We start from the raw sequence: 115343 nt of genomic DNA, 5'->3' as shown, positions 1-115343 counted from the left end.
CCATCGCCGCGAAGAGGCCCGCCGGGTTGTGCTGGACCATCCATGTGTACTGGGCCGCCGTTCCCTCCACGAACCCGTTGCCGGTGGCCGGGGTGAAGCCGGTGACCCAGCTGCCGTCGGCCTTGCGGTTGGCGAGGTAGCCGCCGTCCGGGGTGGCGGCGGTGTTGAAGTTGTTCTGCCACCACTGGGAGCGGCGGGCGAAGGTCGTCGCCGTCTCCGACTCCCCCGCCTCGGCGGCGAGTTGGGACAGGGCGAAGTCGGCGCCGGACATCTCCAGCGTCTCGGCGGCACCGCCCCACGCATTCGACACGGACGGCATGTAGTGGTGCTGCAAGTACCTGTCCAGAGACGGGCGTTGACCGACGGACAGCACCGGCTTCCCCGCCGATGACAGGTCCTGCTCGGTTGGGACGGTCGCCGCCTTCACGAGCGAGCGCAGCGCACCGCGCAGGTCGAAGTCCGTCCCGCCGAAGGCGCGGATGCCGGCCAGGGCGATGGGTGAGGGGTCGCCGTTCATGACGTGCGTGCCGCCCGCGCCGTGCAGCCAGCGGTCCCAGATGCCGCCGTTCTGCTCAGCCAACGCGTACAGGGACTGGGCGATGTCCGAGCCGACGCGCGGGTTCAGCAGGGTGAGCAGCTGAACCTGGTCGCGGTAGACGTCCCAGCCGGAGAAGGTGCCGTACTGGGCCCTGTGGCCGCGGGTGACGGTGTGGACCTCGCCGTCGGAGCCGCGATATCTGCGGTCGGTGTCGCTGATGACGTTCGGGTGGAGGAGGGAATGGTAGAGCGCGGTGTAGAAGGTGGTGCGCTCGGCGTCGGTGCCGCCGCCGACCCGGATCGCGGCGAGGCGGTCCCGCCAGGCGCGGCGGGCGGCGTCCCGCACCGCGGCGAAGGAGCGGTGCGGCGGGTTCTCCGCCGCGAGGTTGGCCTCGGCGCCGGCCTGGCTGACGTAGGAGATGCCGACCTTGACGTTCACCGGGCCGGTGCCGGGCTCGAACTCGACGTAGCCGCCGGAGCCCTTGCCGGCCACCGGCCGCCCGCCGTTCGCGAACCCGCCGGTGCCACCGTTCGAGGAGGTGGACCCCGGGTTCAGCCTGTCGTCCCGCCACGTGCCCGTCGCCTTGAAGGCGCGGTCGAAGCGGGCGGTGAAGTGGAGGGTGTAGTAGGCACGTCGCCCCTCGGGGTCGAGGTGCCCGCAGAAGTTCCCGGAGGTGACGGACCCGGAGATGGTGCGGGCCTCCGGGTCGATCCGGACCGTCGAATCGGTCGACCCCACCTCGGAGTTGGCGGTCCTGACGAGCAGCGAGGCGGGCTTGTCCGCCGGGAAGGTGAAGCGCGCCGAGCCGGTGCGGGCGGTGGCGGTGAGGTCGGCCGTGACGCCGGAGGCGAGCCGGACCCGGTAGCGGCCGGGCTCGGCGCTCTCGTCGGCGTGGCTGAAGTCGGACGCGTAGACGGCGTCCTTGGTGTCGCTCGCGGGTGACGAGGCGACCTCACCGGCGTACGGGAAGAACGGGATGTCACCGCTGCCGCCCGCGCAGCCCGTGCCGGACATGTGGGTGAGGCTGAAGCCGCGGACGCGGGTGGCGTCGTAGTGGTAGCCGCCGGGTGCGGCAGTGCGGGTGGCGTCGCCGCGGGTGTTCTCCGGGCTGAAGGAGAGCATGCCGAACGGGACGACGGCGCCGGGGAAGACGTTGCCGCCGTTCCTGGTTCCGATGAGCGGGTCGACGTAAGCGGTGGGATCGTCGACGAGCGGGGATGCCGGCGCGGCGGTCGCCGCGAGGGCGGGGGTGGCACCGGCGACCGCGAGAACGGCGGCCAGCAGCAAGGACGTAGGCCCTCTGAGGGTCGGTCCGGGACGGAAACGCATGACGCGGCCCCTCCTCCTTCGGACGGGTCGCGCACCACAGGTCGCACAAGCCGCGGGGACAGTAGCGTGTGTCACCGGTACCACGGAAGAGCGCATTCCGGTGCGGGGCATGCGGGGCGGTCACCTGGATGGGGCAGCGGGCCGGCGGAAGGCGCTGACCTCCGGTCGTCACGGATTTCCAACTGGCTTGACTTTGTTGCCCGTTGAGGCGATAGAGTCACGGGCAGACCATTCGACAACGTTGTCGCACTACGGACCTCGCACAAGCCACTCACGAATCGGACGGTCCTCTTCCCCCCCTCGGGCCCGTCCGGCTCGCGGACCCGGTGGACGTCGACTCAACGCCCACCGGGTCCGCCCGAGAACGGACATCACGCCGTCGCGGCCGCCACCTCCACGGAGAGGTCGTTGTCGACCGTGAAGTAGGGACGCACCGTGGCATCGCCGACCGCGGCGGTCGGATAGACGAAGATCTCCTTGCGGTCCGCCACGTCGTCGAGCAGGCGGCAGATCCGGATCGGAGGGGCTCCCACAGCGGGTCGGGGCTGGACGAAGACGTCCCAGACGCGGGCTGCGGCGCCGGTGCGTGGACCGTGGTCGGCGACCAACTCCTCGTGGTCCACGGTGAAGGTAAACGCCCGGCCGTCACTCTCGGCCTGCGGCCCCAGCGTCCGTACGACGCCGTCACCGCCCCGAAGTCGCAGCCGTACAGCGGCTCCCTCGGCGAGCGTGGTGCCGTGCAGCCGGGCCCTGACCGTCGTCGACCGGTCCGTGACGTCGATGCCCTCGACCTCCGCGTGGGCGGTGCGCAGCCAGGCCCGCACCGCGAGGTAGCCGTCCTTGGTGGCGTACGGGACGCGCACGGCCACCGGTGACGGGTGGTCACGGGTGTGTCCGTCGACGAGGGCGCGCAGGTCACGCAGCCCGGGGCGCATGCGCTGCCGTTGCGCTCCGGGTTCGGGGAGCAAGTAGACGTCCCACCGGCCCTCGGCGAGGGCGGGCTGCGGTTCCAGGACGGCGCGCAGACGGCTGTCGTCCCCGGGTTCCAGATCGAGCGCGTGCAGGAGCTTCTCCGGTTGGCCCTTCTTGGGGCGCAGCCGCAGCAGCAACTGGGGCGACTGCAGGGCGGCGGTCGCCGGTTGCCGAAGGTCGAAGGTGATCCGCCCCTCCGCGTCGGCCGTGCAGTGGACCCGAAGGTGCGTGTCACGGGTCGTCTCGCGTGCCGTGTCGGGTGCCGTGCCGGGTGTCCTGTCTGGTCGGGCGTTCATCGACGTCCCCTCCGTACCGTGCGCAGGGCGCCGGAAGCCGCCGCATACGCGGCGTCGCGTGCCGCAAAGCCCTGGCTGACCAGGGCGCTCCGTATTCGGCCGCTTTGCGGTGTGACCGGTTGCCCGGCCCTGCGGGCCGAGGTCGCCTCGTCGATCAGGCGCTCCGCCTGCTCCACGACCGGGACCGGGGCGAAGCGTCGCGCGTTCTCCATCGCCGTACGGCCCATCCGCCGGCGCAGCTCGTCGTCGCGGACCAGGTCCAGCAGCGCGGCGCCCAGCGCGTCCCGGTTCCCGACCGGCACCAGTCGGCCGTCGACGCCGTCCTCGATGATCTCGCCGGGTCCGTACGGGCAGTCGGTGCTCACCACCGGCAGTCCGCAGCGCATCGCCTCGACGATGGTCATGCCGAACGGCTCGAAGTTGGACGCGGCCGCGCCGATCGAGCCCTTGACCCACTCCGCCTCCATCGGGGCGGCCGCGCCCATCAGGAAGACGCTCTCGCTCAGGCCGAGGCGGTGGACGAGCTGCCGCAGCCGGGCGTGCTCCTCCCCCTTGCCGTAGATGCGCAACTGCCAGTCCGGGCGCTCGGCGGCGACCAGGGCGAAGGCCTCGATCAGCAGGTCGTAGCGCTTCACCGGGACCAGTCGGCCGGCCGCGACCACCACCTTCGCGGTGCCGTCCGCGGCGGGCAGCACCGGATCGGGGACGCTGTTCGGGAGAGCCGCCAGCCGGACGCCGGGCAGCCGCATCTTGCGCCGGTAGGCGGCGGCGTCCGCCTCGGTGACCGTGGTGAGCACGTCGAGCCGGCGGTAGGCCCGGCGCAGTGCGGTGCGCAGCCGGGGCGGATGGTTGTCCAGGGTGAGGTGCTCCTGCCCGATGCGGACGACGTGCTCCGGCGCCTGAAGCGCGAGGTGCACGTTGAGGCCCGGCCGGGTGCCGATGACGACGTCGGCGTCGATCGCCGCCAGACACTCGCCGATCCGCCGGTCGGTCAGCTCGCTGTACTGCTGGTAGCGGTACTCGGCGACTGGAAACACTCTTGCCGGTCTCAGGTGCAGGGGATGTTCCTTCTCTTGGCGCAGATCCACCAGGGGCCGTAAGGACACTCTCGGATCCAGGGTGAAGTTCGGGTGTTCCCGGTGGCGCAGCACGGAGACGATCTCCACCTCGTGCCGCTCGGCCAGCGCCTGGGCCAGGTTGAAAGTGGTGGCGATCGTGCCTCCGATCCCATAGGCGTTGTGCAGCAGGAAAGAGATCTTCATGGCGGGCTAGACCAAGCCGAACCCCCTTCGGTTGCTTGCCGTTACCAGTTTGTTTTCCTGTCAAACACTTCTTCGACACGCACGCCTCGGGCTCCGCCGTGCGCGGATGGCGGACGGACCCGGCGGGCGACGGTTCGACGCCCACCGGGTCCGCACCGAACGGCGGTTCAGCCCACCCGGCAGGGCAGGGTCGTCGTACTGTCCGCGCCGGAGCCGGAGACGACGTAGCCGAACGTCGCGCTCTGACCGGGACTCAGGGAGCCGTTCCAGTCGGCGTTGTGGACCATCACGTCCTGGCCGTTGTAGGTCGCGTTGCCGCTCCAGAGGCTTTCGACCTTCTGGCCGGCAGGCAGCGTCCAGTCCACCATCCAGCCGAGCATCGGCACGTCGCCGGAGTTGGTGACGGTCACCTCGGACTGGTAGCCGCCGGACCAACTGCCGGTCGTACGGCGGGTGGCGGAGCACGCGCCGGGCACCGGGTCGGTCGGGTTGCCGGGCTCCTTGATACCGGTCACCTCGCCGTTGCCGCCGTCGAAGACGATGTCGGAGCAGGAGTAGAAGGTTTCCTGACTGTCGGAGCGCTGCCAGACCATGTAGACGATGTGGCGGCCCGACTTGTTGTCAGGAAGCTTTCCTGTCCACGAGTAGTTGGCCTCGACCGTGCCCGGGGAGCCGTTGAGCGGCGGGTGGTCGACCGACAGGAAGGGCTGCTCCTCCATGTCGTCCCAGGTGAGGGTCTGCTTCGGGTCGAAGCCGTCCTTGGTGATGTAGACGTAGAACCAACCGGGGTGCGCGGCCCAGGCGTTGTAGGAGAAGTCGACCGTCGCGCCCGAGGTGAGGTGGGTGAGCGGCCAGTCGTCGCGCGGCACGTTGAAGCCGGTGAAGTTGGTGTTGCCGCCGCTGCACAGCTCGCCGTCGGGCACGAAGCCACGGGTGCGGCCGGCGCCGTCGGAGCGGAGCACCGAGAACCAGTTGTAGAACGGCGTTGTGCCGCTGATCTGTTGGGCCGCCTTGCAGGCCGGGTTGACCGGCTTGATCTCACCGGTGTCGGTGAGGCCGTCCTGCCAGCACAGGAAGGTGCGGCTGCCCGGCTTCATGGGGGTGCCGTGGGCCTCCGCCTCACCGCCGGTACTCATGACGAGGGCCACGGCGGGGATGGTCGCGAGCAGGGAGACCAGGACGAGGAAGAGGGCTCTGGCGCGGGTGGGGAGAGTTAATCGGCGGGGCGGCGGCGCGGTCGCCCCTGAGTTTGTCAGGATCATGACACTCAGTCCGTTCCTTCAGGCACGGGCCGTGCGGATGCGTGTGTGGAGGTGCGTGCGGAACGCGGGGCGGGAGCGGGTCCGGGCGGCGGGTTCCGGTCCACCGCTATGGGAGCGCTCCCACCCCGTCTGCTGCGGAAGGTAGCGCCGTGTGGCGCAGATGTAAACGCCTGGCGCACTAGGTGTATTGACCCGCAGGGTTGTTGACGCGGGTGATGGGTGGCTGGCCGCCGAGTGCGGTGTGGCAGCGGTGGTGGTTGTAGGTGTGCAGGAAGTTGTCGAGGGCTGCGGTGCGGTCGTCGTTGCTGGTGTAGGGCCGCTGGTAGGCCCATTCCTCGAGCAGGGTGCGGTGGAAGCGTTCGACCTTGCCGTTGGTCTGGGGCCGGTGGATGCGGGTCAGTTTGCCGGTGGCGCCGATCTGGGCGAGGGCGTGTTTCCAGGCCAGGCCCTTGCGGTAGGCCCAGGCGTTGTCGGTGAGTACGCGCTCGATGCGGGTGATGCCGTGCGCGTGGAAGAACGCGGCCGCGCGGGTGAGGAAGCCCGCGCAGGTGGCGACCTTCTCGTCGGGGTGGATCTCGCTGTAGGCGAGGCGGGAGTGATCGTCGACGGCGGAATGGATGTAGTCGAACCCCATGCCGCTGCGGGTGGCCCGGCCGGCCTGACGGCCCAGCGTCTTGTGGCCGCCGCCGTCCGGGATCCGGCCGAGCTTCTTGACGTCGACGTGGACCAGCTCGCCGGGGCGGGCGCGTTCGTAGCGGCGGATGACCTGCCCGGTGGGCCGGTCCATGAACGCCAGCCGGTTCAGGCCGTGCCGGGCCAGGACACGGTGCACGGTCGAGGCGGGCAGGCCCAGGATCGGGCCGAGACGGGCGGGACCGAGCTTACGGTCCTGGCGCAGTCGGCACACTCGGGCTTCGACTGCGGCCGCCGTGCGGTGCGGTGTCGTCATCGGCCGGCTGGAGCGGTCGTGCAGCCCCTGCTCGCCCTCGGCCCGCCAGCGGCGGATCCACTTATGGGCCGTGACGCGGGAGATGCCCATCTCGGCTGCGACATGGGCGACCGGGCGACCGGCGCAGACACGTTCGACCAGCAGCCGCCTGCCATGAACGGTCAGCCGGGCATTACGGTGGGACATGAAGACCTCCGTGCGGTGCAGTCCTAGACAGCTCCACCACACCGGAGGTCTTCGCCATGATCAAGCCCCGCGCCAGCGTTAACAACGCTCGTGATCAATACAACTAGGGCCTGTCAGGGATTACGGGCGAACATCCGCGGGGACGCCACCGGGGCCGGGGCGGACGGGCCCGACACTGTGTCGAGGAGCGGCGGTTCGGCTCCCACGGGCGGCAGCTCGACGGTGAACTCCGTACGACCCGGCTCGCTCCGCACGTCGATACGGCCGCCGTGCGCGGAGACGATCGCCGCCACGATGGCGAGGCCGAGACCGGATCCGCCGTCGTACGGACCGCTGCGCGCCCGGGAGGTGTCGGCGCGGGTGAAGCGGCCGAAGACCTCTGGGAGGAGTCCGGGCGGGATGCCGGGGCCGTCGTCCCGTACCCGGATCACGCAGCGGTCGGGGGTGGCCTCGACGCAGGCGACCACGGTCGTGCCCGCGGGGGTGTGGACCCGGGCATTGGCCAGCAGGTTGGCCACCACCTGGTGGAGCCGGGCCTCGTCACCGAGGACCAGCGCCGGGGCGTCCAGGCGGAGTTCGAGCTGCCAGTCGTGCCCGTCCCCGGCGGCCCGCGCGTCCCACACCGCCTCCGCGACCAGCGCCGCGAGGTCGACCTCGGCGCAGTGCAGCGGCCTGCCCTCGTCGAGCCGGGCCAGCAGGAGAAGGTCCTCGACCAGGCCCGTCATACGGGCCGACTCGGCGGAGACCCGGCGCCAGGCGAGCACCGGCTCGATCCGGTCGGTACCGCGGTTCATGAGTTCGGCGTAGCCGGCGATCGAGGCGAGCGGGGTGCGCAGTTCGTGGCTGGCGTCGGCGAGGAAGCGGCGCATGCGTTCCTCGGTGCGCTGACGGGCGGTGAGGCAGGACTCGACGTGGTCGATCATGCGGTTGAGCGCGGCGCCGACCTGGCCGGCCTCGCTGGCGGGGTCGGTGTCCCCGGCCGGGACCCGGGTGAGGCCGGTGACCTCGCCGCGGTCGAGCGGCGCGCGGGAGACCTCGGCGGCGGTGGCGGCGACCCGGTCGAGGGGGCGCAGCTGGCGTCGTATGACCACGGCGCACACGCAGCCCGCGACGGTGAGTCCGGCGGCCGCGACGACCGCCTCCACCACGACCAGGCCACTGATCATGTCCTGCACGTCGTCCATCGGCAGCCCGGTCAGCACCCGCACGCCGTCGCTGTCGAGCGCGGTGATCCGGTAGGTGCCGAGGCCGGGCACGGTACGGGTGTGCTTACGGCCGTCGGCCTCGATGCCCGTGAGGGCCGCGCGCTGGGCGTCGGTCAGGTTCCTCGGGGCCGCGTCCTGGCTGACGACCTCGGCGGAGAGGATGTCGCCGTCGTCGTCGAGCCGGGCGGCGAGCAGGCCGACCGGATGCCCGTTCTCGTTGAGGAAGCCCAGGTTGTCCGCGAGCTCCGGGTGATGCACGGCCCCGCCCAGGCTGCGCTCGGCGGCGTTGGTGACCCGGTCGTCCAGGTTGCCCAGCAGATAGGCGCGTTGGACGAACACGGTGGTGAGCGCCATCGCGGCGCACACGGCGACGAGGGTGGCGCCGATGAAGAGGAGCAGCCGGGTGCGCATCGACCGGGTACGCATCGACCGGCCAAGCAGCCTCGGCCACGGCTTCCGGGAGTTCACGGTGCTCATCTCCCGTCCTCCACCGGCCTGTTGGCGTGCCCGAGCCCGCGCACCGTGTGGATCACCGGTGCCCGGCCCTTGTCGATCCTGCGGCGCAGGTTGGTCTCCTCGGTCAGCACCAGGTCGCCGAGGACGGGCAGCTCCGGGTTCTCGTACCGCAGGCGGCGCGGCACCCAGAGGCCGTGCCGGTCGAGCAGCATCCCGTCGAGCACGTCGGTGAGCGCGGGCTCGTCGTCGACGATGAGCACGCGGACGCGGCCGTTTCGGAGCCCTGCGGTGGCGGACATGTCTCGATCCTGTCCCTGCCCGCTGAGGGAATCCTGTGTTCCACCTGAGGGTGGGTGATGACCTGGGATTTCCCCGCGCGGGCACGGCAAAGGGCCGCACCCCCGTCACCGGGGATGCGGCCCTCGACTGCCGTGCCGTACCGCTTACTTGATCGCTCAGTTGCGGATCAGGCTGCGCAGCACGTACTGCATGATGCCGCCGTTGCGGTAGTAGTCGGCCTCACCGGGGGTGTCGATGCGGACGACCGCGTCGAACTCGACGCCCGTGTCGGTGGTGACCTTCACCGTGCGCGGCGTGGTGCCGTTGTTGAGCTCCTCGACGCCGGTGAAGGAGAAGGTCTCCTCGCCGGTCAGACCGAGGGACTCGGCGGACTGGCCCTCCGGGAACTGGAGCGGGAGCACGCCCATGCCGATGAGGTTCGAGCGGTGGATGCGCTCGTACGACTCGGCGATGACGGCCTTGACGCCGAGCAGCGCGGTGCCCTTGGCGGCCCAGTCGCGGGACGAGCCGGAGCCGTACTCCTTGCCGGCCAGGATGGCCAGCGGGATGCCCTGCTCGATGTAGTTGCGGGAGGCGTCGTAGATGAACGACACCGGCCCGTCGGCCTGGGTGAAGTCGCGGGTGTAGCCGCCTTCCGTCCCCGGCGCGATCTGGTTGCGCAGGCGGATGTTGGCGAACGTGCCGCGGATCATGACCTCGTGGTTGCCGCGGCGGGAGCCGTAGCTGTTGAAGTCGCGGCGCTCGACACCGTGCTCCGTGAGGTACTTGCCGGCCGGGGTGTCGGCCTTGATGGCACCGGCGGGCGAGATGTGGTCCGTCGTCACCGAGTCGCCCAGCTTGGCGAGCACGCGGGCGCCGGTGATGTCGGAGACCGGGGTGGTCTCCATCGTCATGCCCTCGAAGTACGGGGGCTTGCGGACGTAGGTCGACTCGGCGTCCCACTCGAAGGTGTTGCCGGTCGGGATCGGCAGCGCCTGCCACTGGGCGTCGCCCGCGAAGACGTCGGAGTAGGACTTGTTGAACATGTCCTCGCCGATGGCGTTGGCCACGACGTCGTTGACCTCGGCCTCGGAGGGCCAGATGTCCTTCAGGAAGACCGGGTTACCGTCCTGGTCGGTGCCCAGGGCGTCACGGGTGATGTCCACCTTCATGGAGCCCGCGAGGGCGTACGCGACGACCAGCGGCGGGGAGGCCAGGTAGTTCATCTTGACGTCGGGGTTGATACGGCCCTCGAAGTTGCGGTTGCCCGAGAGGACCGAGGTCACGGCCAGGTCGTGGTCGTTGACGGCCTTGGAGACCTCCTCCGGCAGCGGGCCGGAGTTGCCGATGCAGGTGGTGCAGCCGTAGCCGACGAGGTTGAAGCCGACCTTGTCGAGGTAGGGGGTGAGCCCCGCCTTGTCGAAGTAGTCGGTGACGACCTTGGAACCCGGGGCGAGGGTGGTCTTGACCCACGGCTTGCGGGTCAGGCCCTTCTCCACGGCCTTCTTCGCGACGAGCGCGGCGGCGACCATGACGTACGGGTTCGAGGTGTTGGTGCAGGAGGTGATGGCCGCGACCGTCACCGCACCGTGGTCGATCGTGTAGGTCGAGCCGTCGGGGGCGGTCACGGTGACCGGGTTCGACGGGGCGCCGTTGGGGTGGATCGCCGGGGCGTCGGAGGCCGGGAAGGACTCCTGGCCCGCCTCGTCCACGGTGTCGACGTAGTTGCGGACGTCCTGCGTGAACTGCTGGGCGGCGTTCGCGAGGACGATGCGGTCCTGCGGGCGCTTGGGGCCGGCGATGGACGGGACGACCGTGGAGAGGTCGAGCTCCAGCTTCTCGGAGAAGTCCGGCTCGGCCTTCGGGTCCAGCCAGAGGCCCTGCTCCTTGGCGTACGCCTCGACGAGCGCGAGCTGCTGCTCGGAGCGGCCGGTGAGCTTCAGGTACTTGATGGTCTCGTCGTCGATCGGGAAGATCGCGGCGGTCGAGCCGAACTCCGGCGACATGTTGCCGATGGTGGCGCGGTTCGCGAGGGAGGTGGCGGCCACGCCCTCGCCGTAGAACTCGACGAACTTGCCGACGACGCCGTGCTTGCGGAGCATCTCGGTGATGGTCAGCACGAGGTCGGTGGCGGTGGTGCCGGGCTTGAGCTCACCGGTCAGCTTGAAGCCGACGACGCGCGGGATGAGCATGGAGACCGGCTGGCCGAGCATCGCGGCCTCGGCCTCGATGCCGCCGACGCCCCAGCCCAGGACGCCGAGGCCGTTGACCATGGTGGTGTGGGAGTCGGTGCCGACGAGGGTGTCGGGGTACGCCTGGCCGTTGCGGACCATGACGGTCCGGGCCAGGTGCTCGATGTTCACCTGGTGGACGATGCCGGTGCCGGGCGGGACGACCTTGAAGTCGTCGAAGGCGGTCTGGCCCCAGCGCAGGAACTGGTAGCGCTCGCGGTTGCGGCCGTACTCCAGCTCGACGTTCTGCGCGAAGGCCTCGTTGGTGCCGAACTTGTCGGCGATGACGGAGTGGTCGATGACCAGCTCGGCCGGGGAGAGCGGGTTGACCTTCGCGGGGTCGCCGCCGAGCTCCTTGACGGCCTCACGCATGGTGGCGAGGTCGACGACACAGGGCACGCCGGTGAAGTCCTGCATGATCACGCGGGCCGGCGTGAACTGGATCTCCTGCGACGGCTGGGCCTGGGAGTCCCAGCCGCCGAGGGCGCGGATGTGGTCGGCGGTGATGTTCGCGCCGTCCTCGGTGCGGAGGAGGTTCTCCAGCAGCACCTTCAGGCTGTAGGGGAGGCGCGCGGCGCCCTCGACCTTGTCCAGCCGGAAGATCTCGTACGACTCGTCGCCCACCTGCAGCGTGCTGCGGGCGTCGAAGCTGTTCGCCGACACGACAGTCTCCTTCATTGATGTGCGCGTACCACCACGATCCTGCCGCCACGGCTACTTGGCCGATCCGCTAAGGTAAGGCTAAGTTAGGTAACCCTTACCGTCGGACCGGGGATGCCGCGCGGCTGCGGTGCACCTCGGCAGATATCTCGATGTCGAGATAACTCTAGTACATGGGGCCGGGATGGTCATGCCCAGCCTCCCTTTCGCGCGCGTCAGAGCCCTTCTCCCCATGAAGTTCCCCATGGAGGGAGACCTTCGACGCACCCCCTTTGCATGATCATGCGCAATCATGCATACTCTTCCTATGTCCAAGGTCCTCACCTCCCTCCCCACCGGCGAGCGCGTCGGCATCGCCTTCTCGGGCGGTCTCGACACCTCGGTCGCGGTCGCCTGGATGCGCGACAAGGGCGCCGTCCCGTGCACCTACACCGCTGACATCGGCCAGTACGACGAGCCCGACATCGCCTCGGTGCCCGGCCGCGCGAAGACCTACGGCGCCGAGGTCGCGCGCCTCGTCGACTGCCGTGCCGCGCTGGTCGAGGAAGGGCTGGCCGCGCTCACCTGCGGGGCGTTCCACATCCGCTCGGGCGGGCGGGCGTACTTCAACACCACGCCCCTCGGCCGCGCCGTCACCGGCACCCTCCTGGTGCGGGCGATGCTCGAGGACGACGTACAGATCTGGGGCGACGGCTCGACCTTCAAGGGCAACGACATCGAGCGGTTCTACCGGTACGGCCTGCTGGCCAACCCGAACCTGCGGATCTACAAGCCCTGGCTGGACGCGGACTTCGTGACCGAGCTCGGCGGCCGCAAGGAGATGTCGGAGTGGCTGGTCGCCCACGACCTGCCCTACCGGGACTCGACGGAGAAGGCGTACTCCACCGACGCCAACATCTGGGGCGCCACCCACGAGGCCAAGACCCTGGAGCACCTGGACACCGGGGTCGAGACCGTCGAGCCGATCATGGGTGTCCGGTTCTGGGACCCGTCGGTCGAGATCGCCCCCGAGGACGTGACGATCGGCTTCGAGCAGGGCCGTCCGGTCACCGTCAACGGCAAGGAGTTCGCCTCCCCCGTCGACCTGGTGATGGAGGCCAACGCCATCGGCGGCCGCCACGGCCTGGGCATGTCCGACCAGATCGAGAACCGGATCATCGAGGCCAAGAGCCGCGGTATCTACGAGGCGCCGGGCATGGCCCTGCTGCACGCCGCGTACGAGCGCCTGGTCAACGCGATCCACAACGAGGACACCCTCGCCCAGTACCACAACGAGGGCCGGCGCCTGGGTCGCCTCATGTACGAGGGCCGCTGGCTGGACCCGCAGGCGCTGATGATCCGTGAGTCGCTGCAGCGGTGGGTCGGCGCGGCCATCACCGGCGAGGTCACCCTGCGCCTGCGGCGCGGCGAGGACTACTCGATCCTCGACACCACCGGCCCGGCGTTCAGCTACCACCCGGACAAGCTCTCGATGGAGCGCACCGAGGACTCGGCGTTCGGCCCGGTGGACCGGATCGGCCAGCTCACCATGCGCAACCTCGACATCGCCGACTCGCGCGCCAAGCTGGAGCAGTACGTCGGCCTCGGCCTGATCGGCACCGGCAGCCCCGCCGTCGGCGCCTCCCAGGCGGCCGCGACCGGGCTGATCGGCACGATGCCGGAGATGCCCGAGGGCGGCGCCGAGGCCATCGCCTCCCGCGGCGAGGTCTCCGAGCAGGACGCCCTGCTGGACCGCGCCGCGATGGAGTCGGGCACGGACTGACCGGCGACGCCGAGCGGAGGCTCGGTGCCGCGAGGGGACGGACGACAGACCGGTGAGGCCGGCTCGACGCTGCGAGCGTCGAGCCGGCCTCACCGGTCTTCTCCACCTGCTCACCTGCCCACCTACCCACCCGCCCACAGCCCGCGGGACTAGGCTCACCGGGTGATCAAGCGGGCGGACTTCTCCTGGGACGACTTCGCATGGACGACGCGGGTGCCGCTGCCGCCGGGCACGTGGGCCGCCGACGATGCGACCGTCCCCCTGCACTACGCCCCCGAGGGCCGCGAGGACCACCCCCTGCACGACGCCGAAATCGCGTCGGTCACCCGGGCCGTCGAGAACCTGCCCGCGCTCCTCACCGCGCTGCGGCCCGCACTGCGCGCCCACTACGAGGCAGTTCGGCCGGAAGTCGAGGAGGCGCTCGCCGAGGAGAGGGGCCAAGAGAAGCCGGACCCCGAAGCCCTCGTCGGGGTGAGCGCGTTGTACGTCCACCCGGTCGCGAGAGACGGCATCCCCTACGTCGGCGTCGAGTTCGACTGCTCCTGGGACGAGGAGCACGGCCTGGGCGTACTCATGCACGGCACCCGCGTCGTCGACCTGGGCGGTGCCGACACCGCCCTGCTGCTCTGGATCGCCGAGCAGGACGCCGAGGATCCGCGGACCGGCCTGGACGAGGCGCTGATCGGGCACTGGAGCAGCATCCCCTTCGACTACGGCGTGATGGAGTGCTCCGAGTTCGAGCTCCGCGCCAACGGCCGGGGATGGAGCAGCTTGGCGAACGCCTTCGGGGAGTACGTCACACAGCTGATGTGGCGCTGTCCGGAGCCGGGCGTTCTGGAGCTGCGACCGGAGGACGGGGAGGTGGCCCGGCACCGCTACGCCCTCGCTCCCGCCACCCCCCTGCACTCGGCCGAACAGGTGACCTCGGTCACCTTCGAGGAGCCGGTGGAGTTCTGCCATCAGTTCGCCAAGTCGGGGTAACCGAGGGATACGTACCACGACCTCGGAGGGAGGCGTCCATGCCCCTCACATTTCGCAAGAGCTTTCGGATCCTGCCCGGAGTGCGGCTGAACATCAACCGGCACTCCTGGTCCATCACCACCGGCGGTAAGCACGGTCCGCGACGCACACACAGCAGTACCGGACGTCATACGACATCGATGGATTTGCCCGGTCCTTTCGGGTGGCGTCGGACCCGTGCCGCCAGGCGACGTTGACGGCCCGTCACCCGAATGGCCCCCCTCGGGATGTGTCATCTCATATCTGAGATAACCTCAACCTCATGGCAGACGATTACCTCGTACGCATCGGCAAGCTCATCCGTGACGCCCGGCAACACCGAGGCTGGACACAGGCGCAGCTGGCCGAGGCGCTCGGCACTTCCCAGAGCGCCGTCAATCGCATCGAGCGCGGCAACCAGAACATCAGCCTTGAGATGATCGCCCGAATCGGTGAGGCCTTGGACAGCGAGATCGTGTCCCTGGGATACGCCGGCCCGATGCATCTGAGGGTCGTCGGCGGACGTCGGCTGTCCGGTTCCATCGACGTCAAGACCAGCAAGAACGCATGCGTGGCCCTGCTGTGCGCCTCGCTGCTCAACAAGGGCCACACGGTGCTGCGCCGTGTCGCCCGCATCGAGGAGGTCTACCGCCTTCTCGAGGTCCTCAACTCCATCGGCGTGCGCACCCGTTGGATCAACGACGGCGTCGATCTGGAGATCGTGCCGCCGGCCGAGCTGAACATGGCGGCGATCGACGCCGAGGCCGCCGTACGCACGCGGTCCATCATCATGTTCCTCGGCCCGCTGCTGCACCGCATGACCCACTTCAAGCTGCCGTACGCCGGCGGCTGCGACCTCGGCACGCGGACCATCGAGCCGCACATGATCGCGCTGCGCCGGTTCGGCCTGGACGTGGCGGCGACCGAGGGCCAGTACCACGCCGTGGTCGACCGTGGCGTACGCCCCGACCGTCCGATCGTGCTGACCGAGCGCGGCGACACCGTGACCGAGAACGCGCTGCTGGCCGCCGCGCGGCACGACGGCGTGACGGTCATCCGCAACGCGTCCTCCAACTACATGGTCCAGGACCTCTGCTTCTTCCTGGAGGCACTCGGCGTCCGGGTCGAGGGCATCGGCACCACCACGCTCACCGTGCACGGCGTGCCGAACATCGACGTGGACGTGGACTACTCGCCGTCCGAGGACCCGGTCGAGGCGATGAGCCTGCTTGCCGCCGCCGTGGTCACCGAGTCGGAACTGACGGTGTGCCGGGTGCCGATCGAGTTCCTGGAGATCGAGCTGGCGGTCCTGGAGGAGATGGGCCTCGACCACGACCGTACGCCCGAGTACTTCGCGGACAACGGCCGTACGCGACTGGTGGACCTCACCGTCCGGCCCTCCAAGCTGGAGGCGCCGATCGACAAGATCCACCCGATGCCGTTCCCCGGCCTGAACATCGACAACGTCCCCTTCTTCGCGGCCATCGCGGCCGCCGCGCAGGGCAAGACGCTGATCCACGACTGGGTCTACGACAACCGCGCGATCTATCTGACCGACCTCAACCGCCTCGGCGGCAGGCTGCAGTTGCTGGACCCGCACCGCGTCCTGGTCGAGGGCCCGACCCGCTGGCGCGCCGCCGAGATGATGTGCCCGCCCGCGCTGCGGCCCGCCGTGGTCGTCCTGCTGGCGATGATGGCGGCGGAGGGCACGTCCGTGCTGCGGAACGTGTATGTCATCAACCGCGGTTACGAGGACCTCGCCGAGCGCCTGAACTCCATCGGGGCGCAGATCGAGATCTTCCGGGACATCTGACCATCCGACCCCACGTCCCGCAGCAGGAGTCCCTCATCCCACGTGGAGTGCCCACCTGCTGCCGTCGACGGCCTCCGTGCCGGGCAGCGCTATCAGTTCGGGCTTGAACAGGGGGGGCGCGCCCATCGCCGGCTCCCAGGTCGCTATCTCCTCCTCCTGCGGGACCTCGATCCGCCTGCCCTCGGCGAGGTCGGCGACCACCCGCAGGAGCAACCGCACACCGAGCGGGGCCAGGTGCTCGCGCCACAGGCTCTGCGCGGTCGAGCCCGGGGGCACGAACAGGTGCTCCTGGGCCGCGATCGGGCCGCCGTCGGTGCGCTCGGTGAGGTGGTAGACGCTCCCGCCCGTCACCTTGTCACCGTCGCGGATCGTCCATCGGATCGCGTCCCGGCCGCGGTGCAACGGCAGCAGGCTGGGGTGATAACCGATGGCGGCGACGTCGGCCCTGGCACGCGTCCGGCGACCGATGAAGGCGTGTGAATGCGCGGCGATGATGATGTCCACTCCGTCGGGGACATGCATCGCGCGCAGCTCGACCGAGTCGGTCCACTGGATTCCCCTGGGGTACGCCCAGGCGCGCAGCCGGTCCCAGGACAACGCGTTGCTCTCGTCGGAATGCCCGTTGCGCAACCGGGGGGCTGCTACGCCCACGAGCCGGTGCCCTTCGTCCAGCAGGGCCTCCGCGACCTGTACGGCGAATGCCCCTCGTCCTGAAATGTAGATGTTCACTCGCGCTCTCCGCGGTCGCTGGTCAGGTGTGTGTTCGGTGCGCCGTGGTCAGGTCGTCGGTGCTGCCGCCGTCGCGGTGAAGTTCTGCTCGACGTAGTCGAGGGCACCGTCACGGTCAGGGCCGGAGTAGACGACCTGCCAGCCCTTCGGCACGTCCAGGTGCGGCCGCCACAGCGCGTACTGGCTGCCGGCGTTCGTGACGACCAGCCAGCCGCCGTCGTCGCCGTCGCCGCCGTCGAAGGGGTTGCCGCTCATCAGTCGACCTCTTTCAGTCCGCGGTGGTCGGGCCAGAACCGCACCGGCAGCGTGGAGAACCCGGTCAGGAAGTTGGACCGGATACGCAGCGCCTCACCGGTCTGCTCGAATCCGGTGGTGAAGTCCCGCAACGCCATGAGCAGTTCGGCGATCTCCACCTTGGCCAGGTGCGAGCCGACGCAGAAGTGCGGGCCGTAGCCGAAGGCCATGTGCTTGTTGGGGGTACGGCCCAGGTCGAACACCCCGGGCCGGTCGAAGATCCGTTCGTCACGGTTGCCGGAGGCGTGCCAGAGCGTGACGATCTCGCCCGGCCGCAGCTGTACGCCGTGCAGTTCGGTCTCGCGGACGACACTGCGCCCGAAGTGCATCGTGGGTGACGCCCAGCGCAGTATCTCGTCGACGGCGGTGTCGATCGCGACCTCACCGTGCTTGAGCCGCCGCCACTGCTCGGGCTGGGCCGCGAGCGTGTGGACGCTGTCGATCATCGTCAGGCGGCTGGTCTCGTCGCCGCCGATGATCAGGCTGTAGCAGTTGAGCACGATGTCCTCGTCGGACAGCGGCACACCGTCGATGGAGCTGCCGATCAGCATGCTGATCACGTCGTCGCCGGGCGACTCGCGGCGCTCCTCGACGATGTCCATGAAGTACATCAGGATCTCGTTGCGGGCCATCTCGGAGTCGAGCTCGTCGACGTCCTCGTCCTCGGTCGACAGCGCGGTCTTGGTCTGGGCGAGCAGGAAGTCCCGGTCCTGCTCGGGCACGCCGAGCAGGTTCGAGATCGTGGTCATCGGGATCCGGCTGGCGATCTGCTCGGCGAAGTCGCAGCCGCCGGTCTCGACCGCCTCGCGGATCAGCTGCCGGGTGTTGACCCGCACCGCCGCGGCGACCTCGCTGAGCACCCTCGGCGAGAGCACCCGCTGCAGGATCTTGCGCAGCTCGTGGTGCCGGTGCCCGTCGGTGACGGCCAGCATCCGGCCGGCGCCGGCGTCACCGCCGCCCAGCAGCGTGACGAGCACGTTGCCGCGCTCGGACGTGAAGTTCACGTCGTCCCGGTAGGCGGCCAGGATGTCGTCGTAGCGGGTGAGCACCCAGAATCCGCGGCGGCCGTCGACCGGCGGGTTCCAGTGCACCGGGGCGGTGTCGCGCAGGGTGCGCCAGTACTCGTCGAGGTCGTGGTCGTGGTCCGCGAACGTGTTCGGGTCGCCCAGGTCCATGGTGTCCAGTGCCGGTGTGCTCACGGTCACCAGTCCGTACGCCAGAACCGGCGCGGCTGGAACGGGTAGGTGGGCAGGGGCACCCGGTGGCTGGTCTCCTCCAGGTGCAGGGAGGCGAAGTCCACCTGCCGGCCGTTCACCCAGGCGGCAGCCAGATCGAGCAGCGCCTGCTCGTCGTCTCCGGACGGCACGATCCCGTCGTCGTTGCGGCGGAAGGAGTCCAGGCCCACCCGGGGCGCGGCACCGGTCGCGGCGACCGTGGCGGGGGTGGAGTCGGCGGACAGCGCGTCGATCAGCTCCTGACGGCTGCGGACCACGGCCGCCCACCGGCGAGCCATCACCTTGCGGCCCACGTTGAGGCTGAAGCAGATGTCGTCCAGGCGCAGGTCGGGGTCGGTCACCAGCCGGTCCTTCAGCCGCGCGCGCTGACGGGCCAGCGCCTCGTCGTCCAGGGCGGACAGGGTGGCCAGCCGCGGCCTGCCGATAGCTTCGGGGGCACGCTCGGCGACGGTCGGCGCCTCCTCCAGCACCAGGTGCGCGTTGTAGCCACCGCCGCCGATCGCGGTGACGCCCGCACGGCGGATGCCGCTCTCCGGCTCCCAGTCCGCGAGCTCTCGCTGCGGTACGAACGGGGTGCTGGGGAAGTCGAGGTCCGGATTGACCTCCGTCAGGTTGATCGTCGGTGCCAGCGTCTTGTGGTGCAGGGACATCAGGGCCTTCATCGAACCGGCGCCGCCGGCGACCACCCCGCCGTGGCCGATGTTGCCCTTGACCGAGCCGATCGCACAGGTGCCGGTCTGCTTGCCGAACGCCATGGTCGCCGCCGTCACCTCGAGCCCGTCGGTCATCGGCAGACCGAAACCGTTGGCCTCGTACATGGACACGGTGTCCGGGGCGACGCCACCGACCTCCATGGCGCCCGCGATGCACGCGCTCAGCCGCTCGGGTTGCGCCAGACCGTAGGCCATCACATTGACGCCGTTGTTGTTGATGGCCGTTCCCTTGACCACGCCGTAGATGTGGTCGCGGTCGGCGACGGCCTGGGCCAGCGGCTTGAGCAGCACCGTGGCGACACCGCTGGCCAGGACGGTGCCGGTGCCGTTGGCGTCGAACGGGCGGCAGCGGCCGTCCCGGGAGAGGATGCGGCCTTCCTCCCACAGATAGCCACGGCGGTGCGGCAGACGGACCAGCACGCTGCCGGCGACCGCCATGTCGGTCTGGCCGAGCAGCAGCGACTGGCAGGCCAGGTGCACCGAGTAGTGGAAGCCGGCGCAGACGGCGGTGACGGTGAGGGCCTCACCGGTCAGACCCATGTAGTACAGCGCGTTGGACGTCATCGTGTCCGGCGTCCACGCCAGGCTGCGGTCCATCACCTCGGGGCCGACCGACGCCCAGTCCGGCGGGGATATGTAACGCGCGGCGGTCTGCGGGTTGTTGGCGCCGTAGATGCCCACCTCACCCTTGATCCGCTCCGGGTCGTAGCCGCCGTCCTCCAGGGTCTCCCACGCGCTCTCCAGAAACAGCCGGTGCTCCGGGGTCATCAGGGTCGCCAGCCGGTCGGTGATGCCGAACACCGACGGGTCGAACTCGTCGTAGCCGTCGAGCAGGCCGACGGCCCCCACGTAGAACGGGTTGTGGATCAGGGTTTCGTCGACCTCGATCTCGTCCTTGCTCAGGAGCGTCACGGACTCCCTGCCGTGCACGAGGTTGTCCCAGTACTGCTCCTTGTTGCGGGCGCCGGGTAACCGGCACGACGCGCCGATGACGGCCACATCGCCCGGGTCGTAGTCCTGCTCAGGGCTGTCGGACATGCAAAGGCTCCTGCTTCGAGGGGGGTTGGGGGCAGCTCAGCTGCCGCTGGAGGTGGCGCGGCCGCGCAGCACGGCGCGGCGGGCGGTGGCGCGGCGGCGGGCCGACTGAACCATTTCGGAGTCGTCGCCGCTGTCGTCGTCGAGCCAGCGGCCGAGGGAGGAGATGTCGCGGAAACGGAACAGGTCGGGCACGCCGACGCGGCGGCCGAAGCGCCGGGTCATCATCCTGGCCAGCCGCACGAGCAGCAGCGAGTCGCCGCCGAGGTCGTAGAAGGTGTCCCGGACCCCGATGCTCGACGGTTCACGGTTCAGCAACTGGCCCCAGATCTCGGACAGCGCCACCTCGGTCGGCGTGCCGGCGGTCTCCGTGGCCCGTTCCGGGGCGGCGGCCGGCGGCTCGGGCAGCGCGGTGCGGTCGAGCTTGCCGCCGGGCCCCAGCGGGAGCGCGGCCAGGAACACGAGCGTCCGGGGCACCATGAAGTCGGGCACCTCGGCGGCGAGCTTGCCGGTGATGGTGGCCTGGAGGCCGGCGTCCAGCCAGAGGCCGTCCCGGGTGTCGCCCTCGGGCACGACGTAGGCGATGAGCCTGTCGTCGCGTACGGCGGCGGCGGCTTCCTGGACTCCGGGGGTGCCGGTGAGCCGGGCCTCGACCTCTTCCAGCTCGACGCGGTAGCCGCGCATCTTGACCTGGTGGTCGGTGCGGCCGACGAACTCCAATTGGCCGTCGTCGGTGAACTTGACGACGTCGCCTGTGCGGTACATGCGTTCGCCGTCCTGGAACGGGTCCGGCACGAACCGTTCGGCGGTGGTGCGCGGCCGGTTGACGTAGCCGTGGGCGAGGCCGGCGCCGCCGAGGTACAGCTCGCCGGGCACGCCGTCCGGCTGCGGCTTCAGGTTCTCGTCGAGCACGTGGATCCGGGCGCTGACCGAGGGCGAGCCGATCGTGGGCTCGCCGGTCCCGTCCTTCGGCACCGGTCCGAACGTGCAGAAGACGGTGCCCTCGGTGGGGCCGTAGGCATTGAAGACCCGGTCGGCGGCGGTCTCCTGGTACGTCCGGTCCACCAGCTTGCGCCGCAGGGGCTCGCCGCCGAACACGACCGTGCGCAGGTTCGGGGGCAGGCCGCCGGCGTCGAGCAGGGTGTTCATCACCGACGGGATGGCGTGCAGGTGGGTGATCTTGTCGACGTGCGGGCTCTCCGGCAGGTGGACGGCGCTTTCCACGAGCACGACGGCGCCGCCCCGGCACAGCGCGGAGAAGATCTCCATCACGGACATGTCGAAGCAGATCGAGCTGGCCGCGGAGACACCGCTGCGGTCGCAGTCGCCGAGGGCCCGGTCCATCTCGGACAGCATGGTGACGCAGCCGCTGTGCCGGATGGCCACGCCCTTCGGCTTACCGGTGGATCCCGATGTGTAGATCACGTACGCGGTGTCGCCGGGCACGACGGGGACGGGCTTCTCGCCGGGCTCGGTCGTCACGGACTCGCCCAGGACGACCAGGGTCGGGCCGGCCGGGCAGCCGGCCCGGGACGCGGTGGTGGTCAGCAGCAGGCGGGTCCCGCTGTCCCGGACCATGAAGTTCAGCCGCTCGGCCGGATAGCGCGGATCCAGCGGTACGTAGCAGGAGCCGGCGCGCAGGACGGCCAGGATGCCGACGATCAGGTCGGGTGTGCGCTCGACGCAGATGCCGACGGGGACACCGGGGCCGGCGCCGTCGGCGACGAGCCGTTCGGCCAGCGCGCGGGACTTCTCGTCCAGGTCGCCGTAGGTCAGGACGCCGGCGTCGGAGTGGACCGCGGGCGCGTCGGGGTTCTTGACCGCTTGCTCGACGAACGCGGCGTGCAGGGTTTCGGTCACTGGTCCCTCTCCTCGGGACGGCTGCTCGGCGTGATGTCCTCAAGTGCCAGGTCGGGGTGGGCGATCGAGTCGAAGAGCACAGTGCGGTAGAGCGCGAGCAGTGCCGTCACGGTCTGCCTCTCCAGGTAGCTGGGTTTGTACTGGACATGGCCGACCACCTCGCCGGAGATGTCGGCCATCGAGATCTCCAGGTCGAACTTGGCGAGGTGCCTGCGCACCTGCAGCGGTTCGAGCGGCAGGGCGCCCTCGGGTGCGATGGTGTCGCCGAGGCCGTGGAAGAGCTTGACGGAGCGGGGGAACGCGTCCGAGGACAGCCAGTTCACGACGACGTCGAACCATGGGGAGCGGCCCTCGGACCTGGGCGGTTTCAGGGTGGACGCCAGCAGGTCGAGGGGGTAGTTCATGTGCTCGAGCAGACCGAGCGAGAACGCGTGCACCTCGCGCAGCAGCTCTCGGAAACTGCGGTCCCCGGCGGGTTTCGCGCGCACCAGCACCGTGTTCAGGTAGTAGCCGATGGCGGACTCCCAGCCGGGCTCGCCGCGTTGGGCGATGGCGGTCGCCAGTACGGAGTCCTCGACGTCGGCCGCGCGGTTGAGCGTGGCGAAGAAGCCGGCCAGCACGACGGTGCTGATCGACACACCTTCGCGCACCGCGAACTCCCTGAGCCGGCTGGTCTCCTCGGCGCTCCAGCGGAAGGTGAGGTCGCGGCCCTCGTAGGTGACGCCGGGAGGTCGCTCCATGGTGGACAGGTCGAGGTGGGCGGGCGGGTCGGCCAGGGCCCCCGACCACCAGCTCAGTGCCGCGTCGGCCGCCGGGCTCGCCAGCCACTGCCGCTCCCACTCGACGAACTCCGTGTAGGCGGCGACCGGCTTGCTGTCGGCGGGGTCGGCGCCCTCGTAGAACTCCTGGAGTTCGCGGATCATCACGTCGGCCGACGCCGCGTCCGAGGCGATGTGGTGCACGAGCACCAGCAGGTAGTGGTCCGCCGGCCCACGCGTCATGAGCACCACGCGCACCAGCGGCCCGTCGTCCAGGTCCAGCGGCAGGTGCCCGTGCTCGGCCAGTTCCTCGCGGGCTTCTTCGTCGTCCAGGTCCGTGCTGTCCACGACGAGGAACTCGTACACCGCCTCGTCCAGGATGACCTGGTGCGGGCTGCCGCCGGCCTCGACGAAGACCGTGCGCAGCGCCGGATGCCGCTCCATCACGATCCGTACGGCGCGGTCGAGCGCCTCTTCGTCGACCGCGGTCCGGATCCGGGCGGCCACCATGAAGTTGTAGGGCACGGCGTCCGGTGCGACCTGCTGCATGAACCACAGGGCGGCCTGGCCGTGTGACGCCGGTGCCAGTTCGAAACCGAGACCGTCGGCGCGCAGTTGGTCGTGCGCCGGTGCGTCGGTGGGCTCCAGCAACCCGCGGGCGGCCAGTTCGTCCACCAGTTCCTCGGCGTCCAGCTCGGACAGATCGTCCAGGAACGTCCGGGTCGGCTTGATCTCGGGCGTCGGTGCCGGCTTCTCCTGGACGGTCGGTGCCGGTTCGACTGCCGCGGTCGGTGCCGGTTCGAGCGCCGCGGTCGCGGTCGGCCGGCCGATGGTCTCGAGGATGTGGGCGACGATCTCGGGTATGGGGCGGCCGTCGAGGAACACCACCGGCGACACCCGCTGCCCGAACAGCGACTGCAACCTGTTGACCAGGCGGATCGCCAGCATCGAGTCGAGGCCGAAGTCGCGCAGGCTGGAGCCTTCGTGGAACCTCTCCTGCGGCACACCCACCGCGTCGGAGATCTCGCCGAGGACGACCTCCTCCACCGACCTGTTCTCCTCGGCCACGGCTACGGCCGAGGCCTCGGTCACAGCCGCGGTCACGGCCGCGGTCTCGACGACCGGTGCCGGCGCGGACGCGACGCGAGGCCTGGTGTCGGTGTCCAGCCAGTAGCGGTCCTTCTGCCACTGCACGAGCGGGGTCTCGACGACCTCCACGTCGTCGGCGAACAGCGAGTCGAAGGTCAGCGGGACGCCCCTGACGTACAGCGACGCGGCGGCCCCCAGCAGACAGCGCACGTCACTTTCGTTTCGCCGCAGGGAGTTGATCGCGTGCACGGGGGCACCCCGGGTCAGCGCGATCTCCTCGACCGCGCCGCGCAACGTCTCGTGCGGGCCGATCTCGATGAAGGTGCCGACGCCGTCCTCGACCAAGACACCGATCGTCTCGGCGAACCGGACCTGGTTGCGCAGGTTGTGCACCCAGTAGTCGACGTCGGCGACGGGGTTCACCGTGTCGGCCAGTGCCGTGGAGTGGAAGTCGATCGTGTTCGTCAGCGGGGTGATGCCGTCGATGAGTTCGCGCAGCGGCTGGATCAGCGGATCCATGCCGGGGCTGTGCACCGGCCGTTCGACCCGGATGTTCCTGGTCGAGATCCCGGCCCGCTTCAGGTCGGCCTCCAGGGCGCGTACGGCGTCGGGCGAGCCGGAGACGGCCGCGCTGGTGGGGCTGTTCACCACGGCGATGGCTAGGTGCTCGGCGTACGGGGCGATCCTCGGCAGCAGCTCCCGCTCTGGCAGGTCGACGGAGATCATGGCGCCGGGTGCCGCTTGCCGTTCGAGCAGGTGCGACCGGGCGACCACGACGCGGGCGGCGTCCTCCAGCGACAGCGAGCCGGCGACGCACGCGGCGGCGGCCTCGCCCAGGCTGTGCCCGACGACGGCGCTGGGCTGGATGCCGAGTTCGAGCCAGACCTTCGCCAGCGAGACCTGCAAGGCGAACAGAACGGGTTGCTGGAAGTCCATCTCCTCGAACCGGGCCTCGTCGGCCGGGGCGGCGAGATGGTCCAGCACCGAACAGCCGCCGGCCGCGCGTACGGCGGCGTCGCAGGCGTGCATCCACTCGCGGAAGCCCGCGTGCGCGCGCATGAGCTCCCGGCCCATGCCGACCCACTGCGTTCCACCGCCGGAGAACACCAGCGCCACCCGCCGGTCGCTGTTGCCGGCGACCGTGCCCGTGACGACATCGGGGTGCTGCTGACCGGCGGCGACCCGAGCGAGTCCGTCCAGGACTTCCCGCCGGTTGCGGGCGAACAGCGCTGTCCGGTGGTTGTGGTGGGTACGCCGGGTCGCGAGCGTGTAGGCGAGGTCGGACACCCGTAGGCCCGCGTCGCGTTCGACATGGTTGGACAGCTCACGGCAGGTGTCGGCCAGCGCGGCCGCCGACTGCGCCGTGACGGGTACGAGATGCACCTGCTCGTCGGCCGCGCCGCCGCCCTGGCTCGGCGGGGCGTGTCGTCCCCGGTCACCCGCGAGGAACGGGGCAGCCGTGACGGGGTGGCCGGCCGCGTACAGCGCGCCGAGCGAGCCCAGCAGGGTCCAGGCCTCGTCGGTGCCGCGCCGGAGCGAGGGCAGGGTGGTCGCCGTCAGGACCTCCCCCACGGACTTGAGCAGTACGGGGTGCGGGCTGAGCTCGACCACGGCGTCGATGTCGTGACCGCGCAGGGTCGTCAGGGCGTCGGTGACCCGGATCTCCTGGCGCAGGTTGTTCGCCCAGTAGTCCGGCCCGAGCTCGGCGCCGTCGACCGGCTCGCCGGTGACCGTGGAGATCATCGGGACGCGGGTGGTCCGGGGCGTGATGCCGTCGAGTTCGGCCCGCAGCGGGGCGAGGACATGGTCGACCAGCGGCGAGTGGGGCGCGTGGCCCATCCGGACCCGATGGCTCGTGATGCCCTCTTCGGTCAGCCGCTGGACGAGGCCGTCGATCTCCGGCGGTGTGCCGGTGACCAGTGTGGAGTTCGGGCCGTTGTAGCCGGACACCGTGAGCCGGCCGGTCAGGTGCTTCTTGACGGCGTCCGGACCGGTCGTGACCACGATGCCGTCGCCGCGTCCGACGGCCAGCTGCTGCAGGAGCCGACCGTGGCCGGCGGCCAGGCGGGCGGCGTCGTCGAAGTCGAGCGCCCCGGCGATGTGGGAGGCGGCGAACTCACCGACGCTCTGTCCGAGGACGACGTCCGGCTCCACCCCCAGCGAGCGCCAGGCGTCGGCCAGGGCGACCTGCATGCAGAACAGCAGCGGCTGGAAGACGTCCATGTCGTCGATGCGGCCGTCGGATGCCAGCAGCTGGTCGACGAGCGAGAAGCCCAGCAGGTCCCGCATCCGTTTGTCGGAGCGCATCATGGACCGCCGGAACACGGGCATACCGGCGAGCAGTTGCCTGCCCATGCCCACCCACTGCGAACCGTTGCCCGAGAACAGGAACGCCACCCGCGGCTTGCGTTCGGTCTTCTCTCCGACGCTCAGCCCGGGAACCGTCGTGCCGGCGGTGAAGGCGTCCAGCTGCGCCCTGAGTTCGGTCAGGTCGCGCGCGGCGGCCGCGAGCCGGAACCTGCCCTCGCCGGGTGGCCGCGCGCAGATCGCCCGCAGGTCGTTCTCGTCACGCAGCGCCAGGACCCGCTCGGCCAGCGCCTCCCGGGAGTCCTCGGCCAGCAGCAGGACCGAGGCCTCGGGGCGCGCCAGCTCCTCGACGGCGACGTGACAGATCGCGCCGCCGAAGCCGAACGAGCTGACGCCCGCCCGGCGCGCGTCGGACCGGCGCGGCCAGGCCGTCAGCCGGTCCTGGACCGTGAGGTTGTACAGGTCGAAGAGGATCTGCGGGTTCGGGGTGACGTAGTGCAGGCTCGGCGGCAGCACGCCGTTGCGGATCGACAGGGCGAGTTTGACCAGGCCGACGATGCCGGCGGCCGCCTCCAGATGCCCGACGTTGGACTTGACGGAGCCGAGCCGCAGCGGCTCCCCCCGGTCACCGCCCAGGACCGCGCCGATGGCGTTGACCTCGATCGGGTCGCCGAGTGGCGTGGCCGAGCCGTGGCACTCGATGTAGTCCACGAGGGACGGTGCGATACCGGCCCGTCGGTAGGCGGTGCGGAGCATCGACTCCTGCGCCTGGGGGTTCGGCGCGGTCATGCCGTTGCTCAGACCGTCGTTGTTGGCCGAGCTGCCCTTGATCAGGCAGTACACCGGCAGTTCGCGCTCGAGCGCCACGCTCAGCGGAGCGAGTACGACGACCCCGGCGCCCTCACCGCGGACGTAGCCGTCGGCGCGGGCGTCGAACGTCTTGCAGCGGCCGTCCGGGGCGAGCGCGCCCATCGCGTCCATCGCGGTGTAGTAGTCGGAGACGAAGCTCAGGTTCACGCCACCGGCGAGCGCCAGCTCGCTCTCGCCCATCCAGATCGACTGGCATCCCAGGTGCACCGAGACCAGCGATCCCGCGCAGGCGGCGTCGATGGCCATGCTCGGGCCTTGCAGGCCGAGGATGTAGGAGACGCGGTTGGCGATGATGCCGTCGTGCATGCCGGTCGCGGTGTGCGGGGTGATCTGGGAGTCGGGGCCGCGATAGTGCGCCAACGCGGCGTAGTCGCCCCAACAGGAGGCCATGAACACGCCGGTGTCGCTGCCGACGAGACTCATGGGCGCGACACCCGCGTCCTCGAGTGCCTCCCAGGCGAGCTCCAGCACCAGACGCTGCTGTGGGTCCATCTGGACGGCTTCCCGGGGTGAGATGCCGAAGAACAGCGGATCGAACCGGTCGATGCCGTCGATGAACCCGCCCCAGCGCGCTGAATCGCCGATGAGCTCCCGCCGCGCGGCCGGTACCGGTCCGACGGCGTCGCCGCCCTCGACCAGCATCTGCCAGAACGAGGACGGGTCCGGTCCCCCGGGGAACCGGCAGCCGATGCCGACGATCGCGATGGGCTCACGCGACACCACGCGGCGATCGGTGCTCGGGCCGGCCTCCGCGGCACGCGGACCGTCGACGAGGGCCCGGGACAGCTCGTCGACGGTCGGGTACTGCCACATCCAGGTGACCGGAACCTGCCAGCCGAGGAATTCGGACAACGAGGCCACAAGGCTCGTCGACTTCAACGAGTCCAGTCCGTATCGGTGCAATGGTGCCCAACGGTCCAACGCGTCCTTGGGCACATCCAGCAGCTCAACGACGCGGGAAAGTAAAAACTCGGTTATGGCGCGTAAGTCATGTGCTCCGCGTTCTTGGGGCAATTCAGCTCCTGAGCAGGGCGGACGGAATCAAGAGGAGGGTGACTCCGGTATTGGACACCCCCACGAAAAGCTCTTCCCGGAAAAGGAAGCGGGGTGAAGTGGCCATGGATACACGACCGAAGTCGGCTATTCACGAAATGACCATCAAGTGACAGACGGCTCGCCATCGAGTGTCTGAGACGCGCGTGATCGAAATCGGCCACAACGCGGAAAAAGACGCAACGCTGCGTCAGGTCTGAGGCGCGAGACGCGCTCCTACCAGGGAAAACGGATTCGCGCATGGCTGGACAACCTGCCCACGCATACCGCCCCGGACATGTAAGCGTGACTGACGAAAAACCCGTGCGCGCACCGCGAACTACCCCCGTTAAGCCAACCTGGCCGAATCAGATCGCCATCTGGTTCGGGATCACTGCCCCGGCAGTCCCCCCCACCGGAGTACGTTTTCAAGCGTCGTTCTCCTGGTCGAGCTGATTGACGACTGGATTGATTGCACCGGATTTCGGAACTCGCCCGACCGGCCGACATCAGGCTGCCATTCGGCGATTGGTTGAGACAAGTGCGAATGGCTGACAGGAGGGCGCACTGGCGCGAACTGACCCCGATGTGGCCAGTTCCTCTCACCTCTTGCACGAGGATCATTCGTGATGTATCGCGGCCGACGGCTCGCGGGACAGCCTCCTGCCCCGCTCCCGTGTCCACCTCGGTGATCCGCAGTTCGACGCGAGGGAGGATGCCCACCAGCCCCGTATCCGCCTGGGCGGCGACCTCGTGGGCGCGCTGCGCGGCCGCCGTCGGCGGCGTGGGGCCGGGCCCGAGGGCCCGGCCCGACCGCGGGGTTCAGCTCTTGGTCAGGGTGATGTCCTGCTTGTCCTGCAGGGCGTGGAAGCGGGGCAGCGGCAGGCCGCCGACGGGGTGGAGTTCGACGATGGTGGCCTCGACGTACGCCTTGCCTGCCTCGAGGGGGGCCGAGGCCGTGCCCGCCTGAGGCCTGCCCGTGTTCTGCCAGCTGTGCTTCTTGCCGTCGCACACGGCGAGGGTGCCGCCGATGCCGTGCCGCACGCCCGAGGACTGCTGGCCGATCGTGGAACTCACGAACGCGGGCCCCGAGGCGTCGACACAGCGGTAGGTGCCGGACAGGGTGACGGTGCCGTCCGCGGCGATACGGCCCGTGCCGTCGATGGTCACGGTCTCCTTGGGGTCGGCGGCGGCCGCGGAGTCGGCGGGGGCCGACGGGGCGGCGACCAGCAGGAGCAGGACAGCTCCGGCGGCGGTGGCGAGAGCGGGGCGCAGGGACATGGGATGACCTCCCGGATAATCGGAATGGGACCTTCCACTGGTACCTGGCGGGTGCGCCCCTGGACGTGACCGTCACCCCTTCGGTGGCGAGTCCTGCTCTGCAACGGCGCGATCGTGTTCGACGACAGCGGTGAGCCGCTGCCCGACGGCCGCGTCGTCGCACCGCACCGGGTGCCGGCCGAGCGCCTCGCCATGGCCGCGTGCGCGAGACCTGCGACGCGTGAGCAGGAACCACCGCGGTACGGCGAAGCCCGACGGCAGCAGGGCCGAGCCCTACGGCAGCACGGCGAAGCCGTCGAGCTCCACCATCGCCTCTTCGTCCCAGAGGCGCACGACCTCGACAACCGCCATCGCCGGATAGTCCCGCCCCGCCAACTGCCGCCAGATGCGGCCGAGTTCGGCGACCTGGGCGCGGTACGCGGCGACGTCCGTGGCGTAGACGGTGACCCGCGCAAGGTCGGCGGCGCTGCCGCCGGCGGCGTCGAGCGCGGCCAGCAGATTGGCCAGGGCCCGCGCGAACTGCTCGGGCAGGGTCTCGCCCATCACCTTGCCGTCCGCGTCGAGGGCGGTCTGACCGGCCAGGAAGACGACCCGTGAGCCGGTGGCGACGACCGCGTGGGAGAAGCCGGTGGGCGGGGAGAGGTCGGGCGGGTTGACGCGCTCGGTGCTCACTGGCCGGCCTCCATGTTCGCGTACAACTCCTTGGCGATGATGCCGCGTTGGACCTCGCTGGCACCCTCGTAGATACGCGGGGCCCGTACCTCACGGTAGAGGTGTTCGAGCAGGTGACCGCGGCGCAGGGCGCGGGCGCCGTGCAGTTGGACGGCCTGGTCGACGACGTACTGCGCGGTCTCGGTGGCGAGCAGCTTGGCCATCGCGGCGCGCTTGGGGACATCCCGGGCGCCTTCGTCGTACGCCGTCGCCGCCGCGTACACCATGAGACGGGCGGCCTCTGTGCGCAGGGCCATCTCGGCCACCTGGTGGGCGATCGCCTGAAGGTCCTTCAACTTGCCGCCGAACGCGTCCCGTTGGGCGGTGTGGGCGAGGGTCGCGTCCAGGGCCGCCTGGGCCATGCCGACGGCGAAGGCGCCGACGCTGGGCCGGAAGAGGTTCAGGGTCCCCATCGCGACCCGGAAGCCTCGGTCGGCCTCGCCGAGCATGTCGTCGGCGGTGACGGGGACGGCGTCGAAGGTGAGGCTGCCGATGGGGTGCGGGGACACCATGTCGAGGCCCGCTCCGGTGAGGCCGGGACGGTCGGCGGGGACCAGGAAGGCGGTGACGCCACGGGCGCCGGCGCCGGGGGTGGTGCGGGCGAAGACGGTGTAGAAGTCGGCCTCGGGGGCGTTGGAGATCCAGCACTTCTCGCCGGTGAGCCGCCAGCGGGCGGGACCGTCGGGCTCGGCGTCAAGTGAGGCGACCGGCGACGCCCCCGGCCCTTCCGGTCCTCCCTCCGGTTCCGGCCCTCCAAGCCGCGAGGCCTCCCGTTCCGCTCGCAGCTCCAGCGCCGCCGCGTCCGATCCCGCCCCCGGCTCGCTCAGCGCGAAGGCCGCCACCGCGCTGCCCTCGGCCACCCGGGGCAGCCAGCGCTCCCGTTGGGCCGCGGTGCCGTGGGCATGGACCGGATGGGCGCCCAGGCCCTGCAGGGCGAGGGCCGTTTCCGCCTCCGTGCAGGCGTACGCGAGGGACTCCCGCATCAGGCACAGGTCGACGGCTCCCGAGGTGAACAGCCGTGCCAGCAGCCCCAGTTGGCCGAGTTCGGCGACCAGCATGCGGTTGACGTGCCCGGGTTCGCCCTTCTCCGCGAGCGGGCGCAGCCGTTCGGCGGCCAGGCCGCGCAGTTCGGCACACCATGCGGTTTGCGGTGGATCGAGTGAGAATGCAGGCATTGCCGACCTCCCTGCGGAGCCGTCCGCGACGGACGCTCTCGACGGACCTCCTCGACGGACCTCCTCGACGATATCGCGCACCATTGACTGTCGTCACCGACACGATACGCTCCCTGTGCGAGCCCACCACGACGCCCACAAGGCAGCCCTATACGGCAAGGGGGCGAACCGCCATGGCCGGTCTGCACCGCTCCGCCCACGTCGACACCTTCGCCCGCGAGCACCTGCCACCGCCCGACCAGTGGCCCGAGCTCCGCTTCGACCTTCCGATGCTGCGCTACTCCGATCGGCTCAACGCAGCCGCCGAGTTGCTCGACGGCCCTGACGACGAGCGGCCCGTGTTCCACACCCCGTCCGGCGCCACATGGACGTACGGCACACTGCGCGCCCGCGTCGACCGGCTCGCGCATCTGCTCACCGGCGACCTCGGCATCGTCCCGGGCAACCGGGTGCTGCTGCGCGGCCCGACCACACCCTGGCTGGCCGCCTGCTGGCTGGCGGTGCTCAAAGCCGGCGCGGTCGCCGTCACCGTCCTGGCCCAGCAGCGGCCGCACGAGCTGCGGACCATCTGCGAGATCGCCCAGGTGCGGCACGCGCTGTGCGACATCCGGGCCGTCGACGACCTCGCCAAGGCGGAGATACCGGGGCTGCGGATCGCGACGTACGGCGGTGACGCCCCTGACGACCTGCTGCGCCGCCCGGCGCCCGACGCGCCGTATCCGGCCGCCGACACAGCGGCCGACGACGTCGCGCTCATCGCCTTCACCTCCGGCACCACCGGACGACCCAAGGGCTGTATGCACTTCCACCGGGATGTGCTCGCCATAGCGGACACCTTCGCGGAACATGTGCTGCGCCCCCATGTGGGCGATGTCTTCGCCGGCAGTCCCCCGCTCGGCTTCACCTTCGGCCTCGGCGGACTCGTCATCTTCCCGCTGCGGGTCGGCGCCAGCGCCCTGCTCCTCGAACAGGCCGGTCCCAAGCAGCTCTTGCCCGCGATCGCCGAACACCGGGTGTCCGTGCTGTTCACCGCGCCGACGGCCTACCGCGCGATGCTCGACGAGCTCGACTCGCACGACATCTCCTCACTGCGCCGCTGCGTCTCGGCGGGCGAGAACCTGCCCGCCGCCACCTGGCAGGCCTGGCACGAGCGGACCGGCCTGCGCATCATCAACGGCATCGGCGCCACCGAGCTGCTGCACATCTTCATCTCGGCGGCCGACGAGCACATCAGGCCCGGGACGACCGGGGTGCCGGTACCGGGGTGGCACGCGCGCGTGGTCGACGAGGACGGGCAGGAAGTGCCCGACGGGGAGCCCGGGCTGCTCGCCGTGCGCGGGCCGGTCGGCTGCCGCTATCTCACCGACCCCCGGCAGCGCGAGTACGTGCGCCACGGCTGGAACATCACCGGCGACACCTACGTCCGGGAGAGTGACGGCTACTTCCGCTATGTCGCCCGCGCGGACGACATGATCATCTCGGCCGGCTACAACATCGCGGGCCCGGAGGTCGAGGAGGCCCTGCTGCGCCACCCGGACGTGCTGGAGACGGCGGTGGTGGGGCGGCCGGACGAGGCACGCGGCCAGGTCGTGGTGGCATACGCGGTGCTCAGGGACGGTGCGCGCCGGGACACGGAGGCGCTGCGCACATTCGTCAAGGGCGAGCTGGCGCCGTACAAGTGTCCGCGCGAGATCGTCTTCCTGGACGCACTGCCGCGCACCGCGACCGGCAAGCTCCAGCGTTTTCGACTGCGCGCGGCTGGTGACCCGCAGGGTGACCAGCAGTGATCCGTACGACCTAAGATGATCAACGTGTCCGACCAGCATGCACCACGGTCTCTCATCGTCACGCTCTACGGCGCCTACGGCCGCCATATGCCCGGCCCGGTGCCGGTCGCCGAGCTGATCAGACTGCTCGCCGCGGTCGGCGTGGACGCCCCGTCCGTACGTTCCTCGGTGTCGCGGCTGAAGCGGCGCGGGCTGCTGCTGCCGGCCCGTACCACCCAGGGCGCGGCCGGGTACGAACTGTCGCCGGACGCCCGCCAGTTGCTGGACGACGGCGACCGGCGCATCTACACCACCGCCCCGCCCGAGGACGAGGGCTGGGTGCTCGCGGTGTTCTCGGTGCCGGAGTCGGAGCGGCAGAAGCGGCACGTACTGCGCTCCCGGCTGGCCGGGCTCGGCTTCGGGACGGCGGCTCCGGGGGTGTGGCTCGCGCCGGCGCGGCTCTACGAGGAGGCCCGGCACACCCTGCAGCGGCTGCGCCTGGAGGGGTACGTCGACTTCTTCCGCGGCGAGCACCTCGGCTTCGCGCCGACCGCCGAGGCCGTCGCCCGCTGGTGGGACCTGGCCGCGATCGCCAAGGAGCACGAGGCGTTCCTCGACCGCCACGCGCGCGTGCTGCACGACTGGGAGCGCCGGCAGGACACCCCGCCCGAGGAGGCCTACCGCGACTACCTCCTCGCCCTGGACTCCTGGCGCCACCTCCCCTACACCGACCCCGGCCTGCCCGCCCGGCTGCTGCCCGAGGACTGGCCGGGCGCCCGCTCGGCGGCCGTCTTCCGGGGACTGCACGAGCGCCTGCGGGACGCAGGGGCCACGTACGCCGGCCTGTGACCTCAGGCACACCATGCGCCACTAACGGAACCCTCAGGCTCCTCTGCACCTCTTCTCAAGTTTCTTACCTAGCGTCCATCGGGTCGTCGCCGGGTAAGAGATGAGGACTGTTGCGCATGACCACCACGCCCCGAAAGGGAGGCCCGAAGGCTCAGGGAGCCACCGTCTGGCTCACCGGGCTGCCGAGCGCGGGCAAGACGACCATCGCCCGCCTGCTCGGTGACCGGCTGAAGGCGGAGGGACATCGCGTGGAGGTCCTCGACGGCGACGAGATACGCCGCTTCCTCTCCGCCGGCCTCGGCTTCTCGCGGGAGGACCGGAACACCAATGTGCAGCGCATCGGCCTGGTCTCCGAGGTGCTCGCGCGCAACGGCGTACTGTCCGTGGTCCCCGTGATCGCGCCCTACGCGGACAGCCGCGAGGCGGTGCGCAAACGGCACGAGGCGAGCGCCACGCCCTACGTCGAGGTGCATGTCGCCACGCCGGTCGAAGTGTGCGGCGAGCGGGACGTGAAAGGGCTGTACGCCCGGCAGGCAGCGGGGCAGCTGTCCGGGCTGACGGGTGTCGACGACCCGTACGAGCCGCCGGCCGACCCGGCGCTGGTCCTCACGACCCAGGACCAGACCCCGCAGGAGTCGGCGGACGCCGTGTACGCGGTGCTCGCGGAGCGGGGGCTGGTGTGACCGGGTTCAGCCTCTCGCACCTGGATGCGCTGGAGTCCGAGGCCGTCCACATCTTCCGCGAGGTCGCCGGCGAGTTCGAGCGTCCGGTGATCCTCTTCTCCGGGGGCAAGGACTCCATCGTCATGCTTCACCTGGCGCTGAAGGCCTTCACGCCCGCGCCGGTGCCGTTCTCTCTGCTGCATGTGGACACGGGCCACAACTTCCCCGAGGTCCTCGGCTATCGGGACCGTGTGGTCGCCGCACATGGTCTGCGGCTCCATGTGGCCTCCGTACAGGACTACATCGACCGTGGTGTGCTGCGCGACCGTCCCGACGGGACCCGCAACCCGCTGCAGACGCTGCCGCTGACCGAGAAGATCCAGAGCGAGAAGTTCGACGCGGTCTTCGGCGGCGGGCGCCGGGACGAGGAGAAGGCGCGGGCGAAGGAGCGGGTGTTCAGCCTGCGGGACGAGTTCTCGCAGTGGGATCCGCGCCGGCAGCGGCCCGAGCTGTGGAACCTCTACAACGGCCGCCACGCGCCCGGCGAGCACGTCCGCGTGTTCCCGCTGTCCAACTGGACCGAGCTGGACGTCTGGCAGTACATAGCCCGTGAGCACATAGAGCTGCCGAACATCTACTACGCCCATCAGCGCGAGGTGTTCCAGCGCAACGGCATGTGGCTGACGGCGGGTGACTGGGGCGGGCCTCGCGAGCACGAGGCCGTCGAGAAACGCCAGGTCCGCTATCGCACCGTCGGCGACATGTCCTGCACCGGCGCGGTGGACTCCGACGCCGACACCATCGCGAAGGTGATCGCCGAGATCGCCGCCTCCCGGCTCACCGAGCGCGGCGCCACCCGCGCCGACGACAAGATGTCCGAGGCCGCGATGGAAGACCGCAAGCGCGAAGGGTACTTCTAGACATGACCGTTGACACGCTTCGGTTCGCCACCGCGGGCTCCGTCGACGACGGCAAGTCCACGCTCGTCGGACGACTGCTGCACGACTCCAAGTCGGTCCTCGCCGACCAGCTGGAGGCCGTGGAACTCGCCTCCCGCAACCGTGGTCAGGACGCCCCCGACCTCGCGCTGCTGACGGACGGACTGCGTGCCGAGCGGGAGCAGGGGATCACGATCGATGTGGCGTACCGCTACTTCGCGACGCCGCGACGCCGGTTCATCCTGGCCGACACGCCGGGCCATGTGCAGTACACCCGCAACATGGTCACCGGCGCCTCCACCGCCGAGCTGGCGATCATCCTGGTCGATGCCCGCAACGGCGTCGTCGAGCAGACCCGTCGGCACGCCGCCGTGGCCGCCCTGCTCCGGGTTCCCCATGTGGTCCTCGCCGTCAACAAGATGGACCTGGTCGGGTACGAGGAGCAGGCGTTCGACCGTATCGTCGAGGACTTCGCGGGCCACGCGGCCGAGTTGGGCCTGCCCGGCTGCACGCCGATCCCGGTGTCGGCGCTCGCCGGCGACAACGTCGTGGTGCGCTCGGCCTCCATGGACTGGTACGGCGGCCCGGCGCTCCTGGAGTTCCTGGAGAACGTCCCGGTCGGCACCGACCCGGCCGACGCCCCCGTCCGCTTCCCCGTCCAGTACGTCATCCGGCACGGCGAAATCCGGTACTACGCCGGTCAGTTGGCTTCGGGAGCGCTGCGGGTCGGTGACCGCGTGACCGTTCATCCGTCCGGCGAGACGTCCGAGATCACCGGCATCGACGTGCTCGGCAGGGACGTCGACGTGGCGTACGCACCGCAGTCGATCAGCGTGCGTCTCGCCGACCAGCGGGACGTCGCGCGCGGCGACCTGATCACCGCGGGTGTCGACGCCCCGGCGCTCACGCAGGAGGTACGGGCGGCGGTCTGCCATTTGGCCGACCGGCCGCTGAAGGCCGGTGACCGCGTACTGGTCAGGCACACGACGCGGACGGTGAAGGCGATCGTCAAGGACCTGGCGGGCGCGGCCGGCCTGACCGCGAACGACCTCGGGCGGGTCACCCTGCGCACCGCCGAGCCACTCGCGCTCGACGACTACGCGGTCTCCCGGCGCACCGGCGCGCTCCTACTGATCGACCCCGCGGACGGTGCGACGCTGACCGCGGGGATGGTGGAGCTGTAGCACGCCCCCCTTGCAAGCAGGATGTGCGCTCTACACATAGGGCGTACGCCCTCAAGTCCCGAGCGTCAGACGGGGCTTGGGGGCGTCCGTGCGTCCCGTCTGCGGGCGGCGGCTGCCCGCCCGGTACGGGGCCGGCCAGCCGACGCCCGGCCCCTGGTAGCCCTGCTCGGCCGCGGCGTGCAGCGTCCAGTGCGGGTCGTAGAGGTGGGGGCGGGCGAGGGCGCACAGGTCCGTACGGCCCGCCAGGATCAGGGAGTTGACGTCGTCCCAGGAGGAGATCGCGCCGACGGCGATCACCGGGAGGCCGGTGGCGTGGCGGATCCGGTCCGCGTACGGCGTCTGGTACGACCGCCCGTACTCCGGCTGCTCGTCGGCCACGACCTGCCCGGTCGACACGTCGACCGCGTCGGCGCCGTGCGCGGCAAAGGCCCGGGCGATCTCGACGGCGTCCTCGGCCGTCGTCCCGCCCTCGGCCCAGTCGGTGGCGGAGATACGGACGGTCATGGGCCGTTCCTCGGGCCACACGCCCCGTACGGCGTCGAAGACCTCCAGCGGGAAGCGGAGCCGCCGGTCGAGGGAGCCGCCGTAGGCGTCCGTACGCCGGTTGGTCAGCGGGGAGAGGAAGCCGGAGAGCAGGTAGCCGTGCGCGCAGTGCAGTTCGAGGAGATCGAACCCGGCCCGGGCCGCGCGCCAGGCGGCTGCCGTGAACTGCTCGCGAATGTCGGTGAGTTGGGCGCGGGTCAGCTCGCGCGGGGTCTGGCTGTACGGCTTGTAGGGGATCGGGGACGGGGCCACGAGGGGCCAGTTGCCGTCCTCCAGGGGCTCGTCGATGCCCTCCCACATCAGCTTGGTCGAGCCCTTGCGCCCGCTGTGGCCGAGCTGCACGCCGATCGCGGTACCGGGTGCCTGTGTGTGCACGAACTGGACGATCCTCCGCCAGGCCTCCCCCTGTCTGCCGGTGTAGAGGCCGGCGCAGCCGGGGGTGATGCGTCCCTCCGGGCTGACGCACACCATCTCGGTCATCACCAGGCCGGCGCCGCCGAGGGCGCGGGCGCCGAGGTGGACCAGGTGGAAGTCGCCGGGGACGCCGTCCGTGGCCGAGTACATGTCCATCGGGGACACGACGACCCGGTTGCGCAGGGTCAGGCCGCGCAGCCGGAACGGCGTGAACATCGGGGGCGTGCCGGGTGGGCAGCCGAAGTCGCGCTCCACGGCTTCGGTGAAGTGGGCGTCGCGCAGGCGCAGGTTGTCGTGGGTGACGCGGCGGCTGCGGGTGAGGAGGTTGAAGGCGAACTGGCGGGGCTGCTGGTCGAGGTAGAGGCCCAGGTTCTCGAACCACTCCAGGCTGGCGCGGGCGGCACGCTGCGTGGAGGCGACGACGGGCTTGCGCTCCTCCTCGTACGCGCTCAACGCGCTTGCGATGTCCGGCTGTTCCTCCAGGCAGGCGGCGAGCGCGAGGGCGTCCTCGACGGCGAGCTTGGTGCCGGAGCCGATGGAGAAGTGGGCGGTGTGGGCGGCGTCGCCGAGCAGGACGATGTTGTCGTGCGACCAGCGCTCGTTGACGACGGTGCGGAAGGTGGTCCAGGCCGACTTGTTGGACTTCAGGGGCCGTCCGCGGAGCGCTTCCGCGAAGATCTTGGCGCAGCGCTCGACGGACTCCTGCTCGTCGAGTTCCGCGAACCCGGCCGCCTGCCAGACCTCTTCCCGCATCTCGACGATGACGGTGGAGGCGTCGGCCGCGTACGGGTAGCCGTGCAGTTGCATCACGCCGTGCTCGGTCTCGGCGATCTCGAAACGGAAGGCGTCGAAGGCGAAGTCCGCGGCCAGCCAGATGTAGCGGCAGTGGTGGGTGGCCACATGGGGGCGGAACACATGGGTGTAGGCCTCGCGGGTGGTGCTGTGCACACCGTCTGCGGCGATGACCAGGTCGTAGGTTTCCGCGAGCCAGGCCGGGTACGGGGCCTCGGAGCGGAAGCGGAGCTCTACGCCGAGGTCGCGGCAGCGCTGGTGAAGGATTTCCAGGAGGCGTTTTCTGCCCAGGGCCGCGAAGCCGTGTCCTCCGGAGGTGTGGCGGGTGTTGCGGTGGACGATGTCGATGTCGTCCCAGCGCGTGAAGTGCTTCTGCAGGGCCGCGTAGACCACGGGGTCGGCGTGTTCGATGCCGCCGAGGGTCTCGTCGGAGAGGACGACACCGAAGCCGAAGGTGTCGTCGGGGGCGTTGCGTTCCCAGACGGTGACTTCGCGGGATGGGTCGAGGCGTTTGAGCAGGGCTGCGGCGTAGAGGCCGCCGGGGCCGCCGCCGATGATTGCGACTCGTAGGGGGTGGCTTGTCGCCGTCGGCGGGTGCGGGTCCGATGTGGCTGGTCGCGCAGTTCCCCGCGCCCCTGAAGTGGGTGCAGTCCCGTCGGTCGAGAGCATCCCTACCTCCCCCGCCACTTCGGCGGGCGCTTCTCCGTGAAGGCCGCGTGGAACTCCGCGTAGTCCTCGCCGTTCATCAGCAGGGCCTGCGTCGAGGCGTCCATCTCCACCGCTGCCGCCAGCGGCATGTCCAGCTCGGCCGTGAGCAGGGCCTTGGTCTGGGCGTACGCCAGTGCCGGGCCGTCGGCCAGGCGGCGAGCGAGGGCCTGGGCGGCCTCGTCGACCCGCCCCTCGTCGGTGAGCTCGCTGATCAGGCCGATCCGCTCGGCCTCCGGTGCCCGTACCGGTTCGCCCAGCATGAGCAGACGGGTCGCGTGACCGAGGCCGACGACCCTCGGCAGCAGATAGGCCGCACCCATGTCGCCGCCCGACAGGCCCACCCGGGTGAAGAGGAAGGCGAACCGGGCGGTGGGGTCGGCGACCCGGAAGTCGGCGGCGAGTGCCAGCACCGCTCCGGCCCCGGCGGCCACCCCGTGCACCGCCGCGATCACCGGGAACGGGCACTCCCGTACGGCCCGCACGACCTGCCCGGTCATCCGGTTGAAGTCGAGGAGCTGAGCGGTGTCCATGGACAGGGTCGCACCGATGATCTCGTCGACGTCGCCGCCGGAGCAGAACCCGCGCCCCTCGCCGGCCAGCACCAGGGCCCGTACCGCCCGCTCCCGGGACAGCTCGGCGAGCAGATCGCGCAGGTCGGCGTAGGCGCCGAAGGTGAGCGCGTTGAGTTTCTCGGGGCGGGCGAGGGTGACGGTGGCGACCCCGTCGGCGTGCTCGACCCGCAGATGCTTCCAGTCGGAGGTGCGGGCGGCGGAGCCGGTGAAGGGACTCATGACGTGCGGCCTCCTCGGGCGGACGGCGGGCACTGCCTCACGGAGCTCTACCCCTTGAGCTCTGCCCTTCGAAGCTATCACTCAACTTTGACTGTCGTCACGGTCACGCAATAGCCCGTTCGGGTGCGACCGTCGCCGGACCCGTCGGATGCGGCCATGGCCGGCCCTGGATGTGACCTGACCCCGTCACATCCGTCACGGCTCGGCGACACCCCCGTAACGGCGGGATCAGCCGTGCGAGGCCGGCCGTTCACCCGGGTAAGCCGCCCAGCAGTCGGGGCCGAAGGTTCCGAACGGTGCCCTTCGGATGCCTCTGCCGGGTGGCGCCGTACCATTCATAAGGTTGAAAGCAGGACAGCCTGCTCATGAACGGACCCACCTTGCAAGATCGCCCCGCAGCCTCCGCCTCCTGGCGCATCGCACTGCCGCACACCGTCGCGGCCGTGCCCGTCGCACGCGCACTGGTCCGTACGGCGCTGGCCGAGCTGGAGCATTCCGCCGACAGCGACACCGCGGAGCTGCTCACGGCGGAGCTGGTCGCGAACGCCGTGGAGCACACCGCGGGGAACGGCCCGATAGAGCTGGTGGTGGAGCTGCTGCCGTCCGGCTGCCAGGTCGAGGTGCACGACCCGGACCCGGCACCGCCCGGCAACCTGACCCGGCCCGCCGCCGGCGAGCCCGACCCCTGGCAGGAGCACGGCCGCGGCCTGCTGCTGATCCGCGCCCTGAGCTCGTCCTGCGGCCACCGCCCCACCGATTCCGGCAAGGCGGTGTGGTTCAGACTGCCGGTCGTCCCCGCTCAACGCCGCCCGACGTAACCCGCACCCCTACGGGGCGACTCCCCACTCAACCCAGCGTCGCCACCAGAACCGCCTTGATCGTGTGCATCCGGTTCTCCGCCTCGTCGAAGACCACCGAGTGCGCCGACTCGAAGACCTCGTCGGTCACCTCGAGAGAGTCCAGGCCATGGCTCTCGAAGATCTCCCGGCCGACCTGCGTACCGAGGTCGTGGAAGGCCGGCAGGCAGTGCAGGAACTTGACGTCCGGGTTCCCGGTGGCGCGCAGCACGTCCATGGTCACGGCGTACGGAGCGAGCGCCGTGATCCGCTCGTCCCAGACCTCCTTGGGCTCACCCATGGAGACCCAGACGTCGGTGGCGACGAAGTCGGCGCCGCGGACGCCCTCGGTGACGTCCTCGGTGAGCGTGATGGCGGCGCCGCTGTCCTCCGCCAGCTTGCGGGCGCGGGCCACGACCTCGTCACCGGGCCAGTACTCCTTGGGCGCCACGATCCGTACGTCCATGCCGAGCAGGGCGCCGGTGATCAGGTAGGAGTTGCCCATGTTGAAGCGGGCGTCGCCCAGGTAGGCGAAGGTGATCTCCTTGAGCGGCTTGCTGCTGTGCTCCGTCATCGTCAGCACGTCGGCCAGCATCTGGGTGGGGTGCCAGTCGTCGGTCAGGCCGTTGTAGACGGGCACGCCGGCGTACGCGGCCAGCTCCTCCACCTTCGCCTGACTGTCCCCGCGGTACTCGATCCCGTCGTACATCCGCCCGAGCACGCGCGCGGTGTCCTTCACGGACTCCTTGTGGCCGATCTGTGAGCCGGACGGGTCGAGGTACGTCGTCGAGGCACCCTGGTCGGCGGCCGCGACCTCGAACGCGCAGCGCGTGCGCGTCGAGGTCTTCGCGAAGATCAGCGCGATGTTCCTGCCCCGCAGGTACTGCGTCTCGGTCCCGGCCTTCTTGGCGGCCTTCAGCTCGGCGGCCAGCTCGATCAGCCCGCGGAACTCCTGCTCGGTGAAGTCGAGCTCCTTGAGGAAGTGGCGGCCGGCGAGGGCGGTCGGGACAGTCGCCATGGGGGCGCTCCAGAGATACGAGTACAGGGACCCTGGAAGTCTATACGACCATCAGCATTTCTATACGGTGAGCATTTCCATACGGTCGCCTTACACGGCCTCCCGCTCGACCGGACAGCTCATACAGCGCGGTCCGCCCCTCCCCCGCCCCAGCTCGCTGCCCGGGATCTCGATCACCTCGATGCCCTGCTTGCGCAGATGCGTGTTGGTGGTGGAGTTCCGCTCGTAGGCGACGACGACGCCCGGCTCGACGGCCAGCACATTGCAGCCGTCGTCCCACTGCTCGCGCTCAGCCGCGTGGACGTCCTGGGTCGCGGTCAGGACACGGATCTCGCTGAGGCCCAGGGCGGCGGCGATCGCGCGGTGCATGTGCTCCGGCGGATGGTCGGTGACCTTCAGCTCCTTGTCGCCGGCGCCCGGTTCGATGGTGTACGAGCGGAGCATGCCGAGCCCGGCGTACTGGGTGAAGACGTCGCCGTCGACCATCGTCATCACGGTGTCGAGGTGCATGAGGGCGCGCCGCTTGGGCATGTCGAGGGCCACGATCGTCTCGGCCGACCCGGCGGCGAACAGCTTGTGCGCGAGCATCTCGACGGCCTGGGGCGTGGTCCGCTCGCTCATGCCGATGAGGACCGCGCCGCTGCCGATCACCAGGACGTCTCCGCCCTCGATGGTGGAGGGGTAGTCGGCCTGCCCCTCGGACCAGACGTGGAACGTTTCGTCACGGAACAGCGGGTGGTGCCGGTAGATCGCCTCGAAGTGCACGGTCTCGCGCTGCCGGGCGGGCCAGCGCATGGCGTTGACGGAGACGCCGTCGTAGATCCAGGCGGAGGTGTCGCGGGTGAAGAGGTGATTGGGCAGGGGCGCGAGGAGGAATTCGTCGAGGTCCATGACGTGGAAGCGCACGGAGGTCGGCTCAAGGTGCGCCTCCAGGAACTCCCGCTTGGTCATGCCGCCGACGAGGGCCTCGGCGAGCTCGGACGAGGGCAGGCTTTCGAAGGCCGCGCGGAGGTGGCCCGTGGCCAGCACCCCGTACTCCTTCTCGTCGAAGACCCGGTCCAGGACGAGCTTCCTGGCCGCCGGGATCTCCAGGGCCTCGGTGAGCAGGTCGCCGAAGAGGTGGACGGTGACCCCGCGGTCGCGCAGGACGTCGGCGAACCCGTCGTGCTCGGCGCGCGCCCGGCGCACCCACAGCACGTCGTCGAAGAGCAGCGCGTCCTTGTTGCTGGGGGTGAGCCTTTTGAGCTCGAGATCCGGCCGGTGCAGGATGACGCGGCGCAGCCGCCCGGCTTCGGAGTCGACATGGAATCCCATGTCTCCATCCTGACCATCGCCGCCCGAGTTCACCCCCTGCTCGACCGTTTCCGTTCTCGTCCCCTTGACGACAAGTGACTCTGGCGATTATCGTCTACCCGACGAAAAGTGAGGGGATCTCATGGCCGACATCACCCGGCGCCTGGGGTGGCGCCACTTGCGGGGCGCTCCGACGGCACACATCCGCCACCACCGCTCCGGCCGGCTGGTGCACGACGGCCCGGGACTGAGCTTCTGGTTCCGTTCCCTGACCGCCACGCTCTCCGAAGTCCCGGTGGACGACCGAGAGTTGGCGATGACCTTCCATGCCCGTACGTCCGACTTCCAGGACGTGGCCGTACAGGCGACGGTCACCTACCGGATCAGCGACCCAGCCGTGGCGGCCGCGCGCCTGGACTTCTCCGTCGACCCGGACACCGGCGCCTGGCGGGGCACCCCGCTGGAGCAGCTCGGGACGCTCCTGACGGAGACGGCCCAGCAGCACGCGCTGGACGTGCTGGCCCGTACGCCGTTGTCGGCGGCGCTGGTCGACGGCGTGACCGCGGTGCGGGAGCGGATCGCGGCGGGCCTGGCCGGGGAGCACCGCCTCCCGGCGACCGGCATCGAGGTCGTCGCCGTACGCGTCATGGCGCTGCGCCCCGAACCCGAGGTGGAGCGAGCGCTGCGCACGCCGGCCCGCGAGCAGATCCAGCAGGAGGCGGACCGGGCGACCTACGAGCGGCGGGCGGTGGCCGTCGAGCGGGAGCGCGCGATCGCCGAGAACGAACTGGCCAGCCAGATCGAACTCGCCCGCCGGGAGGAGCAGTTGGTGGACCAGCGCGGCACGAACGCGCGGCGGGAGGCCGAGGAGCACGCCGCCGCGGACGCCGTCAGGGCCGAGGCCGAGGCGGCACGGACGGTGCGGCTCGCGGAGGCGGAGGCAACGCGGTCCGTACGGCTGGCCCGGGCGGAGGCCGAGGGCGCCCGCGAGGTCGGTGCGGCGCGGGCGCAGGCGCAGGCGGCCTGGCTGCGGGTGCACGCGGAGGTGGACGTGGCGACGCTGCACGCGCTCACCGGGACACGGCTGGCGGAGAACCTGCCGCGGATCGACAGCGTGACGGTGTCGCCGGACGTGCTGACGGGCCTGCTCGCCAGGCTCGGGACGCAGGGGCAGGCGTGAGTCTCGCGCCCCGGGTCGTCCTCGTCCATCGCACCACGGAGTACGAGGAGTTGGTGGCCCGGCACGGCACGCACGGCCAGGCCGCCTTCTTCCTCGCCTCCCGGGGCCGCGACGTCGAGGAGGTGGCCGAACCCCACCGCCGGACGCGACAGGCGCTGACGGAGGTCACCTCAGCAATCCCCCTGACCTGGCGTCAGACCCGGGTCGAGCGCGCCGACTTGGACCGTTTCCTGTTCGCGCCCGAGGACGTCGTGGTCGTGGTCGGGCAGGACGGCCTGGTGGCGAACGTCGCCAAGTACCTCGCCGGGCAGCCGGTGCTGGGCATCGACACCGACCCCGGCCGCAACCCGGGCGTCCTGGTGCGCCACCGCCCCGAGGACGCCGGCCCGTTGCTCGCCGCCACGCAATCCGGAAGGGGCCGCTTCGACGAACTCACCATGGTCGAGGCCGTCGCCGACGACACACAGCGCCTCGTGGCGCTGAACGAGATCTACCTGGGCGCCGCCGGACACCGGACGGCCCGATACCGCCTGGGCCTGGAGGACGACGGGGGTGTCGTCGAGGCCCAGGCCTCGTCCGGGGTGCTGATCGGCACCGGGACGGGGGCGACCGGATGGATCCGGTCGGTGTGGCAGGAAAGGGGCGGGCAGCTGCGGCTGCCCGCCCCCACGGAGGAACGCCTGCTGTGGTTCGTACGGGAGGCCTGGCCCTCCCCGGCCACCGGTACGTCACTGGTGGCCGGGGAGCTCGCCGCCGCGACCCGTCTCCACCTCACCGTCGAGTCCGAGCGGCTCGTCGCCTTCGGGGACGGGATGGAGACGGACGCGATCGAGCTGACCTGGGGTCAGACCCTCCGCGTGGGTGTGTGCCGGGAGCGGCTGCGACTCGTCGACTGACGGTGAACAGCCGCTGACCGTCACAGCCGGGGGTCCACCGGCTCCGACTCCAGCGCCAGCACCCCGAACACCGCCTCGTGCACCCGCCACAGCGGCTCGCCCTCCGCCAGCCGGTCCAGGGCCTCCAGCCCCAGTGCGTACTCGCGGATGGCGAGGGACCGCTTGTGGTTGAGGAACCGCTGCCGCAGCCGGGCCAGGTTGTCCGGGCGCGTGTACTCGGGACCGTAGATGATCCGCAGGTACTCGCGGCCCCGGCACTTGATGCCGGGCTGCACCAGCCGCCCCTGCTCGCTGCGTACGACCGCACCCAGCGGCTTGACGACCATGCCCTCGCCGCCGCGGCCGGTCATCTCCAGCCACCAGTCGACGCCGGCCCGCACCGACTCCGGGTCCCCGGTGTCGACGTACAAGCGTCGGGTCGTCTGGAGCAGACCCGTGCTGTCGTGCTCCACCAGCCGGTCGAGGAGCGCGAGCTGCTCGTCGTGCGCGAGCGCGGCGAGGCTGCGGCCCTGGACCGCCAGGATCTGGAACGGGGCCAGGCGTACGCCGTCCAGGCCGTCCGTCGTCCAGCAGTAGCGGCGGTACGCCTCCGTGAACGCGGCGGCGTCCGAGGCCCGTTCGCGCTGGCGCGCCAGCAGCCCGGACACGTCGACACCGCGCGCCGCAGCGCCCTCCAGGGCGGCCAGTGCGCCCGGGAACACCGCCCCGGAGGCGGCGCCGACCGCCGCGTACTGCGAGCGCAGCAGGCCCTGTGCCTTCAGCGACCACGGCATCAGCTCGGCGTCGAGCAGCAGCCAGTCGGTCTCGAGGTCGGCCCAGAGGCCGGCCTCGCCGATCGCCGTCCGCAGCCGGTCGAGGATCGTCTCCGTCACCGACTCGTCGTCGAAGAAGGGGCGACCGGTACGGGTGTACAGCGACCCGGTGGGGCCGTCGACCCCGAACCTCTTGCGCGCGACCTCCGCGTCCCGGCACACCAGGGCCACCGCCCGCGAGCCCATGTGCTTCTCCTCGCACACGACCCGCTCGACGCCGTCCTCCTTGTACTGCGCGAAGGCCTCGGCCGGGTGCTCCAGGTAGCCCTCGATGTGCGACGTCGCCGTCGGTGCCATCGTCGGCGGGAGGTAGGGCAGCAGGCGCGGGTCGACCGCGAAGCGGCTCATGACCTCCAGGGCAGCCGCCGCGTTCTCCTCACGGACGGACACCCGGCCGGCGTGCCGCGTCTCCACGACCCTGCGCCCGTGCACGTCCGCCAGGTCGAGCGGCCGCCCGTCGTGCCCGCCCGGTGCCTCCGTCCGCAGCGGCTTCGTCGGCTCGTACCAGACCTGCTCGGCCGGTACGTCGACCAGTTCCCGCTCCGGCCAGCGCAGCGCGGTCAGCTTGCCGCCGAAGACGGCACCGGTGTCCAGGCAGATGGTGTTGTTCAGCCATGTGGCCTCCGGGACCGGAGTGTGGCCGTACACCACAGCCGCCCGGCCTCGGTAGTCCTCGGCCCACGGGTAGCGCACCGGCAGCCCGAACTCGTCGGTCTCCCCGGTGGTGTCGCCGTACAGCGCGTGCGAACGCACCCGTCCCGACGTACGGCCGTGGTACTTCTCCGGCAGACCGGCGTGGCAGACGACCAGCCGGCCGCCGTCGAGAACGTAGTGGCTGACGAGCCCGTCGATGAACTCCCGTACCTCGGCCCGGAACTCCTCGCTCTCGCCCTCCATCTGCTCGATGGTCTCGGCGAGCCCGTGCGTGTGCTGGACCTTGCGGCCCTTGAGGTAACGCCCGTACTTGTTCTCGTGGTTGCCCGGCACGCACAGGGCGTTGCCCGACTTCACCATCGACATCACGCGGCGCAGCACGCCCGGGCTGTTCGGGCCGCGGTCGACGAGGTCGCCGACGAAGACGGCGGTACGGCCGTCCGGGTGCGCGCCGTCGACGTAGCCCAGCTTGCCCAGCAGCGACTCCAGCTCAAAGGCGCAGCCGTGGATGTCGCCGATGATGTCGAAGGGGCCGGTGAGGTGGGTGAGGTCGTTGAAGCGCTTCTCGGTGACGACGGTGGCGTGCTCGACGTCCGCCACGCCCCGCAGGACGTGCACCTTGCGAAAGCCCTCGCGCTCCAGGTGCCGCAGGGATCGGCGGAGTTCGCGGGTGTGCCGCTGGATGACGCGGCGCGGCATGTCGGCCCGGTCGGTGCGGGCCGCGTTGCGCTCGGCACACACCTCCTCCGGCACGTCGAGCACGATGGCTATCGGCAGCACGTCGTACTGCCTGGCCAGCTCGATCAGCTGCCGCCGGGCGTCCTGCTGCACGCTGGTGGCGTCGACGACGGTACGGCGGCCCGCGGCCAGGCGCTTGCCCGCGATGTAGTGCAGGACGTCGAAGGCGTCCCGGGTCGCGCTCTGGTCGTTCTCGTCGTCGGAGACCAGGCCGCGGCAGAAGTCGGAGGAGATGACCTCGGTGGGCTTGAAGTTCCGGTGGGCGAAGGTGGACTTGCCGGAGCCGGAGGCGCCGATGAGCACGACGAGGGAGAGGTCGGTGACGGGCAGGACGCGTCCCTGCGGTGTCGGGTTCTCGGTCATGCGGCCTTCGCCTCCTTCTCGTCGTTGCTGGTGCTGTTCATGCCGGCTGCGCCCATCTCGAAGACGGCCATCTGGGTGGGCGGCCCCACCTCCGGGTCGTCCGGCCCCACGGGCACGAACTCCACGCCGTACCCGTGCCGTTCGGCCACCGCCCGCGCCCAGGCCCGGAACTCCTCGCGCGTCCACTCGAACCGGTGGTCGCCGTGCCGGACATGGCCGGCCGGGAGGCTCTCCCAGCGGACGTTGTACTCGACGTTCGGGGTGGTCACGAGGACGGTCCGCGGGCGGGCCGCGCCGAACACCGCGTACTCCAGGGCGGGCAGCCGTGGCAGGTCGAGGTGCTCGATGACCTCGCTGAGCACGGCGGCGTCGTAGCCCTTGAGCCGGTTGTCGGTGTAGGCGAGGGAGCTCTGGAAGAGCTTCACGCGCGAGGCCTGCCGCTCTCCCATCCGGTCCAGCTTCAGCCGCCGCCCGGCGATGGTCAGCGCCCGCATCGACACGTCCACGCCCACGATCTCGGTGTACGCCGGCTCCTTGAGCAGCGCCTGCACCAACTGGCCCTGTCCGCAGCCGAGGTCGAGCACGCGGGAGGCGCCGACCGCCTTGAGCGCGGCCAGGATCGCGTCCCGGCGCTGCACGGCGAGCGGGGTCGGCTTCTCCTCGGCCTCGCTCTCCGCCTCGACCGCGTTGTCGATGTCCTCGACCTCGCTGTCGTCGGCCTCCGCGAGCCGCACGAGTTCCAGCCGCTCCATCGCCTCCCGGGTCAGCGACCAGCGGCGCGACAGGTACCGGCTGGTGATCACCTTCTGCTCCGGGTGGTCCGGCAGCCAGCCCTCACCGGCCCGCAGCAGCTTGTCGACCTCGTCGGGGGCGACCCAGTAGTGCTTGGCGTCGTCGAGGACGGGGAGCAGGACGTAGAGGTGGCGCAGGGCCTCGGCGAGGGTCAGCGCCTCCGATTCCAGGACGAGACGGACGTAGCGCGAGTCGCCCCACTCGGGGAACCGCACGTCCAGCGGCACCGGCTCGACGGTCACCGCCCAGCCGAGCGGCTCGAACAGCTGTCGTACGAGCTGCGGGCCGCCCCGGGCCGGTAGCGCGGGCACCTCGATGCGCAGGGGCAGGGGCTGCGCGGCGCGCTCGGGCCGGGCGTTGCACACGCCCCGCATCGCGCTGGAGAAGACGGCGCTCAGCGCCACGGCCAGCAGCGAGGAGGCCGCGTACGGGCGGTCGTTGACGTACTGCGCGAGCGCCGCGTCGGGCGCGCCGCCCCGGCCCTTGCCCTTGCCGCGCCGGACCAGTGCCACCGCGTCGACCTCCAGGAGCAGCGCCGCCGTGCAGCGCTCGGCGTCCGCCTCCGGGTAGAGGACGTGGGCCTTGCCGTAGGAGGTGGAGAACGCCTGCGATTTCTCGGGGTGCTTGTGCAGCAGGTAGCCGAGATCGGTGGCCGGGCGTTCCGGCGTGCCGGTGGTACTGATCGTCAGGAACACGGTGGTTGCCTCGAATGTGGTCTGAACTGCGGACACCACAACGTACAGCCCGCCACCCGGCCGCACGCAGGCATTTTTCGCTGCACTCCGGCTGCGGCAATCACCTGGGCAGACACCGAAAGGACGGGCGGAGCAGAAAAAGTACGGAGGCCTTTAGGGAGATCCGGCGGATCACCGGCACCCGCGGACCGAAAACCCTGAAGGGCTGGGCACTGGCCGAGGACCCCCGGCAGGCCGGGCACAGGACCCGACCGCCGCCGATATCAACGGTCGTTGAAGGCCGGAGGAAATCACCGGCCGTTGAGGACCGTAAAGATCACCGGTCGCCGAAGACCGGAGAACGGAGAACTGAGAGATATATGTCCGAGAAAATGACCGCCGAGATCGAGTCCGTCTGACCGACGTGAGCCGGTAAGTCCCCGCCAATTCCCCGGCACACCACCGCACCCGCGAAAAGGAGTCCTCCACGACGGGGCCACGACCGACGCGAAGAGCGCGGCTCGCCCGGAACCGGGCAGTGCGGCCCCGTCAAGGACCTCCGCAGGGCGCGGACGGCGGATCTGTACAGCGTGGCCTACTACAGCTGCGACTGGACCTGGGAGGAGATGAGTTCGAGGTGGTCCAGGTCGGCCAGGTCGAGGACCTGCAGGTAGATCCGCCGCGACCCGATCTCCTGGTACCGGCCGATCTTCTCGACGACCTCGTCCGGGGAGCCGGCGAGTCCGTTGAGCTTCAGCTCGTCCACCTCACGTCCGATCGCGGCGGCACGACGGGCGACCTCCTGGTCGTCCTTGCCGACGCACACGACGAGGGCGTTGGAGTAGACGAGCTCGTCCCCCTTGCGACCGGCCTCCGCGGCGGCGGCCCGCACGCGCCCGAACTGCCGCTCGCTGTCCTCGACCGAGGCGAACGGCATGTTGAACTCGTCGGCGTACCTGGCGGCCAGCCGCGGAGTACGGGTGGCGCCGTGCCCGCCGATCAGCACCGGGATCCTGCCCTGGGCGGGCTTGGGCAGGGCAGGCGAGTCGCTGAGGTCGTAGTACTTCCCGTGGAAGTCGAAGGTCTCACCGGCCTCGGTCGCCCACAGCCCCGTGACGATGGCGAGCTGCTCCTCCAGCCGCCCGAACTTCTCCTTCGGGAACGGGATGCCGTACGCCTGGTGCTCCTCCTCGAACCACCCGGCCCCCAGGCCGAGTTCGACCCGGCCGCCGGACATCTGGTCGACCTGGGCGACCTGGATGGCGAGCACGCCGGGCAGCCGGAAGGTACCGGCGGTCATCAGGGTCCCGAGGCGAATCCGCTTGGTCTCCCGCGCGAGGCCGGCGAGCGTGATCCAGGCGTCGGTGGGGCCGGGAAGGCCGTCCCCGGAACCCATCTTCAGATAGTGATCCGACCGGAAGAACGCGTCGAAGCCGAGGTCCTCGGTGGCCTTCGCCACGGTGAGGAGGGTGTCGTACGTGGCGCCCTGCTGGGGCTCGGTGAAGATGCGAAGATCCATACCTCCATCCTGCACGCCGCGGCACCTGTCGACCGAACCGGTCCCCCTGCCCTCCGCATCCACGGTCGGGTGAATTCCGTCCACGCCGTTGCCGCCCCTCGCCCGGGCCAGTGACCGGCCCCGACGGTGATCGTTGGCTCGATCGGAGCCGGACCGCCCGGCCCCCGCTCCGGCCGTCGACCGCCGGAGCGTCACCGTGTCGGCCCACTTCCATCGGGGGCCGGAGGCCGAGGAGGCCGTCATGTCCGAGAACTTCCCACCACAGCAGGGCGGCGGCACCGGCCAGCCGAAAGGGCTGCTACAGCAGATGGAGGAGCTGATGGCGGCCCTGAACGCGGACCTGTCGGCCCTCGACGCGGACCTGCAGTCGACCGGGGGGCCCGGACGCGGCCAGCTGCAGGACGGGGAGACCGGCTGACGGCCCGTCTGCTTACTGCTGGGCGGGGGTGGCGGCGCCGGCTGGGCCGAGTCACAGGTGCCGTTCGCTTTGCGGGTCGCCCGGCGTCACAGCTGGGCGGAGGGGGTCGCGCGGCCCGGCGCTGACGGGGTGCCGCCCGCGCCCACCCGTGCCGCCCCAACGGCACGACTGCCCGCGGCTGGGGTGGACGTACCCGCAGCCGCGTACGGCGAGCAGGGGACGTGCCGGGGGTGTCCGCCCGCAGCGGCCGGCGTCAACACACAGCACCTCCTGCGCAACCGAGCCGCCGGACCGAGGACGGACACCCCCCGGCACGTCCCCGCCCCACAACACACCCGCACGCGCTACGCGAACCCCACCCCACCCGCACAGGCCGCCGCAGGCACCCCGGCCCCGCCGGCGGACGCTACCCCGCCTCCCTCTCCGGCAACACCTGATCCCGATCCGCCAGTCTTCGCAGCATCTCCAGCACCCGGTCCCGAGACTCGTCCGCCGCGTCGATCGCCTCCATGCACTGCCAGTACGTCGCCTCGTCATCCGCGGAACTGGCCATGCCGACGAGAGCGATCCCGACCTCCCCCAAGAGGCTGCCCAGATGCATCAACGCCTGCCGCGCATCGCCCAGCTCCGTGAGCTGGGCCGCGCGTAAGGCCCCGTCCGCCAGTTCCGGTGCCTGAAGGACCCCGCAGCCACGCCCAGCCAGCTCCGTCAGCCCCAGCGCCTCGCCCCGTAGTTCAGGTGGCCCGAACACCGCGAGCCGACTCCCTATCGCCTGAGCCAGGGCCTGTGCCTGCCACACCTCGGTCATGATCTCCGGTGCACCCCTGCTCCCCGCCAGCGCCCGCCTGCTCGTCACGATCAGCCGCACCGCGTCCATCCGCAGTCCCCGTCTGTCCCGACGCGCTGCCCACGCGTCCGCCCGAACTCCCTTGTCCACTACCCAGAGTGAAGGCCCTTGAGACGAAAAGCCAGAGGAAGACGGAAATCTGCGGACAACTTTTCAGCTACGACCTGCTGAATGAACACAGAGAGTAAAACCGGACTGCGCGCCTCCCCCACGCCGCCTCTCCCTCACACCCCCTACGCGGCCCCTCCCCTACGGCGCCGGAAACCTCCGCTCGTTCCGGTCGATCTTCGCGTCCAACGCCGCCAACGGATCGATCCCGAGCACCTCGCACAGCTGCAACAGATACGCCAGCACATCCGCGACCTCATCGGTCACCCGCGCCGAGGTGTCCGGGTCGTCCATGACCCGCGCCGACTCCTCCGGCGTCAACCACTGGAAGATCTCCACCAGTTCGGACGCCTCGACGCTGAGCGCGGCGACGAGGTTCTTCGGCGTGTGATACGGCTGCCAGTTGCGCACGGCGGCGAACTCGGCCAGCCTGCGCTGCAGCTTGGCCACATCAAGAGGTTCGTTCACGGCGTCAGGTGTACCACCGTGACGCCATCGACCTCCGTCCCCGCCACCCCCGCCACCCCGGCCGCCCCCGAAGCCCCCAAGACCCCTGCCACGTCACTCACCGCCCCGACCACCCGAATATGCCCCCGCTCACACATCCGCGCCGCCAGCCGCACCAACTCCCCGCGCTGCCCCGGATCCAGCCCCCGGTCGAGCCCATCCGCGAGCACGGTCAGCGTCTGCATCGCCGCGGGCACCTCACCGACCGAGTCGACCTCCAGCACCCCGGGCCCGGTCAACAGCACCAACGACAGCGCGAGATACCGCAGCTCACCATCGCCCAGCCGCCCGAGCTCCGTCCGCACCCCGTCCCCCCGGTCGAGCACCCCCCGCACCGTCCCGTCCCCCAGCACCTCGGCGACCACGTCCGCCACCGCCCCGGCACACCCCGCCCCCACCGCGGCCACGAACTGCGCATGCCGCCGCCCGCATTCGGCGCGGGTCCGCCACAGCACATCGGCGAGGTTGTCGCAGCCCCCGAGCAGCCGCCCGGAACCGACCGGCGCGGGAGCCCGCATCCGATCGGGCCGGGGATCGCAGGCGAAGACCGACCGCAACGCCACCACCATCTGCTCCGCGGCGGCGAGCACCCGCCGCTGCCCGTCCGTCTTGCCGGCCACCCGCAGCGGCAGCAGAGCGGTACCGAGCCGATCGTCGGGCAGCGGCGCCCGTGTCACCGGCGACTGACCGGCCGTATGCCAGGCGGCCTGAACGTAGGGCCTGCTCGGGTCGCGCAGGGCCGTCTCCAGCAGGACCACACCGCCCGCGCTCAACCGCTCTCCCACGATGCGCAGTTCCGGCTCGGCCTGCACGGCGACATCGAGCCGGACCGGCCCCTCGGGACCGTCGGCCGTGCAGCCGATACGGAAGCCACGCCGCCGTTGGGCATCGGGCCGGGCCCGCTCGGGCACGCAGGCCACCGGATCGGCGAACACCTCACCGACCCCGGCACCCCCACCGAGCCGTGCCAGCGCCTCGTACGCCCGCAGCGCGGTCGTCTTCCCGCACCCGCTCGGCCCGGCGAAGAGCGTGAACGCCCCGAGCGCAAGCGCGGCCCGCCGATGCCCGGCGAACGCGGACAGCCGCAGCTCGGTGACGCGAGGCCGGGCGGCATGCGCCTCGCCCACGGACTGCACGGAAGGCGAGAGGGAAGCGACACCTGTCACGGACGACTCAGACGACACGGCCATGTCCGGACCGTAGGACCCCTGCCGTCAGGCGAACCGTTCCACCCCGGCACCCTTCCTACGATCGAGGGACCGCCCGCCCCGCCCGCCCCGCCCCCTCACCTGCCGGGACCGCAGCCCCCCTCACGCGCCAGGAACTCCCGCGCCCTCCATCAACCCGCTCACCTCGGTCCCCGGCGGCGTCAGCAGGAACACATTCCGGTCCACCCGGTGCATCCCGCTCGCCAGCCCGAAGACGACGCCCGTGCTGAAGTCGAGGACCCGTTTGGCGACCTCGGTCTCCGCCCCTGTCAGATCCAGCAGCACCGGAATCCCCGCCATCAGTGTCTCGGCGACGTCGCGGGCGTCCGCGAACACGTTGACCCGTAGGACGACGAACCGGCGACGCGGCTCCGTCACCGCCTCCGGGGGCACTCGGTGGTCCACCGCGGACGGCCAGGCGTCACGGCCGCGCAACGGCACGACCTGGGCGAGCCCCTCCCACTGTTCATCGGTGACGTCGTGGCTGTTCACCGGCTCCCCCCGCCTTGACTCGCCTTCAATGCCTGCACCAGCCAATTCTTACGCCAAGTCACCCGTTCGGCCCAACAGCGACACGATGCGCGACCGCATCGCGCCGTCCCGCAGCCCTCACATCGCCCTCACATCGGGCCCTCGGCGGCTGTGTGGCCGACGTAACTCCTCATGATCAAGGGATGTGACATCGACGTAACGGGCAATTCGTACGCTTCATGCATCACCCCGACCGCCGGAGAAGGGCAGCGTGTGACCGAGACCACCTCCACGACCCAGGTCCGGACGGTCTGCACGTACTGCGGGGTCGGCTGCGGAATCCTGCTGGACGTCGGGATGGGGCCGGACGGGCGGCGTACGGTGCTGAAGGCCTCCGGCGACAAGGCGCACCCGGCGAACGCCGGCCGGCTGTGCACCAAGGGCGCGACCACGGCCGAGATGCTCGCCGCACCCGGTCGGCTGACGAACGCGCTGGTCAGGGACGACCGAGGCGAGGAGCCGGTGCCCTCCCCGGCCGCCGATGCCGTGGCCGAGACCGCCCGCCGGCTCCGCTCGATCATCGACGAGCACGGGCCGGACGCGGTCGCCTTCTATGTGTCCGGGCAGATGAGCCTGGAGGCCCAGTACCTCGCGAACAAGCTGGCCAAGGGATTCATCCGCACCAACCAGATCGAGTCGAACTCGCGGCTCTGCATGGCCAGCGCGGGCATGGGATACAAGCTGTCCCTCGGCGCCGACGGGCCGCCCGGGTCGTACGAGGACTTCGAGAAGGCGGACGTCTTCCTGGTCATCGGCTCGAACATGGCCGACTGCCACCCCATCCTCTTCCTGCGGATGATGGAGCGGGTCAAGGCGGGCGCGAAACTCATCGTGGTCGATCCGCGACGCACCGCCACCGCCGCCAAGGCCGATCTGTTCCTCCAGGTCAAGCCGGGCACGGACCTCGCCCTGCTCAACGGCCTGCTGCACCTGCTGATCGAGAACGGTCACACCGACCCCGACTTCATCGCCGCCCACACCGACGGCTGGGAGGCGATGCCCGCCTTCCTCGCCGACTACACGCCGGGCGCCGTCGCCGAGATCACCGGACTCGCCGAGGACGACCTTCGCACCGCCGCCCGGCTGATCGGTGAGGCGGGCGAGTGGATGAGCTGCTGGACGATGGGGCTCAACCAGTCCACGCACGGCACCTGGAACACGAATGCCCTGGTCAACCTGCATCTGGCCACGGGGGCCATCTGCCGTCCGGGCTCCGGGCCCTTCTCCCTGACCGGGCAGCCCAACGCCATGGGCGGGCGTGAGATGGGGTACATGGGGCCGGGGCTGCCGGGGCAGCGGTCCGTCCTCGTCGACGCCGAGCGGACCTTCGTCGAGGAGCTGTGGGAGCTGCCGCCGGGCACGCTGCGCGCCGACGGGGTGGGCAAGGGCACCGTCGAGATGTTCCAGAAGATGGCCGACGGGGAGATCAAGGCCTGCTGGATCATCTGCACCAACCCCGTCGCCTCGGTCGCCAATCGCCGCACCGTCATCGAGGGGCTGGAGGCCGCCGAGTTCGTCGTCACGCAGGACGTCTTCGGCGAGACCGAGACCAACGCGTACGCCGATGTCGTGCTGCCCGGCGCCCTGTGGACCGAGGGCGAGGGCGTCTTCGTCAACAGCGAGCGCAATCTGACACTGACCCGGCCGGTGGCCGACCCGCCCGGAGAGGCGATGGCCGACTGGCGGATCATCGCGGCCGTCGCGTGCGCGATGGGGTACGAGAAGGGGTTCTCCTACGACAGCGCCGAGGACGTCTTCGAGGAGATACGCCGGGCCTGGAACCCGGTGACCGGCTGGGATCTGCGCGGGGTGACGTACGAGCGGCTGCGCACCACGCCGGTGCAGTGGCCGGCCGCCGACGTGGGCGGGCCGGCGCGCAATCCCATCCGGTACGTCGACGCGGACGGCGAGCTGCGGTTCCCGACCGCGAGCGGGCGGGGTGTCTTCCACGCCCGGCCGCACATGCCGGCCGCCGAGATGCCGGACGACGACTACCCCTTCGTGCTGAACACGGGGCGGGTGCAGCACCAGTGGCACACGCTGACCAAGACCGGAAGGGTCGCCAAGCTCAACAAGCTGAACCCGGGGCCGTTCGTGGAGATGCATCCGCAGGACGCGCGTGAGCTGGGGATCGCCGACGGGGACCGGGTGGAGGTCGCCTCGCGGCGGGGGCGGGCGGTGCTGCCGGCGGTGGTGACCGATCGGGTGCGGCCGGGGGACTGTTTCGCTCCGTTCCACTGGAACGACCTGTTCGGGGAGTATCTGAGCATCAACGCGGTGACGAGCGACGCCGTGGATCCGATCTCCTTCCAGCCCGAGTTCAAGGTGTGCGCCGTATCGCTGGCCAAGGTCAACGAGCCGGCGCCGCCTCCGGCTCCGATGCCGGCCTCGATGCAGCCCGCCGAGGTCATCGTCCCGACCGCCGTCACCCCGGGCGCCAACCCGTTCGGGCTCGACCCCGCCCCGCCGCCCGTCCTGACCGCCCAGGAACGCCTCTATCTGACCGGCTTCCTCGCCGGCATCGAGACCGGCGCGCCCGGCATCCCTGTCCTGCCGCCGGACGCGCCCTTCAGCCCCGAGCACGCGATGTGGGTCAACGGCGTCCTCGCCGGCATGTACTCACGGTCGGCCGCCCAGCCCGCCGACGTGCGCCGGCCCGGCCGCGAGGTCGTCGTGCTGTGGGCCTCGCAGACCGGGAACGCCGAGGAATTCGCCGGATCCGTGGCCGAGCGGCTCTCCGCCGACGGGCACCGGGCGACCCTCGTCGGCATGGACGACACCGACCCGGGCACGCTGCCGTCCGGAGCCGACCTGCTGCTGATCACCAGCACGTTCGGCGACGGCGACGCGCCCGACAACGGGTCGGGCTTCTGGGACACGCTGTCCGAGGAGGGGGCTCCCCGGCTGGACGGAGTGCGGTACGCCGTGCTCGCCTTCGGCGACTCCTCGTACGACGACTTCTGCGGGCACGGGCGGCGGCTCGATGCCCGGCTGGACGAGCTGGGCGCGGTGCGCCTGGCACCCCGTACGGATTGCGAACCGGACTACGAGCCGTCCGCCGGTGTGTGGCTCGACCAGGTCCTCACGGCACTGGACGGCACGGACGTACCCGCGGCCGAGAAGCCGAAGGCCACGAAGGCCGGACCCAAGCCCGCCCCCACCACCGCCCGCCTCGTCGGCAACCGGCTGCTCAGCCTGCCCGGCGCGGGCAAGGAGGTGCGGCGCTTCACCTTCGACACGAGCGGGACCCCGCTGACGTACGAGGCGGGCGACGCGCTCGGCGTCCGTCCGGTCAACTCGCCCGCGCTGGTGGAGGAGTGGCTCGCGGTGACGGGCGTCGACGGCTCGACCGCCGTGCAGTTGGACGGCGTCGGTGAGGTCTCCTTCGCCGAGGCCCTGCACCGGCACCTCGACATCACGAAGATCACCTCGGACCTGCTCCGCTTCGTCGCCGAGCGCGTCCGTGACGACCGGGAGTTGCGCCGGCTGCTGCGGCCCGACAACAAGGACGGTCTGGCGCAGTGGAGTTGGGGGCGGCAGGCGGTGGACGTCCTCGCCGAACACCCCGTGCGGGCGGGCGCCGAGGAGTGGGCCGGGGTGCTCAGGAAGCTCCAGCCGCGCCTGTACTCGATATCGTCCAGCCCGCTCGTCGACCCGCACAGCGTCTCGCTGACGGTCTCCGTTGTGCGGTACGAGAACCTGCACGGCCGGCCGCGCGGCGGGGTCTGCTCGCCCTTCCTCGCCGACGCCGAGCCGGACACCGAGGTGCCGGTGTTCGTGCAGCGCTCCCCGCACTTCCGGCCGCCCGCGGACGCCTCCACGCCGATGGTCATGGTCGGCCCGGGTACGGGCGTCGCGCCCTTCGTCGGCTTCCTGCAGGAGCGGGACGCGCTCGGGCACAAGGCGCCCAACTGGCTGTTCTTCGGGGAGCAGCACCGGGCCAGCGACTTCTACTACGAGGACGAGCTGACCGCGCTGCTCGACGGGGGCGCTCTCGCCCGGCTCGACACCGCCTTCTCCCGCGACCAGCGCAACAAGGTGTACGTCCAGGACCGGATGCGCGAACACGGCCCGGAGCTGTGGCGCTGGCTCCAGGACGGCGCCCACTTCTACGTCTGCGGCGACGCCTCACGCATGGCCAAGGACGTGGACCAGGCGCTCAGGGACATCGCGGTCGCGCACGGCGGGCTGGCGGAGGCCGAGGCGTCGGCGTACGTGAAGCAGCTGGCGGCGGCGAAGCGGTACGTCCGAGACGTCTACTGACCGCCGCCGGGGCGGCCCCCGCAGGCCCCGGGGATCTCTCACCTGCCTCACACCGGACTCTTCACCTCCGTCGGCGCCGCGCTCACCAGGCGTGATTACCGTCCGGTTCCGTGCAGTTGGCAGAACAGCAGCTGGTGACGCCCGGCCGACGGACGCAGTGGTCGGTGCCCGCCACGATCCTGGAACCCCCCGCCCAGTGGCACCGCGTCCTGACCCTCCTCGCGGACATCAGCCTCTTCATCGGCACGCGCGCGATCTGGACGCAGGCGGCCGGCCACCGGCTCGTCGTGGCCGCGGCCATCTCGGTGTGCTACGCCTCGATCCTGGTCTGTGGCGTGCTGGCACTGGTCGTACGGCGGGCGAGGTCGCTGGCCCGCGTCGACCTCTGTGTCCTGGTGACCGCCGTGACGCTGACGCTCTGCGCGTGGGCGATGAACCACGCGGGCAGCGACGAGGCGATCCTCACCACCCAGGCCGCCCGGGAACTGGTCGCCGGGCACCCCGTCTACGGGCAGCCGTGGCCCTGGCTCTTCGGCCACGGCGTCGCGCTCACCCCGACGGTGACGGGCGGCTACGACTTCACGTACGGCTATCCGCCGCTGGCCCCGCTGCTGACGGCACCGCTGCTGTGGCTGGGGCACGGGGGCATGCCCGCCATCGCGGTGAGCACGGCCGCCCTCGTCGCCGGCGCCGTCGTGCTGTGGCGGATGCTGCCCACGCCGTGGCGGTCGGCGGCGACCATGGCGTACCTGGGCTTCGGCTTCCTGCCCTCGTACGGCCGCCTCGGCTATCCGGCGATCGTGGCGCTGGCCCTGCTGGTGCCGGTGGTGGTGCGGTGGCCGCGGATCGGGCGGGGCGGGCGGCTCGGGGCCGGGGGGCTGGCGCGGGCGGCGTGTCTGGGGGCGGCGTGCGCGGCGCAGCAGCTGCCGTGGTTCGTCGCGCCGTTCCTGCTGGCCGGGATCTACGCCGTGCGGCGCGGGGAGCTGGGCGGGCGGGCGGCGGCGCTGGTGGTGGCGCGGATCGCCGGGGCCGCCGGCGTCGTATGGCTGTTGCTCAACGCGTACTTCGTCGTGAGCGAGCCCGGCACCTGGATCCGGGGCATCGCGCTGCCGCTGACGCAGGGCGCGGTGATCCACGGGCAGGGTGTGGTCGGCATCTCGCTGTACTTCACCGACGGCAGCGACCGGCTCGACTGGTACGCGCACGCGAGCATGCTGCTGGCGGCGGGGCTGCTCGCGCTCTTCGTGCTGTTCGTGCGGCGGCTGGGGCCCGCGGCGACCGTCCTGCCGTGGTGCGCGTTCTTCCTGGCGACCCGGTCGCAGGACGGCTACTACCTGATGATGACGCCGCTGTGGCTGGCGGCGGCGATCACCACGCCCGCGTCGGAGTTCGCCACCGCCTGGCAGCCGCGCCCCGGGGTGTTCCGCCGGCGTCCGGCGCGGATCGCGGCGGCCGCGCTGCTGCTCGCCCCGGCCCTGGCGAGCGCGGCATGGGCGGCGACCGGGACGCCGCCGCTGGGGATGCGGGTGACGGCGGCACGTTGGGCGACGCCAACTTCCGTGAGCCGACTGGCGGTTGAGGTCACCAACAGGGACGCCGCCGCCCTGACGCCTCACTTCACCGTCACCACGGGCCAGGGCATGAACCAGTACTGGACGGTCGTACGCGGACCGGCCGCGGTGCCCGCTCACACGACCGAGCTCTACGAACTCCGGGCGCCCGCAGGGCGGTTCGTCCTCCCCCGGCCGGGCGTACGGATCCGGCTGCGGGCGTTCACGGCCGTACCGCAGACGCTGTCGAGCGCCGACGTCAGGCTGCCGCGGTCCGGGTGAAGCGGAGCGTGCCGGCGACCGTGGTCAGGCCGCGGATCATGCCGAGCTGGTTCCAGCCCATGCCGAACTGGTCGCGGTCGACGGTGAACTCGGTGTCCAGGGTGAGCGCGTCGGCGTCCGCGCCGACGAGGCGGGCGGTGAAGGACTTGGGGCGGCTGATGCCACGGACGGTGAGCTGACCGACGACGTGCACGGTGTCGTCGGCGCGGAGTTCGGCGCTGCGGACCGAGAAGGTGATCTCGGGGTGGTGGGCGGCGTCGAAGAAGTCGGCGGCGCGCAGATGCTCGTCACGCTTGGCGTTGCGGGTGTCCAGGGAGGCGACGTCCAGGGTGATCGTGCCTGTGGCGGAGCCGTCGGGGCGTACCTCGCCGTCGCCGGTGACGGCGGCGAAGGTGCCCTTCACGGTGACCAGGCCCCAGAAGGTCTTGTGCCGGAGGGCGACGGTGGAGGCGGCGGGGTCGAGCTGCCAGGTTCCGGTTTCGACGGCGACGGTCATGATCTTTCACTCCTGAGCATCGGGGGGAGTCATCGGGGGCTGTAGTCCAAATTTGGATGACCACACGCTAGCCGATACTCCAATTTTGAACAACAGCTACACTCGAAATCATGGCCGACCTCTCCGAATGCCCCTCCGCCTCCGGCGACGGACTGCTGCCCGTCGAGCTGCACGCCTGGATGCTGATGCTGGCCGCGACGGGAGCCGTCGAGCAGGAGCTGCGCAACGTCGTCAAGGAACGGCTGGACGTCTCGCACGACGAGTTCCTGGTCCTGTGCCTGCTCGCCGCGGACCCCGGCCAGGCGCTGCGCATGACGCGGATCGCCGAGCTCCTGGGCCGCCCCAAGACCCGGCTCACCTACCAGATCGCCTGCCTCCAGCACGCCGGCCTGGTCACCCGCAAGTCGGTGTGCGGCGACAAGCGGGGCGTCGAGGTCGCCCTCACCGAGAAGGCCCGGGGCCTGATCAAGGAGGCCTCCGGGGTCCTCGCCGAGACGGTCAAGGAGGCGCTGGCGCGGTTCATGGGGCCCACCCAGCGCGAGGCGATGTGCGCGCTGATGCCCGACTTCGCGGCGGAGGCGAAGCCGGAGTAGTCGCCGTAGCAGCAGCCGGAGCAGTCGCCGGTGCGGTCGCGGGTACCCGGGCGGTCCCCGCACCGACACCGAGGAGGGGTTTGGAGCTGCTGCCGCCGGAGTGCCTTCAAGTGTGTTCTGGTGAGCGGGAGTGAGTGGCGGTGGCCGGGTCCTGCGGGCGGAGCTGGAGCTGGTGCCGGTGGTGAAGGAACGCACGCTGGTGGTGCTGGGGTTCGGGGACATCGCGCTCGCCGCGGACGCCGTACCGGCGATCCTGCCGTACGAGCCGATCGCGCTGGAGGGCGTCGACCGTCATCTGATCTACGACGAGCGGCTCAAGCACCTCAATCAGCAGGCGATCGACCAACTGCCCGAGGGGAACGCCTTCTTGATGGTGCAGTTCGGCGCCGAGACCGTCGAGGAGGCCGACGAGCACGCCCACCAGATGCTGGACGCCCCAGGCCGGGGTCGACGCGGAGCGACTGGATTCCGGCTGCTGCGGCCTCGCCGGCAACTTCGGCTTCGAGCAAGGCCACCTGGAGGTCAGCCGGGCCTGCGCGGAACGCGTCCTGCTGCCGCGGCTGCGGGAGGAGGACGCCGGCACCGTGGTCCTCGCGGAACTGCTGGCATCGGCGCTGCCCGCGTACGGGGTTGCCCCGGGCGCCCGGCCGACGCCTTCGGGGCGTGGCGCGCGGGCGCTGGCGCTCGCTTCTGCCGGCGTGGCGGCGGGCGGGGCGGCTGCGGGGGTGGTTGGGGTGGCTCGGATGGTTCGGGGGTGGCGCGGCTGATCGGCGGGGCGGGAGGGCCCGAGGGAAGCGCGAGGCTCAGACGCAGGGCGGTGGACGGGAGCCCGGGGCTCGGGTGGCTCGTGCTCCAGTCCTCCGCCTCGGCCAAGTGCCGCTGGTCAGGCGGAGGGTGCCCCGTCGAGGACCTCCACCCGGCCGGTGTCGAGGGAGTAGTAGGCGCTGACGACGGCCAGGCCGCCCTTCTTCACGAGCGGGGCGAGGGCGGGGTCGGTGCGCAGGCCGGCGGCCGTCTGCTGAGCGTGGACGCGGATCATGGCGTCGACCGGGTCATCGTGCTTCACCTTGGATATGACCTCGTACGCCGGGCGGACCGCCTCGGCGATCGACTGGAGGTTGCCCGGCAGCGGCTTGCGCTCCTTCAGGGCCTTGTACGACGCCTTGACCGCACCGCAGTTCTCGTGCCCGAGCACGACGATCAGCGGGGTGCCCGAGGTCACGGGCCCGTACTCGACGGAACCGGTGACCACCGGGGCGACCACCTGACCGCCGGTGCGTATCGCGAACAGGTCGCCGATCCCGGTGTCGAAGACCATCTCCGGCGGCACCCGGGAGTCGATGCACGAGACGATGACGCTGTACGGGTCCTGCTCCTCTTCGACGGCCTCGCGCCGGTCGAGACTCTGGTTGGGACGCTGGAGCGTCCCGTTCACCCAGCGCTTGTTGCCGTCCAGCAGCCGCGCGAGCGCCGCGGAGGGCGTCTCGGGGGGCGCGCCCACGGACGCCGGCGGAGTCACCGCCGCCACGGCCGACGTCTTCGGTACCGAGCCGTTGTCCGAAGTCGAACAGCCCGTGATCACGGCCGCGGTCGCCACGAGCCCTCCGGTGAGAACGGCTCGACGCTGCGGTTGCGAGACACTGCCCATGGCACGCTTCCCTTCTGGTGTTTCCCCTGGTGGGGCGGGTGATGCCACTGTTTCGAAACAGCGGTTAACGCCCGTACAGGGCAGATGCAGGGGACGGGAAGCGCGCATCCAAATCGCGGAGAGCGGTGGCCGCGCCGTGCCGAACGTTCCAGGGCCGACCGGCGTCATAGCGGTAACTGTCTTCGAGGGGGCCTCCGCCATGACCGCCGTACCGCTCGCTGCCCGTGCCGTGTCCCAAGTCGCACTGATCGCAGGGATGGTCTGCGCGATCGCCGCCTGCGGCACCGGGACGCCGGCGACATCGGCGACACGCCCACCTCGGCCAGGTGGCAGGAGCCCGCCTCGTACAGCTACACGCTCGGCTCGAGCGGAGGGGAGCGGGGCCTGCTCGGCACCTTCCGGATCACCGTCCGCGACGGGGCCGTGGCCGAGGCGGTGGGCCTGGACGACAGCAGCCGACGCGTGGTCGAGGACATCCCCGACGCGGTGCCCACCATCGGGGCACTCCTCGACGAACTCGACCAGGCGCGACGGGACGACGCGGACACCGCCGAGGCGCAGTACGCGGCCGACGGGCATCCAGTGCGGATCTCCCTGGACTGGGAGGAGAACGCGATCGACGACGAGGCCCTCTACCTCATCAGCGCCTACGCGCCGGCCGACGGCCGGCGCGTCAGCCGCTGAACGGGTCAGCCGTCGAAGCGCCGCCGCGATTCAGCGACGGTTGCTCCGCGTTCATTTCGCGGAACTCGATCGAGTCAGACCCGCGTAGCGGTGTGCGACTCCGCCGGGAAGCAGGTACTCGGCCAGCAGGTTGCCGGCGCGGCGGGACGGCAACCCCATGTCGTGCAGGAGTTCGTCCGCGCAGTGGATGTCGTAGGGGCCGAAGTCGTAGCCGCCGGAGCCCGGCAGCACCCGCTCCTGCCAGGCCAGGCGAGCGTCGATGGCCTCCCGCATCTCCTGCTCGCTCGGGGCGGAGCGCAGGGTCGACAGGAAATGACTGGTCAGCCAGTGCGCGGTGAGTTCCACGCCCATGATGTTGTTGAAGACCTGCCGGAAACCGACGAACCCCAGCTGGGCGGCGCCGGGCGGCACGATGCCTCGGTAGAGCCGCAGCCGCCCTGCGGAGTCGTGCACGGGGACGCTCGGATCCAGGAACGGGAAGACTTTGTGGTGCCCCGTGGCGAACACGATGACGTCCGCCGTCACTTCCTCGCCGGTATCCAGTCGCAACCCGCTGTCGGTGTACGCCTCGACGGCACTGACCTTGGCGGCGATCAGGCCGCGGCGGACGGCTCGCACGTAGCCGCGTGGCATCACGCCCGCGTGGGCCAGGTGGAAGGGGAGCGGGTGAGCGGGCCGCAGGTGCCGCGGCAGCCGGTACAGCCCGGTGGAGAACAGCATGTCGCGGGTGATGAGCCGCCACAGAGCCCGCTTGACCCGCTCGTCGATGCGGTCGATAGGACGGACGCAGGCCGGATCGTGGTAGCGGGGCAGGAGCGCCTCACCGAACCGGCTGAACAGGATCCACTTGTAGCCGACCAGGCCGAGCAGGAGCCTCTCGGGGACCATCCAGTTCACCTTGCGCTGCACGAGGGTGGCCGAGGCCGCCTCACGTGCGGCGCGGGTGACCAGGTCCAACGCGGACTTGCCGCCCCCCACGACGACCACGCGCCGGCCGGTGAACGTCCCGGCCCGCACCTCGTTGGAGTGCAGCACGGTCCCGCCGAACAACTCACGCCCGGGCAGCTCGGGCACGTGGGCATGATGGTGAGCCCCGCTGGCGACGACGACGTAGTCGAATCTTTCGCGCTGAACCTCCGCCGCCTTGTCACCGGCGGGCCGGGAGTCGATCGTCCAGCCGGAGGCGCCCAGCCGTCCGGGCCCCTCCACCGCCCGGATGGAGATCACCTCGGTGCCGGGTCGGACACGGTCCAGCACACCGAAGGTCTCGGCGTACGTCTCCAGGTAGCGTTGCGTGTCCACCGCACCGGCGAAGTGCAGGCGGTTGGGCAGGTCCGCGAATGCGAACAGGCGGAGCGCGGCCTGGTTGGCCAGCCCGTCGTAGCAGCCTTGCGCCGACCAGATCCCGCCGACCTGCTGGTACTTGTCGAGGACCGTGACGTCGAAGCCGTTCTCCAGCAGCACCTTGGCGGTGACGATTCCCCCGGGGCCGGCCCCGACCACACACGCTCTCATCCGCTGTCACGCTCCTTGGGTGATCGGTGTCAACTTCCCTTTGTCGGTACCACAGTTGCGGGTGCGGGACCGTCGGGGCGGACCGTGATGCCGTACCTCGCCCCCGCGGGGGTGGAGGAGAAGGCCGGGGTGTGGAACGGCAGCAGGTGTTCGAGCAGGACGGTCGATTCGCGGAGCGCGAATTGCAGACCGAGGCAGGCGCGGGGGCCGATGCCGAACGGGAAGTAGGCACCCGGGTGAGCGGGTCGGCCGTCCGGGGCGGTGAAGCGCCGGGGGTCGAAGTGCTCTGGCTCCGGCCACAGTTCGGGGTCGCGGTGGGTGAGGTACGGGCATACGAGGATGTCGGTGCCCGCCTCGACGGTGTGGCCGGCGAGGGTGTCGGCCTCGGTGGCGTGGCGGGGCAGGAGCCAGGCGGAGGGGTAGAGCCGGAGCGTCTCGTGGAGCAGGGCCTGGATGGCCTGGCGGCGTTGCGGTGAGCCTTCGTCGCCGGCCGCGAGAGCTTGTTCGCGGGCGGCGGGGTGCTGGTCGAGGAGGAGGTAGAGCCAGGTCAGGGTGGTCGCGGTGGTCTCGTGCCCGGCGGCGAGCAGCGTGACCAGTTCGTCGCGGATCAGCCGGTCGGAGTATTCGGGGCGCTCGGTGGCGGCGTCGGTCAGGACGTGCACGAGGCCGGGGCCGTCGGGACCGGCTGCCCCGCTGCGGGCGGCCTCGATGGCACGCCGGGCGACGGCGTCGATCCGGGCGAGGTCGGCGGCGACGGCGTCCTGGGCTTCGGTGATGTCGGCGGGCAGGGTCGGAATGGCGGTCGCCACGGCCTCCACGGCGGTCAGTTCGCGCTCGGTCCCTACGTCGAGGGCGTGCCCGGTGAGGGAGCGCCAGATGGCGTCGAGGGCGAAACGGTGCATCTCCCGCCCGACGTCGAAGGTCTCCCCGGTACGGGCGTACCCGTCCCAGCGCTCGGCGGTGGTCCGCGCGGCCGCGGTGATCCGCTGCTCGTAGCGGCGCATCCCGGTGCCGGTGAACTGGGACTGCAACAGGCGACGTTGCCGCTTCCACGCCTCGCCGGTGGCGGCCATGACGCCGTCGCCGATCAGCAGGCGGGCGCGGTGGGAGCGCTTGACGTACCGCTCCGGGTGCCGGGCGAGGACGTGCTGGACCGCCGTCGGGTCGGTGACGAGAACGGTGGGAGCCGGTCCGATCCGGAACGCGGCGACGCCGCCCACCCGCTCGCGCACCTGGGCCAGCAGCTCGACCAGTTCACCTCCCCCCGAACGCCACCGCTCCACGAGCCCCGGCTCGGCTTCGGGGACCGGCCGCCGCGTTCCGCGAACGCCGGGCGTGGAGGCGGGGCCGGCTTGGGTTTCCATGTTTCTCTCCTGGTCAACCGCTGGGCTCGGCCGTGGACTTGGCCGCACCGGAGTACTGGCACCACGGACTGTACGGGAGCAGGCACATCCGGTGACAGTCCGCGTCAACGCGGCCGCTTCATGTGCTGGACAGCCCGGCGTCGGTACGGGCGCGGGCAGTTCAGGCTGTTGCCCGTGGACCGGGAGCCCCACGGCCGTCTCGGACCGTCGGGTCCCAGAGGCCGCCGGCCTCGTCGCGGGCGAGGTGCTCGGCGTAGACGCCGACCTTCCAGGCGATGACGGAACGGCACTCCTCCAGCGCCTGTATCTGCTCCTCGACGCGCTGCTGATGGGCGTCGAGGAGCTGCAGGCGCTCGGCCTCGTTGCCCGGACCGCGCCGCACCAGCTCGGCGAACTGCTTGAGGTCGGCCAGCGGCATGCCGGATTCCCGCAGTCTGACGCAGATCAGCAGCCAGTCGACGTCGGCGGCGGTGTATCGCCGTCGGCCGCCCGCGGTGCGCCGGACCGGTCCGACCAGCAGGCCCTCGCGCTCGTAGAAGCGCAGTGCGTGCACGCTGAGTCCGGTCCGCTCGGCTACTTGGCCGATGCTCAGTGGCTCCGCGGGGGTCTCGGTAGTCGCCATGCCGACCAGCCTAGGACTTGATCTAGACCTCGCTCCAGATCGTAGCGTCGTCGGCATGACCACCACTGATCAGCGGCCGCTCGGCTCGCCCTTCTCCGCCACCAGCACCGCCGAGGACGTCATGGCCGGGCTCGACCTTTCGGCCATCACCGCCGTCGTGACCGGGGGTTACTCCGGACTCGGGCTGGAGACCACCCGGGGCCTGGCCGCCGCCGGGGCCCGAGTCATCGTTCCGGCACGTCGGCCCGGCATCGCCCACGCCGCACTCAAGGATGTGGACGGCTACGAAGTCGTCCCCATGGACCTGGCGGACCTCGACAGCGTGCGCAGCGCCGCCGCGCAGATCAGCGACTGCCTCGACCGGCTCGACCTGCTCATGGCCGTCGCCGGCGTCATGGCCACCCCGGAGCGGCGCGTCGGACCGGGCTGGGAAGGCCAGTTCGCCGTCAACCACTTCGGACACTTCACGCTCGTCTGCGAGCTCTACCCGCTCCTCGCCGCCGGTGACGGTGCGCGCGTCGTCGTCAACAGCTCCGCGGGGCACACCCTGACCGACATCCGCCGGCACGACCCGCACTTCCGCACCGGATACGACAAGTGGCTTGCCTACGGCCAGTCCAAGACCGCCAACTCCCTGTTCGCCGTGCATCTCGACACCCTCGGGCGCGACGACGGCATCCGGGCGTTCGCCCTCCACCCGGGCAAGATCATTACCGGCCTCCAGCGAGAGATGACGCTCCAGGAGCAGATCGACCGTGGATGGGTGGACGAGCAGGGCAACGTGATCGGTGCCGACTTCAAGACACCTTCCCAAGGCGCCGCCACCGGTCTGTGGGCGGCCACGTCCGCACTCCTCGACGGCCGCGGCGGGCTCTACCTCGAAGACTGCGACGTCGCGCGCGTCTCCGCCCCCGCCGAGCCCATGGACGACGGCGGCGTCCGCGCGTACGCCATCGCCCCGGACGCGGCGGCACAGCTGTGGGACCTGTCCGCCGCGGCGACCGGCGCCGCCGTCCCGGTCACTCGATGAACAGAGCCACCGCCCGCGCCGCAGCCCCAAGATCACGACCCGTACGCTCGTGACCATGGTCCAGCATCGAATGGTCGACGTGAACGGGGTCCGACTGCACATGGCCGAGGAAGGCGAAGGCCCCCTCGTAGTGCTCCTGCACGGCTTCCCCGAGTCATGGCACTCCTGGCGCCACCAGTTCGGCCCGCTGGCCGCCGCGGGCTTCCGCGTGGTCGCCCCCGACCAGCGTGGCTACGGGCGCAGCGACCATCCCGACGACGTCGACGCGTACACCATCCTCCACCTGGTCGGCGACGTCGTCGGGCTGATCCGGGCGCTGGGCGAGGAGAAGGCGTACGTCGTCGGGCACGACTGGGGCGCGCCGGTCGCCTGGCACACCGCACTCCTGCGGCCGGACATGGTGCGCGCGGTGGCCGGCCTGAGCGTGCCGCCGCCCTCCCGGGGGACGGAGCCTCCGCTGACCGTCATGGACAAGAGGTTCGGCGGGCGCTTCTACTGGAACTACTTCAACCGTCCCGGTGTCGCCGACGCCGAGTTCGCGAAGGACACGCGCACCGCGTTGCGGAAGTTCCTCCACTCGGCTTCCGGCGACGTGCCCGGCGACGTCAAGCAGCCGCTGGTCGACCCCGAGCGGGGCTGGCTCTCGGCCATGCCGGACCCTGAAGTACTGCCGTCGTGGCTCACCGAGGACGATCTCGACGCGCTGACCGAGAGCTTCTCCAGGGGCTTCACGGGCGCGCTCAACTGGTACCGCAACCTCGACCGCAACTGGGAACTGACCGCACCGTGGGACGGCGCCGTCGTCACCCCACCCGCCCTTTACATCTACGGCGACCGCGACCCCGTACCCGCCTTCCCCGGCACCCCCGAACTCATCGAAAGCCTCCCCGCCCGCATGCCCAACCTGCGGCGCGAGCCCCTCGAACTGACGGGCTGCGGACACTGGACCCAGCAGGAACGCCCGGACGAGGTGAACGCGGCGCTCATCGAATTCCTGGAAGGTGAAGCACTCCTGGCGGGAGAGGGGCTGTCCAGCACCGACGGGCGGTAGGCGCTGCTGGGGCTGATTGGGACTGCTGGCGCTGCTGGCGCTGCTGATTGCCGCGCCGTCGACGAAGGCGCGTCAGTGGTGGTGGCCGTGTCGGCCGAGGGTCTCCACGGGGGTCGCGCCGGGGCGGGTCCACTGCGGCACGGGGCGGCTGGTCGGGCCCCAGGTGGCGTTCCCGTCCGCGTCCGAGCGCCAGGACCAGCACGGGCCGCGCCCCTCGGGCCAGCCCTCGGGGTTGTCCTCCCACGCCTCGCCGCGGCCGTAGGGCGTCATGTCGAGCAGGCCGAGGGACCCGTTGACCCGCTCGTTGCCACGGCCCGTCGTGGAGTAGGTGAGGAACACGCGGTCGCCGTCGCGCAGGAAGCAGGTGAGGTAACCCATGTCGCCGCCGGCCGGCCCGTCCACGTCGCGCACCGAGTACCAGGGCTGGGTGTAGCCCATGAACTCGACGTAGGAGGCCACCTCGTCCGGGCGGCCCGTGGTCAGGACGGCGAACGACACATCGCGGGCGTTGAGGTAGACGGCGTCCTTCAGGTGCCAGGCCGTGGTGGTGCAGCCCTCGCACTGCCCCTGGTGGGGCGCGCCGTCGTACCACATGTGCTTGTAGACCACGAGCTCGTCGCGCCCCTGGAACAGGTCCAGGAACGGGACCGGTCCGTCGGGTCCGACGACCTCGACCGTCCCGTCGAACTCCACCATCGGCAGTCGGCGCCGGGCCGCGGCGATGGCGTCGCCCTCGCGGGTGTGGGCCTTCTCGCGGACCAGCAGCTCGTCACGGGCGGTCTGCCAGGTGGCCAGGTCCACGACGGGCGGGCGGCCGGGCAGCGCGGTGGTCGGGTCATCCGGCGTGGTCGTCATGGTGTCCTCCGGGGTGTCTCGTGCCGGGCAGCGTCGTGCGGCGTTCTACGACGGTCACCAGAACAGACTCCCGACCCGGCCAAAACTCATCGCGGCGGGGCGACCTTCTGGTGGAGTTCCTTGAGGACCTCGAGGAATCCCGTCCTGCCCCATAGCTCCAGGCCCAGGACGGCGACGCCCACGGCCGTCATGTGCACGGCCCCCGTCAGGTCCTGGCGTCCAGACCGTCGAGTGCTTCTTGGACTGCGATGGCGTCGTGGTGTGCGTAGCCCAGCCGGGCGGGAATCGGTCTCTTGGCGCAGCGCGCCTCGGCAGAAAGCACTGAGACCGGCGACCGCCCCTCCACCGCACCGCATCACGCCGATCGAGGCCAGCGGCGCCGGTCAGCGCAGGTGTTGGTTCAGGAAGGAGATGACGGTGTTCCAGGTCGGGCTCACCGGACGGGAGGGTGTGGAGCGCCCGTCCCGTGCGGCCTCCTCGTAGGCGCCCTCGCGGGTCGCGTCGTCGGTGAGCATGTCGAAGAGCGTGCCGTGTGCCGCCTTCGGGAAGGAGATCATGCGCGCGTCGTGTCCCGTGGCGGCCAGCTTGTCGTACAGCAGTCGGCCCTGGTGGTACGGCACGAGGGCGTCCGGCTCACCGTGGAAGATCAGCGTGGGCGGGATGGGCCGCTTGCCGACGTAGGTGAGGGGGTTGGCGGCGGCGACCTTGGCGGGCGGGCACTCCGTGATGGTGCAGCCGAGGAGCCGCGACTCGGGGGAGCGCGGGTCGCTGTGGCAGCCGGTGATTCCCATGATGGCGTTGAACTCCTCGCAGTTGTCCGGCATGTGCGCGTCCATCTGGAGGAAGTCGGTCGGCGGGTAGAAGGGGATGGCGGCCTGTACGGCGCTGGAGGGGCCGCTGACGCCGACGTTGCCTTCCAGCGCGGGGTCGTCGCTGGTGACGGCGGCCATCGCGGTGGTCCAGCCGCCGGAGGAGTCGCCCATGATCCCGATGCGCTCGGGGTCGAGGTTGTACGCCTTCGCGTTGGCGCGCAGCCAGCGGATGGCGCCCTTGATGTCGTAGAGCTGGGACGGGAACTGGGCCTGGGAGCTGGAGCGGATGGACACGCCGGCGACGGCGTACCCGGCCGGGTTGAGCTCGGCGGCCACCTTCTCGGCGTCCCGGCGTCCGTTGTCCGCCAGCCAGGCGGAGCCGCGCGTCGAGATCACCAGCGGGACGGGCTTGTCGGACCGCGGCACGTACAGGTCGAGCAGGTGGCCCTCGGTGTGGGCGGGCTGGGCGGGTGCGTAGGCGAGGTCCTTCATGACATCCACCTTGGGAGCGGGGCCTTGGCCGATGCGGCCACCGCTGCACCTGCCTCCGCCACCGACACCGACACCGACACCGACACCGACACCGCCAGGGGAACGCGCCCTGAGCGCAACCGTCCTGCCTTTGATCGCGTGCGCGGAACCATCGTGCTGTCTCCTCTTCGGGTGGGGGTCGGAGTCAGGGAGGGAGGGCCGGGGGGAGCTGAGCGTCAGGCGTCCGGGGCGATCGCGCCCGCCGTGGCCGCTACGGGGGCGGTGGCCGGGGCGTCGCTGCGGCCGATCCGCCGGGCGAGGGGCACGAGGGCGATCGCCACCGCACCCACGAGCCCGGCCAGGGCGAAGGTGGTGAAGCCCCAGCTCTGGTTGCCGCTCGTGGCGAGCACGCCGATCAGCCAGGGGCCGACCACGGCGCCGGTACGGCCGACTCCGGTGACCCAGCCGAGACCGGTGGCCCGCTCGCTGTCGCGGTAGACGGTGTTGGTGGCGGCGTAGACCATGACCTGCGCGCTGAACAGCCAGACGCCGGTGATGGCGACGACCGCGTAAGTCGCACCCAGCGGAAGATGGTTACTGAGGAGCAGGGCGCCGGCGGCGGTCAGCACGAACCAGATCGCCGACACCCGCACCGGACCGAACTTGTCGGCGGTACGGCCGGCGATGAGCAGGCCGACGATGCCGCCCGCGTTGATCACCATGAGGAAGCTGACCGAGGAGCTCAGGCCGTAGCCCTCGGCGCGCATCATCTGCGGCAGCCAGGTGCTCACGCCGTAGACGAGGAGCAGGCCGCAGAAGGAGGCCAGCCACAGCAGCGGCGTCGCCCACCGCGACTCCGGGCGGAACAGTTCGCGTACGGCGGCCAGGCGACCCGCCGCGCCGGCGGCCGGGGCGGCGACCGCTGTGGGCCGGGGCAGCCCGTAGCGGTCGGCGACGGCGTCCGCCTTCTCGCGCTCGCCGCGCGCCAACAGCACGCCCGGCGACTCCGGCAACAGCTTCAGCAGCAGCGGTACGGCGATCACGGCCGGAAGCACGCCCGCCCAGAACACCCAGCGCCAGCCGGCGGCCTGGGCCAGCGTCAGCCCGAGCCCCGTCGCCGCCATGCCGCCGAAGTGGTAGGAGGTCATGAGCAGGCCGGTGGTGAGAGCGGCCCGGCGCGGCGGCGCGAACTCCATGACCATGGCCAGGCACAGCGGCATCAGACCGCCGAGGCCCAGTCCGGAGACGAAGCGGCCGAAGCCGAACAGGGCCACGCCACCGGCCACGGCACACACCGCCGAGCCGACCGAGAACAGGGTCACGCTGGCCACGAGCATCAGCCGCCGGCCCAGCCAGTCGGTGAGGTTTCCGGCCGTGAGCGCGCCGATGAGCATGCCGAACGTGGTCCAGCTGCCGATCGTGCCCGCACTGGCCGGGGTCAGCCCGAGTCCTGAGTCGTCGAGCATGTGCGGCATGACGGCGCCGTAGATGTTGACATCCATGCCGTCGAAGAAGACGGCCAGCCAGCACAGGGCCAGGACCGGGAACACGGTGCGGAACGTCTGTGAGGGACGGGGTGCGCCGGATGCGAGGGTGAGGTTCATCTTCGTCCTTGGAGATGAGGGGGGCCTCGAACACAGGGTCTCGTTCGCCTGGTGAAATTTGATTCACCCTTGACTGGCCAAGAGTCTCGGGGCGGGACGGACGAGTGTCAATGGTGCGGGTGACGCCATCAGGGACGACTACCGCGGTGCCGCAACCCGCGGCAGTCGTGCGACAACGCCCGCCGGCTCAGGACAGCACGCGGTAGGTCACGTGCGTGACCAGGCTCGCCGACCGCGACTCCACCTGCTCCAGTTTCAGCGGCGGAACGCCTTCGAACACCCGCGTGCCGGCGCCGAGCGTGAGCGGCGCGATGTGCAGCCGCAGCTCGTCGATCAGGCCGGCGGCGAGGTACTGGTTGATGGTGGTCGCGCCGCCGTGGATCGCGACATCGCCGTCACCGGCCGCCGCGCGTGCCTGTGCCAGTGCCGACGCGATTCCGTCGGTGACGAAGTAGTACGTGGTGCCGCCGTCCATCGGCTGCGGCTCACGCGCGTGGTGGGTGAGCACGAACACCGGCGCGTGGAACGGCGGATCGTCGCCCCACCAGCCGTTCCACTGCCGATCCCACTCGCCGTGCACGGGGCCGAACATGTTGCGCCCCATGATGAATGCTCGGGCGGCGGTCATCCGGTCGACCTCGGCCCGGTTCTCGTCGGGGGTGTCGAACATCCAGGCGTGCAGCTTGGCGCCCGAGCCGTCACCGCCGTCGTCGCCGAACGGGCGTTCCTCGGTCTGGTTGAGCCCGGCCGAGTACCCGTCGGCCGAGACCGTGACGTCGCAGATCACCCTGCCCATAGTTTTGGTCATGCCCTCTCCTCCTCGAACCTCCTCGAAACCGACCATGCACGACGCTCTCCGTCGGCTATTCGGCGACGTCGACGCCGTAGCCGCGAGCAAGGTCGCCCAGACCATGGTCGTACCCCTGCCCGACGGCACGCAGCCGCCAGCCCTCACCGCGGCGGTAGAGCTCGGCGAGGATCATGGTGCGCTCGGTGGTGGCGGCATCGAGGGTGGCTCGGGCGGTCGGGGCCGCGCCGATCCCGCAGGTGGCGGTGATCTCGACGGCCCCGACGTCGGAGAAGGTCGCGGCACCGTCGATCGCGGCGGCGATCACGACCCTGTGGATCTCCAGGGGCAGACGCTCGAGGTCAGCGGTGACGGCCTGCTCCGTCGGACCGTCCGTGGCGAGGCGCACGGTGCCGTCCGGGTGCTCGGGCGCGCCGTAGAAGACGAAGTCCTCGTCTCCTGGGACCTGTTCCTGCGCGTCGAGCGCGAAGGCGACGACGTCCACGTCGCACGCAGTCTGCTGACGCCACGTGGCGGCCACCGTCCAGGGCGTGCCGGTGTCGGACAGGTCGATGACGGCGCCTCGGACCAGCACCTCCGCCGTGTCCGGCTGGTTCCCGACCGCGCTCTGTGCCGGCGCGGGCGTGGGTGCGAGGAGCCAGTCGGCGTCGTGGACGCGGAGGCCGAGGGCGGCGATGCGCGTCATGCGCCGGTCCGCTTCGCCTCCGGGAAGCACCACGACGTCGGACACACCGGCCGAGAGGTTGACGGCCGCGGAGGCACCAAGAGCGACGGCACGAGCACGTGCTTGTGCGGCTGCCTCGTGGGGGCCGCCCAGGACCAGGACCCTGCGCCCGGTGAGCGACTGGTCCGCAGGGGCAGTGGGCGTGGGCGGCGTGGCCGCGCGCTGCGCCGGGACGCCCGGTACGGGTTCGGGCTGTGCGGTCGTCGCACCCGCGGGCGTCTCCGCCGCGCGACTCTGCCGGGCGGTGCCCTTGGCCTGGCCGGGCCGCACACTCTCCAGCAGCCGCAGGTAGGTCGGCTCGTCCACGAGCGGGACGCCCTCGTCCGCAGCGCGACGCAGTTTCCCGGAGGCGGCGCCGGGGTCGTTGGTGACGACGACGCTGGTCCGGCCGCTGACCGAGGTCATCATGTTCAGCCCGGCCGCCACCGAGCGGGCGACCAGTTCCTCACGGGAGACCTGGGTGTCCCCGGTGATGGCGACCTTCATGCCCTGCACCAGGGGCCCGCCCGACGTGAGGCGGCCCGGATTGCGGTACGCACAGGGCGTCTTGGGGACGTACGGCTTGTAGTCCTGGCGAGGCGGGCAGTCCAGGAGCGGCAGGGCCAGGCCCAGTCGTTCGGCGGCGCCCAGTGAGCCGCGCAGGATGCCGGAGAGGACCCGTACGTCGTCCTGCGCGTCGTGGGCCTTCTCCTGGCGCACGCCGTAGTGCGCGGCGAGCGTGCCCAGCTTGAGATCGGGCGTAGCGGGCCCGACCAGGCGGTTGAGGGCCAGCGTGCACAGCCGCCTGCCGACCGGGACCCAGGAGCGGACGTGGGCGAACTCGTGGGCCAGGAAGTCGTAGTCGAACTGCGCGTTGTGGGCGACCAGCACTCGGCTGCTGAGCAGTGCCCCCACCTGCGGCGCGATCTCCTCGAAGGTGGGCGCGCCCGCGAGACGGGCGGGGGTGAGACCGTGGATGTGCACCGGGCCGGGGTCGCAGCCCGGGTTGAGGAGGGTGGAGAACTCCCCTGTCCGGTTGCCATGTGCGTCCAGCGTGAGGATCGCAAGCGAGAGGACACGGTCCCGGCCGGGTCTCAGCCCTGAGGTCTCCACGTCCACCAGCGCCCAGTCGTGGAAGTAGTCGGGCAGGGTGGGCCACTTCGGGCTCGACGACAGCAGGGCCATGTGAGGCTCCCCTCCCCCGGTGTGGCGGGCGGCACGCCCTCTCCACAGTGATGATCGACCGGTGGGATTTTCGCACGCACCTGCGCCTTTCGTGGTGGATCTGTAACGCAACTCGGAGGCGAGTGCGGGACGGCGGCATCTGTGATCCGTACGGTCGCGCGGTGAGATCACTCGATCGTGACTTCTTCCGCTGTCACGCCCGGTGGGGGGCGATGCTCGAAAGGACGGTGTGCGCCCAGGGCTGCCTGGAGGTACGACGGATGAGGGAGATGGCGTGACGCAAGAAACGGGACGGCGCGGGGACTTAGGCGGCCAGGCGCTGTTGCTGGCTGCCGGGCTGGCCGATCTGGCGGTGAGCACGGTGGGTTCGGCCCTGGGGACCGTGCGCGGGCTGCTGCGCCGGTCGGATGCCGCGGAGCTTGCGGCGGAGGCCGAACACGAGCTCATGGCGCGTGGGCGTCTGGTGCTGGACCGGTACGCGGCCGTGCCGCCGGCCCACTTGGAGATCCTCGCCCAGCGCGCCCTGGCTCGGAAGGCCGCCGGTGGCGTCTGACCGGTGGGAGCCGGACGCGTTCAAGGCCCGTGTCGACGAGGTGGTCCGTCGGTTCGTCGCCCGGGAGGCCGACGAGTTCGCGGCGGTCGATCCGATGCTCGGCGCGGTGGCCGAAAGGCTGGAGGCGGCGGTCGCGGGCGGCAAGCGGCTGCGGGCGGCGTTCTGCTACTGGGGGTGGCGGGCCGTGGGACAGCCGGACAGCGACGCGCTGGTGCGGGCGGCGGCCTCGATGGAGCTGGTGCATGCCGCCGCGGTCGTGCACGACGACCTCATCGACGACAGCCCGCTACGGCACGGGCGGCCCACCACCCACGTCGCCCTGCGCGGGGCCGTAGGGACTCGCCCGGATGCCGATGCCGCCGCGCGGTCGTTGGCCATGCTGGTGGGGGATCTGCTGATGGCGCTGGCCGGGCAGTTGTTCGCCACCAGCGGTCTGCCCGCCGCTTATCTCGTCCGGGCCCGCCCGTTGTGGGCGGTGATGGCCCGCGAGCTGATCGCGGGCGAATGTCTGGAGATCCTGCACACCGGAGCCGGGCCGGACACCGAGGCGTCGCTCAAGGTGATCCGGTACAAGACCGCCAAGTACACCGTCGAACAGCCCCTCTTGATCGGTGGTGCGCTGGCCGGCGCGGGCGCGCGGCTGCGCGAGGGCTACTCCGCGTACGGGCTGCCGCTGGGCGAAGCGTTCCAGCTCCGGGACGACCTGCTCGGGCTGTTCGGAGACCCCGAGCACACCGGCAAGGCCGGCGCCGACGACGTGCGCGGCCAACGACCCACGGCGCTGCTGGCAGAGACGTGGCGTCTCGCCGACGACGCGGAGCGGGAACTGCTGGCCTCCCTGCTGGGCCAGGGCGACCTGGACGGGGAGGGGCTGGACGCGGTGCGCGAGGTGATGCGCCGGCTGAGAGCGCCCGACCGCATCGAGGACATGATCAGGGCACGGGTCGAGGAGGCTCTTGGCGCCCTTCATGAGTTGGATCTCCCGGCGCACGCCGCCGGCCCACTGACCTCGCTGGCCCATTCCGCGGCGGTACGCCTGTCCTGACCCCCCTCGCATCGCAGTGGCGCGAGCCCGTGGCGTCCTGGGCAGCCGGCCCTCCCGCCTGTCGTGGACGATCCCGAGGAAGATGAGGAACCCTGCCATGACCTACACCGACGCATCGATGGACGCCCTGCGGCAGGCCGGCGACGAACTCGCCGATGCCACCGTCGCCGAGCTCTTCGAACGCGGGGAGGTGGGCAAGTTCAACGCCCTGATGCGCTACGTCTCCACCGCCGGCGCCCCCTGCCGGACGGACTGCCCGACGTCGCGCGCGAGTACCTCGAAGCGACCCGCGTACCGCCGTCCTGGGTGGACTGGGCGGAGATGGAGAAGGCCCGGCTGTTCTTCATCGACAACAACGTGCACATCTCCACCGCGCTGTCCTTCGCCTCCATGCCCGCCTGCTACGTCGTCCCGCACGTGGCGCAGCTGCTCTCGGCCACCCACGGCCTGAAGTACCCGTCCAAACGGATGGCGGAGACCGGCCAGTTCACCGTCCGCCTCATGCAGCCCGACGCCTTCGAGGCCGGCAGCCGCTTCATCCCCGCCGCCCAGAAGGTCCGCCTCCTGCACGCCTCCATCCGCCACCACCTCACCCGCGAGAACCGCTGGGACACCGCGGCCCGCGGGACGCCGATCTGCCAGGAGGACATGATCGGCGGGCAGATGTTCTTCTCCCTGCTCGTGCTGGACAGCCTGCACCGCCTCGGTATCCACATGTCGACCGAGGGCGCGGAAGCCTACTACTACGCGTGGCGCGTCGTCGGCGCCATGCTCGGGGTCGACCAGGACGCCGTCCCCCGAACCCTCGATGAGGCCCGCCGGTTCCTCGACCTGTACATGGTCCGGCACATGGGGCCCTCCGAGGAGGGCACGCATCTGACCCGGCAACTGATCGACCTCTACGAGGAGGTGGTACCCGGCACCTTCTTCGACCCCATCGTCTCCGCCCTCATCCGCCACCTCATCGGCGACACCTGCGCCGACTGGCTCCACGTGCCGCGCACGTCGTGGGACACCGTCGTCAAGACCGTGCCCCACCTCCTCGGCGTCCTGGAGACCATCGAGGACCGCTCCCCGCTCGGCGCCTGGGCCCTGGACCGCCTCGGACACCTCACCACGGTCCTCGAACTGTCGTCCCTCACCCGTGGCCGCGTCATGCACTACGCGATCCCCGAAACCCTCAAGAAGGACTACGGCATCACCAGCTCGGCACCCCGCGTCCACCGGTGGATCCCGCCGTCCGCCACCCTCTGACGCCCCGCACGCTCAGAGACAACGGCTTTTTGAGGCGGTTGCGCTCGCCCCTGGTCATGCCGCCGAACACCGATGCGATCAAGTCATTCGCCTCGTTGCCCGGGTCGACCGCCCCGCCCGCCTCGGGCACCCACAGCGGCACGCCGTAGTGCACCAACAGCGGGACATTGTTGCCGAACTGGGCGTCGTAGAAGGCCCGTTGGGGCTCGCCGATCACTACCGCGCAGCAGCCTCGCCCGGCGGCCGGGCGAGCTGCTGGAGTGCGCGGTGGCGTCAATGCACCCGCAAACGTGGCCGAATTATGGATCAAGCCTCAAAGCTTGAACACAAATTACACACATCCTCTCTTCATACCGGTGCCGATGGTCTAGATTGACCGTGCTTCAGCTGTTCGGAGACGAGGCGACCAGTAAGGATCCATAGGTCCGGCGCTACGGAAAGCCAGCAGTCGCGTCCCCGGCGCCGGACGTGGGGTGATCAATTCCTGGAGCCCGAAAGGGGCCTTGGGTGCGGGGAGCACCCGAGATTCGACGGGTTCCCGCGCATATCGAGGGACTGGCAGCCGGGATGTCATGCGCGGAGAGGCGGGGGCCTGCCGCGAGGAGGAGCCGTGCGGTGCGGGGGGGCGGGGGCCTCCCGAGGGGAGGGCCAGTGCGGGGGGCGGGGGCCTCCCGGGGGGGAGGAACCGTGTTGGGCGAACACGTCGAGCCACTGGGGACCTGGGGGGTTCTGTGCGGCAAGGGGGACTAGTCAGCCCGTTTCCGTCGGAGCGCGGGCGTCTGGCGAACGGGGCGATCAGCCAGACCGCGATCGACTGGGAGCAGCGGTACCGCCGTGCCGTGATCACGAGCGATACCGTGGCCACCGCCTTCGTGGTGGCGGCGATCGGCAATTTCTTCGGGGCCCGGGACGCGGCCAACTGGCACGAGAAGTGGGGAATTCTCGCATTCGGCACCGAACTGCTGGTGCTGGGAGCGCTTGCGGTGAGCCGGTCGTGGGCTCCGGCCGTACTCGGCCAGGGCGCCGAGGAATTCCGCCGGCTCGGACGCTCACTGTTCACGGCGACCGTCGTACTGGCGCTCGGCGGGATCGCCCTGACCTCGCGCAACATCAAACTCTGGATCTTCGTCGCGATCCCCGCGATCGCGCTCGTCACCATGACCACGCGGTATCTGCTCCGCCTCTGGCTGCACAAACAGCGCAAGGAAGGACGGTGCCTGAGACCGGTGCTCGCTGCCGGGAGCCCGGCCACCGTGCGCGACCTGATCACCCGAACCCGCAAGTTCCCGCACATCGGCTGGCGGGTGGAGGCGGTGTGCACGCCGGACGGTCGCGGGCTCGACGGTGACCAACTGGACGGAGTGCGGGTCGTCGGCCGGCTGGCGGACGTCGCCAAGCACGTCCGCCACGACGGCTACCGCGTCGTCGCGGTCACACCGGACCCGCACTGGTCACCGGCCCGGCTGCAGCGGCTGGCCTGGAACCTCGAAGGCAGCGACGCCGAGATGGTCGTGGCCCCCGTGCTGATGGAGGTCGCCGGCCCGCGGCTGCACGTCGACGCGGTGCTCGGGATCCCGCTGCTGCGGGTCAGCATGCCGACCTTCACCGGGGGTCGCCGGGCGATCAAAGGGGTCGTCGACCGGGTGGGCGCGGCGGTCCTGCTGGTGCTGTTCGCGCCGTTGATGGTGCTCGTCGGGCTGCTCGTGCTGGTGGACAGTCGGGGCGGGGCGTTCTACCGCCAGCGCAGGGTCGGCAAGGACGGCCGGGAGTTCACCATTGTCAAGTTCCGCACCATGGTCGCCGGGGCCCATGGGGCACGTGCGGAGCTGGCCGACCGCAACGAGGGTGCAGGCCTGCTGTTCAAGGTCCGCCGGGATCCGCGGGTGACCCGGGTGGGAGCAGTGCTGCGCCGGTACTCGCTCGACGAGCTCCCGCAGCTCTTCAACGTGCTCACCGGATCGATGTCGCTCGTCGGACCACGGCCTCCGCTGCCGGAGGAGTCCGCCGCATACGGCCCGGACATCCGGCGGCGGCTGCTGGTCAAGCCCGGGCTCACCGGCCTGTGGCAGATCAGCGGACGCAGCGATCTGCCGTGGGAGGAGGCGGTCCGCCTCGACCTGCGGTACGTGGAGGACTGGTCGCTCGCCCTGGACACAGTGATCTTGTGGAAGACGCTGCGTGCGGTGCTCCACGGGCAGGGGGCGTACTGATGCGCGGGGGTCGTCCGACCGGCGCGCGGACCGCAGGCCGAGGGGGCCTGCCTGGGGGGAGAGACGGGTCATGAGAGTCAGCGTTTTCGGGCTCGGCTACGTGGGCTGCGTATCGGCCGCGTGCCTGGCCAGCATGGGTCACGAGGTCATCGGGGTGGACGTCAACCAGGTGAAGGTCGACCTGGTCAACGACGGCAAGGCCCCGGTGGTGGAGGAGCGGATCGGCGAGCTCATCGCCGAGGTCGTGCGGACCGGAGCGCTCCGCGCCACCGTCGACGTCCGCGAGGCGATCACGGGCAGCGAGATATCGCTGGTCTGCGTGGGCACGCCGTCGGAGCCCAACGGCAGCCTGTGCACCACGTACTTGGAGCGGGTCACCGAGCAGATCGGCGCCGCGCTGGCCGAGGGGGCCAAGCAGGGGGGCCGGCACACCGTCGTGTTCCGCAGCACCATGCTCCCCGGCACCTGCCTGAACCTGCTGGTACCGATCCTGGAGAAGAACGTCGGCGGCACGGCCGGGGTGGACATCGGGGTCGCGGTCAACCCGGAGTTCCTGCGCGAGGGCACGAGCGTGCGGGACTTCTTCGACCCGCCCAAGACCGTCATCGGCGAGCTCGATGCGGCAAGCGGCGACGCGGTGGCGGCGCTGTACGACGGCCTGCCCGGCGAGGTGTTCCGGGTGCCGGTCCCGACCGCCGAGGCGATCAAGTACGCGGACAACGCGTTCCACGGCCTCAAGATCGGCTTCGCGAACGAGCTGGGCGCGGTGTGCCAGGCGCTCGGGGTGGACTCGCACCAGGTGATCGACGTGTTCCTGGCCGACCGCAAGCTGAACATCAGCCCCGCCTACCTGCGGCCCGGCTTCGCCTTCGGCGGCTCCTGCCTGCCCAAGGACCTGCGCAGCCTGGTCCACGCGGCGCAGCGGGCCGACGTCTCGGTGCCCATCCTCTCCCACGTGCTGCCCTCCAACTCCGACCATCTGCAGCGCGCGGTGGACCTGGTCGAGCGCACCGGCAAGCGCCGGGTGGGTCTGTTCGGGCTGTCCTTCAAACCCGGCACCGACGACCTGCGCGAGAGCCCGCTCGTCGAGCTGGCCGAGAGGCTCTTCGGCAAGGGGTACGACCTCAAGATCTACGACGCCAATGTGAGCCTCTCCCGGCTGCTCGGCGCGAACCGCGAGTACATCGAGAGCCGGCTGCCGCACCTCGCGCAGCTGCTCGCCGACTCCGTCGACGAGGTGCTCGAGCACGCCGAGGTGTGCCTGGTCGGGACCAGGGATCCGGCCGTGCTTTCGGCGCTTCCCCATGGGGACGGCCCGGTGATCGTCGACCTCATCCACCTTCCCGACGCCGATGCGCGCCGGGCCGAACCTGGGTACGTGGGCCTTGCTTGGTGACGCAATACGCGGCGACGGGACGGTCCGTCGCGCGCTGATTCTGGTGGAGAACCTGTCGGTGCCGTTCGACCGGCGGGTGTGGCAGGAGTGCACGACGCTGCGCGACGCGGGGTGGGAGGTGCACGTCATCTGTCCCCGGGGGGAGAAGCGGGACACGGAGCCGGAGGCGGTGATCGACGGGGTGCGGATCCACCGCTACCCGTTGCGCGCGGCCACCGGAGGGCCGGCCGGCTATCTGCGGGAGTACGGATCGGCGTTGTGGCACACGGTCCGGCTGGCGCGCAAGGTCGGCCCGGTCGACGTGGTCCACGCCTGCAACCCGCCCGACCTGCTGTTCCTGCCGGCACTGTGGCTGAAGCGGCGTGGCGCGCGGTTCGTCTTCGACCAGCACGACCTGGTACCCGAGCTGTACCTCTCCCGGTTCGACCGCGGCAAAGACCTGCTCTATCGCGCCGTGTGCGCGCTGGAACGGCGGACCTACCGGGCCGCGGACATCGTGCTCGCCACGAACGAGAGCTACCGGGACGTCGCGATACGCCGCGGTGGTCAGCGGCCGGATGACGTGTTCGTGGTGCGCAGCGCGCCCCAGATCGACCGGTTCCAACCGGTGCCGCCCGAGCCGGAGTTGAAGCGCGGCAAGCCTCATCTGCTGTGCTACCTCGGCGTCATGGGCCCTCAGGACGGCGTCGACTACGCCTTGCGGGCCCTTGCGAAGCTGCGCGACGAGTTCGGGCGGACCGACTGGCACGCGGTGTTCGTCGGCGCCGGCGACGCCTTCGACGCGATGGTGGAGCTGTCCCGGCGGCTCGGTCTCTCCGAGCAGGTGCAGTTCACCGGGCGCATTCCGGACGCCGACCTGGTGCGCTACCTGTCCACCGCGGACGTGTGCCTCTCCCCCGACCCGCGCAATCCGCTCAACGACGTGTCGACCATGAACAAGGTCCTGGAGTACATGGCGATGGGGCGGCCGATCGTCTCGTTCGACCTCCGGGAGGCGCGCGTCTCCGCCGGTGACGCCGCCGTGTACGCGCCCGCCAACGACGAGGCCGAGTTCGCCAAGCTCATCACGGTGCTGCTGGACGATCCGGAGAAGCGGGCCCGGATGGGCGAGATCGGCCAGGAGCGGATCAGCGGGCCGCTGTCCTGGCGGAACTCGCAAGCGTCGCTGCTCGCCGCCTACGCCGCTGCCTGCCGGGACCATGCCCCGGTGTCGGCGGGTGGGCCGGTCCGTACGGGGAAGAGGCCGCGCCATTGAGCGATGACACGATCCGCCTGGTCACGATCGGACGGATTCTCCGTCGGCGGTGGCGGCTTCTCGCCGCCCTCGCCGTGGTGGGCGCACTCGTCGGCTACGGCACCTCGGTGCTGTTTGGGCCGCGGTACACGGCCTCGGCATCGGTACTGCTGCCAGGGCAGTGGGAAGAGCGCGAACTGCTGACTCAGGTGGACATCGCGACCAGTTCGACGGTGGTCGACCGCGCGGCCGCCGCGCTCGGGTGGAGCGGGGTCAGCGGTGCCGAACTGCGGGATCAGGTAAGCGCCGAGGCCGCCGACGGGAACATCATCAAGATCTCGGGTACGGCCGACACCCCGGAGCGCGCGCAGCGGCTCTCCGACCAGTTGGCCCAGCAGTTCGTCACCTTCGCCGCGCGGATCGCGGGCGGCAGCACCGACCCCGAAGCGGCTACGGGGGCCGAGGCGCTGCGGAAGAAGGTGGCGGAGACCAACCGCCGCATCACCGACCTGGCCAATGCGGCCGATCCGGGGCAGAGCGTGGAGAGCGTGCAGGCCCGCACCGAGCTCGAGAAGCTGCGCACCTCGCTGCAGGAGGCCATGAAGAAGCTGGACGAGGCCGACCCGGCGACCGACAAGGCCGGCATGGTCGTCATGGGGCCGGCGGCCCGGCCGACCGGCGAGGCACCGCCGACGAGGGTGCAGCTCATCGTCGCCGGGGCGCTGCTGTTCTTCCTGCTCGCGGTCATCGGCCATCTCGTCGCCGTACGGATGAATCGCCGACTGCGCACCGAACCGGAGATCGCCGCGGCGCTGGGCTCGGCGCTGCTGGGCACCGTGGACGTGCCCGATGAACGGCGCGGCGCGCACCGGCCGGAAGGCCGTGGCCCACAGGCCCGGATCCGCCGGCTCCTCGGCGTCGACACCCGGTGGGACCTGCCGGCCCCGCAGTGGTCCGGCGACGAGGCCGGCAGGCGGATCCGCTACCGGCGGGTGTGCGCTCGCCTCCGGGACCAGCTGCCGGCTCCCCGGCGGCTGCTGGTTGTCGTACCGGAAGGCGACGAGATCGCCCTCCGGGCCGCCGGGCAGCTCGTCGCCGAGGCCAAGAGCGATCCGCAGCTGCGGGTGGTGGAGGTTTCGGTGGACCGGCCGACGGTGCCGGACCGCGACACCGAGTCCGGTGCCCTGGTCGTCCTCGGCGCGGGCAGCTGGACCGCGGAGGAGCTGGCCGGCATCGCCGAGGCGTGTGCGGACGGCGGGCATGAGGTCGTCGGCATCGTCGTCGCCGACACGGTCCGGGCCCGTCCGACGCGGTCTGCCGGCCATCCGGCGGATGACGCCACTCTGGCGCTCGCGGTTCGCGGCCATGGCACGGGAGGTTCAGCGTGACGACGAGCACGACTTCGGAGTCGTCGGCAGCCGCTCCGCTCTTTGACCTGCAGGCGCTGGTGGTGGCGGTGCGCAGGCGCCGCCGCCTGTGGTGCGCCATGGGGCTGCTGGGGCTGCTGGTCGGCGCGGCGGTGGCGGTCCTGCTGCCGCCGCCACCGAGCGCGGTGACCAAGGTGCTGGTCGCGCATGCGGAGGACCAGCCGAACGACACCGGGACGCTGATCCGCACCGACGTCGAGGTGTTGGGGACCACGCGGATCGCCGGCAAGGCCCTGCGGTCCCTCAAGTCCTCGGAAAACCCTGAGGACTTCATGCGGGACTACCGGGGTACCGGCTTGACCAACAACCTGCTGCAGATCGATGTCACAGGTGACAGCGACGCAGACGCCGTGGCCCGGGCCAAGGCGCTGGCCGATGCGTTCGTCGCGGACCATGTGCGGCGGATGCGGGAAACCGCGAAGGCCGAGGCCGACGCCCTGCTCGACCAGCGTGACCGCATGCGGGACGAGCTCGCCCAGGTCAACCAGGAGATCGGAGACCGATCGCCGGAGAGCGACCCGAAAGCGTCGGCGAGCATCGAGTCGCTCTTCGCCCGCCGGGCCGAGCTCAACTCGCGGATAGCCGATTTCGACCAGCGCGCCGCGGAGGCGCGCACGGGCACGCCCAAGGTCGTCGCCGGCACGCAGATCGTGGACGCCCCGCGTGCGGTGCGGCACTCCCTGCCCAAGGCCGCTGTCACCAACGCGGCGATCGGGCTCGTCCTCGGGCTCGTCCTCGGGCTGGCGCTGGCCGCGGTCCGCACGGTGGTGGCGGACCGCCCCGTGCTGCGCCGGGACATCGCGGCGAACCTGGGCGCCTCGGTCATCGCGGAGCTGCCCCGCCACAAGGGCAGGCTGTGGCAGCGCCGACGGACCCGGGCGACACGCGAACGGCTCACCGCGACCCTTGCCCGCACCGTGCGCGGCTCCGCGGAACCCGTGTCGCTGCTGGAACTGGGCTGTGCGCGCAGCACCAGCGTGATCGCTCTGAACCTCGCCGGGGCACTGGCGGCGGACGGGCCGGTGGTCATCGTCGATGGTCTGCCCGGCCCGCAGCTCGCAACCCGCCGCCCGAAGCCAGGAGACCCCACCGTGGTCAGCGGCGAGCGTGCTGCGGACGTGTCGCACCAGGAGCGCCGGATCGGCGTCGGCTCGGTCGCGCCCGGCACCGCGTGGACCGACCTCCAGTACCTCGGCACCCAGACCGTGCTCGTCGTGCGCGCCGGGCACGGCAGCGCCGCATGGCTGCACACCGTGGCACGGCAGCTCGCGGACCAGCGCATTGCGGTGATCGGTGTGGTGCTGATCGACCCCGATCCCCGTGACCGGACCGACGGCACGCTGTGGGACGGGCTGCACACCGCGCTGCGCGGCCGGAGCGAGCGGCCGGCCCGGCACAACGGTGGGGGTACCTCCCACGCCGTTCAGGCAGTGGGGGAGGGCCAGCGGCGGCCGGAACGGCAGCCGGCGTGGGCCGCACGGGTCCCGGACGACGACCAGGAGGCGCGGTAGACATGTGTGGCATCGCAGGCACTTACCGATGGCCGGACGGGAAGGTCGTGACCGACCGGCTCACCGACACCCTCGCCCACCGCGGTCCGGACGGGGCGGGCCGGTACGGCCACCCCGTCGGTGACGGCGAAGTGCAGCTCGGGCACCGTCGGCTGGCCATCATCGACCTGTCCGAGACCGGCGCCCAGCCGATGGTCTCGGACGGCCTCGCCCTGACGTACAACGGCGAGCTGTACAACGCGCCCGAGCTGCGTGCCGAGCTGGCAGCCGCCGGGGTGCGCTTTCGCGGTACCTCCGACACCGAGGTGCTGCTCGAAGCCTGGCGGCGCTGGGGCACGGACTGCCTGCCCCGGCTGCGCGGCATGTTCGCGTTCGGCATCTTCGACGAGCGCACCGGTGAACTGGTGCTGGCTCGCGACCAGTTGGGCATCAAGCCGCTGTTCCTGCTCCGGCGCGGTGCGGGCCTGGTGTTCGCCTCCGAGCTCAAGGCGCTCGCCGCCGCGACCGGCGATGCGCTGGAGGTGGACCACGCGGCGCTGGTCGCCTCGCTGCTGTACTACTGGGTGCCGGACTCACGGTGTGCGTTCCGCGAGGCGGAGAAGCTGCCGCCGGGGAGCTGGCTGAGGTGCCGGCCCGACGGCCGGGTGGAGCGCGGCCGGTTCTGGAACCTGAAGGACGTCGCAGCCGAGGGCCAGGAGCGAGCCCGCAGCGGCGAGCGGCCGGACCTGGCCGCCATCGTCGAGGAGTCGACCCGGCAGCACCTGCTCTCCGACGTACCCGTGGCGACCTTCCTCTCCGGCGGCCTCGACTCCAGCTACCTGACCGCGCTGGCGGCCCGCGACCGACCCGGGATCTCCGCGTACACGATCGGGTTCCGCGCCGAGGACGCCAAGTTCGAGGCGATGCCGGACGACCTGCGCTATGCCCGGCAGGTGGCCGCGCGGTTCGGCGTCGACCTGCGGGAGATCGAGATCGCTCCGAACGTGCTCGACCTGCTGCCGCAGATGACGTACCACCTGGACGAGCCGATCGGCGACCCCGCCGCGATCAACACGTTCCTGATCTGCTCGGCCGCCCGGGAGGCCGGGGTCAAGGTGATGCTCTCGGGGATGGGCGCCGACGAGCTGTTCGCCGGGTACCGCAAGCACCTGGCCAACCTGCTCGCGCTGCGCTACCAGCGCGTCCCGCGCCCCCTGCGGCGCGGCCTGTCCAGGGCTGTGGACCGGCTGCCGGTCGCGACGAGCCGCCGGGGGTACCGGTCGGTGCGGTTCGCGAAGCGGTTCCTCTCCTTCGCCGATCTGCCGGAGGAGACCGCGTTCCGGCGCAGCTACACCATGTACGACCAGGAAGAGCTGCTCGCCCTGGTCGATCCGGACCTGGCCGGGACGGTCGAGGACGTGCTGACCGAACATGCCGACACCTACCAGGACAACGACCTCGACGACTTCGTCAACCGCATGTGCCTGACCGACGCCCGGATGTTCCTGCCGGGCCTGAACCTCGCTTACACGGACCGGTCGAGCATGGCCGCGTCGACCGAGGTGCGGGTGCCGTACGTGGACGTCGAGGTGGTCAAGGCGGCGTTCGCCGTGCCCGGCGATCGCAAGATCGTCGGGCGGCAGGGCAAGGCCGTCCTCAAGGAGGCGGCCACCTCGATCCTGCCCCGGGAGATCGTGTACCGGCCCAAGGGCCTGTTCAGCGCCCCGCTGCGCGCCTGGATGAGCCGGGATCTGGCGCCGCTGGTGCGCGAGGTGGTCAACGACGGCCTGCTCGTCAATTCCGGGCTCCTGCGCCGCGACGCGCTGGCGCGCATGGTCGCCGAGGACGCCGCCGGGCAGCGGGACTTCTCCAAGCATCTGTGGCATGTGCTGACCCTCGAGTACTGGTATCGCGACGCGACCTCTGGGTCCGGCCAGAGCACTCGGTAACGGCTTAGGAATCAGAGGAGTTCGGGTGAAACAGGTTGTACAGAACTACAAGAGCGGCGAGCTGGCGGTGCTCGACGTTCCGGTGCCGGGGTGCAAGCCGGGCGGTGTGCTGGTGCGGACCGCCTACTCGCTGATCTCCACCGGGACCGAGCTCATGAAGGTGTCCGAGGCCGGCATGTCGATGCTGGGCAAGGCCCGTTCCCGCCCTGACCAGGTGGCCAAGGTCATGCAGAGCGTGGCCACCAACGGGGTGCCCGCCACCTACCGCAAGGTGATGGGCAAGCTGGACTCCTACACGCCGCTGGGCTACTCGCTGTGCGGGGTGGTCGAGCAGGTCGGCGCCGGGATCGACGACGTGAAGGTCGGCGACCTCGTGGCCTGCGCCGGCAACGAGCACGCGCTGCACGCCGAGCTCAACTGGGTGCCGAAGAACCTCTACGCGCCGGTGCCGGACGGCCTCGCGCCGCGGCACGCGGCCTTCGGCACCGTCGGGTCGATCGCGCTGCAGGGCGTCCGCCAAGGCGAGTCACGGCTCGGCGAAGTGGCACTGGTCATCGGCCTCGGGCTGATCGGGCAGCTCGTGGTGCAGCTGCTTGCCGCCTCGGGAGTCCGCGTCGTCGGGGCCGACCCCGACCCGGTGCGCTGCGAGCTGGCCGAGCGGCTGGGCGCCGCGGCCTGCGGCGACCCCGCCTCCGCGGCCGTGGAGGCCGCCGTCGCCGAACTCACCGGCGGTCACGGCGTGGACCAGGTGTACCTGGCCGCCGGCGGCGGCAGCAACCAGCCCGTCGAGCTGGCCGCCCGGCTCTGCCGGGACCGGGGCCGGGTCGTCGACATCGGCAAGTGCCGCCTGGACCTGCCGTGGAACGCGTACTACGAGAAAGAGCTCGACGTCCGGTTCTCGCGCTCGTACGGCCCAGGGCGCTACGACCCGGAGTACGAACTCGAAGGCCGGGACTACCCGATCGGCTACGTGCGCTGGACCGAGCGCCGCAACCTGGCGTGCTTCCTCGACCTCGTCGCCCGCGGCAGCGTCGACGTGGAGCCCTTGGTCTCCCACGTAGCCGACTTCGACGACGCCGTGGAGACGTACCAGCGTCTGAAGGACGGCGATCTGAAGGCCGTGGCCGTGCTGTTCCGGTACCCCGAGCCCGCGGGAGAAGCGGAGGAGGCGGAGGCCCCGGCGGTGGCCGTGCCCGCGGTGAAGCGACCCAGCGGCGGAGTGTCCACGCCGGCCCGGGCCGCCAAGACGCCGGTGCGGCTCGCGTTCGTCGGCGCCGGAAACTACGCGACGTCGATGCTGCTGCCGCACCTGGCCCAGCGCGACGGCGTCGAGCTGTCGACCGTCGTCACCACGACGGCGCTGTCCGCGGCCAACGCGCAGCGCAAGTTCGGCTTCGCCGAGGCGACCACCGACCTCGACGCCGTCCTCGGCGACAAGTCGATCGACGCGGTGTTCGTGGTCACCCGGCACAGCTCGCACGCCGAACTGACCCGGAAGGCGCTGCTGGCGGGCAAGACCGTGTTCGTGGAGAAGCCGTTGGCGCTCACCGAGGACGAGCTGGCCGGCGTGCTCGCGGCGGTGGAGGAGTCCGGCAACGACCGGCTGCAGGTGGGCTTCAACCGCCGGTTCGCGCCGCTGCTGCAGGAGGCCAGGCAGCGGTTCGGCGCCCGGACCGGTCCGGCGAGCCTGCGCTACCTGGTCAACGCGGGCCGGCTGCAGCACGGCAGCTGGTACCTCCAACAGGGCACCGAGGGCTCGCGGTTCGCCGGCGAGGGCGGGCACTTCATCGACACGGCGAGCTGGCTGCTCGGGGCCGACCCGGTATCGGTGTACGCGGTCGCCGCGTCCGGCAACGAGGACCTGCAGGTCGTGCTGCGCTACCCGGACGGGTCCACCGCCACCATCAGCTACGTCACCAACGGCGCGCCCGGCTTCCCCAAGGAGACGCTGGACCTGGTCGCGGACGGCAAGGTGCTGCGGCTCGACGACTTCGTCCGTGCCTCGCTGTTTGCAGACGGAGGGGCCGGCCGCAAGCGGTGGGTCAGTTCGCGGCTGCCCAAGGCCCGGGACAAGGGCCAGAACGCCGAGCTGGCCGCGTTCATCAAGGCCGTGCGGACCGGCGGGCCGATGCCGGTGCCGCTGGAGTCGCTGGTCGCCACCACGGCGGCCACCCTCGCCGTGCAGGCGGGTCTGGCGGGCGGTGCGCCGGTGACGTTGGCGAGGGCACGATGACCATGAGCGCGGGCTGGTACCTGCGACGCCTCTCCCGGATGGGGCCGCAGGAGGTCGCGGGCCGGGTGGGCGACGCGGTGCGCAGGCGGCGGTGGCGGTCGGCGCGGCCGGACTGCCCGAGCGTGACCGGCGCCCGGTTCACCGCGGTCCTGCCCGCCGGGACGATCGCCGCGATACCTCCGGACGCCGCGAAACGCCTCATCGCCGAGGCGGACCGGCTGATGTACGGGCACGTCGAGTACTTCGGGGTGGTCCGCGACGACCTGACCGACCCGGACTGGTGGTGCGACCCGAAGACCGGGCGCCGGGCTCCATGGGGCTACGCCTTCGACGTGCCGTACCGGAACGAGGACGCGGTCGGGGACATCAAGCAGATCTGGGAGCTGTCCCGGCACCAGTACCTCACCGTGCTCGCCGCCGCCTACGCGATCACCGGGAACGAGCGGTACGCCGAGCGCGTGGCCGAGCACCTGCGGTCGTGGTGGGCGGCCAACCCGCCGCTGCGGGGCGTGCACTGGATCAGCGGCATCGAGCTGGGGATCCGGCTGCTGTCCTGGGTGTGGATCCGCCGGCTGCTCGACGGCTGGCCGGGCGCGACCGGGCTGTTCGAGGGCAACCCGGTGGCGCTCAACCAGATCTGGCACCACCAGCGCTGGCTGGCCGCCTTCCCCAGCCGGGGGTCTTCGGCGAACAACCACGTCATCGCCGAGGCCGCCGGGCAGTTCGCCGCGGCCTGCGCGTTCGGGTGGTTCCCCTCCTCGGCGCGCTGGCGAGCCGACGCCCTGCGGTCGCTGGAGCGGCATCTGCGCAGCAACACCTTCGGCTCCGGCCTCAACCGCGAGCTGGCCACCGAGTATCACGGACTGGTGCTGGAACTCGGCCTGGCCGCGGTGGCCGAGGCGGACGTGGCCGGCGTGCCGGTCCCCGCGCCGATCCGGCTGGTGCTGCTGCGGATGACCGACGCCCTCGCGGCCATCGTGGACAACCGGCTACGGCCGCCGCGCCAGGGAGACGCGGACGACGGCCACGGTCTGGTCGTGGACGGCGCGGGCACCGACCGCTGGGCCTCTCTGCTGGCCACCGGGGACGCCGTGTTCGGCCGGCTCGCCTGGTGGCCGACGGTGACCGGCACCGATGTGCGCACCCCACTGCTGGCCGCGTTCATCCGGCCGTACTCGAAAAATGAAACCGCACCGGCCGTGACCCGCCCGGCAAGCCGACCGGGCCACTTCGCCGACGCGGGCATGACCATCCTGCGCGGACCGGAAGGGACGGGAGAGATCTGGTGCCGCTGCGACGGTGGTCCGCACGGCTTCCTGTCCATCGCCGCGCATGCCCACGCGGACGCGCTGTCCCTGGAGGTCCGGCACGACGGCGTCGACGTGCTCGCCGACCCGGGGACGTACTGCTACCACGGGCAGCCCGAGTGGCGGCAGTACTTCCGGTCGACCCTCGGCCACAACACCCTGCAACTGGACGGCGGTGACCAGTCCGTCTCCGGCGGCCCGTTCCTGTGGACCCGGCAGGCCCGCAGCCGCGTCCTGGTCGCGGACACCTCCGACGCCTCCGCCGGGGGGACGGCCCGCTGGTGTGCCGAGCACGACGGCTACCCGGGCTCCGTGCACCGCCGCCGGGTGGAACTGACCGCCGCGAGCCAGGAGTTGAGGGTGGTCGACGAGGTGCGCGGCCCGCGCCGGGCCGTGCAACTGGCGTTCCACCTCGGCCCGGCGATCGCCATGGACCTGGTGGGGAACCGGGCAGTGCTCACCTGGACCCGGGACGGCGAGGACCGCTCCGCGGCGCTCGACCTGCCCGGACAGCTGTCCTGGCGGGCACATCGCGGCGAGACCGACCCGCCACTGGGCTGGTACTCCCCCGGCTTCGGGCGCAAGGAACCCACCACCACGCTGGTCGGCACCGGCTTCACCGACGGCGCGGAGGGCTTCACCACCGTGCTCAGGTTCCGCGGCCAGGGGGTGTTGTGAAAGTCCTGTGCGGTGCCCACGGTGTCCGGTGCGTGCCCTCGGCGTGCCGGACGAAGGCCCTCGTAGCGGAGCTACTTGGGTCATTGGCCGGTGCGGCGAGGGTGCGTGCCGGGCGCCGTGGGTGCTGTGCGGGACTTTCACAACACCCCCTAGGGGAGCGCGTGGGGATCAAGAGACGGCACTGGGCGTTGCCGACGGCACCGCTGGCGCTGGCCCTGCTGGCGGCGACCGGCTGTACGAGCACGGCGGGCGCCCAGTCGGAGCCGACCGTTGCGCCATCCAAATCCGCGGCCGTGGCCGTGGCCCGGGTGTGCGCCAAGCCCGAAGCCGGGCCGGCGAAGGCGCCGGCGGGCGCGGTGACGGTCGACCCCGCGGTGGTCGGTGACCTGGCAGCGAAGACCAAGAGCAGCCCCCCGAACACCACGTTCTGGCTTCGACCGGGCAAGCACAGGCTCGACCCGGACCGCTACGCCCAGGTCATCCCCAAGAAGGGGAACCGCTACCTCGGTGCGCCGGGCGCGGTGCTCGACGGCCGGAAGAAGAACCAGTACGCGTTCGGCGGCACCGCCCGCGACGTCACCATCCGCTACCTGACCGTGCAGGGGTTCGTCGCGCCGCAGAACGAGGGCGTGGTCAACCATGACTCGGCCGACGGATGGGTGATCGAGCACGCGACGATCCAGAACAACTCCGGCGCCGGGCTGATGGCCGGTGCCCGCCAGCGGGTCCGCGCCAGCTGCCTGCGCGGCAACGGCCAGTACGGCATGAACGCGTACAAGGCCGGCGACCCCATCCGCGGCCTGGTGGTCGAGGGCAACGAGATCGTGGGCAACAACACCGACGACTGGGAGCGGCGGCGGGAGGGCTGCGGCTGCACCGGAGGCATCAAGTTCTGGGCCGTCAACGGCGCCGACGTACGCGGCAACTGGGTGCACGACAACCGCGGAACGGGGTTGTGGGCGGACACCAACAACAACGACTTCCGTATCGAGAACAACGTGCTCGAGGCCAACGACGGCGCCGCGCTGATCTACGAGACCAGCTACAACGCCGTCATCCGGAAGAACACGATCCGGCGGAACAACTGGGTCGAGGGCCGCAAGGCAGCCGACCGCGGCGACAACTTCCCGTATCCGACCGTCTATCTATCCGAGTCCGGCGGCGAACCACGGATCCGAGCCCGCACGGACAAGATCGAGATCTACCGGAACGTGCTGGAGAACAACTGGTCCGGGATCACCCTGTGGGAGAACGCCGACCGGTTCTGCAACAGCCCGGCCAACACCTCGTCCGGTGACTGCACGTTGCTGGTGAAGAAGACCGACCGCTGCGCACAGCCGGCGATCGGCAAGCCACCGCTCTACGACGACTGCCGGTGGAAGACCCAGCGGGTGGACATCCACGGCAACCGCTTCGTGCTGGACAAGTCCGTCGTCGACTGCACGGCGAAGTGCGACCGCATGGCGGTGCTGGCCAACTACGGCACCTACCCGGACTGGTCGCCGTACCAGGGCGAGCGGGTGGCCGAGGCGATCACCCGGGGGCAGCACAACCGCTGGCACGACAACGCCTACGTCGGACCGTGGAAGTTCGTCGCCCACGACCCGAGCCGGGTGCTCGACTCCGGGCAGTGGCAGGGCACGCCGTACCAGCAGGACGCGGGCAGCACCTTCCGCGCACGGGACGGTGGTTGAGATGAGCCCAGACCACACAGACCACACAGACCACACGCCGAAGATCGTCGGGACGGTCTGGGGGTTGCTGATCCTCAACACGCTCGGCTCCGCCGGGGCGAAGACCATCGTCCCGCTGCCCCGCTCCCTCATCCAGATGGTCACCATGGGCGCGCTGGTCGCCGCGTTCACGCTGGCGCTCGCGGTCAATCTCCGGCTGCGTATCCGAGCCAGCGCCTACGTGCTCCTGCTCACCCTGCTGCTGGTGCCGAGCGTGATCTCCAGCGCGAACCTGGAGTCCGGGTTCGGCGCGCTGTTCCGCTGCGCCCGGCTGGCTCTCTTCGTCAGCACGCTGTGGCTGCTCAGCCGCTGGTGGGACGGCGGCCTGACGTTCGTCCGGCACCACATCCGGATGTACTTCGCGGTGCTCGGGTCGGTGGCCGCGGGCCTGCTCATCTCACCGGGCGCGGCCATGCCCGAGCTCTACGGCGGACGCCTGGTCGGCGCGTTGTGGCCGCTCACCCCGCCGCAGATCGGACAGTACGCCGCGGTGATCATCGGGCTCACCGTGCTGCTCGTCCTGGGCCGCCGGACCGACAGGGCCGGCGCGGCGGTGGTCATCGTGCCGTCACTCATCCTGCTCGCGCTGACCCATACCCGGACGGCCACGCTCGGCCTGCTCATCGGGCTGGTGTTGGCGATCGGCTCGCTCGTCCTGACCAGCGCCGCCGCCCGCCGGTTCTTCACCTGGGCGGTGCTGTGCGCCGTGGTGGCCGCGGTGGGGTTCGCCTCCGCGCTGCAGTCGTGGTTCCTGCGCGGGCAGAGCCAGGAGAACTTCTCCAGTCTCACCGGTCGGGCCAAGGTCTGGGACGCCCTGCTGGCTGCGCCCCGGTCGACCTCGCAGCAGTTGTTCGGCGTGGGCCTGGGCGACAAGTCGTTCGGCGGGCTGCCGATCGACAACAGCTGGCTGGCCGTCTACAACGAGCAGGGTCTGATCGGCGTCACCCTCGTTGCGGCGATCATCATCGTGCTGGGCGGCGTCGCGTTGCTGCGGCCACCGTCGCTGCAGAGGGCCTGCGCGATCTTCCTGATCAGCTACTGCGCGATCGCGTCGTACACCGAGGCCGGTCTTGGCGACGCCTCGCCGTATCTGCTGCATCTGGCCCTGGCCGCCTCGCTGTTGGCGGCACCCGCCGCGGCGACTCCCCTCTCGACGCCCGAAGTCCCTCGACGACACATCCCGCACTGGGCCCGTAGATCGGAGGTGACCTGAGCATGCACGTCCTCGTGGTGCACAACCGCTACGCCTCGGCGCAGCCGAGCGGGGAGAACAAGGTGGTCGACCAGGAGGTGGAGCTGCTGCGCGCGGCCGGCCACCGGGTCGAGTTGTTCGAGCGGCGCAGCGACGACATCGCCGCCCGGTCCCTGCTGGGCAAGGTCGCGGTGCCGCTCCTTGTGCCGTGGAACCCGGCGGTCCGCGCGGAACTCGCCGCCCGGCTGCGCGCCGAGCGGCCGGACGTGGTGCACGTCCACAACGTCTTCCCGCTCCTGTCGCCCGCGGTGCTGGCCGCCTGCGCCGACGCCGGGGTGCCCGCCGTCGCCACGCTGCACAACTACACCCAGGTCTGCCCGCCCGGCACACTGCAGCGGGACGGCCGGCCGTGCACCGAGTGCGTCGGGTCGGCGGTGCCGCTGCCCGCCGTCCGGCACGGCTGCTACCGGAACTCCCGTCTTGCGACGGTGCCGCTCGCGGTCAGCCTGTCGGTCAACCGGCGGCGGTGGTGGTCCGGCGTGGAGCGGTTCTTCTGCATCTCCGCCGCGCAGCGCGACGTCCTGGTGCGGTCCGGCGTGCCGGCCGAGCGGCTGGCGGTGAAGCACAACTTCGTGCCGGAGCCGGACGCCCGCCGAACAGGCGCCGGCGAGCATGTGCTCTATCTGGGCCGGCTCGCGGAGGCCAAGGGCGTACGGCTGCTCATGACCGCGTGGGACGAGATCGCAGCGAGCGGCGGTGTGGGCGTGCCGCTCGTCATCGCCGGCACGGGGCCGCTGGAGCGAGAGGTGACCGCCTGGGCGGCGGGCCGGGACGACGTGCGCTACGTCGGCCTGTACGACCCGGCTCAGTGCCGTCAGGCCATCGCGCGGTCGGTCGCCGTGGTGGCTCCCTCGACGTGGCTGGAGGCGTTCGGCCTGGTGGTCGTGGAGGCGATGGCGGCCGGGGTCCCGGTCGTCGCCGCCGGTCACGGCGCCTTCGTCGAACTCGTCGAGGACGGCGTGACCGGGCTGCTGCACCGGCCGGGCGAGTCCGCCTCGCTCGTGTCCTGCATACGCCGGATCGCGGCCGAGCCGGCCCGCAACCGGGAGATGGGCCAGGCGGCCCGGCGCCGTTACGAGCAGGGTTTCAGCCCGACCGTCGGCCTTGAGCGCCTGGTGGAGGAGTACCGCACCGCGATCGCGGGTCGGACGGAACTATTGGGGGGCAGTAAATGACACGATGCCGACTCTGCGGCTCGGCGGCGCTGGCGAGCGTCGTCGATCTGGGGGCGACGCCACCATGCGAGAGCTTTCTCGCCGCGGACCAGCTGGACCTGCCGGAACCGGCGTACCCGCTGCACCTGCGGGTCTGCACCGACTGCTGGCTGGCGCAGATCCCGCCGCTGATCACGCCGGAGGAGACGTTCAAGGAGTACGCGTACTTCTCCTCGTACTCGACCTCCTGGGTGGAGCACGCGCGGACGTTCGTCGCCGATGCCGTACAGCGGGTGGGGCTCGGCACCGACGGCTCCGAGGCCTTCGTGGTCGAGGTCGCGAGCAACGACGGGTACTTGCTGAAGCACGTGGTGGACCGGGGGATCCGCTGCCTCGGCATCGAGCCGTCGGTGAACGTAGGCGCCGCGGCGCGGGACGCGGGTGTGCCCACGCTCACGGAGTTCCTGTCCCCGGAGACCGGATCCGCCGTCCGCGCCGAGCACGGCCCGGCGGATCTGGTCGTGGCCAACAACGTCTACGCGCACATCCCCGACGTGATCGGGTTCACCCAGGGGCTGCGCGCCCTGGTCGCCGACGACGGCTGGGTCTCCATCGAGGTGCAGCACCTGCTGACCCTGATCGAGGAGAACCAGTACGACACGATCTACCACGAGCACTTCCAGTACTACACGGTCGCGTCCGCGATACGGGCGCTGGCCAGCGGCGGACTCACGCTCGTGGACGTCGAGTTGCTGCCCACGCACGGCGGCTCCATCCGGCTGTGGGCGCGGCCGGCCGAGGTGGCCGGTGAGCCGACCCGGCGGGTGGCCGACGTGCTGGCCCGGGAGAAGGCCGCCGGGCTGCAGGAGCTGTCCGGGTACACCGAGTTCTCCGCCCGGGTGGCCAAGGTGCGCCGGGACCTCCTCAAGTTCCTCATCGAGGCGGCCGAGCGCGGCGAGACGGTCGTCGGCTACGGCGCCCCGGGCAAGGGCAACACCCTGCTCAACCACTGCGGCATCCGGCCCGACCTGCTCGCGTACACGGTCGACCGCAACCCCTACAAGCACGGCAGGTTCACGCCGGGCACCCGCATCCCGATCCTGCCGCCCGAGCAGATAGCCGCCGACAAACCGGACTACGTCCTCGTCCTCCCGTGGAACCTGCGGGCCGAGCTGGTCGAGCAGCTGTCCTTCGTGCACGAGTGGGGCGGCCGGCTGGTCTTTCCCATCCCGGAACTGAGCATTGTCGAGGTCAAGGCATGAAGGTCGTACTGTTCTGCGGCGGTTACGGGATGCGGATGCGGAGCGGTGCCGCAGACGACGTGCCCAAGCCGATGGCGATGGTCGGCCCGAGACCGCTGATCTGGCACGTCATGCGCTACTACGCGCACTTCGGGCACACGGAGTTCATCCTGTGCCTCGGGTACGGGGCGCACCACATCAAGGACTTCTTCCTCAACTACGAGGAGACGGTGTCCAACGACTTCGTGCTGCGGGGCGGGCAGACCGAGCTGCTGTCCACCGACATCGCGGACTGGACGATCACGTTCGCGCAGACCGGCATCGAGTCACCGATCGGGGAGCGGCTGCGCCGGGTGCGGCACCACCTGGACGGCGACGAGATGTTCCTCGCCAACTACGCCGACGTGCTCACCGACGCCCCGCTGCCGGAGATGATCGACCGGTTCGCCCGGCGCGACGCCGGTGCGTCGATGATGGTGGTGCCGCCTCAGTCGTCGTTCCACTGCGTGGAGCTGGGTGAGGACGGCCTGGTGGGGGGCATCACCGCGGTGAGCGACATGCCGCTGTGGGAGAACGGCGGCTACTTCGTGCTCCGCCAGGAGGTCTTCGACCACATCCCGGAGAACGGGGACCTGGTCGCCGACGGATGCGCCCAACTGGCCAAGCGCGGGCGGCTGGTGGCGCACCAGCACCGCGGCTTCTGGAAGCCGACCGACACCGTGAAGGAGCGGGCCGCGCTCGACGAGGCCTACGCCCGCGGCGACCGCCCGTGGGCCGTGTGGGAGCAGGACAGCGCGGCGGTGAGCGCGTGATCCGGCTCGGGGCCGGGCGGCACCTGGACCGGATCGTCGCGGTGGGCGCGCACTGCGACGACATCGCCATCGGCGCCGGCGGCACGCTGCTGACGCTGTGCCACGCGCGGCCGGGTATCCGTGTCGACGCACTGGTGCTCTCCGGCGGCGGCACCGACCGGGAGCAGGAGGAGCAGGCCGCGCTCGCCGCCTTCTGCCCGGGCGCCGACCTGCGGCTGACCGTGCACAAGCTGCCGGACGGCCGGCTGCCCGTGCACTGGGACGAGGCCAAGGCCGCGGTCGAGGAACTGCGCGGGCAGACCGAGCCGGATCTGATCCTTGCCCCGCGTACCGATGACGCGCACCAGGACCACCGCGGCCTGGCGCAGCTGATACCCACCGCGTTCCGCGACCACCTCGTGCTCGGCTACGAGATCGTCAAGTGGGACGGCGATCTCGGCCGTATGGCGGCGTACCAGCCGCTGTCACCGGAGATCGCCGAACAGAAGGTACGGCTGTTGCAGGAGCACTACCCCTCGCAGCGGCACCGGCCCTGGTACGACCGGGAGGCCTTCCTCGGTCTCGCCCGGATCCGCGGCATCGAATGCCACGCCCGCTACGCCGAGGCGTTCGCCGTCACCAAACTCACGCTCAATCTGGGGGACTGAACTTTGCGCGTACTGCTGACCGGACACCAGGGCTACCTGGGCACCGTGATGGCCCCGGTCCTCGCGGCCGCCGGGCACGAGGTCGTCGGCCTTGACGCCGGCCTGTTCGCCGACTGCGTCCTCGGCCCGACACCCGCGGACCCGCAGGGGCACCGGGTGGACCTGCGCGACGTCACGGCCGACCACGTGGCCGGGGTGGACGCCGTGATCCACCTGGCCGCGCTGTCCAACGACCCGCTGGGCTCGCTGGCGCCGGAGCTCACCTACGACATCAACCACCACGCGTCCGTACGGCTGGCCCGACTGGCCCGCGACGCCGGAGTGCGGCGCTTCCTGTACGCGTCGACCTGCTCGGTCTACGGCGCCGCCGGCGGCGACGACCTGGTGACCGAGGACGCCCCGCTGCGCCCGGTGACGCCGTACGCGGAGTCCAAGGTGCGAGTGGAGGACGACCTGCACGCGCTGGCCGACGGCGACTTCACCCCGGTGTTCATGCGCAACGCCACCGCCTTCGGCTACTCACCCCGGCTGCGCGCCGACATCGTGCTGAACAACCTGGTGGGCCATGCGCTCCTGTCCGGTGAGGTCCTGGTGCTCTCCGACGGCACGCCCTGGCGCCCGCTGGTGCACGCCGCCGACATCGCACGGGCCTTCACGGCCGCGCTGACAGCGCCGCGCGAAGCCGTGCACGACCGGGCGTTCAACATCGGCAGCGAGACCAACAACGTCACGGTCGCCGAGATCGCCGAGCAGGTCGCCGAGGCGGTGTCCGGCTCGAAGGTCGTGATCACCGGGGAGACCGGCGCCGATCCGCGGTCGTACCGGGTGGACTTCTCCCGGTTCCGCGCCGCGATCCCCGGCTTCGACTGCGAGTGGACGGTGAAGCAGGGCGCGCTCGAACTCGCCGACGCCTACCACAAACACGGGCTGACCGGGGAGGACTTCGAGCGACGCTTCACGCGCCTCGCCGTGCTGCGCGCGGCGTCCGACGCCGGTGCCGTCGACGACACCCTGCGGTGGCGCGGATGACCGCGGCCGGCGAACAGCCGACGACCTCGGCCGGCGACGAGATGTACGCGCTGGTCGAGCGGCTGTACCCGCTCTGCCGCAGCATCACGGGCGACGGCGTGCGCGCCACCCTGGACATCGTCGGGGAGCACATCCCGCTGCAGGTGCACGAGGTGCCGACCGGGACCCAGGTGCTCGACTGGACGGTGCCGCAGGAGTGGAACATCCGCGACGCGTACATCGCCGACACCGCCGGCCACCGGGTCGTCGACTTCGCCGCGTCCAGCCTGCATGTGCTCGGCTACAGCGTGCCGGTGTCGGCGACCATGCCGCTGGCCGAGCTGCGCGGACACCTGCACACCCTGCCGGACCACCCGGCCTGGGTGCCGTACCGCACCAGCTACTACAAGCCGGACTGGGGCTTCTGCCTGGCCCAGGAGACCTTGGACGCGCTGCCGGACGGCGAGTACGAGGTGCGCATCGACTCCACACTCGCGGACGGCCACCTCACCTACGCCGAGCACGTGGTCCCCGGGCAGGTCCCGGACGAGGTGATCGTCTCCTGCCACGTCTGCCACCCGTCGCTGGCCAACGACAACCTGGCCGGCATCGCGGTGGCGACGTTCCTGGCCCGGGCGCTGGCACAGCAGACGCCGTACTACACCTACCGGTTCATCTTCGCGCCCGGCACCATCGGGGCGATCACCTGGCTGGCCCGCAACGCGGAGCGGGTGGAACGGGTCAAGCACGGCCTGGTGCTGGCCTGCGCAGGCGACCCGGGCGGGCTGACGTACAAGCAGAGCAGGCGCGGCGACGCCGAGATCGACCGGGTGATGCGGCACGTGCTGGCCGCATCCGAACGCCCGCACCGCGTCGCCGAGTTCACCCCGTACGGCTACGACGAGCGGCAGTTCTGCTCGCCCGGGTTCGACCTCGGCGTGGGCTCGCTCACCCGGACCCCGTACGCCGGGTACCCCGAGTACCACACCTCGGCGGACAACCTGGACTTCGTCTCCCCGGAGGCGATGGCGGACACCCTCGCAGTCTGCCGCGAGGCGTTCACCGTCCTCGACCGCAACCGGCAGTACGTCAACCTCAGCCCCTACGGCGAACCACAGCTGGGCCGGCGCGGGTTGTACGACGCGCTCGGCGGCCGCAGCGACACCAAGCAGGCCCAGATGGCCATGCTCTGGGTGCTCAACCTCTCCGACGGCGAGCACAGTCTGCTGGACGTCGCCGAGCGGTCCGGGCTGCCGTTCGACACCGTCGCCGCCGCGGCCGACGCCCTGCACGGCGCCGGGCTGATCAAGGCATGACGCCGATGACCACCGAGGAGGAGAAGACGACGACACCGGCCGGATCCGCCAAGCGGGCCCTCGCCGGCCGGCTGTCCTGGGGACTCGCCGACCAGGCGGCCTCCAGCATGTCCAACTTCGTGGTGGGCATCTACGTGGCCCGCTCGCTGGGGGTCACCGCGTTCGGCGTGTTCAGCCTGGCCTGGGTGACCTACGGCGTGGTGCTCAACGTCTCCCGCGGGCTGGCCACCGACCCGCTCGTGGTGCGCTTCAGCGGTGTGTCGGACGCGTCCTGGCGCGGAGCAGTGGCCCGGGCGACGGGTACCGCGCTCGGCGTCGGCGCAGCCATCGGCGCGGCGTGTCTGGTGGCCGGCCTTGCTCTCGGCGGCCGCGTGGGGCCCGCGTTCGCCTGCCTCGGCGTCATGCTGCCGGGGCTGCTGCTGCAAGACGCCTGGCGGTTCTCGTTCTTCGCCGCCGGCAGCGGGCGGAAGGCGTTCGTCAACGACGTCGTGTGGGGCGTCGCGCTCGTCCCGGCCATGGTCGTGGCGGCCCGCGTGGGCAGCGTGGCCGCTTTCGTGCTCGCCTGGGGTGCGTCCGCCGCGGTGGCGGCGGGGTACGGCTACCTCCAGTCCGGCATCCGGCCCCGGGTGACCGGGGCGCGCGGGTGGCTTCGCGAGCAGCGCGATCTCGGCTCCCGGTACCTGGTCGAGAACGTCAGCCTCAGCGGCGCGAGCCAACTGCGGGCGTACGGGCTCGGTGCGATCGTCGGGGTCGGCGCGGTGGGTGCGGTGCGGGGCGCCGAGCTCCTGCTCGGCCCGTTCCTCGCTGTGCTGATGGGACTTTCGCTGGTCACCGTCCCGGAGGCGGCACGGGTGCTACGGCAGGCCCCGCACCGCCTCGGCTCGTTCTGCCTCCTGCTGGGTGGCGGGCAGGCCGCCGCCGCGCTGCTCTGGGGCGGGGCGCTGCTGCTGGTGCCGGACCGGCTCGGCGAGCTGGTGCTCGGCGGCGTCTGGCACTCCGCCGCGGAGCTCATCGTGCCGGTCACCCTCGGCGTCGCGGGCGCCGGCCTCGGCACCGGCGCGGCGGCCGGGCTGCGCGCGCTCGGCGCGGCCCGGCGCAGCCTGCGCAGCCAGCTGTTCGCCTCCGTCTGTTACGTCGGCGGCGGGCTCGGCGGGGCGGCCGTGGCCGGCACGGTCGGCTCGGCCTGGGGCGTCGCCGCCGCGACCGTCTGCGGCTCGGCCGTGTGGTGGCTGCAGCTGCGGTCCGCCCTGCGCGAGCGCCGGCACAACTCCGTTCCCGAAGTGAGGACTTCATGACCGACCGACCCAGGCTGAGCATCGGCCTGCCCGTGTACAACGGCGAGGAGTACCTCGCCGAGTCGCTCGACGCCCTGCTCGGCCAGACCTACGAGGACTTCGAGCTGGTCATCTCCGACAACGCCTCGACCGACGGGACCCAGGACATCTGCCGCAAGTACGCCGCGCAGGACTCACGCATCCGGTACCTCCGGCTGACCCGGAACATCGGTGCCGCGCCGAACCACAACTACGTGTTCACCGAGTGCCGCGGCGAGCTGTTCAAGTGGGCCTCGCACGACGACCTGTACGCCCGGGACCTGCTGCGGCGCTGCGTGCAGGCGCTGGACGAGCGGCCGGACGTGATCCTCGCGCACTCCGGCCAGGCGGTCATCGACGGCGACGGCCAGGTGAAGGTGCCGTACGAGTACGGGCTCGCCACCGACTCACCGCACGCGCCGGAGCGCTTCCGCAGCCTGCTGTTCGAGCCCGGTGGCGACGACTTCTACGGGGTGATGCGGGCCGACGTGCTGCGCCGGGTGAAGCCGCACGACAGCTACCACCACGCGGACCGCACGTTCGTCGCCGAGATCACCCTGCACGGGCCCTTCCACCAGGTGCCGGAACTGCTGTACTTCCGCCGCGACCACCCCACCCGCGCCGAGCGGGCGAACCCTTCCAAGCGTTCCCGGTGCGTCAACCTGGACCCGCGCCGGGCAGGCCCGCTGCACCCGACGCCGCGGCTGCTCGCCGAGTACGTCTGGGGCTTCGCCTCGGCGATCCGGCGGGCGCCGTTGTCCCCCGCCGACCGGCGCGCCTGCTACCGCCACCTCGCCGCATGGATGACCAGCCGGGTCCGGCCGGGCGCCGGCGAGCGGGTCGAGGACCGCGCCCCGGTCGACCCGGACCGGCTCGCTGTCTCCGTCGACGCCCTCGTCGCGGGCCGTGAGGGGCGGCGGGCATGAAGCCGACGACACGTGTGGGGGTGTTCGGTCTCCTCGGCTCCGGCAACCTCGGCAACGACGGGTCGCTCGAAGCCGTGCTCGGGTATCTGCGCGCCGCGCACCCGGAGGCGGCCGTGGACGCGCTGTGCGGCGGACCCGAGGTCGTCGCGGCCCGGTACGGGATCCCCGCGACGCGGCTGCACTGGTACCGCGGGGAGTACCGGACCGCGTCGCGTGCGGGCGCGATCGTGGGGAAGGGCCTCGGCAAACTCGTCGACGTCTTCCGCACCGCCGCCTGGGTGCGCCGGCACGACGTGGTGATCGTGCCGGGCATGGGTGTTCTCGAGGCCACGCTGCCCCTGCGGCCGTGGGGCTTCCCGTACTCACTGTTCCTGCTCTGCGCGTCCGGCCGGTTGTTCGGCACCCGGGTCGCGCTGGTCAGCGTCGGCGCCGCCGAGATCGGCAACCGACCGACCCGGGCCCTGGTCCGCTGGTCGGCGCGGCTGGCCGCGTACCGGTCGTACCGGGACGCCCAGTCCCGCGAGGCGATGCGGGCGATGGGTGTGGACACCGCGCGCGCCGAGGTGTACCCGGACCTGGCGTTCGCCCTGCCTACGCCGACGCCGCCGACGAGCACCCCCTCGGGCCCGCCGGGCCAAGTCTGCGTCGGCGTCATGGACTTCCACGGCAGCAACGACGACCGCGCCCGGGCCGAGGAGATCCACCGGCGCTACCTCGACGGGACGACCCGTTTCGTCCGCGCGCTGGTCGAGGAGGGCAGGCCGGTCCGGCTGCTCACCGGCGACGCGTGCGATGCGTCGGTGGTCGCCGCGATCCTCGACGCGGTGAACTCGCCGCTGGTCACCGCTGCCGAGGCGGCCTCGCTGGCCGACCTGATGAAGGAGACGGCGGCTGCAGACACCGTGGTGGCGATCCGGTACCACAACCTGATCTGCGCGCTGAAGGCCGGCACACCGACGCTCGCACTCAGCTATGCGGCGAAGAGCGACGCGCTCATGGACCGGATGGGCCTCGGCGCGTACTGCCACCCGGCTCGCGAGGTCGACGCCGATCGGCTGCTGGAGCAGTTCCGGGAGCTGGAGAAGCGCTCGGCCCAGCTGCGGCAGACCCTCACCGAGCGGAACCAGACCGCCGCCCGGCAACTGGGGCACCAGTTCACGGCCTTGACCGCGGCCCTGTTCCCGGCGACCGACCTCACTCACCCCCTGCGGAAGGCTCCATGAAAGCGACCGAAGTCCCGGAGATCGCCGGCGCGTACCTGTTCGAGCCGACGCCGTACGCCGACGAACGCGGCTTCTTCTGCCGCACCTTCGACGCCGACGTGGTCCGCTCGGTGGGCCTCGACCCGAACGCCTTCATCCAGGACAGCGTGTCCCGCTCGGTCCGGGGCGTGCTGCGCGGCCTGCACCTGCGCTCCGGCGCCGGCGAGGCCAAGCTGGTGCGGTGCTCGTACGGGAGGATCTTCGACGTCGTCGTGGACCTGCGGACGGACTCGCCGACGTACCTGGGCCGGGCCTTCTTCGAGCTGTCCGGCGAGACACAGACGACCCTGTACATCCCGGCGGGGTGCGCGCACGGCTTCCAGGCGCTCACCGAGACCGCCGACACCTCGTACCGGATCGACCGCCCGCACGATCCGGCCGAGGACGTGACGATCGCCTTCGACGACCCGGACCTCGCCATTCCCTGGCCGCTGCCGGTCACATCGATGTCCCAGCGGGACCGGGAGGCGCCGAGCCTCGCCGAGGTCCTGAAGCACGGAGAGAAGTGAGGGTCGGCGTGGACACCGAACATACCGAACACACCGAAGAGACCGAGGAGTTCCTCCTGACCCGGTCGCGGACGGCGAACCAGCGGCTGCACGCCCTGATCCCCGGGGGCGCGCACACCTACGCCAAGGGCGACGACCAGTACCCCGAGAACCTGGCCCCGGTCATCAGCCACGGCCACGGGGCCCACGTGTGGGACGTCGACGGCAACCGTTACATCGAGTACGGCTCCGGCCTGCGGTCGGTCAGCCTCGGCCACGCCCACCCACGCGTGATCGAGGCGGTGCGGCGGGAACTCGACCGCGGCAGCAACTTCGTCCGGCCGTCCATCGTGGAGGTCGAGGCCGCGGAACGCTTCCTGGCCACGGTGCCGACTGCCGAGATGGTGAAGTTCGCGAAGAACGGCTCCGACGCCACCACCGCCGCGGTGCGCCTCGCCCGCGCCGCCACCGGCCGCCCGCGGGTGGCCCTCTGCGCCGACCACCCCTTCTTCTCCACCGACGACTGGTTCATCGGCACCACGCCGATGTCCGCGGGTATTCCGGCGGCGACCACCGACCTCACCGTGGCGTTCCCTTACGGGGACCTGGCCGCCACGGAGGAGCTGCTCACCCGGTACCAGGACGAGATCGCCTGCCTGATCCTCGAACCCGCCACCCACACCGAGCCGCCGCCCGGGTACCTCGCCGGCCTGCGCGAGCTGGCCGACCGGCACGGCTGCGTACTGATCTTCGACGAGATGATCACCGGCTTCCGCTGGTCCGAGGCGGGCGCCCAGGGCCTGTACGGCGTCGTCCCCGACCTCTCCACGTTCGGCAAGGCGCTGGGCAACGGGTTCGCCGTCTCCGCGCTGGCCGGGCGCCGCGAGCTGATGGAGCGGGGCGGGCTGCGGCACTCCGGCGACCGGGTGTTCCTGCTGTCCACCACCCACGGTGCCGAAACGCACTCCCTGGCGGCCGCGATGGCCGTGCAGACCACCTACGTCGAGGAGGGCGTCACCGCGCGGCTGCACGCCCTCGGCGAGCGGTTGGCCGCCGGTGTCCGCGACGCCGCGGCGAGCATGGGCGTCGGCGACCACATCGTCGTCCGGGGCCGGCCCAGCAACCTCGTCTTCGCCACCCTCGACGAGAACGGGCAGCCGTCGCAGGAGTACCGCACCCTGTTCCTGCGCCGCCTCCTCGCGGGCGGGGTGCTGGCCCCGTCGTTCGTGGTGAGCAGCGCGCTCGACGACGCCGACATCGATCACACCGTCGACGTGGTGGCCCAGGCGTGTGCGGTGTACCGGAAGGCACTGGACGCCGCCGACCCCACCCCCTGGCTGGGCGGACGACCGGTGAAGCCCGTATTCCGCCGCTTGGCGTGACGAGGCGTGACGAGACAAGACGTGACGTGACGCGACGTCAGCGACGCTCCCGCCGACCGGCATCGGCCATCCGATCGACCAGCCGGTCAGCCAGCCGGTCAGCCAGCCGGTCGACCAGCCACGCGGTCGCCGGAATCACCGCCAGCGCGGTGCACCAGCCGCCGAGGGCGTCGGTCGGGTAGTGCGCGCCCAGGGCGACCTGCGCCCAGCCCATGGCGGCGCCGGCGACCAGCGCCGCGGCGAGTACCAGTGACGTGCCGGCCGTCCTGCCGAGGCCGAGCCGGCCGGCCGCGAGCAGCGCCACCACGAGGGCGAGCGCGGTGAGGAAGGCGGTGTGCCCGCTCGGGTAGGACAGGTTGCCGTCGCCGTGGATGGTGCGTCCCACCAGGGGCTTGAGCAGCGTCGCCGTCCCCACGGCCATGGCCGGGCCGGCGACGACGAGCACCGCCGCGCGAGGACGCCGAAGCAGCAGGCAGCCCGTCACAGCGGCCACGACCAGCATCGCCGCTCCCACGGGCTCCCCCAAGAAGTCCGTGGCCAGAGCGACGTGCCGCCACGGCGGCCGCACACTGTCCGCCGTCGGCTGGATGATCCACCTGTCCACCCTGCCGGGCTCGCTGTGGCCGGCGTACAGGACCCCGAGCACGACGACCACCAGCGCGGCGAGGGCCGCCATCAGCCAGAGCCGCACGCGCAACGCCGGGGGCAGCACCGCGGTCGACCTGCGGTGCTCTGCCGTGATCGGTGGATGGCGCTCCGGATCGTGACCTGTTGAGGCAGGGTGAGGGTGCTGCCCTTCATCCGACCGGTGGACAGTCATGAATCAGCGGCTCCCTGTTTCCCCTGCTCCAGGCCCGCTCCGGCCGAACCATCCCACGCCACTGACGCTGGTCGACGTGGCCTTCGGCTTCTGCTGGCGCCAACTCCCCACCAACGAGACCCTATACGAGCGTCACAGCCGATGGCCGTCTCTCGATGTCGAGCAGGAGCATGGCGTCATGAGCGGGGGTGCCGGGCTCGGCGGTGTACGTGCCGAGGCGTTGGCCCGGGGTGCCCTCGATGTGCATGCTCTGGCCGCTCAGGGTGAGGACGCCGACCTGGGGATGATGGAAGGTCTTCTGGATCTTCTTGCGGCCGATGACCTCGTAGCGCTCCCACAGCTTCGCGAAGTCGGGACTCTTGAGCAGAAGTTCTCCCACGAGGCTGGTGAGATCGGGTGCGTCCGGGTTGATGCCGGCTTCGGCGCGCAGGCGAGCGACGCAGCCGCGGACCTGGGTGTCCCAGTCGGGGAATAGCTCGTGGGCAGTGGGGTGCAGGAAGAGGTAGCGGGCGAGGTTCCGCTGGGTGGCGGGCCAGTCGGCGATGCCGGCGTACAGGGCCAGGCCGGCGGGGTTCCAGGCGAGCAGGTCCATGCTGCGGCTGACGATGTAGGCGGGGTTCGGCCGCATCGTCTCCAGCAGCAGCTTCAGGTGCGGGCGGACCGTCCTGCTGGGCGGGGGAGGCGTTCGGGGGCGTAGCGGGCGGCCCGGGCGGCCAGCTCGCGCAGGTGGTGGTGTTCCTCGTCGTCGAGGTGCAGGGCGCGGGCGAGGGCGTCGATGACACCGGGGCTGGGTCGGGTTTCCTTGCCGCGCTCGAGGCGGGTGTAGTAGTCGATGCTGACCCCGGCGAGCGTGGCCAGTTCCTCGCGGCGCAGGCCGGGGGTGCGGCGTACGCCGGGGCCGGGGGTGAGGCCGGCGCTCTCGGGGCTGGTCTGGGTGCGGCGGGCGCGCAGGAAGCGCGCCAGTTCGTCGCCGCTGGTGTGCTGCTCGGGTGACATGGATCCAGTGTCGCAACGCCGCCACCAGCGCGGTGTCCGCGAGAGGGGCCCTGTCATACCCACCGCTGGCCACCCCCGGGAAGAATCCGGCCTGCCTGTGCAGCGCTCGGGGCGGCACGTTGGACGACGTCACCACTTCCTTCCCCTCACCTTCATTCCCGTCCCCCAGGAGCGCCGCCCCGTGTCCACTCCCCTCACCGCGACCGCCGCACAAGGGCGCGAGGCCGCGGGCCCGCGCCGTCCTGGCGCCACCGCGGCGCTGGGGGCCGCGCTGCTGGGGTTCTTTGTCATCACGCTGGACGCCTTGGTCGTCAACGTGGCGCTGCCGTCCATCCGGGCCGACCGGCTCGGGGCCCGCCGCACCTTCGGTGTGGGGCTGGTCGTGTTCGTGGCCGCCTCGGCTGCCGGCTTCCTGCTCCGGCCCGCCGCCCCCGCGTAAGACGACAAGCCACGCCCGGGAGGGGTGCGGCACGGCACCCGTGCGGCACCTGCGCGGTACTCCACTTGCGACAGCACAGACCAATGAGACAAATGACCAAAAAGGAAAGGAAAGGTCAATGAAGTACATCAAGCTGCGTGATCTGGAGGTCTCCCGAATCGGCCTGGGCGCGATGGGAATGTCCCACGGCTACACCGGCTCCGGGACCGACGACGCGGAATCCACGCGCACCCTGCACCGGGCACTGGAGCGGTGATCGAGGCCGTCGGCACCCGCCAGACGCTGGAGACCGCCCTCGGAACGGTCGTCGACGGAGGCACCGTCAGCCGCCTGGGCGTCCCGCAGTACGAGGAAGGCCCCGTCGGCCCTTCCATGATCATGCGGAACATCACCCTCACCGGCGGTGCCAGCCCGGCCCGCGCCTGCATCGACGAGCTGATGCCGGACGTGCTGGACGGCGCCATCGAACCGGGCCGCGTCTTCGATCAGGACTTCTCCCTCGACCAGGTCCGGGACGCCTACCGGGCCATGGCCGACCGCCGCGTCCTCAAGGCGCTCATCACCTTCTGACCTCCTACCAGTACGACAAGGAAGCCCCCCATGCACACCGTCACCCTCAACAACGGCATCGAGATGCCCGTCCTCGGATTCGGCGTTTACCAGATCCCGCCGGAGCAGACCGAGCAGGCCGTCACCGACGCCCTCGCCGCCGGCTACCGGCTGCTCGACACGGCCGCCGCCTACGGCAACGAGGAAGCAGTCGGACACGCCATCAAGAACAGCGGCATCCCGCGCGAAGAGCTGTTCGTCACCACCAAGCTGTGGGTCCAGGACGCGCCCGCCGAAGAGAACACCAAGCACGCCTTCGAGACCTCGCTGAGCAAGCTCGGCCTGGACTACCTCGACCTCTACCTGATGCACCAGCCCTACGGCGACGTCTACGGTCAGTGGCGTGCCATGGAGAGCCTGCACCGCGACGGCCGTATCAAGGCGATCGGCGTCGCCAACTTCTACCCCGACCGCCTCCTCGACCTCGTCCTCAACAACGAGATCACGCCCGCGGTCAACCAGATCGAGACCCATCCGTTCTTCCAGCGGGTCGCCGATCAGGAGCTGATGCGCGAGCGCGGGGTCCAGATCCAGTCGTGGGGCGGGTTCGCCGAGGGCAAGAACAACCTCTTCACCCACCCGCTCCTGAGCGCGATCAGCAGCCGGCACGGCAAGTCCGTGGCACAGGTCGTCCTGCGCTGGCTCGTCCAGCGCGGCGTCGTCGCCATCCCGAAGTCGGTCCGCCCCGAGCGGATGGCGGAGAACATCGATGTCTTCGACTTCCAGCTGACCGACGAGCAGATGGCGTCCATCGCCACCCTGGACACCGGCGCCTCCCTGTTCTTCGACCACCGTGACCCCGAGATGGTCAGCTGGCTCAGCAAGCGGCGCCTGACGGACTGACATGTGGATCCACAGGGTCAGGGGTTGCCGTCGGTTCCCGAGCCGGCCGCGGTGCCACCGCCCCCGCAGCCCGCGACCAGCGTCGCGGTGGTCAGGGCGGATAGATCCGACGCCGCGAGGCGCCTGGTTCTCGATTCCACGGGTTCCTCCACTTCACTGGGCACGGTCCCGCAAGACCATGTCGGCGGCCGGTGATGCGGCCGCCTGTATCGGTGGTGCTTCGCCGTCTCGGGGTCAGAGTCGGGGCGGCGAAGCGACCGATGCCCGTGCCACCAGCGGGCACGGCAGCATTTCCTGGGCAACCGGACCAGTCTCCCGGTCCGGGGCGCCCGTGAGCGCGAGCAGTTGTACGACGGCTCGCGCCCCCATCTCGTAGTGCGGCAGGGCGACGGTGGTCAGCCCTGGGAACATGCCGTCGCAGATCAGTTCCTGGTTGTCGAAACCGATGACCGACAGATCGGCCGGGATCGACAGCCCCAGCTGGGCGGCGGCGTGGTAGGCGCCCATCGCCATCCGGTCGGTGAAGCAGAACAGCGCGGTGGGCCGCTCCGCCGCCTGCAGCAGCCCGAGTGCCGCCCGGTAGCCGCCCGCCGCGTCGGAGGTCTCGGTCACCACCAGCCCGGGATCGAAGGCGACACCTGCTTCCGCGAGGGCCTGGCGGTAGCCGGCCAGCCGCCCGTGGGTGGCCGGGATGTTGTCGACGTTGTTGAGGAAGCCGATACGGCGGTGGCCGTGCCGGAGCAGTTCGTGTACGGCGGTGTAGCCGCCCTGGACCTCGTCCGGCACCACCGACGGGACGGCGGGGTCGTCCGCGCGTGCGTCGAGCAGAACCGTGGGGACCGAGCGCAACTGCTCCGGCACCTCCACGACCCGGTGGTACATCGACGCGTACAGCACCCCGTCGACCTGGCGCTGGAGCAGCAGTTCGATCTCCTTGCGCTCCAGCTCCGGGTCTCCGCCGGTGTTCAGCAACAGCAACAGCAGGTCGTGCTTGGCCGCCTCTTCCTGGGCTCCCAGGATGATCTGGCCGGCGAAGGGGGTGGTGGCGATCCGGTCGCTGACGAAGCCGACGGTGCTCGACCGCTTCAGCCGCAGGCCACGGGCCAGACCGTTGGGCGCGTACCCCAGCCGCTGGGCCGTCTCCAGGACGCGCTGCCGGGTCTCGGGGTTGATGCGCTTGCCCTCGGCCTCGTTGAGGATGTGGGAAACGGTCGTGACCGAGACTCCGGCGGCTTCCGCCACGTCCTTGATCCCGATCCGCCTGCCCATTGCGGTGCCCAATCGTTTTGGCAAGTGAGTGCGGGATGAGATTGCGCCGGGGTGGGGCCGCTTGTCAACATCTCGTAGACGCCGTCAAACGAGCGGATCCAAGAACGTCAGCACGGAGGCGTCCTCCTCGATCAGCGGGGTGAGGGCGGCGTTGAAGGGGCCGCCGTACGGGGCGTTCAGGTGCGCCTGGAAGGCGTCCTCGTCCCGGTACACCTCGAAGATCCAGAAGGCGCGCGGGTGGGCTGCCTTGGTGTAGACGTCGAAGGCGATGTTGCCTTCTTCCTCGCGCACCTTCAGGGCGTAGTCCCCGATCATGCGGGCGACCTCGGCCTCCGCTCCCTCGCGGGCGGTGAACTCGGCGAGCAGGGTCTTCTTCATGGTCTCGTGTCCTTGTCAGTTGTGGGCGGAGTCGAGGTGCCAGACGACGGCCTGGTCCAGCTTCACCGAGCCGTTCTCGGCGAAGACCTCCACTCCCTGGCCGGCGGGGTCGGGGAAGATCTGGTCGGTGATCACGGCCTCGCCGCTGCCGCCGAAGACCTCGACGGACGACCAGTCGACGAGGATCCGCAGCTTCACCTTGCCGTTCTTGGCCTTCAGCGGTGCGGTCTGGACACCGGGGAAGGTGCTGTTGAAGTCCACGGCGCCGGAGCGGGTGCGGTCGACGTACAGCTCCTGTGTCGTGGTGTCGTAGCCGATGACGGTCTCCTCGCCGCCTGCGCCGGTGCGCACCTTCAGGCCGAAGCGTTCGGCGTCCTTGAGGGAGAAGGTCGCCTCGATGTCGAGCGCCTTGCCCTTGGCCGCGGGTCCGATGAGGGGCTGGGCGGTGTTCTTGACGGTGACCCCGGTCGCGGACACCGGGTCCTGCCGCAGGGACGCCACGCTGTTCACCGGCTTGCTGGTCAGCCGGATCCGGCCGTCGACCGTACGCAGGGCCATCTCCCGGGGGATGCTCTGCGCGCCACGCCAGGGGGAGGTGGGGATGGCTCCGCTGTAGTCCCAGTTGTTCATCCAGCCGATCATGTAGCGCTTGCCGCCCGGTGCGTTCTCCCAGGACACGGCCGCGTAGTAGTCCTTGCCGTAGTCGGCCCAGTCGGCGCGCTGTACGACCGACTTGGCGGGGGCGTCGGCGGCGGTGAACCGGTCGGCCAGGATGTGGCCCCAGCCGGCGGTGTTCATGTCGACGACCTGGATCTGCGCCTTCTTGCCGGCGTAGGGACGCAGGTCGAAGGACGCCCAGTCCAGGGCCTCGCTGTTGGCGCCGGTGGCGCTGCGGACGATCTGGCCGTCGACGACCAGGTTGACGGAGGTCTCCTGGGAGACCGGCTGGGCCAAAGCGTCGGACAGCATGACGTGGTCGACGTTGATGTGGCCCCAGCCGCCGCTGTTGTCGTCGACGATCCTGATCTGCGCCTTCTTGCCGGCGAGGACCTTGACGTCCCAGGAGGCCCAGTTGAGCGCCTCGCCGTCCTTTCCGGTCGTGCTGCGCACCACCTGGCCGTCGACGAGGAGTTCGACGGCGGTGGGGTTGTCGGAGCCGGCGGGGTGGTTGCCGCCGCCGACGAGGAAGTTGACGTAGTCCTTGTCGATGGTGAATTCCGGCGAGGTGAGGGTGCCGGTGGTGGAGTCGCCGTTCAGGTAGCTGTTGACCAGGCCATTGCCCCGGAATCCGGAGACTTCCTGCTGGTTGGGGAGGGTGCCGGTGGCCGGTGCCGAGCCGAAGGCGTCTCCGGTCGTCGTCCAGTCGCCGTAGCTGCCTCCTTCGAAGTCGGCCAGGACCGTCCCCGCGGGCGGGTCTCCCTGCTCCAGGAGCGTCCCGGGTTCGTGCGGGTGCCGTCCGCCACCGACCTTGAAGTTCAGGTAGCGGCTGTCGACGGTGAACTCGGGCGAGGTGAGGATGCCGGTGGCCGCGTCACCGCCGTGGAAGCTGTTGGCGAGGCCCGTGCCGTCGAAGCCGGAGACGGCGCCCTGTCCCTCCACCGCCCCGGCCGCCGGTCCGGCGCCGAACGCGGTGCCGGTGGTCGTCCACGCGCCGAAGTCGGTGTTCTCGAAGTCCTGCACCACCGTGCCGGTGGGCGGGGTGTAGGTGCCCTTGTCCTCGGCGGTGAACTTCTTGCCGTCGAAGTCACCGATGAAGTACTGGGCGGCCGAACCGCCCGCGATACCGCCGGGGTTGATGTTGACGACGAGGACCCACTTGATGTTGTTCTTGTCCCCGTCGACCGCGAGGGGGAACAGATCGGGGCACTCCCACACGCCGCCCGTCGCACCGGCCGGTCCGAACTCGCTCTGGAGCTTCCAGTCCTTGAGGTTCTTGGACGAGTAGAACTGCACTTTGTGCTCGGTGGACAGAGACACCGTCATCAGCCAGCTCTTGGTCGGCGCGTACCACTGGACCTTGGGATCGCGGAACTCCCTGGAGCCGATGTCGATGACCGGGTTGCCCTGGTACTTGGTCCAGGTGCGGCCGCGGTCGGTGCTGTAGGCGAGCGACTGGGCCTGGATGCCCGTGTCCTTGGCGTAGCTGGTGTAGATCGCCACCATGGGCGGGTTCTCCTTGGTACCGAACCCGGTGCTGTTGTTCCAGTCGACGACCGCGCTGCCGGAGAACACCATCTCCTTGTCGTCGTGCGACAGGGCGAGCGGCAGCTCCTTCCAGTGCACGAGGTCGGTGCTCACCGCGTGCCCCCAGGACATGTCGCCCCACGAGTTGCCGTTGGGGTTGTACTGGTAGAAGAGGTGGTACTCGCCCTTGTGGTACACGAGGCCGTTGGGGTCGTTCATCCAGTTCTTCTCCGGGGTGAAGTGGAACTGGGGCCGGTAGGTCTCGGAGTACGGCGAGATGTCTGCGGCGACGGCCTGGGGGGCAAGCGGGGCTGCAGACAGGGCACAGACGGTCGCCACCGCCGCGATCATCCGTATACGGGCATGCCGGGATACACGTTCAGAGCTCATGGTGTCTCCTGTGCCGCGGCCGTCCGCGCAGCGGAGCCTGATGCCCGGCGCGGAACCGACCGAAAAGTGACGCCTTGCCGACGCCGTCGTCCACGGCGCCGAAAAGGGGACGGGGTGTCAACGTTGACTTGTGTCATCGATGACATCGAGTGGCCCGATGATGGACGCAATCCCGCCAACGCGTCAACGGTTCGGCCGTGATGTCCGCTGCGCGGCCCGACTGTCCGTCAGGTGTGATCG

At 70.9% G+C, this 115343-nt stretch carries 90 protein-coding genes and 5 pseudogenes (2 of these 95 cut by a window edge); 48 read left to right on the top strand and 47 right to left on the bottom strand.

What is annotated here, in order from left to right:
• The 8 genes from PBV52_RS37105 to acnA form a co-directional block, all read right to left on the bottom strand.
• Positions 1-1867, bottom strand: the 5' portion of a protein-coding gene (locus PBV52_RS37105; RefSeq protein WP_274244628.1) for a GH92 family glycosyl hydrolase. 1424 nt of this gene lie to the left of the window's left edge; 1867 of the gene's 3291 nt are visible here — the first part of the coding sequence; it begins with the start codon at positions 1865-1867; its stop codon lies off the left edge, out of view.
• A 371-nt stretch (positions 1868-2238) separates the two neighbouring features.
• On the bottom strand, positions 2239-3135 hold the full coding sequence (locus PBV52_RS37100) for a transferase (protein WP_274244626.1): 897 nt from the start codon (positions 3133-3135) through the stop codon (positions 2239-2241).
• Positions 3132-4397 (bottom strand): glycosyltransferase family 4 protein, encoded by a 1266-nt coding sequence (locus PBV52_RS37095; protein ID WP_274244624.1) that lies wholly within the window; start codon positions 4395-4397, stop codon positions 3132-3134. The genes PBV52_RS37100 and PBV52_RS37095 overlap by 4 nt, the downstream gene beginning before the upstream one ends.
• 167 nt (positions 4398-4564) lie before the next feature.
• Positions 4565-5659, bottom strand: coding sequence for a lytic polysaccharide monooxygenase (locus tag PBV52_RS37090; RefSeq protein ID WP_274244622.1), 1095 nt, complete (start codon positions 5657-5659; stop codon positions 4565-4567).
• A 178-nt stretch (positions 5660-5837) separates the two neighbouring features.
• Entirely contained in the window at positions 5838-6794 is a 957-nt protein-coding gene (locus tag PBV52_RS37085) for an IS481 family transposase (RefSeq protein WP_274244620.1), read from the bottom strand.
• A gap of 113 nt (positions 6795-6907) precedes the next feature.
• Positions 6908-8476: a cell wall metabolism sensor histidine kinase WalK gene (locus PBV52_RS37080; protein ID WP_274244618.1), complete on the bottom strand. Its 1569-nt coding sequence runs from the start codon at positions 8474-8476 to the stop codon at positions 6908-6910.
• Complete coding sequence (locus PBV52_RS37075; protein WP_274244616.1) at positions 8473-8754, bottom strand: hypothetical protein; 282 nt, start codon at positions 8752-8754, stop codon at positions 8473-8475. The genes PBV52_RS37080 and PBV52_RS37075 overlap by 4 nt, the downstream gene beginning before the upstream one ends.
• A gap of 156 nt (positions 8755-8910) precedes the next feature.
• Positions 8911-11628 carry an aconitate hydratase AcnA gene (gene acnA, locus PBV52_RS37070; protein ID WP_274244614.1) on the bottom strand — a complete coding sequence of 906 codons (2718 nt, stop codon included), beginning with the start codon at positions 11626-11628 and terminating at the stop codon, positions 8911-8913.
• 304 nt (positions 11629-11932) lie between these two features.
• Here acnA and argG point away from each other — a divergent pair, with 304 nt between their 5' ends.
• From argG to PBV52_RS37050, 4 genes are all read left to right on the top strand, one after another.
• Complete coding sequence (gene argG, locus PBV52_RS37065; RefSeq protein ID WP_274249815.1) at positions 11933-13387, top strand: argininosuccinate synthase; 1455 nt, start codon at positions 11933-11935, stop codon at positions 13385-13387.
• Positions 13388-13549: 162 nt separating this feature from the next.
• Positions 13550-14368: a hypothetical protein gene (locus PBV52_RS37060; protein WP_274244612.1), complete on the top strand. Its 819-nt coding sequence runs from the start codon at positions 13550-13552 to the stop codon at positions 14366-14368.
• Between the two features lie 38 nt (positions 14369-14406).
• Positions 14407-14604, top strand: coding sequence for a DUF4236 domain-containing protein (locus PBV52_RS37055; RefSeq protein WP_274244610.1), 198 nt, complete (start codon positions 14407-14409; stop codon positions 14602-14604).
• A 65-nt stretch (positions 14605-14669) separates the two neighbouring features.
• Positions 14670-16199, top strand: coding sequence for a UDP-N-acetylglucosamine 1-carboxyvinyltransferase (locus PBV52_RS37050; RefSeq protein WP_274244608.1), 1530 nt, complete (start codon positions 14670-14672; stop codon positions 16197-16199).
• Positions 16200-16232: 33 nt separating this feature from the next.
• Here the strand turns inward: PBV52_RS37050 and PBV52_RS37045 are convergent, their stop codons facing one another.
• The 7 genes from PBV52_RS37045 to PBV52_RS37015 all read right to left on the bottom strand — a co-directional run bounded on the left by PBV52_RS37045 (position 16233) and on the right by PBV52_RS37015 (position 29402).
• Positions 16233-16928 (bottom strand): formyltransferase family protein, encoded by a 696-nt coding sequence (locus tag PBV52_RS37045; RefSeq protein ID WP_274244606.1) that lies wholly within the window; start codon positions 16926-16928, stop codon positions 16233-16235.
• A gap of 48 nt (positions 16929-16976) precedes the next feature.
• Positions 16977-17183, bottom strand: coding sequence for an MbtH family NRPS accessory protein (locus tag PBV52_RS37040; RefSeq protein WP_274244604.1), 207 nt, complete (start codon positions 17181-17183; stop codon positions 16977-16979).
• Entirely contained in the window at positions 17183-18427 is a 1245-nt protein-coding gene (locus tag PBV52_RS37035) for a cytochrome P450 (protein WP_274244602.1), read from the bottom strand. Before PBV52_RS37035 ends, PBV52_RS37040 begins: the two co-directional genes overlap by 1 nt.
• Positions 18424-20208 carry a type I polyketide synthase gene (locus PBV52_RS37030; RefSeq protein ID WP_274244600.1) on the bottom strand — a complete coding sequence of 595 codons (1785 nt, stop codon included), beginning with the start codon at positions 20206-20208 and terminating at the stop codon, positions 18424-18426. The genes PBV52_RS37035 and PBV52_RS37030 overlap by 4 nt, the downstream gene beginning before the upstream one ends.
• A gap of 36 nt (positions 20209-20244) precedes the next feature.
• Positions 20245-22065 carry a non-ribosomal peptide synthetase gene (locus PBV52_RS37025; RefSeq protein ID WP_274244598.1) on the bottom strand — a complete coding sequence of 607 codons (1821 nt, stop codon included), beginning with the start codon at positions 22063-22065 and terminating at the stop codon, positions 20245-20247.
• Positions 22062-28103, bottom strand: coding sequence for a type I polyketide synthase (locus PBV52_RS37020; RefSeq protein ID WP_274244596.1), 6042 nt, complete (start codon positions 28101-28103; stop codon positions 22062-22064). The genes PBV52_RS37025 and PBV52_RS37020 overlap by 4 nt, the downstream gene beginning before the upstream one ends.
• Positions 28104-28943: 840 nt before the next feature.
• Positions 28944-29402 carry a DUF6299 family protein gene (locus PBV52_RS37015; RefSeq protein WP_274244594.1) on the bottom strand — a complete coding sequence of 153 codons (459 nt, stop codon included), beginning with the start codon at positions 29400-29402 and terminating at the stop codon, positions 28944-28946.
• A 93-nt stretch (positions 29403-29495) separates the two neighbouring features.
• Between PBV52_RS37015 and PBV52_RS37010 the strand changes: the two are divergent.
• Positions 29496-29603 (top strand): annotated as a pseudogene (locus PBV52_RS37010) (DUF5999 family protein); the annotation flags it as partial.
• Positions 29604-29675: 72 nt separating this feature from the next.
• On the opposite strand, the gene PBV52_RS37005 reads toward PBV52_RS37010, so the two are convergent.
• Both PBV52_RS37005 and PBV52_RS37000 read right to left on the bottom strand, forming a co-directional pair.
• The gene (locus PBV52_RS37005) at positions 29676-30074 is read right to left on the bottom strand and encodes a RidA family protein (protein WP_274244593.1); all 399 of its coding nucleotides are present in this window, start codon (positions 30072-30074) and stop codon (positions 29676-29678) included.
• The gene (locus PBV52_RS37000) at positions 30071-31288 is read right to left on the bottom strand and encodes an acyl-CoA dehydrogenase family protein (RefSeq protein ID WP_274244591.1); all 1218 of its coding nucleotides are present in this window, start codon (positions 31286-31288) and stop codon (positions 30071-30073) included. The genes PBV52_RS37005 and PBV52_RS37000 overlap by 4 nt, the downstream gene beginning before the upstream one ends.
• A 173-nt stretch (positions 31289-31461) precedes the next feature.
• On the opposite strand from PBV52_RS37000, the gene PBV52_RS36995 reads away from it, so the two are divergent.
• The 5 genes from PBV52_RS36995 to PBV52_RS36975 all read left to right on the top strand — a co-directional run bounded on the left by PBV52_RS36995 (position 31462) and on the right by PBV52_RS36975 (position 36687).
• On the top strand, positions 31462-33075 hold the full coding sequence (locus PBV52_RS36995; RefSeq protein WP_373921953.1) for an AMP-binding protein: 1614 nt from the start codon (positions 31462-31464) through the stop codon (positions 33073-33075).
• Positions 33076-33090: 15 nt separating this feature from the next.
• Positions 33091-33903 carry a PaaX family transcriptional regulator C-terminal domain-containing protein gene (locus PBV52_RS36990; protein ID WP_274244589.1) on the top strand — a complete coding sequence of 271 codons (813 nt, stop codon included), beginning with the start codon at positions 33091-33093 and terminating at the stop codon, positions 33901-33903.
• A gap of 116 nt (positions 33904-34019) precedes the next feature.
• Positions 34020-34586 carry an adenylyl-sulfate kinase gene (gene cysC, locus PBV52_RS36985; RefSeq protein WP_274244587.1) on the top strand — a complete coding sequence of 189 codons (567 nt, stop codon included), beginning with the start codon at positions 34020-34022 and terminating at the stop codon, positions 34584-34586.
• On the top strand, positions 34583-35485 hold the full coding sequence (gene cysD / locus PBV52_RS36980; RefSeq protein ID WP_274244585.1) for a sulfate adenylyltransferase subunit CysD: 903 nt from the start codon (positions 34583-34585) through the stop codon (positions 35483-35485). Before cysC ends, cysD begins: the two co-directional genes overlap by 4 nt.
• 2 nt (positions 35486-35487) lie before the next feature.
• On the top strand, positions 35488-36687 hold the full coding sequence (locus tag PBV52_RS36975) for a sulfate adenylyltransferase subunit 1 (protein ID WP_274244583.1): 1200 nt from the start codon (positions 35488-35490) through the stop codon (positions 36685-36687).
• 51 nt (positions 36688-36738) lie between these two features.
• Here the strand turns inward: PBV52_RS36975 and PBV52_RS36970 are convergent, their stop codons facing one another.
• Positions 36739-39105: a bifunctional salicylyl-CoA 5-hydroxylase/oxidoreductase gene (locus PBV52_RS36970; protein WP_274244581.1), complete on the bottom strand. Its 2367-nt coding sequence runs from the start codon at positions 39103-39105 to the stop codon at positions 36739-36741.
• A gap of 2 nt (positions 39106-39107) precedes the next feature.
• Positions 39108-39935, bottom strand: a complete 828-nt coding sequence (locus tag PBV52_RS36965) for an enoyl-CoA hydratase family protein (protein WP_274244579.1) — start codon at positions 39933-39935, stop codon at positions 39108-39110.
• Between the two features lie 365 nt (positions 39936-40300).
• On the opposite strand from PBV52_RS36965, the gene PBV52_RS36960 reads away from it, so the two are divergent.
• Positions 40301-40753: an ATP-binding protein gene (locus tag PBV52_RS36960; RefSeq protein WP_274244577.1), complete on the top strand. Its 453-nt coding sequence runs from the start codon at positions 40301-40303 to the stop codon at positions 40751-40753.
• 28 nt (positions 40754-40781) lie between these two features.
• On the opposite strand, the gene argF is transcribed toward PBV52_RS36960, so the two are convergent.
• Together argF and PBV52_RS36950 are read right to left on the bottom strand one after the other, a co-directional pair.
• Positions 40782-41789, bottom strand: coding sequence for an ornithine carbamoyltransferase (argF, locus tag PBV52_RS36955; RefSeq protein ID WP_274244575.1), 1008 nt, complete (start codon positions 41787-41789; stop codon positions 40782-40784).
• Between the two features lie 90 nt (positions 41790-41879).
• Positions 41880-43103 carry an arginine deiminase gene (locus tag PBV52_RS36950; protein ID WP_274244574.1) on the bottom strand — a complete coding sequence of 408 codons (1224 nt, stop codon included), beginning with the start codon at positions 43101-43103 and terminating at the stop codon, positions 41880-41882.
• A gap of 121 nt (positions 43104-43224) precedes the next feature.
• Here PBV52_RS36950 and PBV52_RS36945 point away from each other — a divergent pair, with 121 nt between their 5' ends.
• Together PBV52_RS36945 and PBV52_RS36940 are read left to right on the top strand one after the other, a co-directional pair.
• Complete coding sequence (locus tag PBV52_RS36945) at positions 43225-44262, top strand: SPFH domain-containing protein (RefSeq protein WP_274244571.1); 1038 nt, start codon at positions 43225-43227, stop codon at positions 44260-44262.
• Positions 44259-45158, top strand: coding sequence for a hypothetical protein (locus PBV52_RS36940; RefSeq protein ID WP_274244569.1), 900 nt, complete (start codon positions 44259-44261; stop codon positions 45156-45158). The genes PBV52_RS36945 and PBV52_RS36940 overlap by 4 nt, the downstream gene beginning before the upstream one ends.
• Positions 45159-45178: 20 nt before the next feature.
• On the opposite strand, the gene PBV52_RS36935 is transcribed toward PBV52_RS36940, so the two are convergent.
• The 3 genes from PBV52_RS36935 to PBV52_RS36925 all read right to left on the bottom strand — a co-directional run bounded on the left by PBV52_RS36935 (position 45179) and on the right by PBV52_RS36925 (position 50710).
• Complete coding sequence (locus tag PBV52_RS36935) at positions 45179-47725, bottom strand: polynucleotide kinase-phosphatase (RefSeq protein ID WP_274244567.1); 2547 nt, start codon at positions 47723-47725, stop codon at positions 45179-45181.
• Positions 47722-49212 (bottom strand): 3' terminal RNA ribose 2'-O-methyltransferase Hen1, encoded by a 1491-nt coding sequence (locus tag PBV52_RS36930; RefSeq protein WP_274249811.1) that lies wholly within the window; start codon positions 49210-49212, stop codon positions 47722-47724. The genes PBV52_RS36935 and PBV52_RS36930 overlap by 4 nt, the downstream gene beginning before the upstream one ends.
• Before the next feature lie 577 nt (positions 49213-49789).
• A complete protein-coding gene (locus PBV52_RS36925; RefSeq protein WP_274244565.1) occupies positions 49790-50710 on the bottom strand; it encodes an LLM class F420-dependent oxidoreductase in 921 nt (306 codons plus the stop codon).
• Positions 50711-50951: 241 nt separating this feature from the next.
• On the opposite strand from PBV52_RS36925, the gene PBV52_RS36920 reads away from it, so the two are divergent.
• Positions 50952-51128 carry a hypothetical protein gene (locus tag PBV52_RS36920; protein WP_167364459.1) on the top strand — a complete coding sequence of 59 codons (177 nt, stop codon included), beginning with the start codon at positions 50952-50954 and terminating at the stop codon, positions 51126-51128.
• A 406-nt stretch (positions 51129-51534) separates the two neighbouring features.
• On the opposite strand, the gene PBV52_RS36915 is transcribed toward PBV52_RS36920, so the two are convergent.
• The 4 genes from PBV52_RS36915 to PBV52_RS36900 all read right to left on the bottom strand — a co-directional run bounded on the left by PBV52_RS36915 (position 51535) and on the right by PBV52_RS36900 (position 54290).
• Positions 51535-52005, bottom strand: a complete 471-nt coding sequence (locus tag PBV52_RS36915) for a DUF6099 family protein (protein WP_274249809.1) — start codon at positions 52003-52005, stop codon at positions 51535-51537.
• A 219-nt stretch (positions 52006-52224) separates the two neighbouring features.
• Complete coding sequence (locus PBV52_RS36910) at positions 52225-52551, bottom strand: nucleotide pyrophosphohydrolase (protein ID WP_274244563.1); 327 nt, start codon at positions 52549-52551, stop codon at positions 52225-52227.
• Positions 52548-53780, bottom strand: a complete 1233-nt coding sequence (locus PBV52_RS36905; protein WP_274244560.1) for an ATP-binding protein — start codon at positions 53778-53780, stop codon at positions 52548-52550. The genes PBV52_RS36910 and PBV52_RS36905 overlap by 4 nt, the downstream gene beginning before the upstream one ends.
• A 120-nt stretch (positions 53781-53900) precedes the next feature.
• Positions 53901-54290 (bottom strand): cell division protein SepF, encoded by a 390-nt coding sequence (locus PBV52_RS36900; RefSeq protein ID WP_274244558.1) that lies wholly within the window; start codon positions 54288-54290, stop codon positions 53901-53903.
• 252 nt (positions 54291-54542) lie between these two features.
• Here PBV52_RS36900 and PBV52_RS36895 point away from each other — a divergent pair, with 252 nt between their 5' ends.
• Entirely contained in the window at positions 54543-58592 is a 4050-nt protein-coding gene (locus PBV52_RS36895; RefSeq protein WP_274244556.1) for a bifunctional nitrate reductase/sulfite reductase flavoprotein subunit alpha, read from the top strand.
• Positions 58593-58723: 131 nt separating this feature from the next.
• A complete protein-coding gene (locus tag PBV52_RS36890) occupies positions 58724-60424 on the top strand; it encodes a hypothetical protein (RefSeq protein ID WP_373922039.1) in 1701 nt (566 codons plus the stop codon).
• On the opposite strand, the gene PBV52_RS36885 is transcribed toward PBV52_RS36890, so the two are convergent.
• Positions 60402-60920, bottom strand: coding sequence for a YceI family protein (locus tag PBV52_RS36885; protein ID WP_274244555.1), 519 nt, complete (start codon positions 60918-60920; stop codon positions 60402-60404). The genes PBV52_RS36890 and PBV52_RS36885 overlap by 23 nt on opposite strands.
• Positions 60921-61030: 110 nt before the next feature.
• Here PBV52_RS36885 and PBV52_RS36880 point away from each other — a divergent pair, with 110 nt between their 5' ends.
• Positions 61031-61513, top strand: a complete 483-nt coding sequence (locus PBV52_RS36880) for a MarR family winged helix-turn-helix transcriptional regulator (protein ID WP_274244552.1) — start codon at positions 61031-61033, stop codon at positions 61511-61513.
• Between the two features lie 106 nt (positions 61514-61619).
• Here PBV52_RS36880 and PBV52_RS36875 read toward each other — a convergent pair whose 3' ends face one another.
• Positions 61620-62006: a hypothetical protein gene (locus tag PBV52_RS36875; protein ID WP_274244550.1), complete on the bottom strand. Its 387-nt coding sequence runs from the start codon at positions 62004-62006 to the stop codon at positions 61620-61622.
• 390 nt (positions 62007-62396) lie between these two features.
• The gene (locus PBV52_RS36870) at positions 62397-63110 is read right to left on the bottom strand and encodes a carbonic anhydrase (RefSeq protein ID WP_274244548.1); all 714 of its coding nucleotides are present in this window, start codon (positions 63108-63110) and stop codon (positions 62397-62399) included.
• 135 nt (positions 63111-63245) lie between these two features.
• On the opposite strand from PBV52_RS36870, the gene PBV52_RS36865 reads away from it, so the two are divergent.
• A complete protein-coding gene (locus PBV52_RS36865) occupies positions 63246-63845 on the top strand; it encodes a DUF6174 domain-containing protein (protein ID WP_274244545.1) in 600 nt (199 codons plus the stop codon).
• 51 nt (positions 63846-63896) lie between these two features.
• Here PBV52_RS36865 and PBV52_RS36860 read toward each other — a convergent pair whose 3' ends face one another.
• From PBV52_RS36860 to PBV52_RS36850, 3 genes are all read right to left on the bottom strand, one after another.
• A complete protein-coding gene (locus tag PBV52_RS36860) occupies positions 63897-65360 on the bottom strand; it encodes an NAD(P)/FAD-dependent oxidoreductase (protein ID WP_274244543.1) in 1464 nt (487 codons plus the stop codon).
• 29 nt (positions 65361-65389) lie between these two features.
• Entirely contained in the window at positions 65390-66724 is a 1335-nt protein-coding gene (locus PBV52_RS36855) for a cytochrome P450 (protein ID WP_274244541.1), read from the bottom strand.
• Between the two features lie 160 nt (positions 66725-66884).
• Entirely contained in the window at positions 66885-67346 is a 462-nt protein-coding gene (locus PBV52_RS36850) for a MerR family transcriptional regulator (protein WP_274244540.1), read from the bottom strand.
• Between the two features lie 55 nt (positions 67347-67401).
• On the opposite strand from PBV52_RS36850, the gene PBV52_RS36845 reads away from it, so the two are divergent.
• On the top strand, positions 67402-68376 hold the full coding sequence (locus PBV52_RS36845; protein ID WP_274244538.1) for an SDR family NAD(P)-dependent oxidoreductase: 975 nt from the start codon (positions 67402-67404) through the stop codon (positions 68374-68376).
• Between the two features lie 55 nt (positions 68377-68431).
• Complete coding sequence (locus PBV52_RS36840) at positions 68432-69427, top strand: alpha/beta fold hydrolase (protein WP_274244536.1); 996 nt, start codon at positions 68432-68434, stop codon at positions 69425-69427.
• A 72-nt stretch (positions 69428-69499) separates the two neighbouring features.
• Here the strand turns inward: PBV52_RS36840 and PBV52_RS36835 are convergent, their stop codons facing one another.
• From PBV52_RS36835 to PBV52_RS36815, 5 genes are all read right to left on the bottom strand, one after another.
• Positions 69500-70282, bottom strand: a complete 783-nt coding sequence (locus tag PBV52_RS36835; protein WP_274244534.1) for a DUF899 domain-containing protein — start codon at positions 70280-70282, stop codon at positions 69500-69502.
• Between the two features lie 383 nt (positions 70283-70665).
• Entirely contained in the window at positions 70666-71586 is a 921-nt protein-coding gene (locus PBV52_RS36830) for an alpha/beta hydrolase (protein ID WP_274244531.1), read from the bottom strand.
• A 215-nt stretch (positions 71587-71801) separates the two neighbouring features.
• Positions 71802-73169, bottom strand: a complete 1368-nt coding sequence (locus PBV52_RS36825; RefSeq protein WP_274244530.1) for an aromatic acid/H+ symport family MFS transporter — start codon at positions 73167-73169, stop codon at positions 71802-71804.
• Positions 73170-73356: 187 nt separating this feature from the next.
• Positions 73357-73977 (bottom strand): dihydrofolate reductase family protein, encoded by a 621-nt coding sequence (locus PBV52_RS36820; protein WP_274244528.1) that lies wholly within the window; start codon positions 73975-73977, stop codon positions 73357-73359.
• A 55-nt stretch (positions 73978-74032) separates the two neighbouring features.
• A complete protein-coding gene (locus tag PBV52_RS36815) occupies positions 74033-75865 on the bottom strand; it encodes a TerD family protein (protein ID WP_274244526.1) in 1833 nt (610 codons plus the stop codon).
• 274 nt (positions 75866-76139) lie between these two features.
• Between PBV52_RS36815 and PBV52_RS36810 the strand changes: the two genes are divergently transcribed.
• The 3 genes and pseudogenes from PBV52_RS36810 to PBV52_RS36800 all read left to right on the top strand — a co-directional run bounded on the left by PBV52_RS36810 (position 76140) and on the right by PBV52_RS36800 (position 78717).
• Positions 76140-76418, top strand: a complete 279-nt coding sequence (locus tag PBV52_RS36810) for a polyprenyl synthetase (protein WP_274244524.1) — start codon at positions 76140-76142, stop codon at positions 76416-76418.
• On the top strand, positions 76408-77463 hold the full coding sequence (locus PBV52_RS36805) for a polyprenyl synthetase family protein (protein ID WP_274244522.1): 1056 nt from the start codon (positions 76408-76410) through the stop codon (positions 77461-77463). Before PBV52_RS36810 ends, PBV52_RS36805 begins: the two co-directional genes overlap by 11 nt.
• Before the next feature lie 97 nt (positions 77464-77560).
• A pseudogene (locus tag PBV52_RS36800) lies at positions 77561-78717 on the top strand (oxygenase MpaB family protein).
• Here PBV52_RS36800 and PBV52_RS36795 read toward each other — a convergent pair.
• Positions 78662-78934: a hypothetical protein gene (locus tag PBV52_RS36795; protein WP_274244521.1), complete on the bottom strand. Its 273-nt coding sequence runs from the start codon at positions 78932-78934 to the stop codon at positions 78662-78664. The pseudogene PBV52_RS36800 and the gene PBV52_RS36795 overlap by 56 nt on opposite strands.
• Before the next feature lie 514 nt (positions 78935-79448).
• On the opposite strand from PBV52_RS36795, the gene PBV52_RS36790 reads away from it, so the two are divergent.
• The 21 genes from PBV52_RS36790 to PBV52_RS36690 all read left to right on the top strand — a co-directional run bounded on the left by PBV52_RS36790 (position 79449) and on the right by PBV52_RS36690 (position 107175).
• On the top strand, positions 79449-80927 hold the full coding sequence (locus PBV52_RS36790; RefSeq protein WP_274244520.1) for a sugar transferase: 1479 nt from the start codon (positions 79449-79451) through the stop codon (positions 80925-80927).
• Positions 80928-80997: 70 nt separating this feature from the next.
• A complete protein-coding gene (locus PBV52_RS36785; protein ID WP_274244518.1) occupies positions 80998-82323 on the top strand; it encodes a nucleotide sugar dehydrogenase in 1326 nt (441 codons plus the stop codon).
• Entirely contained in the window at positions 82280-83578 is a 1299-nt protein-coding gene (locus PBV52_RS36780; RefSeq protein ID WP_274244516.1) for a glycosyltransferase family 4 protein, read from the top strand. The genes PBV52_RS36785 and PBV52_RS36780 overlap by 44 nt, the downstream gene beginning before the upstream one ends.
• Entirely contained in the window at positions 83575-84945 is a 1371-nt protein-coding gene (locus PBV52_RS36775; RefSeq protein WP_274244513.1) for a Wzz/FepE/Etk N-terminal domain-containing protein, read from the top strand. Before PBV52_RS36780 ends, PBV52_RS36775 begins: the two co-directional genes overlap by 4 nt.
• On the top strand, positions 84942-86495 hold the full coding sequence (locus PBV52_RS36770; protein WP_274244511.1) for a Wzz/FepE/Etk N-terminal domain-containing protein: 1554 nt from the start codon (positions 84942-84944) through the stop codon (positions 86493-86495). Before PBV52_RS36775 ends, PBV52_RS36770 begins: the two co-directional genes overlap by 4 nt.
• A gap of 2 nt (positions 86496-86497) precedes the next feature.
• A complete protein-coding gene (gene asnB, locus PBV52_RS36765; RefSeq protein ID WP_274244509.1) occupies positions 86498-88423 on the top strand; it encodes an asparagine synthase (glutamine-hydrolyzing) in 1926 nt (641 codons plus the stop codon).
• Between the two features lie 25 nt (positions 88424-88448).
• A complete protein-coding gene (locus PBV52_RS36760) occupies positions 88449-90656 on the top strand; it encodes a bi-domain-containing oxidoreductase (protein ID WP_274244507.1) in 2208 nt (735 codons plus the stop codon).
• Positions 90653-92641 (top strand): alginate lyase family protein, encoded by a 1989-nt coding sequence (locus PBV52_RS36755; RefSeq protein WP_274244505.1) that lies wholly within the window; start codon positions 90653-90655, stop codon positions 92639-92641. Before PBV52_RS36760 ends, PBV52_RS36755 begins: the two co-directional genes overlap by 4 nt.
• A 161-nt stretch (positions 92642-92802) precedes the next feature.
• Complete coding sequence (locus PBV52_RS36750) at positions 92803-94335, top strand: right-handed parallel beta-helix repeat-containing protein (RefSeq protein ID WP_274244504.1); 1533 nt, start codon at positions 92803-92805, stop codon at positions 94333-94335.
• A 1-nt stretch (position 94336) separates the two neighbouring features.
• Positions 94337-95587 carry an O-antigen ligase domain-containing protein gene (locus PBV52_RS36745; protein ID WP_274244502.1) on the top strand — a complete coding sequence of 417 codons (1251 nt, stop codon included), beginning with the start codon at positions 94337-94339 and terminating at the stop codon, positions 95585-95587.
• Positions 95588-95589: 2 nt separating this feature from the next.
• On the top strand, positions 95590-96801 hold the full coding sequence (locus PBV52_RS36740) for a glycosyltransferase (RefSeq protein WP_274244501.1): 1212 nt from the start codon (positions 95590-95592) through the stop codon (positions 96799-96801).
• The gene (locus PBV52_RS36735) at positions 96798-98042 is read left to right on the top strand and encodes a class I SAM-dependent methyltransferase (protein WP_274244500.1); all 1245 of its coding nucleotides are present in this window, start codon (positions 96798-96800) and stop codon (positions 98040-98042) included. Before PBV52_RS36740 ends, PBV52_RS36735 begins: the two co-directional genes overlap by 4 nt.
• The gene (locus PBV52_RS36730) at positions 98039-98833 is read left to right on the top strand and encodes a glucose-1-phosphate cytidylyltransferase (RefSeq protein WP_274244498.1); all 795 of its coding nucleotides are present in this window, start codon (positions 98039-98041) and stop codon (positions 98831-98833) included. Before PBV52_RS36735 ends, PBV52_RS36730 begins: the two co-directional genes overlap by 4 nt.
• Positions 98830-99480 (top strand): PIG-L deacetylase family protein, encoded by a 651-nt coding sequence (locus tag PBV52_RS36725; RefSeq protein ID WP_274244497.1) that lies wholly within the window; start codon positions 98830-98832, stop codon positions 99478-99480. Before PBV52_RS36730 ends, PBV52_RS36725 begins: the two co-directional genes overlap by 4 nt.
• Positions 99481-99483: 3 nt before the next feature.
• The gene (locus PBV52_RS36720; protein ID WP_274244496.1) at positions 99484-100509 is read left to right on the top strand and encodes an NAD(P)-dependent oxidoreductase; all 1026 of its coding nucleotides are present in this window, start codon (positions 99484-99486) and stop codon (positions 100507-100509) included.
• On the top strand, positions 100506-101804 hold the full coding sequence (locus PBV52_RS36715; RefSeq protein ID WP_274244494.1) for a DUF4910 domain-containing protein: 1299 nt from the start codon (positions 100506-100508) through the stop codon (positions 101802-101804). Before PBV52_RS36720 ends, PBV52_RS36715 begins: the two co-directional genes overlap by 4 nt.
• Positions 101805-101809: 5 nt before the next feature.
• Positions 101810-103099, top strand: coding sequence for a hypothetical protein (locus PBV52_RS36710; RefSeq protein ID WP_274249805.1), 1290 nt, complete (start codon positions 101810-101812; stop codon positions 103097-103099).
• A complete protein-coding gene (locus PBV52_RS36705) occupies positions 103096-104043 on the top strand; it encodes a glycosyltransferase family 2 protein (RefSeq protein WP_274244492.1) in 948 nt (315 codons plus the stop codon). The genes PBV52_RS36710 and PBV52_RS36705 overlap by 4 nt, the downstream gene beginning before the upstream one ends.
• Positions 104040-105266 (top strand): polysaccharide pyruvyl transferase family protein, encoded by a 1227-nt coding sequence (locus PBV52_RS36700; RefSeq protein ID WP_274244490.1) that lies wholly within the window; start codon positions 104040-104042, stop codon positions 105264-105266. Before PBV52_RS36705 ends, PBV52_RS36700 begins: the two co-directional genes overlap by 4 nt.
• Positions 105263-105814, top strand: coding sequence for a dTDP-4-dehydrorhamnose 3,5-epimerase (rfbC, locus tag PBV52_RS36695; protein ID WP_274244488.1), 552 nt, complete (start codon positions 105263-105265; stop codon positions 105812-105814). The genes PBV52_RS36700 and rfbC overlap by 4 nt, the downstream gene beginning before the upstream one ends.
• Before the next feature lie 8 nt (positions 105815-105822).
• Entirely contained in the window at positions 105823-107175 is a 1353-nt protein-coding gene (locus PBV52_RS36690; protein WP_274244487.1) for a glutamate-1-semialdehyde 2,1-aminomutase, read from the top strand.
• A 37-nt stretch (positions 107176-107212) separates the two neighbouring features.
• Here the strand turns inward: PBV52_RS36690 and PBV52_RS36685 are convergent, their stop codons facing one another.
• Positions 107213-107851, bottom strand: a complete 639-nt coding sequence (locus PBV52_RS36685) for a phosphatase PAP2 family protein (RefSeq protein WP_274249802.1) — start codon at positions 107849-107851, stop codon at positions 107213-107215.
• Between the two features lie 265 nt (positions 107852-108116).
• Positions 108117-108991 (bottom strand): annotated as a pseudogene (locus tag PBV52_RS36680) (helix-turn-helix transcriptional regulator).
• A gap of 181 nt (positions 108992-109172) precedes the next feature.
• Here PBV52_RS36680 and PBV52_RS36675 point away from each other — a divergent pair.
• The 4 genes and pseudogenes from PBV52_RS36675 to PBV52_RS36660 all read left to right on the top strand — a co-directional run bounded on the left by PBV52_RS36675 (position 109173) and on the right by PBV52_RS36660 (position 110882).
• Positions 109173-109430, top strand: a complete 258-nt coding sequence (locus PBV52_RS36675; RefSeq protein WP_373921952.1) for a hypothetical protein — start codon at positions 109173-109175, stop codon at positions 109428-109430.
• Between the two features lie 118 nt (positions 109431-109548).
• Positions 109549-109680: pseudogene (locus PBV52_RS36670) on the top strand (aldo/keto reductase); the annotation flags it as partial.
• Positions 109671-110000 (top strand): annotated as a pseudogene (locus tag PBV52_RS36665) (IMP dehydrogenase); the annotation flags it as partial. The pseudogenes PBV52_RS36670 and PBV52_RS36665, both read left to right, overlap by 10 nt.
• Positions 110001-110030: 30 nt before the next feature.
• On the top strand, positions 110031-110882 hold the full coding sequence (locus PBV52_RS36660; protein WP_274244485.1) for an aldo/keto reductase: 852 nt from the start codon (positions 110031-110033) through the stop codon (positions 110880-110882).
• A 17-nt stretch (positions 110883-110899) separates the two neighbouring features.
• On the opposite strand, the gene PBV52_RS36655 is transcribed toward PBV52_RS36660, so the two are convergent.
• The 5 genes from PBV52_RS36655 to PBV52_RS36635 form a co-directional block, all read right to left on the bottom strand.
• The gene (locus tag PBV52_RS36655) at positions 110900-111022 is read right to left on the bottom strand and encodes a hypothetical protein (protein ID WP_274244483.1); all 123 of its coding nucleotides are present in this window, start codon (positions 111020-111022) and stop codon (positions 110900-110902) included.
• A 94-nt stretch (positions 111023-111116) separates the two neighbouring features.
• Positions 111117-112151: a LacI family DNA-binding transcriptional regulator gene (locus tag PBV52_RS36650; RefSeq protein ID WP_274244480.1), complete on the bottom strand. Its 1035-nt coding sequence runs from the start codon at positions 112149-112151 to the stop codon at positions 111117-111119.
• Positions 112152-112235: 84 nt separating this feature from the next.
• Positions 112236-112529 (bottom strand): putative quinol monooxygenase, encoded by a 294-nt coding sequence (locus tag PBV52_RS36645; RefSeq protein WP_274244479.1) that lies wholly within the window; start codon positions 112527-112529, stop codon positions 112236-112238.
• A 15-nt stretch (positions 112530-112544) separates the two neighbouring features.
• Positions 112545-115103: a GH32 C-terminal domain-containing protein gene (locus tag PBV52_RS36640; protein ID WP_274244477.1), complete on the bottom strand. Its 2559-nt coding sequence runs from the start codon at positions 115101-115103 to the stop codon at positions 112545-112547.
• Positions 115104-115330: 227 nt separating this feature from the next.
• Positions 115331-115343: the 3' end of a carbohydrate kinase gene (locus tag PBV52_RS36635; protein WP_274244475.1), read on the bottom strand. The gene runs 950 nt beyond the window's last position; only the last 13 of its 963 coding nucleotides appear in the window; its start codon lies off the right edge, out of view; it ends in the stop codon at positions 115331-115333.

Source organism: Streptomyces sp. T12 (assembly GCF_028736035.1).
Classification (GTDB): Bacteria; Actinomycetota; Actinomycetes; order Streptomycetales; family Streptomycetaceae; genus Streptomyces.
The sequence above is the reverse complement of the archived record's forward strand: the minus strand, read 5'-3'. Positions and strand labels throughout refer to the sequence as shown.

Excerpts from the sequence above, each read along its gene's own strand:
- PBV52_RS37100 (WP_274244626.1), bottom strand. The coding sequence starts at position 3,135 with ATGAACGCCCGACCAGACAGGACACCCGGCACGGCACCCGACACGGCA.
- PBV52_RS37095 (WP_274244624.1), bottom strand. The coding sequence starts at position 4,397 with ATGAAGATCTCTTTCCTGCTGCACAACGCCTATGGGATCGGAGGCACG.
- PBV52_RS37090 (WP_274244622.1), bottom strand. The coding sequence starts at position 5,659 with ATGATCCTGACAAACTCAGGGGCGACCGCGCCGCCGCCCCGCCGATTA.
- PBV52_RS37085 (WP_274244620.1), bottom strand. The coding sequence starts at position 6,794 with ATGTCCCACCGTAATGCCCGGCTGACCGTTCATGGCAGGCGGCTGCTG.
- PBV52_RS37080 (WP_274244618.1), bottom strand. The coding sequence starts at position 8,476 with ATGAGCACCGTGAACTCCCGGAAGCCGTGGCCGAGGCTGCTTGGCCGG.
- PBV52_RS37075 (WP_274244616.1), bottom strand. The coding sequence starts at position 8,754 with ATGTCCGCCACCGCAGGGCTCCGAAACGGCCGCGTCCGCGTGCTCATC.
- argG (WP_274249815.1), top strand. The coding sequence starts at position 11,933 with ATGTCCAAGGTCCTCACCTCCCTCCCCACCGGCGAGCGCGTCGGCATC.
- PBV52_RS37055 (WP_274244610.1), top strand. The coding sequence starts at position 14,407 with ATGCCCCTCACATTTCGCAAGAGCTTTCGGATCCTGCCCGGAGTGCGG.
- PBV52_RS37050 (WP_274244608.1), top strand. The coding sequence starts at position 14,670 with ATGGCAGACGATTACCTCGTACGCATCGGCAAGCTCATCCGTGACGCC.
- PBV52_RS37040 (WP_274244604.1), bottom strand. The coding sequence starts at position 17,183 with ATGAGCGGCAACCCCTTCGACGGCGGCGACGGCGACGACGGCGGCTGG.
- PBV52_RS37030 (WP_274244600.1), bottom strand. The coding sequence starts at position 20,208 with ATGTCCGACAGCCCTGAGCAGGACTACGACCCGGGCGATGTGGCCGTC.
- PBV52_RS37015 (WP_274244594.1), bottom strand. The coding sequence starts at position 29,402 with ATGTCCCTGCGCCCCGCTCTCGCCACCGCCGCCGGAGCTGTCCTGCTC.
- PBV52_RS37000 (WP_274244591.1), bottom strand. The coding sequence starts at position 31,288 with ATGCCTGCATTCTCACTCGATCCACCGCAAACCGCATGGTGTGCCGAA.
- PBV52_RS36995 (WP_373921953.1), top strand. The coding sequence starts at position 31,462 with ATGGCCGGTCTGCACCGCTCCGCCCACGTCGACACCTTCGCCCGCGAG.
- PBV52_RS36990 (WP_274244589.1), top strand. The coding sequence starts at position 33,091 with ATGATCAACGTGTCCGACCAGCATGCACCACGGTCTCTCATCGTCACG.
- cysC (WP_274244587.1), top strand. The coding sequence starts at position 34,020 with ATGACCACCACGCCCCGAAAGGGAGGCCCGAAGGCTCAGGGAGCCACC.
- PBV52_RS36975 (WP_274244583.1), top strand. The coding sequence starts at position 35,488 with ATGACCGTTGACACGCTTCGGTTCGCCACCGCGGGCTCCGTCGACGAC.
- PBV52_RS36970 (WP_274244581.1), bottom strand. The coding sequence starts at position 39,105 with ATGCTCTCGACCGACGGGACTGCACCCACTTCAGGGGCGCGGGGAACT.
- PBV52_RS36965 (WP_274244579.1), bottom strand. The coding sequence starts at position 39,935 with ATGAGTCCCTTCACCGGCTCCGCCGCCCGCACCTCCGACTGGAAGCAT.
- PBV52_RS36960 (WP_274244577.1), top strand. The coding sequence starts at position 40,301 with ATGAACGGACCCACCTTGCAAGATCGCCCCGCAGCCTCCGCCTCCTGG.
- argF (WP_274244575.1), bottom strand. The coding sequence starts at position 41,789 with ATGGCGACTGTCCCGACCGCCCTCGCCGGCCGCCACTTCCTCAAGGAG.
- PBV52_RS36950 (WP_274244574.1), bottom strand. The coding sequence starts at position 43,103 with ATGGGATTCCATGTCGACTCCGAAGCCGGGCGGCTGCGCCGCGTCATC.
- PBV52_RS36945 (WP_274244571.1), top strand. The coding sequence starts at position 43,225 with ATGGCCGACATCACCCGGCGCCTGGGGTGGCGCCACTTGCGGGGCGCT.
- PBV52_RS36935 (WP_274244567.1), bottom strand. The coding sequence starts at position 47,725 with ATGACCGAGAACCCGACACCGCAGGGACGCGTCCTGCCCGTCACCGAC.
- PBV52_RS36925 (WP_274244565.1), bottom strand. The coding sequence starts at position 50,710 with ATGGATCTTCGCATCTTCACCGAGCCCCAGCAGGGCGCCACGTACGAC.
- PBV52_RS36920 (WP_167364459.1), top strand. The coding sequence starts at position 50,952 with ATGTCCGAGAACTTCCCACCACAGCAGGGCGGCGGCACCGGCCAGCCG.
- PBV52_RS36915 (WP_274249809.1), bottom strand. The coding sequence starts at position 52,005 with ATGGACGCGGTGCGGCTGATCGTGACGAGCAGGCGGGCGCTGGCGGGG.
- PBV52_RS36905 (WP_274244560.1), bottom strand. The coding sequence starts at position 53,780 with ATGGCCGTGTCGTCTGAGTCGTCCGTGACAGGTGTCGCTTCCCTCTCG.
- PBV52_RS36885 (WP_274244555.1), bottom strand. The coding sequence starts at position 60,920 with ATGACCGTCGCCGTCGAAACCGGAACCTGGCAGCTCGACCCCGCCGCC.
- PBV52_RS36880 (WP_274244552.1), top strand. The coding sequence starts at position 61,031 with ATGGCCGACCTCTCCGAATGCCCCTCCGCCTCCGGCGACGGACTGCTG.
- PBV52_RS36865 (WP_274244545.1), top strand. The coding sequence starts at position 63,246 with ATGCAGGGGACGGGAAGCGCGCATCCAAATCGCGGAGAGCGGTGGCCG.
- PBV52_RS36860 (WP_274244543.1), bottom strand. The coding sequence starts at position 65,360 with ATGAGAGCGTGTGTGGTCGGGGCCGGCCCCGGGGGAATCGTCACCGCC.
- PBV52_RS36855 (WP_274244541.1), bottom strand. The coding sequence starts at position 66,724 with ATGGAAACCCAAGCCGGCCCCGCCTCCACGCCCGGCGTTCGCGGAACG.
- PBV52_RS36850 (WP_274244540.1), bottom strand. The coding sequence starts at position 67,346 with ATGGCGACTACCGAGACCCCCGCGGAGCCACTGAGCATCGGCCAAGTA.
- PBV52_RS36845 (WP_274244538.1), top strand. The coding sequence starts at position 67,402 with ATGACCACCACTGATCAGCGGCCGCTCGGCTCGCCCTTCTCCGCCACC.
- PBV52_RS36840 (WP_274244536.1), top strand. The coding sequence starts at position 68,432 with ATGGTCCAGCATCGAATGGTCGACGTGAACGGGGTCCGACTGCACATG.
- PBV52_RS36835 (WP_274244534.1), bottom strand. The coding sequence starts at position 70,282 with ATGACGACCACGCCGGATGACCCGACCACCGCGCTGCCCGGCCGCCCG.
- PBV52_RS36830 (WP_274244531.1), bottom strand. The coding sequence starts at position 71,586 with ATGAAGGACCTCGCCTACGCACCCGCCCAGCCCGCCCACACCGAGGGC.
- PBV52_RS36825 (WP_274244530.1), bottom strand. The coding sequence starts at position 73,169 with ATGAACCTCACCCTCGCATCCGGCGCACCCCGTCCCTCACAGACGTTC.
- PBV52_RS36820 (WP_274244528.1), bottom strand. The coding sequence starts at position 73,977 with ATGACCAAAACTATGGGCAGGGTGATCTGCGACGTCACGGTCTCGGCC.
- PBV52_RS36815 (WP_274244526.1), bottom strand. The coding sequence starts at position 75,865 with ATGGCCCTGCTGTCGTCGAGCCCGAAGTGGCCCACCCTGCCCGACTAC.
- PBV52_RS36785 (WP_274244518.1), top strand. The coding sequence starts at position 80,998 with ATGAGAGTCAGCGTTTTCGGGCTCGGCTACGTGGGCTGCGTATCGGCC.
- PBV52_RS36780 (WP_274244516.1), top strand. The coding sequence starts at position 82,280 with ATGCGCGCCGGGCCGAACCTGGGTACGTGGGCCTTGCTTGGTGACGCA.
- asnB (WP_274244509.1), top strand. The coding sequence starts at position 86,498 with ATGTGTGGCATCGCAGGCACTTACCGATGGCCGGACGGGAAGGTCGTG.
- PBV52_RS36755 (WP_274244505.1), top strand. The coding sequence starts at position 90,653 with ATGACCATGAGCGCGGGCTGGTACCTGCGACGCCTCTCCCGGATGGGG.
- PBV52_RS36745 (WP_274244502.1), top strand. The coding sequence starts at position 94,337 with ATGAGCCCAGACCACACAGACCACACAGACCACACGCCGAAGATCGTC.
- PBV52_RS36740 (WP_274244501.1), top strand. The coding sequence starts at position 95,590 with ATGCACGTCCTCGTGGTGCACAACCGCTACGCCTCGGCGCAGCCGAGC.
- PBV52_RS36735 (WP_274244500.1), top strand. The coding sequence starts at position 96,798 with ATGACACGATGCCGACTCTGCGGCTCGGCGGCGCTGGCGAGCGTCGTC.
- PBV52_RS36730 (WP_274244498.1), top strand. The coding sequence starts at position 98,039 with ATGAAGGTCGTACTGTTCTGCGGCGGTTACGGGATGCGGATGCGGAGC.
- PBV52_RS36715 (WP_274244494.1), top strand. The coding sequence starts at position 100,506 with ATGACCGCGGCCGGCGAACAGCCGACGACCTCGGCCGGCGACGAGATG.
- PBV52_RS36710 (WP_274249805.1), top strand. The coding sequence starts at position 101,810 with ATGACCACCGAGGAGGAGAAGACGACGACACCGGCCGGATCCGCCAAG.
- PBV52_RS36705 (WP_274244492.1), top strand. The coding sequence starts at position 103,096 with ATGACCGACCGACCCAGGCTGAGCATCGGCCTGCCCGTGTACAACGGC.
- PBV52_RS36700 (WP_274244490.1), top strand. The coding sequence starts at position 104,040 with ATGAAGCCGACGACACGTGTGGGGGTGTTCGGTCTCCTCGGCTCCGGC.
- rfbC (WP_274244488.1), top strand. The coding sequence starts at position 105,263 with ATGAAAGCGACCGAAGTCCCGGAGATCGCCGGCGCGTACCTGTTCGAG.
- PBV52_RS36685 (WP_274249802.1), bottom strand. The coding sequence starts at position 107,851 with ATGGCGGCCCTCGCCGCGCTGGTGGTCGTCGTGCTCGGGGTCCTGTAC.
- PBV52_RS36660 (WP_274244485.1), top strand. The coding sequence starts at position 110,031 with ATGCACACCGTCACCCTCAACAACGGCATCGAGATGCCCGTCCTCGGA.
- PBV52_RS36650 (WP_274244480.1), bottom strand. The coding sequence starts at position 112,151 with ATGGGCAGGCGGATCGGGATCAAGGACGTGGCGGAAGCCGCCGGAGTC.
- PBV52_RS36645 (WP_274244479.1), bottom strand. The coding sequence starts at position 112,529 with ATGAAGAAGACCCTGCTCGCCGAGTTCACCGCCCGCGAGGGAGCGGAG.
- PBV52_RS36640 (WP_274244477.1), bottom strand. The coding sequence starts at position 115,103 with ATGAGCTCTGAACGTGTATCCCGGCATGCCCGTATACGGATGATCGCG.